94 protein-coding genes, 1 tRNA gene, 1 pseudogene and 2 riboswitches (2 of these 98 cut by a window edge) are annotated in these 115343 nt (G+C 62.5%); of the genes and pseudogenes, 37 read left to right on the top strand and 59 right to left on the bottom strand.

Translation table 11 applies throughout. From position 1 onward, the window contains the following. From ABCW43_RS15205 to ABCW43_RS15180, 6 genes are all read right to left on the bottom strand, one after another. Nucleotides 1-1131, bottom strand: the beginning of a protein-coding gene (locus ABCW43_RS15205; protein WP_345925859.1) for a TonB-dependent receptor. 1419 nt of this gene lie to the left of the window's left edge; only the first 1131 of its 2550 coding nucleotides appear in the window; the start codon lies at nt 1129-1131; its stop codon lies off the left edge, out of view. A gap of 137 nt (nt 1132-1268) precedes the next feature. Beyond that, on the bottom strand, nt 1269-2198 hold the full coding sequence (locus ABCW43_RS15200) for a FecR family protein (RefSeq protein WP_345925857.1): 930 nt from the start codon (nt 2196-2198) through the stop codon (nt 1269-1271). Beyond that, the gene (locus tag ABCW43_RS15195) at nt 2191-2721 is read right to left on the bottom strand and encodes an RNA polymerase sigma factor (protein WP_345925855.1); all 531 of its coding nucleotides are present in this window, start codon (nt 2719-2721) and stop codon (nt 2191-2193) included. The genes ABCW43_RS15200 and ABCW43_RS15195 overlap by 8 nt, the downstream gene beginning before the upstream one ends. A 230-nt stretch (nt 2722-2951) precedes the next feature. Then, a complete protein-coding gene (locus tag ABCW43_RS15190) occupies nt 2952-4034 on the bottom strand; it encodes an MBL fold metallo-hydrolase (RefSeq protein WP_345925853.1) in 1083 nt (360 codons plus the stop codon). 63 nt (nt 4035-4097) lie between these two features. Beyond that, nucleotides 4098-4535: a type II toxin-antitoxin system VapC family toxin gene (locus ABCW43_RS15185; RefSeq protein ID WP_345925851.1), complete on the bottom strand. Its 438-nt coding sequence runs from the start codon at nt 4533-4535 to the stop codon at nt 4098-4100. Continuing rightward, on the bottom strand, nt 4535-4777 hold the full coding sequence (locus ABCW43_RS15180; protein ID WP_037081435.1) for a type II toxin-antitoxin system VapB family antitoxin: 243 nt from the start codon (nt 4775-4777) through the stop codon (nt 4535-4537). The genes ABCW43_RS15185 and ABCW43_RS15180 overlap by 1 nt, the downstream gene beginning before the upstream one ends. 288 nt (nt 4778-5065) lie before the next feature. On the opposite strand from ABCW43_RS15180, the gene ffh reads away from it, so the two are divergent. The 5 genes from ffh (at nt 5066) to trmD (ending at nt 8826) form a co-directional block, all read left to right on the top strand. Continuing rightward, nucleotides 5066-6661: a signal recognition particle protein gene (gene ffh, locus ABCW43_RS15175; RefSeq protein WP_345925848.1), complete on the top strand. Its 1596-nt coding sequence runs from the start codon at nt 5066-5068 to the stop codon at nt 6659-6661. Between the two features lie 14 nt (nt 6662-6675). Continuing rightward, nucleotides 6676-6990 carry a chorismate mutase gene (locus ABCW43_RS15170; RefSeq protein WP_345925846.1) on the top strand — a complete coding sequence of 105 codons (315 nt, stop codon included), beginning with the start codon at nt 6676-6678 and terminating at the stop codon, nt 6988-6990. Between the two features lie 77 nt (nt 6991-7067). After that, nucleotides 7068-7433, top strand: a complete 366-nt coding sequence (gene rpsP / locus ABCW43_RS15165; RefSeq protein WP_345925845.1) for a 30S ribosomal protein S16 — start codon at nt 7068-7070, stop codon at nt 7431-7433. A gap of 119 nt (nt 7434-7552) precedes the next feature. Further along, nucleotides 7553-8119, top strand: coding sequence for a ribosome maturation factor RimM (gene rimM / locus ABCW43_RS15160; protein WP_345925843.1), 567 nt, complete (start codon nt 7553-7555; stop codon nt 8117-8119). 5 nt (nt 8120-8124) lie between these two features. Continuing rightward, entirely contained in the window at nt 8125-8826 is a 702-nt protein-coding gene (gene trmD / locus ABCW43_RS15155) for a tRNA (guanosine(37)-N1)-methyltransferase TrmD (protein WP_345925841.1), read from the top strand. Nucleotides 8827-8990: 164 nt separating this feature from the next. On the opposite strand, the gene ABCW43_RS15150 is transcribed toward trmD, so the two are convergent. Beyond that, nucleotides 8991-9737 carry a sulfite exporter TauE/SafE family protein gene (locus ABCW43_RS15150; RefSeq protein WP_345925839.1) on the bottom strand — a complete coding sequence of 249 codons (747 nt, stop codon included), beginning with the start codon at nt 9735-9737 and terminating at the stop codon, nt 8991-8993. A 265-nt stretch (nt 9738-10002) separates the two neighbouring features. On the opposite strand from ABCW43_RS15150, the gene rplS reads away from it, so the two are divergent. The 3 genes from rplS to ABCW43_RS15135 all read left to right on the top strand — a co-directional run bounded on the left by rplS (nt 10003) and on the right by ABCW43_RS15135 (nt 12308). Then, the gene (gene rplS, locus ABCW43_RS15145; RefSeq protein ID WP_345925837.1) at nt 10003-10548 is read left to right on the top strand and encodes a 50S ribosomal protein L19; all 546 of its coding nucleotides are present in this window, start codon (nt 10003-10005) and stop codon (nt 10546-10548) included. Nucleotides 10549-10687: 139 nt separating this feature from the next. Next, nucleotides 10688-11485, top strand: coding sequence for a transporter substrate-binding domain-containing protein (locus ABCW43_RS15140; RefSeq protein ID WP_345925835.1), 798 nt, complete (start codon nt 10688-10690; stop codon nt 11483-11485). Nucleotides 11486-11489: 4 nt separating this feature from the next. After that, nucleotides 11490-12308, top strand: coding sequence for an amino acid ABC transporter permease (locus ABCW43_RS15135; RefSeq protein WP_345925834.1), 819 nt, complete (start codon nt 11490-11492; stop codon nt 12306-12308). Nucleotides 12309-12334: 26 nt separating this feature from the next. On the opposite strand, the gene ABCW43_RS15130 is transcribed toward ABCW43_RS15135, so the two are convergent. Further along, a complete protein-coding gene (locus ABCW43_RS15130; protein ID WP_345925832.1) occupies nt 12335-13147 on the bottom strand; it encodes a phytanoyl-CoA dioxygenase family protein in 813 nt (270 codons plus the stop codon). Nucleotides 13148-13379: 232 nt separating this feature from the next. Then, entirely contained in the window at nt 13380-14294 is a 915-nt protein-coding gene (gene ppk2, locus ABCW43_RS15125) for a polyphosphate kinase 2 (RefSeq protein WP_345925830.1), read from the bottom strand. 321 nt (nt 14295-14615) lie between these two features. Between ppk2 and leuC the strand changes: the two genes are divergently transcribed. After that, nucleotides 14616-16025: a 3-isopropylmalate dehydratase large subunit gene (leuC, locus tag ABCW43_RS15120; RefSeq protein ID WP_345925828.1), complete on the top strand. Its 1410-nt coding sequence runs from the start codon at nt 14616-14618 to the stop codon at nt 16023-16025. Nucleotides 16026-16087: 62 nt separating this feature from the next. On the opposite strand, the gene ABCW43_RS15115 is transcribed toward leuC, so the two are convergent. Then, nucleotides 16088-16639, bottom strand: coding sequence for a L,D-transpeptidase family protein (locus ABCW43_RS15115; protein WP_345925826.1), 552 nt, complete (start codon nt 16637-16639; stop codon nt 16088-16090). A gap of 141 nt (nt 16640-16780) precedes the next feature. On the opposite strand from ABCW43_RS15115, the gene ABCW43_RS15110 reads away from it, so the two are divergent. Together ABCW43_RS15110 and ABCW43_RS15105 are read left to right on the top strand one after the other, a co-directional pair. Further along, a complete protein-coding gene (locus ABCW43_RS15110) occupies nt 16781-17464 on the top strand; it encodes a response regulator transcription factor (protein ID WP_007754919.1) in 684 nt (227 codons plus the stop codon). 9 nt (nt 17465-17473) lie between these two features. Then, a complete protein-coding gene (locus ABCW43_RS15105; protein ID WP_345925823.1) occupies nt 17474-17929 on the top strand; it encodes a cyclic nucleotide-binding domain-containing protein in 456 nt (151 codons plus the stop codon). 151 nt (nt 17930-18080) lie between these two features. Here ABCW43_RS15105 and ABCW43_RS15100 read toward each other — a convergent pair whose 3' ends face one another. The 6 genes from ABCW43_RS15100 to tesB form a co-directional block, all read right to left on the bottom strand. Further along, nucleotides 18081-18884: an exodeoxyribonuclease III gene (locus tag ABCW43_RS15100; protein ID WP_345925821.1), complete on the bottom strand. Its 804-nt coding sequence runs from the start codon at nt 18882-18884 to the stop codon at nt 18081-18083. 110 nt (nt 18885-18994) lie between these two features. Beyond that, nucleotides 18995-19651 (bottom strand): outer membrane lipoprotein carrier protein LolA, encoded by a 657-nt coding sequence (locus ABCW43_RS15095; protein ID WP_046640170.1) that lies wholly within the window; start codon nt 19649-19651, stop codon nt 18995-18997. A gap of 74 nt (nt 19652-19725) precedes the next feature. Further along, on the bottom strand, nt 19726-22425 hold the full coding sequence (locus tag ABCW43_RS15090; RefSeq protein ID WP_345925818.1) for an FtsK/SpoIIIE family DNA translocase: 2700 nt from the start codon (nt 22423-22425) through the stop codon (nt 19726-19728). Between the two features lie 236 nt (nt 22426-22661). After that, nucleotides 22662-24092 carry an ammonium transporter gene (locus ABCW43_RS15085; protein ID WP_345925816.1) on the bottom strand — a complete coding sequence of 477 codons (1431 nt, stop codon included), beginning with the start codon at nt 24090-24092 and terminating at the stop codon, nt 22662-22664. A gap of 29 nt (nt 24093-24121) precedes the next feature. After that, the gene (locus ABCW43_RS15080; protein ID WP_007773854.1) at nt 24122-24460 is read right to left on the bottom strand and encodes a P-II family nitrogen regulator; all 339 of its coding nucleotides are present in this window, start codon (nt 24458-24460) and stop codon (nt 24122-24124) included. Nucleotides 24461-24684: 224 nt separating this feature from the next. After that, on the bottom strand, nt 24685-25569 hold the full coding sequence (gene tesB / locus ABCW43_RS15075) for an acyl-CoA thioesterase II (protein WP_345925810.1): 885 nt from the start codon (nt 25567-25569) through the stop codon (nt 24685-24687). Nucleotides 25570-25656: 87 nt separating this feature from the next. On the opposite strand from tesB, the gene ABCW43_RS15070 reads away from it, so the two are divergent. Beyond that, nucleotides 25657-26871, top strand: coding sequence for a ubiquinone biosynthesis hydroxylase (locus ABCW43_RS15070; protein ID WP_345925808.1), 1215 nt, complete (start codon nt 25657-25659; stop codon nt 26869-26871). 88 nt (nt 26872-26959) lie between these two features. On the opposite strand, the gene ABCW43_RS15065 is transcribed toward ABCW43_RS15070, so the two are convergent. From ABCW43_RS15065 to ABCW43_RS15050, 4 genes are all read right to left on the bottom strand, one after another. Continuing rightward, a complete protein-coding gene (locus tag ABCW43_RS15065) occupies nt 26960-27148 on the bottom strand; it encodes a Trm112 family protein (protein WP_038546737.1) in 189 nt (62 codons plus the stop codon). Nucleotides 27149-27159: 11 nt separating this feature from the next. Beyond that, nucleotides 27160-27837: an LON peptidase substrate-binding domain-containing protein gene (locus tag ABCW43_RS15060; protein WP_345925805.1), complete on the bottom strand. Its 678-nt coding sequence runs from the start codon at nt 27835-27837 to the stop codon at nt 27160-27162. A 132-nt stretch (nt 27838-27969) separates the two neighbouring features. Then, the gene (gene trxA / locus ABCW43_RS15055) at nt 27970-28944 is read right to left on the bottom strand and encodes a thioredoxin (protein WP_345925803.1); all 975 of its coding nucleotides are present in this window, start codon (nt 28942-28944) and stop codon (nt 27970-27972) included. Nucleotides 28945-29002: 58 nt separating this feature from the next. After that, nucleotides 29003-29512, bottom strand: coding sequence for a prolyl-tRNA synthetase associated domain-containing protein (locus ABCW43_RS15050; RefSeq protein WP_345925801.1), 510 nt, complete (start codon nt 29510-29512; stop codon nt 29003-29005). A 317-nt stretch (nt 29513-29829) separates the two neighbouring features. Between ABCW43_RS15050 and ABCW43_RS15045 the strand changes: the two genes are divergently transcribed. From ABCW43_RS15045 to ABCW43_RS15025, 5 genes are all read left to right on the top strand, one after another. Beyond that, nucleotides 29830-30288, top strand: a complete 459-nt coding sequence (locus tag ABCW43_RS15045) for a (2Fe-2S)-binding protein (protein ID WP_345925799.1) — start codon at nt 29830-29832, stop codon at nt 30286-30288. Nucleotides 30289-30291: 3 nt separating this feature from the next. Next, nucleotides 30292-32445 carry a xanthine dehydrogenase family protein molybdopterin-binding subunit gene (locus ABCW43_RS15040; RefSeq protein ID WP_345925797.1) on the top strand — a complete coding sequence of 718 codons (2154 nt, stop codon included), beginning with the start codon at nt 30292-30294 and terminating at the stop codon, nt 32443-32445. A 13-nt stretch (nt 32446-32458) separates the two neighbouring features. Next, nucleotides 32459-33112: an Isoquinoline 1-oxidoreductase subunit gene (locus ABCW43_RS15035; protein ID WP_345925795.1), complete on the top strand. Its 654-nt coding sequence runs from the start codon at nt 32459-32461 to the stop codon at nt 33110-33112. A 193-nt stretch (nt 33113-33305) separates the two neighbouring features. Further along, nucleotides 33306-33380, top strand: a tRNA-Gly gene (locus ABCW43_RS15030). A gap of 222 nt (nt 33381-33602) precedes the next feature. Then, a complete protein-coding gene (locus ABCW43_RS15025; RefSeq protein WP_345925793.1) occupies nt 33603-35408 on the top strand; it encodes a PAS domain S-box protein in 1806 nt (601 codons plus the stop codon). Nucleotides 35409-35604: 196 nt separating this feature from the next. Here the strand turns inward: ABCW43_RS15025 and ABCW43_RS15020 are convergent, their stop codons facing one another. The 4 genes from ABCW43_RS15020 to ABCW43_RS15005 all read right to left on the bottom strand — a co-directional run bounded on the left by ABCW43_RS15020 (nt 35605) and on the right by ABCW43_RS15005 (nt 39868). Then, nucleotides 35605-36627, bottom strand: a complete 1023-nt coding sequence (locus ABCW43_RS15020; protein ID WP_345925792.1) for an aldose epimerase family protein — start codon at nt 36625-36627, stop codon at nt 35605-35607. Between the two features lie 96 nt (nt 36628-36723). Further along, on the bottom strand, nt 36724-37905 hold the full coding sequence (locus tag ABCW43_RS15015) for a vWA domain-containing protein (protein WP_345925789.1): 1182 nt from the start codon (nt 37903-37905) through the stop codon (nt 36724-36726). 11 nt (nt 37906-37916) lie between these two features. Next, nucleotides 37917-38837 carry a homoserine O-acetyltransferase MetA gene (gene metA, locus ABCW43_RS15010; protein WP_345925787.1) on the bottom strand — a complete coding sequence of 307 codons (921 nt, stop codon included), beginning with the start codon at nt 38835-38837 and terminating at the stop codon, nt 37917-37919. A gap of 60 nt (nt 38838-38897) precedes the next feature. Then, nucleotides 38898-38975, bottom strand: a riboswitch (SAM riboswitch). 53 nt (nt 38976-39028) lie between these two features. Next, nucleotides 39029-39868 carry an AAA family ATPase gene (locus tag ABCW43_RS15005; protein ID WP_345925785.1) on the bottom strand — a complete coding sequence of 280 codons (840 nt, stop codon included), beginning with the start codon at nt 39866-39868 and terminating at the stop codon, nt 39029-39031. Nucleotides 39869-39962: 94 nt separating this feature from the next. On the opposite strand from ABCW43_RS15005, the gene ABCW43_RS15000 reads away from it, so the two are divergent. The 6 genes from ABCW43_RS15000 to ABCW43_RS14975 all read left to right on the top strand — a co-directional run bounded on the left by ABCW43_RS15000 (nt 39963) and on the right by ABCW43_RS14975 (nt 46619). After that, nucleotides 39963-40622 (top strand): thiamine diphosphokinase, encoded by a 660-nt coding sequence (locus ABCW43_RS15000; protein ID WP_345926233.1) that lies wholly within the window; start codon nt 39963-39965, stop codon nt 40620-40622. A 2-nt stretch (nt 40623-40624) separates the two neighbouring features. Next, a complete protein-coding gene (locus ABCW43_RS14995) occupies nt 40625-42445 on the top strand; it encodes an ABC-F family ATP-binding cassette domain-containing protein (protein ID WP_345925783.1) in 1821 nt (606 codons plus the stop codon). Nucleotides 42446-42604: 159 nt separating this feature from the next. Continuing rightward, nucleotides 42605-43054, top strand: coding sequence for a response regulator (locus tag ABCW43_RS14990; RefSeq protein WP_345925781.1), 450 nt, complete (start codon nt 42605-42607; stop codon nt 43052-43054). An 81-nt stretch (nt 43055-43135) separates the two neighbouring features. Next, a riboswitch (TPP riboswitch) is annotated at nt 43136-43244 on the top strand. Nucleotides 43245-43284: 40 nt separating this feature from the next. Further along, complete coding sequence (gene thiB / locus ABCW43_RS14985; protein WP_345925779.1) at nt 43285-44295, top strand: thiamine ABC transporter substrate binding subunit; 1011 nt, start codon at nt 43285-43287, stop codon at nt 44293-44295. Nucleotides 44296-44299: 4 nt separating this feature from the next. Further along, the gene (gene thiP, locus ABCW43_RS14980) at nt 44300-45919 is read left to right on the top strand and encodes a thiamine/thiamine pyrophosphate ABC transporter permease ThiP (protein ID WP_345925777.1); all 1620 of its coding nucleotides are present in this window, start codon (nt 44300-44302) and stop codon (nt 45917-45919) included. Beyond that, nucleotides 45912-46619, top strand: coding sequence for a thiamine ABC transporter ATP-binding protein (locus ABCW43_RS14975; RefSeq protein ID WP_345925775.1), 708 nt, complete (start codon nt 45912-45914; stop codon nt 46617-46619). The genes thiP and ABCW43_RS14975 overlap by 8 nt, the downstream gene beginning before the upstream one ends. On the opposite strand, the gene ABCW43_RS14970 is transcribed toward ABCW43_RS14975, so the two are convergent. Together ABCW43_RS14970 and ABCW43_RS14965 are read right to left on the bottom strand one after the other, a co-directional pair. Further along, complete coding sequence (locus ABCW43_RS14970; RefSeq protein WP_445738953.1) at nt 46620-47969, bottom strand: MATE family efflux transporter; 1350 nt, start codon at nt 47967-47969, stop codon at nt 46620-46622. A 62-nt stretch (nt 47970-48031) separates the two neighbouring features. Continuing rightward, nucleotides 48032-48544 (bottom strand): winged helix-turn-helix transcriptional regulator, encoded by a 513-nt coding sequence (locus ABCW43_RS14965; protein WP_345925771.1) that lies wholly within the window; start codon nt 48542-48544, stop codon nt 48032-48034. A gap of 322 nt (nt 48545-48866) precedes the next feature. Here ABCW43_RS14965 and ABCW43_RS14960 point away from each other — a divergent pair, with 322 nt between their 5' ends. Next, nucleotides 48867-50381, top strand: a complete 1515-nt coding sequence (locus ABCW43_RS14960) for a M48 family metalloprotease (protein WP_345925769.1) — start codon at nt 48867-48869, stop codon at nt 50379-50381. A gap of 15 nt (nt 50382-50396) precedes the next feature. Here the strand turns inward: ABCW43_RS14960 and ABCW43_RS14955 are convergent, their stop codons facing one another. The 5 genes from ABCW43_RS14955 to ABCW43_RS14935 form a co-directional block, all read right to left on the bottom strand. Then, nucleotides 50397-51263 carry an RNA polymerase factor sigma-32 gene (locus tag ABCW43_RS14955; RefSeq protein WP_007771992.1) on the bottom strand — a complete coding sequence of 289 codons (867 nt, stop codon included), beginning with the start codon at nt 51261-51263 and terminating at the stop codon, nt 50397-50399. A gap of 302 nt (nt 51264-51565) precedes the next feature. After that, a complete protein-coding gene (locus tag ABCW43_RS14950) occupies nt 51566-52138 on the bottom strand; it encodes a CarD family transcriptional regulator (RefSeq protein ID WP_046631724.1) in 573 nt (190 codons plus the stop codon). A 387-nt stretch (nt 52139-52525) separates the two neighbouring features. Next, entirely contained in the window at nt 52526-52864 is a 339-nt protein-coding gene (gene fdxA, locus ABCW43_RS14945) for a ferredoxin FdxA (protein WP_046637350.1), read from the bottom strand. A gap of 203 nt (nt 52865-53067) precedes the next feature. Then, the gene (locus tag ABCW43_RS14940; RefSeq protein WP_345925763.1) at nt 53068-53481 is read right to left on the bottom strand and encodes an Hsp15 family ribosome-associated heat shock protein; all 414 of its coding nucleotides are present in this window, start codon (nt 53479-53481) and stop codon (nt 53068-53070) included. Nucleotides 53482-53486: 5 nt separating this feature from the next. Continuing rightward, nucleotides 53487-56705, bottom strand: coding sequence for a helicase-related protein (locus tag ABCW43_RS14935; RefSeq protein ID WP_345926231.1), 3219 nt, complete (start codon nt 56703-56705; stop codon nt 53487-53489). A gap of 725 nt (nt 56706-57430) precedes the next feature. Between ABCW43_RS14935 and ABCW43_RS14930 the strand changes: the two genes are divergently transcribed. Together ABCW43_RS14930 and ABCW43_RS14925 are read left to right on the top strand one after the other, a co-directional pair. Next, complete coding sequence (locus tag ABCW43_RS14930) at nt 57431-57586, top strand: DUF3309 family protein (protein ID WP_007775119.1); 156 nt, start codon at nt 57431-57433, stop codon at nt 57584-57586. Between the two features lie 41 nt (nt 57587-57627). Further along, nucleotides 57628-57885: a YMGG-like glycine zipper-containing protein gene (locus tag ABCW43_RS14925; protein WP_037081355.1), complete on the top strand. Its 258-nt coding sequence runs from the start codon at nt 57628-57630 to the stop codon at nt 57883-57885. A gap of 250 nt (nt 57886-58135) precedes the next feature. Here the strand turns inward: ABCW43_RS14925 and ABCW43_RS14920 are convergent, their stop codons facing one another. Both ABCW43_RS14920 and ABCW43_RS14915 read right to left on the bottom strand, forming a co-directional pair. Further along, nucleotides 58136-58864: a beta-ketoacyl-ACP reductase gene (locus ABCW43_RS14920; RefSeq protein ID WP_345925756.1), complete on the bottom strand. Its 729-nt coding sequence runs from the start codon at nt 58862-58864 to the stop codon at nt 58136-58138. A gap of 134 nt (nt 58865-58998) precedes the next feature. Next, entirely contained in the window at nt 58999-60180 is a 1182-nt protein-coding gene (locus ABCW43_RS14915) for an acetyl-CoA C-acetyltransferase (RefSeq protein ID WP_345925754.1), read from the bottom strand. A gap of 262 nt (nt 60181-60442) precedes the next feature. Here ABCW43_RS14915 and phaR point away from each other — a divergent pair, with 262 nt between their 5' ends. After that, nucleotides 60443-61018 (top strand): polyhydroxyalkanoate synthesis repressor PhaR, encoded by a 576-nt coding sequence (gene phaR / locus ABCW43_RS14910; RefSeq protein WP_345925752.1) that lies wholly within the window; start codon nt 60443-60445, stop codon nt 61016-61018. A gap of 14 nt (nt 61019-61032) precedes the next feature. On the opposite strand, the gene ABCW43_RS14905 is transcribed toward phaR, so the two are convergent. The 4 genes from ABCW43_RS14905 to mtgA form a co-directional block, all read right to left on the bottom strand. After that, the gene (locus ABCW43_RS14905; RefSeq protein ID WP_306873618.1) at nt 61033-61440 is read right to left on the bottom strand and encodes a hypothetical protein; all 408 of its coding nucleotides are present in this window, start codon (nt 61438-61440) and stop codon (nt 61033-61035) included. A 138-nt stretch (nt 61441-61578) separates the two neighbouring features. Further along, nucleotides 61579-61764 carry a 50S ribosomal protein L32 gene (gene rpmF, locus ABCW43_RS14900; protein WP_007759580.1) on the bottom strand — a complete coding sequence of 62 codons (186 nt, stop codon included), beginning with the start codon at nt 61762-61764 and terminating at the stop codon, nt 61579-61581. A gap of 149 nt (nt 61765-61913) precedes the next feature. Beyond that, complete coding sequence (locus ABCW43_RS14895; protein WP_345925746.1) at nt 61914-62561, bottom strand: glutathione S-transferase family protein; 648 nt, start codon at nt 62559-62561, stop codon at nt 61914-61916. A 72-nt stretch (nt 62562-62633) separates the two neighbouring features. Then, nucleotides 62634-63377 (bottom strand): monofunctional biosynthetic peptidoglycan transglycosylase, encoded by a 744-nt coding sequence (mtgA, locus tag ABCW43_RS14890; protein WP_445738949.1) that lies wholly within the window; start codon nt 63375-63377, stop codon nt 62634-62636. A 130-nt stretch (nt 63378-63507) separates the two neighbouring features. Between mtgA and ABCW43_RS14885 the strand changes: the two genes are divergently transcribed. Continuing rightward, nucleotides 63508-64422 (top strand): polyprenyl synthetase family protein, encoded by a 915-nt coding sequence (locus ABCW43_RS14885; RefSeq protein ID WP_345925744.1) that lies wholly within the window; start codon nt 63508-63510, stop codon nt 64420-64422. Between the two features lie 19 nt (nt 64423-64441). Then, nucleotides 64442-65083: a LysE family translocator gene (locus tag ABCW43_RS14880; protein WP_345925742.1), complete on the top strand. Its 642-nt coding sequence runs from the start codon at nt 64442-64444 to the stop codon at nt 65081-65083. Between the two features lie 32 nt (nt 65084-65115). On the opposite strand, the gene ABCW43_RS14875 is transcribed toward ABCW43_RS14880, so the two are convergent. From ABCW43_RS14875 to ABCW43_RS14845, 6 genes are all read right to left on the bottom strand, one after another. Beyond that, nucleotides 65116-65775 (bottom strand): YiaD family glycine zipper/OmpA-like lipoprotein, encoded by a 660-nt coding sequence (locus tag ABCW43_RS14875; RefSeq protein ID WP_310219526.1) that lies wholly within the window; start codon nt 65773-65775, stop codon nt 65116-65118. 162 nt (nt 65776-65937) lie between these two features. Continuing rightward, nucleotides 65938-67002 carry a histidinol-phosphate transaminase gene (hisC, locus tag ABCW43_RS14870; RefSeq protein ID WP_345925737.1) on the bottom strand — a complete coding sequence of 355 codons (1065 nt, stop codon included), beginning with the start codon at nt 67000-67002 and terminating at the stop codon, nt 65938-65940. Between the two features lie 4 nt (nt 67003-67006). Beyond that, nucleotides 67007-68257 (bottom strand): flavodoxin-dependent (E)-4-hydroxy-3-methylbut-2-enyl-diphosphate synthase, encoded by a 1251-nt coding sequence (gene ispG / locus ABCW43_RS14865; RefSeq protein ID WP_345925735.1) that lies wholly within the window; start codon nt 68255-68257, stop codon nt 67007-67009. Nucleotides 68258-68417: 160 nt separating this feature from the next. Then, nucleotides 68418-69608: an MFS transporter gene (locus ABCW43_RS14860; RefSeq protein ID WP_345925733.1), complete on the bottom strand. Its 1191-nt coding sequence runs from the start codon at nt 69606-69608 to the stop codon at nt 68418-68420. A 382-nt stretch (nt 69609-69990) separates the two neighbouring features. Next, complete coding sequence (gene pyc / locus ABCW43_RS14850; protein WP_345925731.1) at nt 69991-73452, bottom strand: pyruvate carboxylase; 3462 nt, start codon at nt 73450-73452, stop codon at nt 69991-69993. A gap of 120 nt (nt 73453-73572) precedes the next feature. Continuing rightward, nucleotides 73573-74313 (bottom strand): LuxR family transcriptional regulator, encoded by a 741-nt coding sequence (locus ABCW43_RS14845; protein WP_345925729.1) that lies wholly within the window; start codon nt 74311-74313, stop codon nt 73573-73575. A gap of 311 nt (nt 74314-74624) precedes the next feature. Between ABCW43_RS14845 and ABCW43_RS14840 the strand changes: the two genes are divergently transcribed. Beyond that, nucleotides 74625-76412, top strand: coding sequence for a glucan ABC transporter ATP-binding protein/ permease (locus ABCW43_RS14840; protein ID WP_345925727.1), 1788 nt, complete (start codon nt 74625-74627; stop codon nt 76410-76412). Between the two features lie 91 nt (nt 76413-76503). On the opposite strand, the gene ABCW43_RS14835 is transcribed toward ABCW43_RS14840, so the two are convergent. After that, nucleotides 76504-85008: a glycoside hydrolase family 94 protein gene (locus tag ABCW43_RS14835; RefSeq protein WP_345925725.1), complete on the bottom strand. Its 8505-nt coding sequence runs from the start codon at nt 85006-85008 to the stop codon at nt 76504-76506. A 222-nt stretch (nt 85009-85230) separates the two neighbouring features. Between ABCW43_RS14835 and ABCW43_RS14830 the strand changes: the two genes are divergently transcribed. Continuing rightward, nucleotides 85231-85464, top strand: a complete 234-nt coding sequence (locus ABCW43_RS14830; protein WP_345925724.1) for a hypothetical protein — start codon at nt 85231-85233, stop codon at nt 85462-85464. Further along, entirely contained in the window at nt 85442-86605 is a 1164-nt protein-coding gene (locus tag ABCW43_RS14825; protein ID WP_345925722.1) for a M20 aminoacylase family protein, read from the top strand. Before ABCW43_RS14830 ends, ABCW43_RS14825 begins: the two co-directional genes overlap by 23 nt. A gap of 99 nt (nt 86606-86704) precedes the next feature. On the opposite strand, the gene ABCW43_RS14820 is transcribed toward ABCW43_RS14825, so the two are convergent. The 6 genes from ABCW43_RS14820 to ABCW43_RS14795 all read right to left on the bottom strand — a co-directional run bounded on the left by ABCW43_RS14820 (nt 86705) and on the right by ABCW43_RS14795 (nt 93437). Continuing rightward, nucleotides 86705-86842: a hypothetical protein gene (locus ABCW43_RS14820; protein WP_345925720.1), complete on the bottom strand. Its 138-nt coding sequence runs from the start codon at nt 86840-86842 to the stop codon at nt 86705-86707. A 180-nt stretch (nt 86843-87022) separates the two neighbouring features. Further along, nucleotides 87023-87997 carry a threonine ammonia-lyase gene (locus ABCW43_RS14815; RefSeq protein WP_345925718.1) on the bottom strand — a complete coding sequence of 325 codons (975 nt, stop codon included), beginning with the start codon at nt 87995-87997 and terminating at the stop codon, nt 87023-87025. A gap of 87 nt (nt 87998-88084) precedes the next feature. Continuing rightward, nucleotides 88085-88915: an endonuclease/exonuclease/phosphatase family protein gene (locus ABCW43_RS14810; protein ID WP_345925716.1), complete on the bottom strand. Its 831-nt coding sequence runs from the start codon at nt 88913-88915 to the stop codon at nt 88085-88087. Nucleotides 88916-88978: 63 nt separating this feature from the next. Next, entirely contained in the window at nt 88979-90439 is a 1461-nt protein-coding gene (gene cls, locus ABCW43_RS14805; RefSeq protein ID WP_345925714.1) for a cardiolipin synthase, read from the bottom strand. 75 nt (nt 90440-90514) lie between these two features. Beyond that, on the bottom strand, nt 90515-91870 hold the full coding sequence (locus ABCW43_RS14800; RefSeq protein WP_345925712.1) for an aspartate aminotransferase family protein: 1356 nt from the start codon (nt 91868-91870) through the stop codon (nt 90515-90517). A gap of 133 nt (nt 91871-92003) precedes the next feature. Next, on the bottom strand, nt 92004-93437 hold the full coding sequence (locus ABCW43_RS14795; RefSeq protein WP_345925710.1) for a M20 family metallopeptidase: 1434 nt from the start codon (nt 93435-93437) through the stop codon (nt 92004-92006). Nucleotides 93438-93966: 529 nt separating this feature from the next. On the opposite strand from ABCW43_RS14795, the gene ABCW43_RS14790 reads away from it, so the two are divergent. The 5 genes from ABCW43_RS14790 (at nt 93967) to ABCW43_RS14770 (ending at nt 99379) form a co-directional block, all read left to right on the top strand. After that, a complete protein-coding gene (locus ABCW43_RS14790; protein WP_345925708.1) occupies nt 93967-95562 on the top strand; it encodes an ABC transporter substrate-binding protein in 1596 nt (531 codons plus the stop codon). Nucleotides 95563-95719: 157 nt separating this feature from the next. Beyond that, nucleotides 95720-96724, top strand: a complete 1005-nt coding sequence (locus ABCW43_RS14785) for an ABC transporter permease subunit (RefSeq protein ID WP_345925706.1) — start codon at nt 95720-95722, stop codon at nt 96722-96724. A gap of 26 nt (nt 96725-96750) precedes the next feature. Then, nucleotides 96751-97668, top strand: coding sequence for an ABC transporter permease subunit (locus ABCW43_RS14780; RefSeq protein WP_007758455.1), 918 nt, complete (start codon nt 96751-96753; stop codon nt 97666-97668). Nucleotides 97669-97670: 2 nt separating this feature from the next. Further along, entirely contained in the window at nt 97671-98528 is an 858-nt protein-coding gene (locus ABCW43_RS14775; RefSeq protein ID WP_080954143.1) for an ABC transporter ATP-binding protein, read from the top strand. 8 nt (nt 98529-98536) lie between these two features. Continuing rightward, nucleotides 98537-99379, top strand: coding sequence for a dipeptide ABC transporter ATP-binding protein (locus ABCW43_RS14770; RefSeq protein WP_345925701.1), 843 nt, complete (start codon nt 98537-98539; stop codon nt 99377-99379). 205 nt (nt 99380-99584) lie between these two features. Here the strand turns inward: ABCW43_RS14770 and pbpC are convergent, their stop codons facing one another. The 9 genes and pseudogenes from pbpC to ABCW43_RS14725 all read right to left on the bottom strand — a co-directional run. Then, nucleotides 99585-101666: a penicillin-binding protein 1C gene (gene pbpC / locus ABCW43_RS14765; protein ID WP_345925699.1), complete on the bottom strand. Its 2082-nt coding sequence runs from the start codon at nt 101664-101666 to the stop codon at nt 99585-99587. 16 nt (nt 101667-101682) lie between these two features. After that, complete coding sequence (locus ABCW43_RS14760; RefSeq protein ID WP_345925697.1) at nt 101683-107130, bottom strand: alpha-2-macroglobulin family protein; 5448 nt, start codon at nt 107128-107130, stop codon at nt 101683-101685. A gap of 136 nt (nt 107131-107266) precedes the next feature. After that, nucleotides 107267-108016, bottom strand: coding sequence for an SDR family NAD(P)-dependent oxidoreductase (locus ABCW43_RS14755; protein ID WP_345925695.1), 750 nt, complete (start codon nt 108014-108016; stop codon nt 107267-107269). 2 nt (nt 108017-108018) lie between these two features. Beyond that, complete coding sequence (locus ABCW43_RS14750; RefSeq protein ID WP_345926227.1) at nt 108019-108498, bottom strand: PCC domain-containing protein; 480 nt, start codon at nt 108496-108498, stop codon at nt 108019-108021. Nucleotides 108499-108894: 396 nt separating this feature from the next. Then, nucleotides 108895-110523 (bottom strand): annotated as a pseudogene (locus ABCW43_RS14745) (acyl-CoA synthetase); the annotation flags it as partial. Next, on the bottom strand, nt 110520-111689 hold the full coding sequence (locus ABCW43_RS14740) for an acetyl-CoA acetyltransferase (RefSeq protein WP_345925693.1): 1170 nt from the start codon (nt 111687-111689) through the stop codon (nt 110520-110522). The pseudogene ABCW43_RS14745 and the gene ABCW43_RS14740, both read right to left, overlap by 4 nt. Nucleotides 111690-111705: 16 nt before the next feature. After that, complete coding sequence (locus ABCW43_RS14735) at nt 111706-112581, bottom strand: IclR family transcriptional regulator (protein WP_345925691.1); 876 nt, start codon at nt 112579-112581, stop codon at nt 111706-111708. Nucleotides 112582-112616: 35 nt separating this feature from the next. Then, complete coding sequence (locus ABCW43_RS14730) at nt 112617-113636, bottom strand: TRAP transporter substrate-binding protein (RefSeq protein ID WP_046638027.1); 1020 nt, start codon at nt 113634-113636, stop codon at nt 112617-112619. A gap of 45 nt (nt 113637-113681) precedes the next feature. Next, on the bottom strand, nt 113682-115343 hold the 3' portion of the coding sequence (locus ABCW43_RS14725) for a TRAP transporter large permease subunit (protein ID WP_345926225.1). The gene runs 195 nt beyond the window's last position; the window shows 1662 of its 1857 coding nt (coding positions 196-1857); its start codon lies off the right edge, out of view — the gene reads right to left on this strand; the stop codon is at nt 113682-113684.

Genomic DNA, 115343 nt, shown 5'->3' with positions numbered 1-115343 from the left:
AAACGAGGTGGATTCGTTGGACGAGTTGAAAACCTCCTCGCCCTGCTTGGTCCGCGAGAGGAACTGGTTGCTGCCCTGCAACTCGTAATAGTTCTTGCCGTGCTTGCCGGCGAAATAGTTGCCGCGATAGCGGCGGGCACCGGCAATGACGAAATCGAAATTGTCCTGCACCGTACCGAACGCGAAGCTGCCCGAGCCATTGGTGAAATCGAAGAATTCAGCCGAATCCGTCTGCTGGTCGTAGGAATTGACCGTGAAATCCTTCGTCGTGTTGTCCTGAGCGCCGATCTTGATGCGGCCGCCATATTGCTTGCCGTCCTCAACGATATCCTTGGCTTTCAGCGTGGTGATCTCAACAACGCCGCCATTGACGCCGGCACCCACCGCGCCGCCAGTCGGTCCCTTGGAAATGCCGACGCCGCCGATCAGGTCCGGATCGATATAGGTGCGGTCATCCACGCCGCCGTAACCGCGCCAGGTGGTTGTCGTCTGCTGCGTGCCGTCGATCGCGACCCGAACGCGGTTCTGGCCCTGCAAGCCCCGGATGTTGACATTGACTGAGCCGCTGCTGTGATTGTTGGCGGAAATGACGCCCGGTACATTCTTGAATACATCACCCGCGCTGGAACCGCGAAAACGCTGAATCTGCTCGGACGATATATAGCTCGTCGAGCCCGCCGTCTCGTAAGGCGTATCCACGCCCTCGCTATCCCCGTCACGAAGCACGATCGGCTTGAGCGTCGTATCGTCCGACGCATCCGGCAGGCTCGCCGCCGAACCCGCAGCTGCAGCCTCCAGCGTCACCGTATAGCCGCCGCTTGACCGGAAGGAAACGCCGGTGCCCGACAGCAGCCGCGACAGGGCGGCAGGCGGCGTCAGCGAACCGGTCACGCCGGCCGTAGTCTTCCCGGCAGTGATTTCGCTGCGATAGACGAGACGCAGGTCGGTCTGGCGGCCGAGTGCGAGAAGTGCGTTTTCAAGCGGCCCGGCGGGAATGGAAACGGCGACCTGCTGCGATTGGACGCCTTGCGCCGGCTGCTGTGCGATGGCCGGAGCCATGCCGCCCAGCAAGGAGGCGCAACCAAGCGCGATCCTGACATGCCGCGAAGAAAGCGGCCCGCTCAAACTCATTTCAACCCCCTGCACTCAAACATCGTGACCGCTTTCTTCGCGGCCCCGATGGTTATGAGTGAAAGAGGAGCCCACCTCCTGACGTGGACTTTCAAAAAAAGATGATTTCGATACTCATATTTTCTGACGGCATGTCTTCAGCGCGAACGGACCAGGGTGACCCAGTCGGAAAGCCGGATGATGCGGATCGGCAGGCTCTCCTGCAGGGCTGTGAAAGCCTGATCGACATCATTCACGGCAAAGACACCGCTGACCCGCAGCTGCGAGGCCTGGTCGTCAAGCACCATGATGCGGCCCCGTTGGTAACGGCCGATCTGGCCGAGCACCTCGCCGAGCGGCCGGCCGGAAAAGACCAGCTTGCCGCTGCGCCAGCTCGTCAGATCGGCGACATCGCCGGAACCGGTCGTCAGGCGGCCATCGGCGCCGAGATGGGCGGTACCGCCGGTTTCGAGCACCGCGCGCTGGGAGCCGGAAGTCACCGCCACATGCCCCTCCTCGACCATCACCTCGTCGCGCTCGCCGACCCGCACCGCATAATGGGTTCCGAGCGCGATTGCCTGGGTTTCGTCGCCACTGACGACGAAAGGCCGTGCCGGGTTCGGGGTGACGTCGAAAAAAGCTTCGCCGCGCAGGACCACGATCCGGCGCTCGGTCTGGCCGTATCGCACCTTGATTGCACTATCCGTGTTGAGCGTCACCACCGACCCGTCATCGAGGTCTATGCGCTGGATGACGCCAACCGGCGTGTAGAAATCCGAACGATACCGGGCGATGAGGCCGGTCTCGTTGGCGATGATGCCAAGACAGCCCATCAGAAGCAGAGCTGCGATGCCACCGGCGACCGCCCGACGCCGTCGCGGCGCGACCGTTTTCGGCACCGCAACGAGATCGCCCCACAGAGAGCTCATCTCTTCAAAGGCGGCCGCGTGAGCCGGATTCTGCATTTTCCAGAATTCGAAGCGGCGGCGATCCGCATCGGTCGCGTCGCGGGATCCGAGACGCGCGACCCAGCCTGCCGCCGCCTCCGCAATTGCATCCTCACGCGCCTGGTCTGAAACTTTAGTCATGCGCAATCCCCCCGGCGGGAGGCAATGCCGCAAGGCGGGCCTGACGGCAAGCCATGAGTGCACGGATGATGTGTTTTTCAACCATGTTCCGAGAGATTCCGAGCTTCTCCGCAATCTCTCCGTTGGAAAGCCCTTCGAGCCGGCTGAGCACGAACACGACCCGGCATTTCGGCGGCAGGGCGGAAATCGTCTCGATCAGAAGCCCAAGCTGCTGGCGGGCGGCGACCACGCGCTCCGGGCTTGGCGCGTCGTCGGCAACCTGCGTCTGGTCCAACTCATCGCTGAAAAGCGCGCTGTCGCGCATCAGTCGGGCGGTGATGCCATGGGCGACGGACCGAGCGACCTGGAAAAGATAGGCACTTGGATTGCGCAGATCCTCCTTCGGCGATGCCGTCAGCAGCCGCAAAAAAGTCTCCTGTGTCGCATCCACCGCATCCTCCCTGTTGCGCAGACGCCGAAGAAAGAACCGCAGCAGCTTCCCCTCCTCGGTCTGCTGCAATCGCTCGATTTGGCTGATGTCCAAGTCCGTAACCCCAAGGCCGAAACCTGCCCGACCAACGGCTCGCGTTTAGCGCCGCCTAAAAAGAGGCGCAACATCAATGATTTGGAATGGATCCAAAGAGCATCACAAGAAGATGATAATAATACTCATGTTTTAATGCGAAATCAGCGGGTTGGGCAGCCGGGCATTGAGATTGAAATTTTTGCCGCTTCGGGGCCATCTGTCGCGATTTCGCAACAGATCCGGCGTGTTCAGACGGAAATCGTCGGCACTTCGAAGACTTGGCCGGGCCGCATGGGGCGGAAGCGGTCGCGGGAAATGCGGCGTGTATCGAGAGCGGCGTGAAGCGCCGCCAGGGGCTGCTCGATCCCTTCATCGGTCAGCTTGAACGTGCCCCAATGATGCCCGGCTACGAAAGCCGCATCACAAAGGAGCATGCCCTCCACCGCCTCGTCCGGGTTCTGGTGCTGCGCCTGCATGAACCAGCGCGGTTCGTAGGCGCCGAACGGCAGGTTGGCGAGCCGGAAAGCCCCGTGTTTTTCGCGCGCGGCGCGGTAGTTGATACCCTGGTGAAAACCCGTATCGCCGATATGGTAGATCTTGGCCGCACGAGTTTCGATAACGAAGGCGGCCCAGAGCGCCATGCGCCGGTCGCCCACGCCGCGCGCCGACCAGTGATGGCAGGGCTCGCAATGCAGGACCATGCCGGGCGCGATCTGCTCTTGGCCGCCCCAATCCATCACCGTGATCTTCGCATCCTTGACATGCGAGCGGATGAGCGCGTCATTGCCGAGCGGCGTGACGAAATGCGGCTTGTCACGGCCCTGCAGCACCCAGAGGGTTTCGAGATCCATGTGATCGTAATGGTTATGGGTGACGAGCACGACATCGATCGGCGGCAGGTCGCCGATGCGGATGCCGGGCGGATTGACCCGCTTCGGACCGGCGAAGCGCACCGGGCTGGCGCGATCGTCCCAGACCGGGTCGGTCAGGATGTTGAGGCCGGCGACCTGGATCAGCATCGCCGCATGCCCGACCATGGTGACGGTCAGGCGATCGCCCGCGACGCGGGTTTCCGGCACCGCCTGCGGAAACGGGCTCGGAAAGCTGTCCGGCCAGGCGATATTGTTGCCGCCGAGTTTCCAGCGCAGCAGGTCAAGCCCGCCGCGCGGTTGCTCGCCACCCGGATTGAAGAAATACGTTCCGTCGAAATGATCGGAGACCGGACCGGAATAATACTTGTTGGCAGCCATGGCTCCCCTTGCCGCGAACCCGCCCACGAGGGCGGCGATCGCACCGATGCCGGACCATTTCAGGAATTTTCGTCGATTCATGGGAAATGTCTATCAGCGCGCTCTTACACCTGGGAAGAGACGTTGCGTGGGCGAAGAACACATTTACGCGACTTCGACATCCGTTTTGGAGAAATCGTCGCCAACGAAAAGGAGCGGAGACCGGAGAGTCTTTGCTGTGGCGTAGGAAAAGCAGTCGCCGAAGTTCAGTTTGGCCGGATGCCCAACGAACCTGCCGTAAGTACGCGCGGCTTCGAGGGCGACAGCATGCAACCCGGCAGGAAGAGCTACTTCAATGGCGCCTATTTCCTTCAAAAAGCCCTCGACAGAAATTTCCGTCTTCGCAATGAGATCGGGCGGCGTTGACGCGTGCTCGCCAAGCGTAGCTATCTTCCTTTGGCGCGACAAAGCGACGACCGCCTCAAAGACGGCAAGCGAGGAATAGTAAACCTGACCTTCCGCAGCCTCTATACGATCGAGCAAAGACGCTCCCGCATCTTCTTCTTGCAGGATTGCAACGATTGCGGAAGCATCGAGAAACATCAATACTCCCACATCTCATCCATAAAGGCCTTTTCATCGAAGTTCGGGTCGCGCGGACCAAGTTCGGCAATCTGGCGTTGGTATTTTTTGACCCGCTCCGCGAGCGGAATATCTTTATCGGCCCGCTTCAGCTCGTTCTCCAGCGCCACCCGCACAGCTTCCGTCTTGGTTTTCGTGCCGAGCCGCCGCATGACTTCATCAGCGAGTTCATTCACTTTGGCGTCGCGTATATAGAGGGACATGGCTACCATCCACCGGTTTGAATATTCAATATAGAGCAATTGAATATCCCCGCAAGCGGGCGGCACAGTCGATGTGCCAGCCTTGACTTTCCCACCCGCTTGTTGTTTAAGCCCGCCATCTGCTGACAAGTTACGACTTGGAGCCGCCGACCGGGGCCGATAGACTGAGCCCGGAGGTCAACACCCGACAGCGCGTTGCGCCCTCGGGTGCTTTTTGGCTTTGTCTCTTGTTTTTGGCGGATGAGAACCCGACGTTTCGGTCATCCGAAACGCGAGAAGGAAGAAACGATGTTCGAAAGCCTCCAGGACCGTCTTGGCTCCATCTTGAGTGGACTGACCGGCCGTGGCGCATTGAGCGAAGCGGATGTGTCCGCCGCTCTGCGCGAGGTTCGCCGTGCCCTGCTCGAAGCGGACGTGGCGCTGGAAGTCGTGCGCTCCTTTACCGATAAGGTGCGCGAAAAGGCCGTTGGCGCCGAAGTCCTGAAGTCGATCAAGCCCGGCCAGATGGTCGTCAAGATCGTCCATGACGAGCTGATCGAGATGCTCGGCTCCGAAGGGGTCGGCATCGACCTGCATGCGGTCGCCCCGGTCGTGATCATGATGGTCGGCCTCCAGGGCTCCGGCAAGACGACGACGACGGGCAAGATCGCCAAGCGGCTGACCGATCGCGAGCGCAAGAAGGTGCTGATGGCATCGCTCGACACGCGCCGCCCGGCAGCACAGGAGCAGCTGCGCCAGCTGGGTGTCCAGACCGGCGTCGATACGCTGCCGATCATCGCCGGCCAGTCGCCGACCGAGATTGCCGCGCGCGCCGTGCAGGCCGCCAAGCTCGGCGGCCATGACGTCGTCATCCTCGACACCGCCGGCCGCACCCATATCGACGAGCCGCTGATGGCGGAGATGGCCGAGATCAAGCGCCGCTCCAACCCGCATGAAATCCTGCTGGTCGCCGACTCGCTGACCGGCCAGGACGCCGTCAACCTCGCCCGCAATTTCGACGAGCGCGTCGGCATTACCGGCCTCGTTTTGACCCGCATGGACGGCGACGGTCGCGGCGGTGCGGCCCTTTCGATGCGCGCCGTCACCGGCAAACCGATCAAGCTGATCGGTACCGGCGAAAAGATGACGGAGATGGAGGAATTCCATCCCCGCCGTATCGCCGACCGCATTCTCGGCATGGGCGACATCGTCTCGCTGGTCGAGAAGGCCGCGGAGAATATCGACGCCGACAAGGCGCGCGCCATGGCCGAAAAGATGGCCAAGGGCAAATTCGACCTCAACGACCTGGCCGAACAGCTGAAGCAGATGCAGTCGCTCGGCGGCATGGGCGGCATCATGGGGCTGATGCCCGGCATGAGCGGCATGAAGGACAAGCTTTCGGCCGCCGGCATGAGCGACAAGACATTCGCCCGCCATATCGCCATCATCCAGTCGATGACCAGGGCCGAGCGCGCCAATCCCGACATGCTGAAGCACAGCCGCAAGAAGCGCATCGCTGCCGGCTCCGGCACGGACGCCGCCGAAATCAACAAGCTTCTGAAAATGCACCGCCAGATGGCCGACATGATGAAAATGATGGGCGGCAAGGGCAAGGGCGGCATGATGAAGCAGATGATGGGCGGCCTTGCCTCGAAGATGGGGCTTGGTGGCATGGGCGGCGGAATGGGTGGAATGGGCGGCATGCCCGACCTTTCCAAGCTCGATCCGAAACAGCTCGAAGCGCTGCAGAAGCAGGCGGAGGCCGCAGGCTTCAAGCCGGGCTCGATGCCCGGTCTTCCAGGGGGAGGCCTTCCAGGTGGTGGCATGCCGGGTATTGGCGGGGCCAAGCTGCCCGGCCTCGGCGGCGGTTTCCCCGGTCTTCCGGGCCTGCCCAAGAAGAAGTGAGGGAGGACACGCCGATGGTTGACCCCGAGGTCAAAGCGAAACTTGCAAGCTATCGCCAGTCGATCGACAACATCGACGCGGCGCTGGTGCACATGCTGGCGGAGCGTTTCCGCTGCACCAAGGAAGTGGGCGTCCTCAAAGCCCAGTACGATTTGCCGCCGGCCGACCCGGCGCGCGAAGAATTCCAGATCGAGCGACTTCGCCGCCTGGCGAAGGAAGCGCATCTGGACCCGGATTTCGCCGAGAAGTTCCTGAACTTCGTCATCACGGAAGTCATCCGGCATCATGAAGCCATTGCCGCCGAACACGTCGGCACGAAGACGGCATGAACAAGCCCGCCTCACGGCGGGCACAACAAGAACCCGGCCCGCCGACGGCGGCCCAGAAAAACCTAGGAGTAATTGCAATGTCCCTGAAAATTCGTCTCGCCCGCGGCGGCTCCAAGAAGCGTCCGTACTACACCGTCGTCGTTGCTGACGCCCGTTCGCCCCGCGATGGCCGCTTCCTCGAAAAGCTCGGTTCCTGGAACCCGATGCTCGCCAAGGACGATGCCAAGCGCGTCGAACTGAACGCCGACCGCATCAAGCATTGGCTCGACAACGGCGCCCAGCCGACCGACCGCGTTCTGCGCTTCCTCGCCGAGGCCGGCATTGCCCAGCGCGAAGCCAAGAACAACCCTGGCAAGGGCCAGCCGGGCAAGAAGGCCCAGGAACGCATCAAGGAACGCGCCCAGAAGGCCGAAGACGCAGCAGCCGCTGCCGCCGAAGCATAAGCTTCGCGACCATTCTTTCCTGAACGACGGGCGGCGCGGCAACGCGCTGCCCGTTTTGCTGTTTGCTTTTGATCGCGCAACGCTTAAATGAGCGCACGACAACCGAGACCACGACCTTTATGACCAAGCTCGAAAATCCCGTTCTGATGGCGACCATCGGCGCCGCCCAGGGTCTCCGGGGCGAGGTGCGGGTGCGCACGTATACGGCCGATCCGACCGCGCTCGGCGATTACGGACACCTGCACAGCGAGGACGGAAGGGTGTTCGAGATCCTCGAAATCCGCGAGGCGAAGAACATCGCGATCGTCCGTTTCCGCGGCATCAACGACCGAAATGCGGCCGAGGCACTGGCCGGCCTCGAACTGTTCATCGAACGCGACAACCTGCCCGACGACGAACTCGAGGAGGACGAGTTCTATTACGCCGACCTGGAAGGCCTCGAAGCAGTCGACCAGGAAGGCAAGAGCTACGGCACGGTGAGCGCGGTCTACGATTTCGGCGCCGGCGATCTTCTGGAGCTGAAAGGCCCCGGCCGCCGTCCTGCCCTCATCCCCTTCTCCGAGGCGGCAGTGCTGGAGATCGACCTCGAAGGCGGCAAGATCGTCATCGATCCGCAGGCGGCAGGGCTTGCCGAGAACCCGGAAGACGACGGCGCCGCACCGGGTTTCCCCAAAAAGGGCAAGTAGGCGCGATGACGTTCCGTGCCACCATCCTGACCCTCTACCCGGAGATGTTTCCGGGCCATCTGGCCTTTTCGCTCGCCGGCAAGGCGCTTGAGCGCGGACAATGGTCGGTCGACACGGTGCAGATCCGCGATTTTGCCGAGGACCGGCACCGCACCGTCGACGACACGCCGGCCGGTGGCGGCGCAGGAATGGTGCTGAAGCCGGATATTCTGGCAAAGGCGATCGACAATGTCTCTGAAGGTGACGACTTGGCCGCGGGGCGCCCGCGCCTGCTGATGAGCCCGCGCGGAAAACCGCTGACCCAGGAGAGAGTGCGCGAGCTAGCGGCCGGCGACGGCGTGGTGATCGTCTGCGGCCGGTTCGAAGGCGTCGACCAGCGGGTGATCGATGCCCGCAATCTCGAAGAGGTCTCGATCGGCGACTATGTTCTGTCCGGCGGCGAGCCGGCGGCGCTGACCCTGCTCGACGCGATCGTCCGCATCCTGCCGGGCGTCATGGGCAATGCGCTGTCAGGCACCCATGAAAGCTTCGAGAACGGGCTGCTCGAACATCCGCAATATACCAGGCCGCAGGTGTTCGAAGGCCGGGAGATCCCGGCCGTTCTGACCTCGGGCAACCATGCGGCGATCGAGAAATGGCGGCTGGAAGAGGCGCGGAAGCTGACCGCCGAGCGGCGGCCGGATTTGTTTGCAGGCAACGCCGAGTAACCCCCTCATCCGAGACCCGTCGGGCCACCTTCTCCCCGCTGGGGAGAAGAAAGTTTATGCCGCGACCTCTCCGTTCCTCCTCTACCCTTGGGGAGAGGGTGGCCGAGCGAAAGCGGAGGCCGGGTGAGGGGGCGGCTGGCTCGGCCGGCCACGAAATAACAGGCTCACCCCGTCACGAAATAATAAACCGTCAGCGCCGCACCGACGGCGACCACGCACCAGCGCAGAACCGCCTGCGGCACCCGCCGCGCCATCCACACGCCCGCATAACCGCCAAGCGCGCCGGCCGGGATCATCACCAGCGCCTCCGGCCAGGCAATGACGCCGCCGCCGACGAAGACGACGATGGCGACGGCCGCGATCAGGATCGCCAGCATGTTTTTCAGCGCATTGAGATGGTGATAGCTGCCGCCGGTGGTGACGCCGAGGACGGCAAGCATCATGATGCCCATCCCCGCGCCGAAGAACCCGCCATAGATCGCCGTCAGGAATTGTCCGATGACGGAACCGGGAGAATTGGCCGACCGTTCCGCCGACGCCTTCGGCTTCAGCCAGGGACCTGCGGCAAACACCGCCGTCGCGGCCGCCAGCAGCCATGGCACGAGCGCGCGAAAGGACGGATTGTCGAGCGACAGCAGCAGGAAGGCACCGCCGAAGGCCCCGGCGACCGAAACGAGCGACAGAACGAGCGCGCTGCGCCAGCGGCTGGAAATCTCGTCCCAATAGGCGATCGTCGAAGTGACATAACCCGGAAATTGCACGATCGAGGACGTCGCATTGGCTAGGATCGGCGGAATGCCGGCGAGCGTCATCGCCCCGAAAGTCAGAAAGGTCCCGCCGCCGGCGATCGCGTTGACCGCGCCGGACAGGAAGCCCGCCGCGGCGAGCAGGGCTATCATTGTGATTGTCATTGATGTTTCCTCATCCCTGGCCCTCAGATAGCGGCTTGCGCGAAAGGCGGCAATAGCAGGCTTTTTCGTCATAAAATCGCAATCAACGGGATGACAAACCCAAGTCTTTCGTGTATTGGCCCAGCCGGAAATGGGAAATATCCCGTCGACCAGCAACAAAGAATGGCGAATTCGCTCTGCCGAAAAGGCAAATCCCCAAGGCTTCGACCAAAGGGATAGACCCTGAGCGCTCTGGCTGTTTCAGAAGAACCAAAGGTTTGAGACGATGAATATCATCCAGGAATTGGAAGCCGAACAGGCCGCCAAGATTGCAGCCAAGCGCACGCTTCCGGAATTTTCCGCCGGCGACACGCTCCGCGTCAATGTGAAGGTCACGGAAGGCACCCGTACCCGCGTGCAGGCCTATGAAGGCGTCTGCATCGCCCGTTCCGGCGGCGGCATCAACGAAAGCTTCACCGTTCGCAAGATCTCCTACGGCGAAGGCGTCGAGCGCGTATTCCCGGTCTACTCGCCGATGGTCGAAAGCGTCGAAGTCGTTCGCCGCGGTAAGGTCCGTCGCGCCAAGCTCTATTACCTGCGCGATCGTCGCGGCAAGTCGGCTCGTATCGTCGAAGACACCGGCGTTCGCGCCCGCAAGCTGAACGACGCCGAGCGTCAGGCCGTTGCCGAAGAAAAGGCACGTATCGAAGCCGAGAAGGTTGCAGCAGCCCAGGCTCTCGCCGCCGAAAAGGCAGCAGCGGAAGCCGCTGAAGCAAAGGCCGCTGCTGAAGCAGCCGAAGCCGCCAAGGCCGCTGAAGCTTCTGCCGAATAAGCCTCCAACATCGATTTCGAAAAGGCGGTCTTCGGGCCGCCTTTTTCGTTTCGGACCATCGCTGGCAACGATGCGCCTTGCCATCCGGTTTGGACATGTGAGAGTTTTCCGCCCGACCGTTTGCTTGAGGAGTTTCCCGATGCCCGCCCGTCGCACCGTCCTCGCTGGCCTTGCCGCACTTCTCCTCTTGCCCGCGGCGACGTTTGCCGCCGAACTTCCCAATCTCGACGGCCGCACCGTGGTGGTGGTGACGGAAAACGCCTATCCGCCGCTGCAATTCGTCGATCCGAAGAGCGGCAAGGCGATCGGCTGGGAATATGACGCGATGAACGAGATCGCCAGGCGGCTGAATTTCAAGCTCGAATACCAGAGTACCAGTTGGGACGCGATGATCCAGGCCGTCTCCGACGGGCAATACGACATCGGCATGACCGGCATCACCATCAAGGACGATCGCAAGCAGCAGGTCGATTTCTCCGATCCCTACATGCGCTCGCAACAACTGATGCTGGTGCGCGGCGAGGAGAAGCGCTTCACCGACGCCAAGAGCTTTGGCGCCCTGACGACCGGGCTGATCGGCGCGCAGCCGGGGACGAGCCCGTTCTACACGGCGGTCTACGCGATCCTCGACGGCAACGAACAAAACCCGCGGATCAAGCTGTTCGAGACTTTTGGCGCGACGGTGCAGGCACTGAAGGCGGGAGACGTCGATCTGGTGCTGACCGACAGCACAGCCGGCGATGGTTACGTCAAGGCATCCGGCGGTTCCTTGAAGCTGATCGGTCAGCCGCTCGGCACCGAAGATTTCGGCTTCATCTTCAAGAAGGGTTCGGATCTCGTTTCGCCGGTCAACGCCGCGATCGCCGCGCTGAAAGCCGACGGTACGCTCGATGCGCTGAACAAAAAGTGGTTCCTCGACTACAAGATGGGTGAGTAGAGGTATGGCGCCTCCGCGCCGCAAGGCATCGCAGCCGCAGGATTTCCCCTGGTGGCTGGTCGCCTTCGGGATCCTTTGCTTCGGCCTTGCGGCGGTCATCGCCCTCAACGACCTCTATTCCCAGGTCTTCAACGTCGTCGCCAAAGGCATCGGCATCACAATCGGCGTGACGCTGACCGCATTTTGCCTGGCGACGCTGCTGGGGCTCGGCATCGCGCTTGCCGGGCTTTCCGGCAATGTCGTGCTGAGGCAGGCGGCGCGTTTCTATATCGAGCTCATCCGCGGCATCCCTATCCTCGTCCTGCTCTTCTACATCGCCTTCGTCGGCGCGCCGGCCTTCGTGACGCTCTACAATTGGGCGCTGGCGCCGCTGATCGAGGGCGGCTGGGCCGAGGCGCTTCTGGTGCGCGACGTCTCCCTGCTCTGGCGGGCGATCATCGCCCTGACGATAGGTTATGCCGCCTTCATCGCCGAAATCTTTCGTGCCGGGTTCCAGGCCGTCGACATCGGCCAGATCGAAGCAGCAAAGGCACTGGGCCTTACCCGCTGGCAGCGTTTCCGGCTGATCGTCTTCCCCCAGGCGATGCGGGTGATCCTGCCGCCGCTTTCCAACGACTTCGTCTCCATGGTGAAGGATAGTTCGCTCGTTTCGGTGCTCGGCGTCGCCGACATTACCCAGATGGCCAAGGTCTATGCCGCCGGCTCCTTCCGCTTCTTCGAGACCTATTCGATCGTCACCTATATCTACCTGCTGCTGACGATCGGCCTGTCGCTCGCCCTGCGCGGCTTGGAAGGACGTTTGCGGAGAAGAACAGAGCGATGAGGCGGCGCGGAAGCCGCCTCACCGTTTCAACCTCTGCCGAGCGCCAGGCGCAGGGTGATCTCGACCGGCGAATAGTCGCCGTCCTCGCGCTCCAGCCGGTATTGCTCGGCAAGCCCGAGCGGCGGCTGCGCCATGAAGCGCGGCTCTGTGCCGCGATGTTTCTGGGCTGCGTGGACGAGCAGCGGGTGGCACAGATAGACGGTGCCCGCCTCGCCCGTCGCCAGCGCTTCCAGGCGATCGGCTCCAACCGCCTCCAGCATCATCGGCCCCATGCCGGCCTCTCCTGCCGGTTCCAGCAGCCGCGCCATCTCCATGTGCGAGCCCGGCCGGATGCGGGTCGGCGCGTCGTTCTCGCCGACATCCGAGAATAGGAAGAGCATCAGCAATGCCCGGTCCCGTGAGGTGTAGTTCGCCCGCCAGTTGGAGAAATCGTACTGCTCATCGGGATTGGAGCTCGGGCCGGGAAAGCTGAGGTCCACGTGCCAGCCGTCGTCGCCGGCACTGTCGGGATGCGGGAAGCGAATCGGAAAGCTGCCGAGCCCGCTGCGCGACAGCCAGCGCCCCTTGCCGACCAGCTGGTCGAAGGCCCTGTGCAGCACCGGCATATTGACGGCGGTTTCGAAAGGCCCGCCGCCATATCCCGGCAGGCGGATGACGGGCTGTGTCCAGGTGGTCGGGTCGTTGCGGTCGAAAGGAATGTCGCGCCACATGATATCGCGGGCCTCGGCAGCGACATCTTTAGGAAAAGCGTGGTCGATCCGCGCGAACCCGTCGCGGATGAAAGCCTCGATCTCGGCAGCGGACAGCGCCCGCGCGTCGGCAGGATAATGATCGGTCATCGGGAAATCTCTCGTTCGCTCTCCACCGGGCGGCACGCGCAGTGCTCGGGGCGGAGGTTTCGGTCATGAGCCATCGACAGCCGAAAGGCTGCTATCCGGGCTCGTTGTCTTCATTGCCCGCTCAGGCGGTTATGAATAAAACCGAAGCGATATGGAGAATGTTCATCATCATCGTGGGTCTAGGCTAACGTCTGCGCCCCGCAACGTCAACGACGGCAGGGCGCAGTATCGTTCAATAGACTTCCGGAACGTACATGTCCGCCGGCACCGGATGGCGGATGTAATCGTCGTTCCGAACGCGGCCCGGCAGGTCGATCTGCTCCTTCGGCACGGTCTCGTAAGGCACCTGGGCGAGAAGATGGGAGATCATGTTGAGCCGCGCCTTCTTCTTGTCAACGGCCTGCACCACCCACCACGGCGCTTCCGGAATGTGGGTGCGCTGGAGCATCTCTTCCTTGGCCTTGGTATATTCTTCCCAGTGGACGCGGCTTTCGAGGTCCATAGGCGACAGCTTCCATTGCTTCAGCGGATCGTGGATGCGCATCTTGAAGCGGAATTCCTGCTCCTCGTCGGTGATCGAGAACCAGTATTTGACGAGAATGATGCCGGAGCGGACCAGCATGCGCTCGAATTCCGGCACCGAACGGAAGAACTCCTCCAGCTCGTCCTTGGTGCAGAAGCCCATGACGCGCTCGACGCCGGCACGGTTGTACCAGGAGCGGTCGAACAGCACCATTTCGCCGGCCGTCGGCAGATGCGGCACGTAGCGCTGGAAATACCACTGGCTGCGCTCGCGCTCGGTCGGGGCCGGAAGTGCAACGGTGCGGCAGACGCGCGGATTGAGGCGCTGGGTGACGCGCTTGATGGCGCCGCCCTTGCCAGCCGAGTCGCGACCTTCGAACAGCACGACCATCTTCAGCTTCTTGTACTGCACCCAGTCCTGCAGGCGGACGAGCTCGTGCTGGAGGCGGAAGAGCTCCCGGAAATAAATCCGGCGGTCGATCGTTGCCTCGGCGGGCTCGGACATTCCCTCGGCGACCAACTCGTCGAGCCGGTCCTCTTCCATCTGCAGTTCCAGCTCTTCATCGAAGCTGTCGGCGATCTCCTCCTTGATGCGGCTGAGCTGGTCTTGCATCGGTTCGGACATGGTGGGCATTCCTCCGTTATGGAAACTCAGATCAACCACGTTTCCGCGAAGGCTTTATGACAGAGATGCGACGGATTTTCTGCGAAGCAATTCGATTGCCGATTTCTTCGGAAACTGCTATTGCAGCGGCCATGGGATCGAAATTCGGATGCCTCGCGAACCATATCGTCGTGCTGCAGGACCACAAGCGTCTGCCGGCACGGTTTTTCGCGCGGGTATCCGGGGCGCTTTGCGACCGACTTAGCTGATCTTTTCAGCTTGCGGCAGCCCGTGCTGCCGGACACCCATTTCCTGTTTCAGTCAGCTTTACGGACAGCAGCCATGAGCGCACCCCGCACCCTTTACGACAAGATCTGGGACGACCACGTCGTTTCCGAAGATGAAAACCACACCTGTCTTCTCTACATCGACCGTCACCTCGTTCACGAGGTGACGTCGCCGCAGGCCTTCGAAGGCCTGCGCATCGCCGGCCGCAAGGTCCGTGCTCCGGAAAAGACGCTCGCCGTCGTCGACCATAACGTGCCGACCACGGCCGACCGCCACGAAGGCATCAAGAACGAGGAAAGCCGCATCCAGGTGGAAGCGCTTGCCCAGAACGCCCATGACTTCGGCGTCGAATATTATTCGGAAAAGGACGTCCGCCAGGGCATCGTCCACATCGTCGGCCCCGAACAGGGCTTTACCCTGCCGGGCATGACCATCGTCTGTGGTGACAGCCACACCTCGACGCACGGCGCCTTCGGCGCCTTGGCGCATGGTATCGGCACGTCGGAAGTGGAGCACGTGCTCGCCACCCAGACGCTGGTGCAGAAGAAGGCGAAGAACATGCTGGTGCGCGTCGATGGCCAGCTGCCGCCGGGCGTCACCGCCAAGGACATCATCCTTGCCATCATCGGCGAGATTGGCACCGCCGGCGGCACCGGCCATGTCATCGAATTCGCCGGCGAGGCGATCCGCGCGCTCTCCATGGAAGGCCGCATGACAGTCTGCAACATGACGATCGAAGGCGGCGCCCGAGCCGGCCTGATCGCGCCGGACGAAAAGACCTTCGAATATATCAAGGACAAGCCGCGCGCCCCGAAGGGCAAGGCCTGGGACATGGCGCTCGACTACTGGAAGACGCTGCAGACGGACGAAGGCGCGCATTTCGACAAGGTGGTCGTGCTCGACGCCGCCAACCTGCCGCCGATCGTCTCCTGGGGCTCCTCGCCGGAAGACGTGATCTCGGTCGAGGGTTCCGTTCCGAACCCGGACGATATCCAGGACGAAACCAAGCGCACCTCCAAATGGCGCGCTCTGGAATATATGGGCTTGAAGCCCGGCACCAAGATCACCGATATCGCCATCGACCGCGTCTTCATCGGCTCCTGCACCAACGGCCGCATCGAGGACCTGCGCGCCGCAGCCAAGGTTGTCGAAGGCCGCACCGTCGCCTCGACCGTGTCCGCCATGGTCGTCCCGGGCTCCGGCATCGTCAAGGAACAGGCGGAAGCCGAAGGTCTCGACAAGATCTTCAAGGACGCCGGTTTCGAATGGCGCGAGCCGGGCTGCTCGATGTGCCTGGCGATGAACGACGACCGCCTGAAGCCGGGCGAGCGCTGCGCCTCGACCTCGAACCGCAATTTCGAGGGCCGCCAGGGTTACAAGGGCCGCACCCATCTCGTCTCGCCGGCCATGGCCGCCGCAGCCGCGGTCGCCGGACATTTCGTCGACATCCGCGAGTGGAAGTAAACGTCATTCAATTTCGACTTCGAGATGCCCGGCCTCAGCGCCGGGCATTTTCGTTTCGGGCCTTAGCCGAGCACCTTGACCACCGTCCCCTTGCGCATGAAACGGATCAGCCGTTTCATGTCGGGAAGGCTGACGGCGATGCAGCCGGCGGTCGGCTGGTAGCCGGGCTTGATGAGGTGGAAGAAGATCGCCGAGCCGCGGTTGCGGGCGCGCGAAGAAATATTCCAGTCGAGCACGAGGCAGATGTCGTAGAGCCCGTCGGCCCGCATCATCTCTTCGTGGCTTGGCCGGAACGGTGCCTTCACCGGGCGATTGTACGACGGGTGTTCCGGCTGATCACACCATAACAAGTGCTTTCGGATGCGCGTGATCGAAAGCGCCGTCGGAGGTAGGTTTACCCGCTCTCCGCGCATGTAGCCATGGAGCAATCGCATCGCCGCAATCGGCGTAGCGCCGTCCCCTTCCCGCTTGAAAGGCGTCGTGCCCGACCGCCCGAGTGCCGCCGGCACTGTGATGCCGCCGAAGGCGACGATCGCGCGGCGCCGGTCGCGCGGCGCGGTGCGGACGGTGACGACAGCTCCTCTTTTGTGATGTCCCTCGCGAAAACGTTGCATTTCTCTCACAAGGTTTTGCTTTGAATATGATTTCGTTTGAATTCATAGCACGTTGGGATTTAGATCGAGGAGCCCTAAATGCGCTTCGATTGGCTGGCAATGACAGTCAGGACGCAACGGCGAGACGAAAGGCAAGAACGCATGGCAGCGCGCACGATACTCCTGGTGGACGACGACGACGATCTGCGTGAAACGCTCGTCGAGCAGTTGTCGTTTTACGAAGAGTTCGCAATTCTCCAGGAAGCAAATGCGGCCAAGGCGTTGCAGACCGCCAAGAACGCCCAGATCGATCTGCTGATCATGGACGTCGGCCTGCCGGACATGGACGGCCGCGAGGCGGTGAAACTGCTACGCAAGAACGGCTTCAAGGCCCCGATCATCATGCTGACCGGCCACGACACCGATTCCGACACCATTCTCGGCCTCGAAGCCGGCGCCAACGATTACGTGACGAAGCCGTTCCGGTTCGCAGTGCTGCTCGCCCGCATCCGCGCCCAGCTTCGCCAGTACGAGCAGAGCGAGGACGCCACCTTCACCGTCGGCCCCTATCTCTTCAAGCCGAGCCAGAAGCTGCTGACCACCGAAGACGGCAAGAAGATCCGCCTGACGGAAAAGGAAGCAGCGATCATCCGCTACCTCTATCGCGCCGGCCAGAAGGTGGTGACCCGCGATGTCCTCCTGGAGGAAGTCTGGGGCTATAATTCCGGCGTCACAACGCATACGCTGGAAACCCATGTCTACCGTCTTCGCCAGAAGATCGAGCGCGATCCGTCGAGCGCCGAGATCCTGGTCACCGAAAACGGCGGCTACAAGATCGTTCCGTAAAGGCCCCTGATGTCGCTCACCGAAGATATCCGCCTGCTCTCGCAAGTCCCGCTGTTCCGGGACATGAACGACGACCAGCTGCGCCTCGTCGCCTTCGGTGCCGAGCGTCGGCAGGTGACGACCGGTCAGCAGCTGTTTCGGGAAAAGTCCCCGGCCGAATCGGCCTTCATCGTCGCAAGGGGCCGTTTCGAGCTGCTGATGGCCGACCGCAACGGCGAGATGAAGGTCGAAGCGACGGTCGGTCCCGGCACGCTACTGTCTGAACTGGCGCTCGTGACCATGGTGGAACGCAAGTTCACCGCCATTGCGATCGAGGACTCCGAAGCCCTGAAGATCAGCCGCTCGCTGTTCCACCGCCTGCTGGAGGAATACCCGCAGGTCGGCCGGGTGATCGAAAGCCGCATCCGCGACAACATCGCCAGCCTCGCCAAGGCGGCGGCGGCGATGCAGGACCGGTTCGCCTGAGGCTTCTTGCTGATTTAACCGAGCCCGGAGCCCCCTCACCCGGCCTCCGCTTTGCTCGGCCACTCTTCTCCCCAGCGGGGAGAAGGTGCCGGCAGGCGGATGAGGGGGCCACAGTCCCGCAGCATATCGCGACGGATAAGACCCACCGATCTTAAATCTTGAACACCGCCGTCACCGGCACGTGGTCCGAAGGCTGGTTCCAGCCGCGGGCTTCCTTGAGCACGTCGATGCGGTCGAGGAACGGCCCGAGATCGGGCGAGGACCAGATATGGTCGAGCCGGCGGCCCTTGTTGGCCGCTTCCCAGTCCTTGGCGCGGTAGCTCCACCAGGTGTAGATCTTTTCCGGCTCCGGCGTGTGCTGGCGCATCAGGTCGAGCCAGCCGCCCTTGGCGATGACTTCCTTCATGCCCTCGGTCTCGACGGGCGTGTGGCTGACGATCTTCAGGAGCTGTTTGTGCGACCAGACGTCATGCTCCAGCGGCGCGATGTTGAGGTCGCCGACGAGGATCGAGGAAATGCCAGGCATGGCATCCGCCTTCAGCGCCTTCATCTCCTCGATGAAATCGAGCTTGTGGCCGAATTTCGGGTTGATCGTCCGGTCCGGCTCGTCGCCGCCTGCCGGCACGTAGAAATTATGCAGGCGGATCCGCCGCGAGCCGCGCTCGAAGAGCGCCGAAATATGACGGGCATCGCCGACATCGCAGTAGTTCTGGCGATGGTCTTCGAGGAGCGGCACCTTCGAGGCGATGGCGACGCCGTGATAGCCCTTCTGGCCGTGGATGATGATGTGCTGGTAACCGAGGTCCTTCAGCGGCTGCAGCGGAAACTCCGGCTCCTGGCACTTGATTTCCTGCAGGCAGAGGATGTCCGGCTTGTGGCGGACGAGGAACTGCTGGACGATCGGCATGCGCAACCGCACGGAGTTGATATTCCAGGTCGTGATCGAAAATGTCATGATATCCCTCGGGCTCTGCCGCGAGCTTTAGGAAATTTTGGCGTCGCTGAGAAGCGAAAAGGGCCGCGCAATCAAGCGCAGCCCTTCATTGATTTCAGGCCCAGCAGAGATCAACCCTTGCGGACGTCCTCATAGGGGATGATGAAGACCTTATCGTCGAGATTGACGCCGTTCTGGACGTTGTAGATCATCACCGACGTATCCTTGTTCTGGGCGTCGGTAATCGTCCATTGGCGCAGGTCGTAGGTCTTGGAATCGAACATCATGGTGATGGTCGAATCGCCGAAGACGGTCTTGTTGCCGAGCACGATCGTGGTGAGGTCGGACTCCTGCTTGACGTCGCGGACCATCTGGTTGCCAAGGTCGATGCGGCTCGCGAGCAGCAGGCTGAGCGGCGTCTTGGAGAGCGGATAAATATCCCAGGTCTTGAGCTTCATATTGCCGATGACGACGTTGTTGCCGTCGGCGATGACGCGGATCGGCGACGGATCCTCGAAGTTGAAACGCAGCTTACCGGGGCGCTCGATGAAGAATTTTCCGCCGGTCTGCTCGCCGCGCGGGCCGAACTGCACGAATTCGCCCATCATGGTTTTGACCGAGGAAAAATGGTCGGCGATCTTCTGGGCCGCCGCACTGCTGGAGCTCTGGGCAAAGCCGAGATCCGGCGCAAACGCGGCCGCCGCCAGGCCCGCAAGCCCGAGCGAAAACTGCCGGCGGCCGAGCGCGCCAGCACTAGTGTTTGAAAGGATGGTCTTTTCGTTCTTCATTCTGGTCTCCTTTCGTTACTCCTCCGCACCAAAGGCGGCGGCTTGATGGCCGACCCCTGGCGATCACGAAAGCCTTACCGTTCGAGAATGTCGCCCTCGGTCGGCACCAGGATTTCGCGTTTGCCGGCATGGTTGGCCGGCCCGATCAACCCCTCCTGCTCCATCCGCTCGATCAGCGAAGCGGCACGGTTATAGCCGATGCCGAGCCGGCGCTGGACATAGGACGTCGACGCCTTGCCGTCCCGCAACACGATCGCCACCGCCTGATCATAGGGGTCGTCCGACTCCGCGAGATTGGACATGCCGGCCGGGCCGGAACCGTCGCCATCCTCGTCGTCATCGGCCGTGATCGCATCGAGATATTGGGGCTGGCCTTGAGTTTTCAAGTAGGCGACGATGTCTTCCACTTCCGTATCGGAAACGAAAGGCCCGTGGACGCGCTGGATGCGGCCGCCCCCGGCCATGTAGAGCATGTCGCCCATGCCGAGCAGCTGTTCGGCACCCTGTTCCCCGAGGATCGTGCGGCTGTCGATCTTCGAGGTGACCTGGAAGGAGATGCGGGTCGGGAAGTTGGCCTTGATCGTGCCGGTGATGACGTCGACGGACGGGCGCTGGGTTGCCATGATCACATGGATGCCGGCCGCACGCGCCATCTGCGCCAAGCGCTGGACGGCCCCTTCGATATCCTTGCCGGCGACCATCATCAGGTCGGCCATTTCGTCGATGATCACGACGATATAGGGGATCGGCTGGAGATCGAATTCCTCGGTCTCGTACATCGCCTCGCCGGTATGGCGGTCGAAGCCGGTCTGCACGGTGCGGGTCAGCACCTCGCCCTTTTCGAGCGCCTGCTCGACGCGGCTGTTGAACCCGTCGATATTGCGCACGCCGATCTTCGACATCTTCTTGTAGCGCTCTTCCATCTCGCGGACGGTCCACTTGAGCGCGACGACCGCCTTTTTCGGATCGGTGACGACGGGCGACAGGAGGTGCGGGATGCCGTCGTAGACGGAGAGTTCGAGCATTTTCGGATCGATCATGATCAGGCGGCACTTCTCCGGCGTATAGCGGTAGAGAAGCGACAGGATCATCGTGTTGATCGCAACCGATTTACCGGAGCCGGTGGTACCGGCCACGAGCAGGTGCGGCATCTTGGCAAGGTCCGCGACGACGGGCTCGCCGCCGATCGTCTTGCCGAGCGCCATGGCGAGCTTCGCCTTGCTGCCCTCGAAATCCTTGGAGCCGATCATTTCGCGCAGATAGACCGTCTCGCGGGTGCGGTTCGGCAGTTCGATGCCGATCGCGTTGCGGCCGGGCACGACGGCGACGCGGGCGGCGATCGCGCTCATCGAACGGGCAATGTCGTCCGCAAGGCCGATGACGCGCGACGACTTGATGCCCGGCGCCGGTTCGAGTTCGTAAAGCGTGACGACCGGACCGGGGCGGACATGGATGATCTCGCCCTTGACGCCGAAATCCTCGAGCACGCCCTCAAGAAGGCGAGCATTCTGCTCCAGCGCATCGGCGGACAGCGAGGCGTCGCGGGCGACGGCCTTCGGTTCGTTGAGGAGATGCACGGAGGGAAGCTGGAAGCCGTCGGGCGCGATGAAAGAGCCCTGGGCTTCGCGGGCGACACGGGCACTTGGCTTCGGAGGCGCCGCCGACGGGGCGACACGCTGCTGGACACGGACGCCGTTGACGGTCTGCGGCGCGCGCGAGGCGACGAACGGCGCATCATCATCCTCGTCGTCATCGGCCAGGATGCCGGCCGGACGGGGCGGCATGTCGTCCCGGTCGAACGTTGGATCGTAGTCGTCGTCATCGTCATGGCTGGAAATCGGTGGAGCTGCCACCACGCGACGCGGCGAGGTGACCCGCTCGGCAGGACCATCGAGCGAGGGCTCCATGCGACGGCCGGGGGCCACGGGGGCCGATCTCGCGCGAACCGGCTCGTTCAGCGTCCCGAACTCGTCCTCGTTGAAATCGTAGGGCTGGTCGAAGTCCATACGGCTGCGCGGCTTGATGCCGGCAAGGCGGCGCAATCTCGCCTGGGCGATATACCAGTAATGAGCGATAGCGCCGAACGCCAGGAAACCGGCGAACCCGCCCTCGTCGTCCTCTTCCTCGATCTCCTCGCGCTTGGAACGGGTTTTTGCTGCCGCAACCGGCTGGTCGTCGTCCTCCGCATCTTCCGCGAAGGCTTCGCCGACGAGGCCGGAGGCAAACAGCATCAGCCAGGCGCAGGGGATGATGAAGAGGCAGCCGAGCACCATCGCCACGGTACCCGTCGGATAGGCGCCGACGAACAGCGCCGGGAAGCGCAGGATCATGTCGCCGATGACACCGCCCGTGCCGTTCGGGATCGGCCAGGTGGGCGGCGCGGGAAAGCAGCCCAATGTCGCCGAGGCGAGCAGCGTGCCGCCACCCCAGGCCGCAAGGCGCGCGGGAATGCGGTCGTATTTGCGCCCGGCGATCAAAGCCAGGGCGAAGGCAAGCACCGGCAGCAGGGCGACGAGGCTTGCAAGCCCTAGGAACTGCATCATCAGGTCGGCGAAGGCCGCACCCGGAAAGCCGAGAATATTGGTCGGCGCATTGTCGGTCGCGTAAGAGAAGCTCGGGTCGGCGACGTTCCAGGTCGCCAGTGCCGCAACCGCCAGCGCCAATGCGAGGAAGACGCCGAAACCCACAAGCGCCACCGCCTGCCGCCACACAAAGGCGGTGAGCACCAGGCGGGTGGACCGGTTTGCCATAGCCGCTGAACTGCTTCTGCCCATCGTTTCTGCCCGCCGTCCTTGAACGCAACTACAAGCGCGAATCGGCAGCCTGGCAGCTGATTCACGCAATTCCAGCGGAGAATAGCGCGGTGGTGGTTAATGTCGCTTTAACCACGACAGGCCCGGCGAAGGCTGAAAACATGAATAAAAAAGCCCGGGTCGAAACCCGGGCCAATGCTGCTACGCCGAAGTTACGGCAATGTGCCGCGGCGGCGGTTGTCCGCCGCCACCCGTGATCAAGACGAGTGGTAGGCGGCTTCGCCGTGGGTCGCGAGGTCAAGACCTTCGCGTTCGGCTTCGACGGTGACGCGCAGGCCGACGATCAGGTCGACGACCTTGTAGAGGATCGCCGAACCGATGCCCGACCACAGGAGGGTCGTCAGGACGCCCTTGAGCTGAGCCCAGACCTGCGTCGCAGTGCCCGAATAGGACGCTGCGAAGTCGGCTGTCGAGTAGTCGACGATGCCTGCGCCGCCGAGTGCCGGGTTGACGAGGATACCGGTGCCGATGGCCCCGAGGATACCGCCGACGCAATGGACGCCGAAGACGTCGAGCGAGTCGTCGTAGTTGAACTTGTTCTTCACCACGTCGACGAAGAAGTAGCAGACCGGCGAAACGATGAGGCCGAGAACGATCGAGCCCATCGGGCCGGCAAAGCCGGCAGCCGGGGTGACGGCAACGAGACCGGCAACCGCACCCGAGGCGGCACCCAGCATGGAGGCCTTGCCACGGGAGAAGGTTTCGACCAGGCACCACGACACGGCGGCAGCAGCCGTTGCGACGAAGGTGTTGATCATGGCAAGCGATGCGTAGGAGTTGGCTTCGAGGTTGGAGCCGGCGTTAAAGCCGAACCAGCCGACCCAGAGGAGCGAAGCGCCGACCATGGTAAGGGTCATGGAATGCGGCGCCATGATGTCCTTCTTGTAGCCGGTGCGCTTGCCAAGCATGATCGCGCCGACAAGGCCCGCAATACCGGCGTTGATGTGCACGACGGTGCCGCCGGCGAAATCGATCGCTCCATAGGAGAAGATCAGGCCGGACGGATCCGCATAGGCGCTCGGGCCGCCCCAGAACCAGACCATGTGCGCCATCGGGAAATAGACGAACGTGACCCACAGGATGACGAACAGCATGACGGCCGAGAACTTGATGCGCTCGGCAAAGGCGCCGACGATCAGGGCCGGCGTGATGCAGGCAAAGGTCATCTGGAAGCAGACGAAGGTCAGTTCCGGGATGGCGACGCCCTTGGTGAAGGTTTCGGCCAGCGACGAGGTGGTAACGCCGGCCAGGAACATCTTGGAGAAGCCGCCGACGAAGCTGTTCAGCGAACCGCCGTTGGTGAAGGCGAGCGAATAGCCGTAGGTGACCCAGATGATCATCACGACAGCGGTGATCATGAAGACCTGCATCAGCACGGACAGCATGTTCTTGGCGCGGACGAGGCCGCCGTAGAAAAGTGCGAGACCCGGAATGGTCATCAGCAGCACGAGAATGGTCGAAACGAGCATCCAGGTGTTGTCACCCTTGTCCATCGTCATCGCCGGAGCTGCTGCTGCAGCTTCAGCCGCCGGTGCGGCAGCCGTCTGCGCAAAAGCGACGGCGGGCGCGAGAAGCGCCGCAGCGGCAGCCCCCAGACGTCCCAGAGTGGAAATCTTGTTAAATTGCATAGCTTAAAAACTCCCCTGTCAGCCGTGCTTTAAAGCGCTTCTGTGTTGGTTTCGCCGGTACGGATGCGCACGGCCTGCTCGATCGAATAGACGAAGATCTTGCCATCGCCGATCTGGCCGGTCTTGGCGGCCGAAGCGATCGCATCCACGGCCTTTTCGACGAGGTCGGAGGGGACTGCGATTTCGATCTTCAGTTTTGGCAGAAAACTTACGGCATACTCGGTACCGCGATAGATTTCGGTATGCCCCTTTTGGCGCCCGTAACCTTTGACTTCGGTCACGGTCAGGCCCTGGATACCGACAGCCGTGAGGGCTTCGCGCACCTCATCCAGCTTGAACGGCTTGATAATGGCCATCACGATTTTCATCTGGCTTTCCCATCCTTTGTTTGTCCTCGGCCAAGGCCGACTCTCCTCATCGACGTCAAGGTCATGACAGCGACTGACGAGATACATTCAAGGGGCGTGCCAGTTTCAATGCAGCCTATAAGTTATTGAAATGTAAAGGCTTGTGAAGTGGCCCTCAAAAAACGGGCATTTGGATGGCGCGAAGACGTCCAAAACTTGTGCAAAATTGGAAAATTGCACAACTATTAATCATTTGCCTTTTTCCGAATCAGTCCTTCCTGGGCGACCGAGGCGATCAGTGTGCCAGAACGGGTGTAAATGCTGCCGCGGGTCATTCCGCGGGCACCGGAGGCGCTCGGGCTGTCCTGTGTGTAGAGGAGCCAGTCGTCGAATGTGACCGGCCTGTGAAACCACATCGCGTGGTCGAGGCTCGCCGCCTGAAGCGTCGGATCGAAGATCGAGGTCCCGTGCGGATAGAGCGACGCATCGAGCAGCGTCATGTCGGAGAGATAGGCAAGTACGGCTGCCTGATAGTGGCGGTCGAAGGGCACCTCGCCGATGGTCCGGACCCAGATGTCCTGCCGCGGGTCGAGCTTGTCCCTGGTGAGATAGTGCACGAGCGAGGTCGGGCGCACTTCGATCGGCCGTTCCCGGCTCCAGTAACGACGCACGTTCTCCGGTGCCTTTTTAAGGAATAGTTCCTTGAACTCCTTTTCGCCCATCAGGTCTTCCGGCTGGGTGACAGAAGGCATGTCGATCTGGTGGTGGTAGCCGCCCTCTTCGACCTGGAACGAGGCGGACATGGCAAAGATCGCCTTGCCGTGCTGCACCGCCACCGCCCGGCGGGTGGTAAAGCTTGACCCGTCGCGGATGCGCTCCACCTGATAGAGGATCGGCACCGAAGGATCCCCGGGGCGCATGAAATAGGCATGCAGCGAATGCACGAAACGATCGGCCTCGACGGTGCGCTGGGCGGCCATGAGAGCCTGGGCGATCACCTGTCCGCCGAAAACCCGCTGCCAGCCGACATCCGGGCTGGTGCCGCGATAGATGTTCTCCTCGAGCTTTTCGAGGTCGAGCGTCGCGATGAGCTGTTCCATGGCGGAGGGGGATTCGGTCTGGCGCGACATTATGACGAACTCCGGCGATAGGAAGCGGCTGCCAGATGATCTATATCCACCACATGATATTCTCAAGGCTTACGGGAGTTTAGGCAAATGCTGGACATGCTGGTTGTAGGAGGCGGTTATGTGGGTCTCGCCGCCGCTGTCGCGGTCAAGCAGGCGGCGGCGCATCTGCAGGTCGACGTGATCGAGGCGGCTCCTGCCGGCACCTGGGAAAAGGACGAGCGGGCCTCCGCCATCATCGCCGCGGCGACCCGCATGCTGGACGTCTTCGGCATCTGGGACGAGATTGCCGTCGATGCCCAGCCGATCAACCGGATGATCGTTACCGACAGCCGGACGTCCGATCCGGTGCGACCGGTTTTCCTCACCTTCGATGGCGAAGTCGAGGAAGGCAGGCCGTTTGCCCACATGGTGCCGAATGTCGCCATGGTGAGAGCCCTGCGCGGTGCTGCCGAACGGCTCGGGATCACCATCCGCCACGGGCTTTCCGCCACCGGCTTCCAGTCCGGCAGCACCCGCTGCACGGTGTCGCTTTCCGACGGCTCGACGGTCGAGACCCGCCTTCTGGTCGCCTGCGACGGCGTGCGCTCCAAACTGCGCGACATGGCCGGCATCAAGACCGTCACCTGGGATTACGGCCAGTCGGGCATCGTCGCGACGGTTGCCCACGAGCGGCCGCATGAAGGTGTGGCGGAAGAACACTTCCTGCCGTCCGGCCCGTTTGCCATCCTGCCGCTCACCAACAACCGTTCCTCGCTGGTCTGGACCGAACGGACGGCAGAGGCCAACCGGCTGGTCGCCGCGGACGATCTGGTGTTCGAGGAAGAGTTGCAGCGCCGTTTCGGCCACAAGCTCGGCGAACTGACGGTGGTCGGCGACAAACGCGCGTTCCCGCTTGGCCTGACGCTCGCCCGCGCCTTCGTCGCCCCGCGCGTCGCCCTTGCCGGCGATGCGGCGCACGGTATCCACCCGATCTCCGGCCAGGGCCTCAATCTCGGCTTCAAGGATGTCGCAGCCCTCGCCGAGACGGTGGTCGAGGCCGACCGCCTCGGCCTCGATATCGGTGCGCTCAACGTGCTGGAGCGTTATCAGTCCTGGCGACGTTTCGACACGTTCCGCATGGGGGTCACGACCGACGTGCTGAACCGGCTGTTCTCCAACGACATCACCCCGATCCGCATCGCCCGCGATTTCGGGCTGGGCATCGTCGAACGGCTGCCGAAGCTGAAAAGCTTCTTCATCGACCAGGCGGCCGGCAAGAGCGGCGAAGACGGCCCAAAGCTGCTGGCGGGCCAAACAATCTAGCCACGGCCCAGAGCCCCTCATCCCGCTGCCGCGACCTTCTCCCCGCACGCGGGGCGAAGGTGCCGGCAGGCGGATGAGGAGGCAAACCTCAGTCCTCGATCTTGCGGGCCTCGGAGATCAGCATGATCGGGATGCCGTCACGGATCGGGTAAGCGAGCTGGGCCTTCTGGGAGATGAGCTCGTTGGTTTCCCGGTTGAAGGACAGCCGGCTCTTGGAGAGCGGGCAGACGAGCAGGTCGAGCAGTTTCGGATCGACCTTGCTGAGTTTCTCGTCCATGCACTTGGGCCTTACTGGAGGATGGTGTCGGAATCGCCGAAATCCCGCGCCAGCAGGATTTCCGTGATGGCGATCAGCGTTTCGGCGCGTGTGCGCAAGTCCGGCGCTTCGAGAAGCGCCTGTTTCTCGGCCGGTCCGAAGGGCGACATCATCGACAGGGAGTTGACCAGCGTGCGGTTGCCGGCGCGCTCGACGCTTTCCCAATCCGCCTCGAGCTTGTTGGCATCGAGATAAGCGCGGAAGACGCGCAGCAGTTCGGCGCGGTCGACCGTGCTCTCGTCGTCCTCGGTGGAGAGGTCGGTCATCATCGGCGCGATCTTGAAGGTGCGATAGGGATGGCCGTGCCCCACCTCTTCGATGAGCCGGAAACGGCAGATGCCGCTGATCGAGGTGATGTAGCGGCCATCGCCGGTTTCGGCAAATGATGTGACGCGACCGATGCAGCCGACCGTCGAGAGCGGAGCCCGCGGGCCCTCGGCGGTCTCGCCGGATTCCAGCAGCGACGGCTGCACGATACCGATCAGCCGGTTACCTGCGAGCGCTGCATCGAACATGGCGAGATAACGCGGTTCGAAGATGTTGAGCGGCAGCTGTCCGCCCGGCAGAAGCAGTGCACCGGTGAGAGGAAAGACGGGAACCGTCTCCGGCAAATCCTCCCGCTTTAGATATCTCGCATTTCCCACATGCATGGGTCCGATACCTCCCAGACGACCACTGGCTCAGGCCAAAGATTCGTCGCTTCGAATAATGTGGGGCGCCTACCGGAGAACGCAAGGCCAATCCTCAAGGATTGGCCTTGGCTTACAAAAACAGTGCCGGGCTCACGAAAACAGGATGGAGGACAGGCGGCGCCGGGCGGCGATCGTCGCCGGATCCTTCGGTCCCCAGACCTCGAAGAATGCCAGGAGCTGGCGGCGGGCGCCGTCGTCGTCGAAGGTGCGGTCCTTGCGCATGATCGTCAAAAGGTGCTCGGCGGCCTTGTCGCGCTCGCCCTCAACGTTGAGGATCTTGGCAAGCTTCAGGCGGGCGTCATGATCGTCCGGATTGGCGCCGAGCTGGCGTTCCAGAGCCACCGGATCGCCGAGCTTGCGGGCCTCCTCGATGTGTTCGAGCTTCTTGGCGACCGCCTGGATCGCCGGATCCTTGGCAAGCTCTTCCGGGAGGGAGGCGAGCATCTGGCTGGCGCGCGCCGTCTCGCCCATGGCGATCAGGCACTGCATCATGCCGGCGGCAGCCTTGGCATTTTCCGGATCGGCCTGAAGGACGGCGCCGTAAAGCTGTGCGGCTTCCTGGATTTCACCACCGGCAAGCAGGGTTTCCGCCTCGGCAAGAGCCGCTTCGATCTCGGCAGCATGGTCGGCGCCGGGAGGTCCGGCGAGCTTGTCGATGAACTGGCGAACCTGGCTTTCCGGCACCGCGCCCATGAAACCGTCAACCGGGCGGCCGTCGACGAAGGCGATGACCGCCGGGATCGACTGTATGCCGAGCTGGCCCGGAATCGACGGATGATCGTCGATATTCATCTTGACGAGCTTCACCCGGCCCTGGCCTTCGTTGACGACCTTTTCGAGCACCGGCGTCAACTGCTTGCAGGGGCCGCACCAGGGCGCCCAGAAATCGACGAGAACCGGCTGGCGGCGCGATTCTTCGAGGACGTCCTTGGTGAAACCGGCCGTGCTCGTATCCGATACGTAACCCCCCGCAGGAGCCGATGCGGCGGGTGCCGCGCCAAAACTCGCCGAAGCGGTCATCTGCCCACCGTAGGAACCGCCATAGGGGTTATTGCTGCCGCTCATGAATGTTCTCCCGGGAACGCTTTCGCATCTTTGCCATCTAGGCTGCAAAGATCGTATGTCAGTCTGTCACTTTCAAGACAAGCGGCGCGTGGCCGGTCGCTTCCAGAAAGCGGATGAGATCGCTGCTGGCGACGGACGTCGTGGCGTCGTTCGACAGTGGGTGGCCGTTGATGATGTCGTGCTTCATCAGGTCTTCGTCGAGCACGAAGGTAACATTGCGCCCGGTATCGTTGAAGGCACCAAATACCGTCACCGAGCCGGGAACGACGCCGAGATAATCCAGCAGCATTTCCGCTCGTCCGAAAGAGACGCGGCTCGAAGCGCCGATCACCTTGTGCACGGTCTTCAGATCAACGGTCGCGTTCTCCTCGACCGTCAGGACGAAATACTGATCCTTCTTGTCCTTCACGAACAGGTTCTTGGTGTGGCCACCGGGGATCTCGTCGCGCAGGCTTTCGGATTCCGCCACGGTGAAAACCGGCGGATGCGTCCTCGTCGAATGCGGAATATTCAGGCTGTCGAGGAAACGGAAAAGATCCTCGGCGGTTTTCGGCTGTGTCTCGGTCATGCGGATGGAATTGGCTCTGTTGGCGGGCGGTCGGACTATAACCATAACCACAATGTTCCGCTTGGCCAAGCGAGGCGCACACGATCTCGTGAAGCGCTTGAACTGGTATGATGGTCGACCATTTATCAGATGTGGAGAACTGGCATCCGGCTATTCGGTCGGCGGTCCGTAGCCAATTGATAAATAATAACTACTCCAGTTAACTCAAGTTTATTCCGCGCGATGTTCCGCGCCCTTGATACCGGCCCCGGCCGATAACAGCCGCTCAATCTGCAGTGCCGGCGCAGCGCCCGGCTTCTCAACTGAAAGGTCCCCCTATGGTCACCTTCACGCTCAACGGACAGGAAAGAACGTTCGACGGCGATCCCGACACCCCGCTTCTCTGGGTCATTCGCGACTTCGAAAAACTCACCGGCACCAAATACGGCTGCGGCGTCGCCCAGTGCGGCGCCTGCACGGTTCATCTCGACGGCATGCCGCGACGTTCCTGCGTGACCCCGATCGCCACGATCGAAGGCTCGGAGGTCGTCACTATCGAGGGCGTTTCCGGCACGGAAGCCGATGCGGTCAAGACCGCCTGGACCGGCCTCGACGTACCGCAATGCGGTTACTGTCAGTCCGGGCAGATCATGTCGGCAGTCGCCCTGCTGCAGATGGTACCGAAGCCGACAGATGCCGATATCGACGGCGCGATGGCCGGCAATATCTGTCGATGCGCCACCTACCATCGCATCCGTGCGGCGATCCACAATGCCGCCAGCTCGATGGAGGGTTGAGCCATGACAATCCAGGATATCAACACCACCCGCCGCGGCTTCCTCGCCGGCTCCGGCCTTGTCATCGGCGTCGCGATTGCGCCCAGAATGCTCCCCGCAGCGCCGACCGGCGTGCATGCCGGCGGCGATGCGGCGCTCGCCCCGATGAACGCCTTCGTCAAGATCGGCACTGACGACACGGTGACCGTGCTCGCCAAGCACATCGAATTCGGCCAGGGACCGTTCACCGGCCTTGCCACGCTGGTGGCGGAAGAACTCGATGCCGACTGGAGCCAGATGCGCGCCGTCCATTCGCCAACCGACAACAAGGTCTATGCCAACCTGATGTTCGGCCTGCAGGGAACCGGCGGTTCGAGCTCAATCGCCAATTCTTACGAGCAGATGCGCAAGGCCGGCGCCACCGCGCGCGCCATGCTGGTCGCAGCTGCCGCCGAAGACTGGAAGGTGCCGGCCTCCGAGATCACCGTCCAGAAAGGCCGCATCAAACACGCCGCTTCCGGCAAGGAGAGCGGTTTTGGCGCATTCGCCGAAAAGGCCGCCCGCCAGACGCCGCCTGCCGAGCCGAAACTCAAGGATCCCAAGGATTTCGTGCTGATCGGCACGGAACTGCCGAAGCTCGACACACACGGCAAGATAAACGGCACGGCGATCTTCACGCTCGACATCACGCCGGACAACCTGCTGATCGCGGTCGTCGCCCATCCGGAACATTTCGGTGCCACGGTGAAGAGCTTCGACGACGCTGAAGCCCGCAAGGTGCAGGGCGTGGTCGACGTGAAGCAGGTGCCGTCGGGCATCGCCGTTTACGCGGACAACACCTTTGCGGCGCTCAAGGGCCGCGATGCGCTGAGTATCGAATGGGACCTCTCCAAGGCCGAGACCCGCTCCTCGGAAGAGCTTTCCGCCGACTACCGGAAGCTCTTCGGCGAAAAGGGGCTGGAGGCGACCAACAACGGCAATGTCGACGACGCCTTCAAGGCGCCCGGCCTGCAGACGGTGGAAGCCGAGATCGTCTTCCCCTTCCTGGCGCATGCGCCGATGGAGCCGCTCGACGCCGTCTTCATCAAGGCAGATGACGGATCGGTCGATATCTACAACGGCGCGCAGTTCCCGGGCATGGACCAGTCGGTCGCCGCCAAGATCCTCGGGCTCGACGAAGCGAAGGTACGGGTGAACACCCAGCTCGCTGGCGGCAGCTTCGGCCGCAAGGCGCAGTTCGGCTCGCCCTACATACAGGAAGCGGCAGCCGTCTACGCCGCGACCGACCGGACCCGTCCCCTCAAACATATGTGGACCCGCGAGGACGACATTCGCGGCGGTTACTATCGCCCGATGTATGCCCACAAGATGCGCGGCGCCATCAATGCGCAGGGGCAGATCACCGCATGGGAACAGGTGATCGTCGGCCAGTCGATCATGGGCAAGGCGGACCTCGACGAGACCTCCGTCGAAGGCGCCTCGAACCTGCCCTACACGATCCCGAACCTGAAGGTCAGCGCCCATAACGTCCAGCTCTCAATCCCGCCGCTCTGGTGGCGGTCCGTCGGCCATACCCATACCGGCTTTGCTGTCGAGACCTTCGTCGACGAGCTGTTCCAGAAGATCGGCAAGGATCCGGTCGAGGGACGCCTTGCGCTGCTTGACAAAAAGCCGCGGCACGCGGGCGTGCTGAAGAAGGCCGCGGAAATGGCGAACTGGGGCGGGCCGGTACCGGAAGGCCGCGCCCGCGGCGTTGCGGTGGTCGAAAGCTTCGGCACCTTCGTCGGCCAGATCGTCGAGGTCTCGGTCGGGCCGGAAGGCGCTCCGCGCGTCCATAAGGTCTGGTGTGCGGTCGATTGCGGCGTCGCCGTCAATCCGAACGTCATCGAAGCGCAGATGGAAGGCGGCATCGGCTACGGCCTTGGCGCGGTCCTCTTCGACGCGGTGACGTTGGCCAAGGGCGGCAAGATCGTGCAGTCGAACTTCCACGACTACCGGTCGATCCGCATCAACGAGATGCCGGACGTGGCGGTGGAGATCATCAAGTCGAGCGAAAAGCCGAGCGGCGTCGGCGAACCCGGCGTGCCGCCTGTCGGCCCGGCGGTTGCCAATGCCTGGCGGCGCCTGACCGGAGCGCCGGTCCGGCAGCTGCCCATCGTCAACATCGTTTCGGCCTGAGGATCAGAACCCGATGAATTGGAAAATCGCTATCACCGGCGTTGCCGCCCTCTGTCTATTCGTAGGCGCCGGCACGCTGCTGTCGCCGGCCTCCGTCGCCCAGGATGCCCAGGCAAACACCAAGACACTGAAGCCCGCCGCCTCCTTCCAGTCGATCGCCAACGAGCGGGAACGCTCCGTCGCGCTCTTCCAGGAGGCCGGCAAGGTCATCCAGCACCCGCGCTGCGTCAACTGTCACCCGGCGACGGACCGGCCGCTGCAGGGCGCCAACATGCGCCCGCACCAGCCGCCGGTCGTCCGCGGCGACGGCGGCATGGGTCTGCCCGGCATGCAGTGCACCACCTGCCACAGCGCGGAAAACACGCCCGTTGTCGGCCAGGCCGATACGGTCAAGAGCATTCCCGGCAATCCCGCCTGGCATCTCGCGCCGGTCGAAATGGCCTGGGTCGGCAAATCGCTCGGCCAGATCTGCCAGCAGATCAAGGACCCGGCCCGCAACGGCGGCAAGAGCATGGATGAGATCGTCGAGCACATGGCGCATGACGAACTGGTCGGCTGGGGCTGGAACCCGGGTGCCGGACGTGAACCGGTGCCGGGCACGCAGGCCGAATTCGGCGAACTGATCAGCGCCTGGGTGAAGTCCGGAGCCGCCTGCCCCGCTTCCTGACAACGAAGCAGCCGCCGGTTCCGGTCGGAACCGGCGGTTTACAAGGCGTTTGGCGGGCTCCCAATTTTTCTTCGCGCCAATCGTCATTTCCCTGTTGCATTTGAAAAAGGACTGGGCCATATAGCGCCCGTCGCCGGCAACGAGCCACGACGCCCCGGTCAAGCTTTACTACCACGGACCGGTGGATTGATGAGCGGGTGTAGCTCAGTGGTAGAGCACAACCTTGCCAAGGTTGGGGTCGAGGGTTCGAATCCCTTCGCCCGCTCCAAATCTCCCTTGTCCGTTCTGGGCTCTTCAAGATTTTACGAACATGACCGGGCCAGGACGCACGCGGCGTCGATGCTGATGTGAGGCGTGCCTCCGTTCCACTGCCTTTCCCCATGAATTTAACGACTTCCGCATATTCACCAAATGAGCGAGATGCCATATTGGTTACAACCTGTCAGGCGACATTGCGCTGTGATTCGGGTTGAACTGGAGATAAGCCGTCATGGAATCTCGCCCACACCACCAGAAGCTGAGTCAGAAAACCGCTGTTGAAACCATGCAAAGGCTCGAGGGCATCGTCGCCTCGGCGATGGACGGGATCATCACCATTGATGACGAGCAACGGGTGATCCTGTTCAATCCGGCCGCCGAGCGCATGTTCGGCCTATCGGCCAACGAGGCGCTTGGCCAGCACATCTCCCGTTTCATGCCGGAACGCTATCGTCCCACCCACGCGGCGCATATTCATCGTTTCACCAAAACCGGCGTGACCACCCGTCAGATGGGATCGCTCGGTGCAATCAGCGGCTTACGCGCCGACGGCAAGGAGTTTCCGATCGAGGCGTCGATCTCGCAGGTCGAAATCGGCGGCGAACGCCTGGCCACCGTCATCCTGCGCGACATCACCGAGCGCAAGGCCGCCGAGGATGCTCTGCTGGAAAGCCGCATGCGCATGGAGGGGATCGTCGAATCGGCGATGGACGCGCTGATCACCGTCGACGAAGGTCAGCGGATCGTGCTGTTCAACCCGGCCGCCGAGCGCATGTTCGGCGTCGCGGGCCAAGATGCGATCGGCTCGCCGATCGAGCGGTTCATTCCCGAGCGGTTCCGGCATGGGCACGCCGAGCATATCCGCCTCTTCAAGGAGACCGGCGTTACCAACCGCCGGATGGGCGCCTTGGGGGCGATCAGCGGCCTGCGGGCCAATGGCGAGGAATTCCCTGTAGAGGCGTCGATCTCGCAGGTACAGATCGGCGATGGAAAGCTCGCAACTGTCATTCTGCGCGACATTACCGAACGCAAGGCCAACGAGGATTCCCGCCAGTTGCTGGCCCGCGAGGTCGACCACCGGGCCAAGAACGCCCTGGCGGTGGTGCAAGCCCTGGTCTCCCTGACCCGTGCCGAAACCAAGGAGGCTTTCATCGTCGCAGTTCGGGGTCGCGTTTCGGCGCTGAGCCGCGCCCATTCGCTGCTCGCCCAGAACCGGTGGCAGGGCGGAGACCTCACCGCGGTCCTCACCGAGGAAACCCGGGCCTATCAGAGCGTCAATCAGCTCATGATCGGCGGCCCCGCCGTCACCCTCACGCCCAATACCGTGCAGCCGGTCAGCCTCCTCATCCATGAGCTTGCCACCAACGCGGTCAAATACGGGGCATTGTCGGTCGCAGAAGGAAGGGTCGATGTCTCCTGGCGTATCCTGCCGTCCCTGGAACTGGAACTCCGCTGGACCGAAGCCGGCGGGCCGGCGGTGCAGAAGCCGGAATCCAAAGGTTTCGGCTCAACCCTGGTGGCCGAGGTCGTCACCCGTCAATTGGCGGGCAAACTCGACATCAGCTGGCCTGCAACCGGCATGTGCCTTGTCGCGGTGCTACCCCGATCCGTCTACCGTCCCGATATCTTGGGCGGCTCGGTCTCCGGCCAAGAGGTCGCAGCCAGGTCGTCGGAGGCCGGCTCGGCGGGACGGATTCTTGTCGTCGAGGATGAGACCCTTATCGCCATGGAGCTCTGCAGCGAACTTGAATCGCGCGGCTGGGAAGTTGTCGGACCGGCGGCGACCACCGATGAAGCCATGCGCTTGGTCGACGGCTCGCAACTTCCCGACTTCGCCGTCCTCGATGTCAATCTCGGGGGAAAGCCCGTCTACCCATTTGCGGAATGGCTCCAGACCCATGGTGTGCCCTTCCTGTTCTGCACTGGATATGAGCAGCTCGATGATCACCACAGTTTCAGAAACCGGACGATCATCCGGAAACCTGTAAACATGACGTTGCTGGACGGTGAACTGCGCCGCATGATCCAGCCGACATAGCCTTAAAACGGCAAAAGCCGCCGGCTTCCGGCCGGCGGCGTCGTCAATTCGAAAAAGCCCGATCAGGCTGCCCGCGAGCGATAGCCACCGGAAGCGTAGCTCCGAGAGTGCGCGCCCGCCTCGCCGACTGGCGCTGGTGTTCGAGAGTTATTTGGCCAGGCCCTTGACGAGCCCGGCCCCAGAAGGCCCGGCGCGATTATTGCTTCGAGAAGACATAATCCGTTTCCTGCAGCAACACCTCGCCCGGGCGCAGCACGGCATTCGGAAAACCGGCATGGTTGATGGCATCCGGCCAGACCTGTGTTTCCAGGCAGAACCCGGCGAACGGACCATAGTGGCGGCCATCGAGGCCCGGCGCTGGGATCTGCGGCAGCTTGAAGGCGGCATAAAGCTGCACGCCCGGTTCGGTGGTACGAACCTCCATCGACACGCCGGAATGGATGCTGCGCGCCAGAGCCACGGAACGCTTGGCTGTCCGCTCCGGCGACAGGCAGAAATTGTGATCGAACAGGACCTGGACGTCGCCGTCGAACCGCTTCATCGGCCCCATCTCGCGCAAATCGAAAGGTGTGCCCGCAACCGCCATCAATTCGCCCGTCGGCACCTGCTTGTCGTCGAAGACGAGTACATGGTCTGCGGCGATCATGATGTCATGGTCGAGCGCATCCTCGCGGCCGTCGAGATTGAAATAGGTATGCTGACAGATATTGGCGAGCGTCGGCTGATCCGTGGTGGATTGGTAGACGACGGAGAGAACGCCGTCACTTTTGAGTTGGTAAGTCGCCGTGACCGTGCAGTTTCCCGGATAGCCGGCACGACCGTCGGGATCGGTGATCCGCAGTACCACCCTGTCGGCAGCATGTTCGACGATCGTCCAGTTGCTGCGGCCGATGCCGTCCGAGCCGCCATGGAGATGGGTGACGCCCCGCTCGTTCAGTTCCAGCTGATATTGCTTCCCATCCAGCACGAAGCGGCCGCCACCGATACGATTGGACGAACGGCCGGGCGTCGCGCCGAAATAGGGGGAGTGGTTCAGGTAGTCCTCAAACCGTTCCAAGCCGAGCACGAGCGGGGGCTCGTGGCCTTCGAGCCTGAGGTCCTGGATGACAGCGCCCCAGGTGATGACACTCGCCGTCAGCCCGCCCCCGGAGATCTGGACGCGATAGACGGTTTCACCCTTTTCCGTGGTGCCGAAAACTTCGAAATTCTGATCCGCCATGGGACTGTTCCTCCGCCAATATGCTTTGCGGCAAACTGCGCGATTTGACGGCAGGCCGCAACGCCGGAGACCGATAAAGTTCCGGGAAAAGCAAAGTCAGCGAGTGAGCATCCGAGTTGCCTGTTCCAGCCCGCCGAGCGTCAGCGGAAACATCCGTTCGGTCATCAGCCGCCGCATCACCCCGATCGAGGTCGTATGGCTCCAATGATCGTCCGGCACCGGATTGAGCCAGACGCAGCGATGGAAGTGATCGGTGACGCGCCTGATCCAGGCCTCGCCCGGTTCCTGGTTCCAGTGCTCCACCGAACCGCCCGTATGGGTGATCTCATAGGGGCTCATCGAGGCATCGCCGACGAAGATCACCTTATAGTCGGCGCCGTAGCTGCGGATCAGGTCGAGCGTCGGCATCCTGTCCGAGCGGCGGCGGTTCTCCTTCCACACGCCTTCATAGAGGCAATTGTGGAAGTAGAAATGTTCCATATGCCTGAACTCGGCCCGCGCCGCCGAAAACAATTCTTCGACGACACGGATATGATCGTCCATCGAGCCGCCGACATCGAAGAGCATCAGGAGCTTGACCGCATTGCGCCGTTCCGGCCGGGTCTGCACGTCGAGATAACCGTGTTCGGCAGTGGATCGGATCGTGCCGGTAAGATCGAACTCCTCGGCCGCCCCTTCCCGCACCCAGCGGCGCAGACGCTTCAGCGCCAGCTTGATGTTGCGGGTACCGAGCTCGACCTTATCGTCGAAATCGGCGAATTCGCGTCTATCCCAGACCTTCACCGCCCGGCGATGGCGGGACTGGTCCTGGCCGATCCGCACCCCTTCCGGATTGTAACCATAAGCCCCGAAGGGCGACGTGCCGCCGGTTCCGATCCATTTCGAGCCGCCCTGATGCCGACCCTTCTGTTCCTCCAGCCGCTTTCGCAGCGTCTCCATCAGTTTTTCGAAACCACCGAGCGACTCGACGAGTTTTTTCTCCTCGTCGGTCAGATGCTTCTCGACGAGCTTGCGCAGCCATTCCTCCGGGATGTTGGCGATATCCAGGCCCGGCTCGCCGGAGACCATCTCCAGTCCGCGGAAATAGGAGGAAAAGACCCGGTCGAACCTGTCGATATGCCGCTCGTCCTTCACCAGCGCGGTGCGGGCGAGGAAATAGAAGGCTTCGACATCGAAATCCGCGATCCCCTCTTCCATGCCTCCAAGAAGGTCCAGGAATTCCCGCAGCGTCACCGGGATTTTGGCTTCTTTCAGGTGAAGGAAGAAAGGGATGAACATCGCGTCGAAACCTATTCGGTGCCGATCTTCTCCAGATCATAAGGGGTCGTCTGGTAGATCTCGTTGATCCAGTTGCCGAACAGAAGATGGGCATGGCTGCGCCACCGGTTCAAGGGCGTCAGCGTATCGTCGTTATGCGGGAAGTAGTTGTGCGGCATCTTGATCGGTACGCCGGCATTAACGTCGCGGAAATATTCGTCCGCCAGCGAGGTGGAGTCGTATTCCACATGGTTGAACATGTAGAGCCGCTTGCCGGCCTTCTCGTGCACCAGGCAGATGCCCATTTCCTCGGATTCCATCAGGATTTCGAGGTTTGGGTTCTTCTCGATGTCGGCGCGGCGGACTTCCGTCCAGCGCGACACCGGCACCTGAAAATCGTCCGAAAAGCCGTTGAGATAGATCGAGGACGGCACGAGATTGCGGTGGCGATAGACGCCGAACGCCTTTTCCTTGAGCTCGTATTTCGGCACGCCATGGAAATGATAGATGGCCGCCATCGCGCCCCAGCAGACATTCATGGTCGAATGCACGTTGGTCGCGGTCCAGTCGAGGATTTGCCTCATCTCGTCCCAATAGGTGACGTCCTCGAAGGCAAGCGTCTCGATCGGGGCGCCGGTGATGATGAAGCCGTCGAACTTGCGGTGCTTCACCTCTTCCCAGGTCTCGTAGAAGGAAAGGAGATGGTCTTCCGACGTGTTCTTCGCCCTGTGGCCGCCGATGCGGATCAGCGAGAACTCGACCTGCAGCGGTGAGGCGCCGACCAGGCGGGCCATCTGCAGCTCGGTCTTGATCTTGTTTGGCATGAGGTTCAAGAGCCCGATCTGCAACGGACGAATGTCCTGCCGCACCGCCATGGTTTCGGTCATCACCCGCACGCCTTCGGAAACGAGCGTGCTGAATGCGGGCAGCGTATCGGGAATCTTGATCGGCATGTCTCAAACCCAACAAAAATAAAAACCGGCAACGATAAAAATCGCAACCGGTCCGTGGGAAGACATCTTCTCGCGGCCCTTTAGCGACTTTTTTAACGTGGCTGCAAGCCGGCCGGCCAAATCACCACGAATTCTGAAAAGCTCAAATACGCCTTGCCATGCCCGGCGTCAATGGGAGCATAATTTACCGCTTACCGCTCCCGCCGCGCCATGAAGGCCATCCGCTCGAACAGATGCACGTCCTGCTCGTTCTTGAGGAGAGCGCCATGCAGCTTCGGCAGCGCGTTCTTGACGTCACCGCGCAGGTCCGAAGGGTCGACGTCGTCGGAGACCAGAAGCCGGATCCAGTCGAGCGCTTCGGAGGTCGAGGGCTTCTTCTTCAGTCCCGGCATCTCGCGGATTTCGTAGAATTGGGTGAGCGCATTGCGCACCAGCGTCTGCTTGATGCCGGGATAATGAACCTCGACGATGCGGGCGAGCGTATCGACATCCGGGAAGCGGATATAGTGGAAGAAACAGCGGCGCAGGAAGGCGTCCGGCAGTTCCTTCTCGTTATTGGAGGTGATGATGACGATCGGCCAGACCTTGGCGCGCACCATTTCGCCGGTCTCGTAGACATGGAATTCCATGCGGTCGAGTTCCTGCAGCAGGTCGTTCGGGAATTCGATATCGGCCTTGTCGATCTCGTCGATCAGCAGGACGAGCTTCCTGTCGGAGGCAAAGGCCTGCCACAGCTTGCCGCGACGGATGTAGTTCGCGACATCGTGGACGCGCTCGTCGCCGAGCTGGCTGTCGCGCAGCCGCGAGACGGCGTCGTATTCGTAAAGCCCCTGCTGCGCCTTCGTGGTGGACTTGATGTTCCACTCGATCAGGTCGAGGCCGAGGGCGGCGGCCACCTGCCGCGCCAGTTCGGTCTTGCCGGTGCCGGGCTCGCCTTTCACCAGCAACGGACGTTCGAGCCGGATCGCAGCGTTGACCGCCACCATCAGATCCTTGTCGGCAATATAGTCCGCTGTACCCTGAAACTGCATCTCGTGATCCTGATCGGTGAACGCGCCGCAAACTAAAAGCTCACCCGTGGCGGTGCAACAGCTTTCCCTTTGTGCCGGCTTTGCGCTATGGGCAATGCGCATGAGCCATTCGACCTTCACCATTCTGCTCGGCGGCAATCTGACCGTCACCGACCGCCTGCGGGACGCGGTTGCCGGCAGCCGCTTCATCGCGGCCGACAGCGGCATGCGGCATGCGTTGGCGCTGGGCGTCACGCCGGAACTCTGGGTCGGCGATTTCGATTCCTCTGATGCCGCGCTGATCGCGCAGTTCCCGGGCGTCGAACGGCAGGCCTTTCCGCCGGCCAAGAACGAGACGGACGGCGAGATCGCCACGGCTGAGGCAATCCGGCGCGGAGCCACGCGACTGATCTTCGCCGGCGCCATGGGCGGCGAGCGCAGCGACCATGCGCTCCAGCACTTTTTTCATGCCATGAGCCTGGCGGAAGGCGGCCTTGACGTCATGCTCGCCGCCGGCGACGAGGAGGCAACCCCTCTCCTCCCCGGCAATGGCAAGACGCTCGACCTGCCCAGGGGTTCGCTCTTTTCCGTCGTCGGTTTTTCAGCCCTCGAAGGGCTCGATATCATCGGCGCACGATATCCGCTCGACAACTTCTCGCTTCCCTTCGGCTCCTCGCGCACCGTCTCCAACGTTGCGGAAGGCCCTGTGGAATTCCATCTAAAGAGCGGCAGGGCCATGATCCTTGCCCGCCCCTACGACTTTACAGGAGCCTGACTTTGGCGCCCCCAATTCTGAAACTTGACGATATTTTCCTGAGCTTCGGCGGCGCGCCGCTGCTTGCCGGCGCCGGCATGCAGGTGGAGCCGGGCGACCGGATCTGCCTCGTCGGCCGCAACGGTTCCGGCAAATCGACGCTGATGAAGATCGCGGCCGGCATGGTCGAGCCCCAGTCGGGCGAGGTGTTCCGCCATCCCTCCTCGACCATCCGCTATCTCGAACAGGCGCCGGATTTCGCCGATTATTCGACAGTGCAGGCCTATGCCGAAGCGGGCCTCGGCCCGGGCGATGATCCCTATCGCGTCACCTATCTGCTCGAACATCTGGGCCTCACCGGCCAGGAACACCCGAACACGCTCTCCGGCGGCGAATCCCGACGCGCAGCGCTTGCCCGCGTCATGGCGCCCGAACCCGACATCCTGATGCTCGACGAGCCGACCAACCATCTGGACTTGCCGACCATCGAATGGCTGGAAGACGAGCTGCGCAAGACGAGAAGCGCGCTCGTGGTAATCTCGCATGACCGGCGTTTTCTCGAAAAGGTCTCGAACGCCACCGTCTGGCTCGATCGCGGTACGTCGCGGCGCCTCAACCGCGGTTTCGGCGAATTCGAAGCCTGGCGCGATGAGGTCCTGGAAGCCGAAGAGCTGGAGCAGCACAAGCTCGGCAAGGCGATCGAGCGCGAGGAACACTGGCTGCGTTACGGCGTCACCGCACGCCGCAAGCGCAACATGCGCCGCCTCGGCGAGTTGCAGACGATGCGCGGCAATTACCGCGGCCACAAGGGGCCGCAGGGTACGGTCCAGGCGACCGTCAGTGAAGGCCGCGAATCCGGCAAGCTGGTCATCGAGGCCGAAAACATCACCAAGAGCTACGACCGGCCGATCGTCGCGCCTTTCTCGATCCGCGTGCATCGCGGCGACTGCATCGGTCTCGTCGGACCGAACGGCGCCGGCAAGACGACGCTTCTGAAAATGCTGACCGGCCAGCTGGCGCCCGACACCGGCACCGTCAAGCTCGGCACAAACCTGGAGATCGCCACGCTCGACCAGAAGCGCGAGGACCTGGACCCCGAGGACACGCTGTCCCATTATCTGACGGACGGACGCGGCGAAACGCTGCTGGTCAACGGCGAACAGCGGCATGTCGCAGGCTACATGAAGGATTTCCTGTTCCAGCCGGAGCAGATCAGGACACCGATCAAGAACCTGTCCGGCGGCGAGCGCGCCCGGCTGATGCTCGCCCGCATCATGGCAAGACCCTCGAACCTCCTGATATTGGACGAACCGACCAACGACCTCGACATCGAGACGCTGGACCTGCTGCAGGAAATCGTCGCCGGTTACACCGGCACCGTCATCCTCGTCAGCCACGACCGAGACTTCCTCGACCGCACCGTGACCTCGACCATCGCCCCCGCCAATCCCGATGCACCGGATGGCCGCTGGATCGAATATGCGGGCGGCTACACCGATATGCTGGCACAGCGCAAAGGTGCGCAGGAAGAAAGGCGTCGCGCGGAAAAGGCGGACAAGGCAAAAACCGATGCCGCGGCTCCCACCGCTGAAGCCCCCCGCAGCAAGGGCAAGCTCTCCTTCAAGCAGAAATTCGCGCTCGAAAACCTGCCGAAGGAAATGGCGAAAGCCCAGGCCGAGATCGCCGTCCGCGAGAAGAAAATGGCCGATCCCAACCTCTTCACCAAGGATCCCGCCGCCTTCAACAAGCTGGCCGCGGAGATGGAAAAGCTGCGTCAGAGCATCAGCAAAATGGAGGAAGAATGGCTGGAGCTCGAAATGCTGCGTGAGGAAATCGAAGGCTGATTTTCGATTTGTTAAGCTTAACAGGTAGTTAGCTGAAAAAAGTTTTGTCGCGGACCGGAACATATGATGTCCCGAGACGTTCTGGGTGCGAACAGTGGTCGAAATGTCCCGGGGACGGATCGGCCTGCCGGGAACCGATCAACCGAATGGGGACATCCAATGCTGACAAATGTTACGCGTCGTCGGCTGGCCACTGAGGCGATGAATCAGCGAGTTATGATCGTCGAAGACGAGTTTCTGATCGCGCTCGATGTGGCCGAGACGATCGAATCCATGGGCCTGAAAGTCGCCGGTTTTGCCAATGCCCGCAAACATGCGCTGGCTCTGGCTGCCCATGCCGATATTGCTCTGGTGGATGTCAATCTCTCCGACGGCCGGACCGGTCCGGAAATTGGCCGCGAGCTTGCCGAACAATATGGCATCACCGTAGTTTTCATGACGGGCAATCCGGAAGATGTGGAAGACGGCGTCAAAGGCTCGCTCGGCGTTCTCACCAAACCGGTCATGCCCGATGTGGTCGAGAAGGCGATCGGCTACGCCGTCGCCAACCGGCTCGGCGGCATGGCGGTCGTTCCGCGTGAACTGAAAGTGTTTTCTCAGAACCGCTGAGAAATCTTGATCCTGCGGGATCCGCCCGTAGCCGGCAAGAGGCCGCCTCTTGCCAGCCATTCCCACCACCGCTAAATCTGATCCGCTCTAACGGGGTGCCGCGCGTTTTCACGCGGCTGAGAGGCCTTCGGGCCAACCCGCGGAACCTGATCCGGTTAACACCGGCGGAGGGATTAGACGGCTCTTCATCAGCGCCTGGTCCCCTTTGTCACCAAAACGAGGAGACGCTCATGCGCGGGACCATTCTTTCGATATTCGCGGCCGCGGCCGTCTTTTCCCTGTCCGCGCCCGCCGAAGCGCAGGAAAAGACGCTGACCGTCTACACCTACGAGAGTTTCATTTCCGACTGGGGACCAGGACCCAAGGTCAAGGAGGCGTTCGAGAAGACCTGCGCCTGCAAGCTCAATTTCGTCGGCGTCGCCGACGGCGTGGCGCTTCTCACCCGCCTGAAACTCGAAGGCCCGGGTACCGATGCCGATATCGCGCTCGGCCTCGATACCAACCTGATCTCCGAGGCGAAAGCGACCGGCCTCTTCGAGCCGCATGGGCTCGACGCCTCGGCGGCCAAGGTCCCTGGCAATTACAGCGACGACACGTTCATCCCCTACGACTACGGCCATTTCGCCATCGTCTACGATGCGCAGGCGATGAAGAACCCGCCCAAAAGCCTCAAGGAATTGGTCGAGGGCGATCCGGCGCAGAAGATCGCCATCGAGGACCCGCGCACCTCGACACCGGGCCTCGGCCTGCTGCTCTGGGTGAAATCGGTCTATGGCGACAAGGCTCCGGAGGCCTGGATAAAGCTTCGCAGGCGAGTGCTGACCGTCACTCCCGGCTGGTCGGAAGCCTACGGCCTGTTCACCAAGGGCGAAGTGCCGATGGTGTTCTCATACACGACCTCGCCGGCCTATCACATGATCGAGGAGAAGACAGACCGCTACCAGGCCGCCTCCTTCTCCGAAGGTCACTATATCCAGATCGAAGTCGCCGGCATGCTGAAGGGGGCGAAGGACAAGGATCTGGCGAAACAGTTCCTGAAATTCATGGTGTCTCCGGCCTTCCAGGACGTCATCCCGACCACCAACTGGATGATGCCAGCTGCCAAGACGTCCGAGCCGCTTCCCGACGCCTTCGGCAAGCTGGTTCAGCCAGCAAAGACGTTCCTGATGGGCTCGGACGAGGTCGCCAGGAACCGGCAGGCCTGGATCGACGAATGGCTGACCGCCATGAGCATGAACTGATCCGATGCTGACGCGCGCTGAACGGAGAAGGGGGATAGGCTGGGGGCTGCTGAGCCTTACCGGAATCGCCTTCTTCGTCGGCATGGCGGTCGCCGCACTTCTGTCCTTCGATGCCGGCAGCACCCAAAGCCGGCTGTTCACCGCTTATACCTGGCGAATTCTGCGCTTCACCCTGTTGCAGGCGGCTCTCTCGACACTCCTGTCGGTGGTTTTCGCACTCCCCGTCGCCCTCGCGCTCGCGCGCCGCCCAGGTTTTCCGGGCCGCATCTGGATCATACGGCTGATGGCATTGCCGATGGGCCTGCCGGTGCTGATCGGCGCGCTGGGCCTGATCGGCATCTGGGGCCGGCAAGGAGTAATGAACAGCCTGCTGTTGAAACTGGGCCTTGAGCAACCGGTGAGCATTTACGGGCTATCCGGCATCTTGATTGCACATGTGTTCTTCAACCTGCCGCTCGCCGCAAGGCTGTTGCTGGCGGCACTGGAACGGTTGCCGGCGGAATATTGGCTGCTTTCGTCAGGCCTGGGGATGAAACCCTTTTCCGTCTTCCGTTTCATCGAGTGGCCGGCGGCGCGCCGGGTCATCCCCGGAATAACGGGCTTGATCTTCATGCTCTGCGCCACGAGTTTCACGCTCGTCCTGGTGCTTGGCGGCGGGCCGGCCGCAACGACGCTTGAAGTAGCGATCTACCAGTCGCTGCGTTTCGATTTCGATCCGCCGCGCGCCATAGCGCTGTCGCTGCTGCAGATCGGCATTACGGCGCTCATACTGATCGCGATCTCGTTTCTTCCAGCCCCTGACGACGCTGGCGTGACCGCCGGCCGGGCGACCCGCCGGTTCGATGGCCGAACGTTGCCGGCAAGGCTTTGGGATACGCTCGCTATCCTGCTCGCCACGACATTCCTGATCCTGCCGCTCGCATCCATCGTTGGCGCAGGCGTCCAGGCCAATCTCTGGGGCCTCGTCAACAGCGCCGCCTTCCTGCGCGCTGCCTGGACCAGTTTCACCATTGCGCTTTCCGCCGGCCTGTTGGCCGTTCTGATCTCGCTGGCGATGATTGCCGGGCGTGAGGCAATAGCCGACATGAAGCGGCCCGGCGGAACGGCCAGGGCGTTTTCCGTGTCCTTGGGTGGAATGTCCTCGCTGGTGCTGCTCGTGCCGCCGGTCGTGCTCGGGACCGGCTGGTTCCTGATGCTGCGCCCGTTCGGCGATGTCGCGCGCTTCGCCCCGGCGCTGGTGGCGATCATCAACATGCTGATGGCGCTTCCCTTCGTGATGCGCGTTTTGTCACCCGCCGTCGAACTGCATCGCAGGCGGACCGGCAGGCTTGCCGCAAGCCTCGGCCTCTCGGGCTTTTCACGCTTGCGCAGGATTGATCTGCCGGTTCTGGCAAAGCCGCTGCTGACGGCGCTGTCCTTCGCCATGGCGCTCTCGCTCGGCGATCTCGGCGCGGTGGCGCTATTCGGCTCCAGCGAGCTCACCACCCTGCCCTGGCTTGTCTATAGCCGGCTATCCAGCTATCGCACCAATGATGCCGACGGGCTGGCGCTCATCCTCGGCATCATCTGTCTGGGGCTGACGATGATCGGCACTGCCGGTCAACGGGAAGAAAAGCATGGCTGATGGGATCGTGCTCGAAGAGGTCGAGCTCAGGCTTGGTATGAAGGAATTTCGCTTCGATTGCGTGGTTCCGGCCGGCGCCGTGACCGCGATCACCGGCCCTTCCGGCTCCGGCAAGTCAACCCTCCTCAACCTCGTTGCCGGCTTCGAGGCGCCCGACCGTGGCCGTATCCTGATCGCGGGCGGGGACGTGACGAAAAAACATCCCTCCGAGCGTCCCGTATCGCTGGTCTTTCAGGACAACAATCTCTTCGCCCATCTGGACCTCGCCACCAATGTCGGACTGGGCATCAGTCCTTCGCTGAAACTGTCCGGCAGTGACCGGGCCACTATATCGCAGGCGCTGGAGCGCGTCGGGCTGGGCGGCTTTGAGAAACGGATGCCGGGGACGCTCTCCGGTGGCGAAAGACAGCGCGCCGCCTTTGCCCGGGCTCTGGTTCGCAGAAAACCGGTCCTGCTGATGGACGAGCCGTTTGCGGCGCTCGACCCCGGCCTCCGGCTTTCGATGGCCAACCTGCTCATCGACCTGCATCGCGAGACAGGCAATACCGTGCTGGTCGTCACCCATGATCCGGATGAAGTAGGCCGGTTGGCGGACCAGGCGATCTTCATCGACCACGGCCGTATCCTGCTGCAGGCGCCGGCCGAGGAATTCCTTAGCCAGCGCGATATACCGGCACTTGCCGAATTTCTCTCCGGCTGATCAGGCCGCCCTTGCGCGGAACCAGGCGCCGGAGCGGATCGCGAGGAACAGGATCCCGCCATAAGCGACCAGTCCGGCCGCCAGCGCGAAGAACAATCCGTTCAGCGATCCGGTGAATTCCAGCGCCAGCCAGCCGCCGAGGCCGGCAATGGCGAGCCTCAGGAAACCGCAGGCAAGCGGCCAGAGCAGCTGGCCCGCCCCTTGAGAGGCGAAATAGAGCGCCAGCCCGCCGCCGAAGAAACCGTAGACCGGCCCGACGATCTGCAGATAGGCGACGCCCGCGTCGATCGCTCCATGCTCCTCGCTGAACAGCGAAATCCACGCGACCGGGAAGATCGCCGCGATCAGGCCGATCGTCTCGGTGATGACGAAGGCAATCGCGGCGCCGGTGAAGGCGATGCGCATTGCGCGATCTTTCTGGCCGGCGCCCATATTGGTGCCGACCAGCGCCACCATTGGCGCACCGATGCCGAAGATCACCGGGATCAGCAGATATTCGAGCCGTGCACCTGTGCCGAAACCGGCAACCGCCGAGACCCCCGCCTTGGTCGCCACCAGCGCCGTGGCGATGCCGATGGTCACGTTGGTGAGAACCGAATTGATCGCCGCAGCCGCTCCGAGACGGACGATATCCCGAAACATCGCCCAACGGAGCGGACCGACGCCGAAGCGCACGAGATTGCGGCCGGAGACGATATACCAGGCGAGAACCGCAGTGCCGCCGAAACTGTAGAGCACCAGGGCCAGCCCGCCGCCGGCAATGCCGAGCCCCTGGAACGGGCCGAAGCCGAAGATCAGCAACGGCGATACCGGCACGAGCAGTGCAGCCCCCACGCAGGTGACCAATGCCGGAAACAGCATGTTGCCCGTTCCGCGTACGACGCTTGCCAGGCCATTCATCAGCCAGACGAAGATCATGCCGCCGAAGACGACATTCGAATAGGTGAGCGCGGCTTCGAGTTCCGGCCCCTCGCCGCCAAGCGCGCGATAGATCGGCCGGCCGAAAGCGATCATGATTGCCGAGAACAACAGCCCAAGCGCCACATTGACCACGACTGCGTGCCAGGCAAGCAGTGCCGCGTCCTCACGCCGGCCGCTGCCGAGCGCACGGGCGACGGCCGAGGAGATCGCCCCGCCGAAACCGCCAGCCGACATCATCTGCATCAGCATCACGGCCGGAAAGACCAGGGCCATTCCTGCCAGTGCCGCGGTGCCCATATGCGAAACCCACCAGGTTTCGATCAGCCCCGTCGAGGCCTGGGCGAGCATGATCAGGATATTTGGCCAGGCGAGCCGGATCAGCATCGGCAGGATCGGATCCTGCAGCAGCTGCCGGGTTCGGGGGCTGATCGGCGCCGCGTCCACGTCTTCGAAGATAGATGCCGCTTCGACGGCTTCGGTGGTAACGGCGCTCATCGATCGGCCTCCCTATGCTGCGGGAACTGGTTCATGGACGGGTAACGGCGGCGGATGCGTTCGTTCGCGGCAGGCCCCGCCGCATTGGTGAAAACCGGGTCGCTGAGCGGCTTGCCGCTGCGGCGGTCGATCATCACCGGCTCGGCCTGCTCGCCGGTCTCCTTGTTGACGATCACCACACTTTCGCCTTCTGGCGCCAGATGCTGGTTGCCCCAGGTGAGCAGCGCCTGCACCACGGCCCTGAAGTCGCGGCCGCGCTGCGTAAGGTGATATTCGTCGCGCGGAGGACGTTCGCAATAGCGCCGCTTTTCCATCAGCCCGGATTCGACCAGCGACTTCAGCCGGTTGGTCAGGATGTTTGGAGCGATCTCGAGATTGCGCTGGAATTCGTCGAAGCGGGTGGCACCCGCCAGCGCATCGCGCAGGATCAGGATACTCCAGGCCTCGCCGACATGTTTGAGACTGCGCAGCACCGGACATCCGGTGTCGGTGGGACCTGCTCGTTTCATGGGATCGCTCCAGGTGACGGCAGCCTTGTGGCATAAGTAACTAGCAAATTGCAAGTCACTATTCGCGTGATCACGTTTCGCAACGGAGACGGCCGGACCGTCAGAAAGCTCGCCACAATTTGGACGTGCCACGATGGCATCGCGGAAAGGCAGCGGGGATTTTCATTGCAAACGCACCAGCAAGACATATTTCAATAAGAGCATCTGTGCATTCGACGCGAAAATCGCTAAGCGACATAGAGAAGGAGCCGGCTTGGATCGAGAGGACCTCTGCCAAGCTGGATGGCGGACCTTGGGAATGATGGTGCGGAAGACGAGGACGATGAGGCGCGACACAGCGATCCCGGCTGTCTGGACGATTGTCCGTGCCCTGCCCGGTCGGCGGGCCTTGGGCGCCCTGCTGTTCAGCGGTGCGATCCTTTCCGGCTGCCAGTCGCTCTTCGACCAGGCCTATACCCCGAATGTCTCTCCCTCCGACTCGCCGCAAATCGTCGACGAGGTGCAGAAGAACGATCCGCGGGCGCAGATGGGCGCGCGCGAGCATCCGCGCATCGTTGCGAGCTACGGCGGCGAATATCGCGACGCGAAGACCGAGCGGCTGGTCGCCCGCATTGCCGGCGCGCTGACCGCCGTTTCGGAAAACCCCAACCAGTCCTTCCGCATCACCATTCTGAATTCGCCGGCGATCAACGCCTTCGCGCTGCCCGGCGGTTATCTTTACGTGACGCGCGGCCTTCTGGCGCTTGCCAATGACGCATCGGAAGTCGCGGCCGTGCTCTCCCACGAGATGGGCCACGTCACAGCCAACCACGGCATCGAACGCCAGCGCCGCGAAGAGGCGGAGGTGATCGCGAGCCGCGTCGTCGCGGAAGTCCTCTCCAGCGATCTCGCCGGCAAGCAGGCGCTCGCCCGCGGCAAGCTTCGCCTCGCCGCATTCTCGCGCCAGCAGGAACTGCAGGCCGACGTGATCGGCGTGCGGATGCTCGGCGAAGCGGGTTACGACCCCTATGCCGCGGCGCGCTTCCTGGATTCGATGGCTGCCTATGCCCGCTATTCGGCGGTCGATCCGGACAACGATCAAAGCCTCGACTTTCTGTCGAGCCATCCGAACTCCGCCCAGCGCGTCGATCTTGCCCGCCGTCATGCCCGCAATTTCGGCCAGGAGGGCACCGTCGGCGACAAGGGCCGCGATTATTACATCGCCGGCATCGATGGCCTGCTCTACGGTGACAGCCCGCAGGAGGGTTATGTTCGCGGGCAGACTTTTCTGCATGGCGGCCTCGGCATCCGTTTCGACGTGCCGCCGGACTTCCGGATCGACAACAAGGTGGAAGCGGTGCTGGCGACCGGCCCGGGCGAAACGGCGATCCGCTTCGACGGCGTTGCCGCAGGCGATAACGACAATCTGCCGAACTATCTGACGAGCGGCTGGGTCGCGGGTCTGCAGCCGGAGACGGTGCGGGAGATCCAGGTGAACGGCATGCCTGCGGCAACTGCCCGGGCTTCCGCCGAACGCTGGGATTTCGATGTGACCGTCATCCGGGTCGACAATCAGATTTTCCGCTTCTTGACGGCGGTGCCGAAGGGCAGTCCGGCGCTCGATACGACTGCCGAGATTCTGCGTTCGACCTTCCGCCGGATGACGCCTCAGGAAATTGCGGCGCTGAAGCCGCTGCGAGTCCGCATCGTCACGGCGACCAAGGACGACACCATCGCATCGCTTTCGGCGCGCATGATGGGAACGGATCGCAAGCTCGATCTTTTCAAGCTGATCAACGCGCTGCCGGCCGGGGGGACGATCTCCCCGGGCCAGAAATTCAAGATCATTTCCGAATGAGATCGGGGGGCCGCCTCAGCAGGCGGCCGCAGCCATCTGCGGATTGGCCGACACCAGCGCCGACTTGAGCTTTTCGATAGCCCGGCTTTCGATCTGCCGCACGCGTTCCTTTGAAATGCCGAGTTCGGCCCCCAAGGCTTCGAGCGTCGCGCCATCGTCCGTCAGGCGGCGAGCGCGAATAATCTTCTTTTCCCGGTCGTTGAGCTTGGTGAGCGCGCCCTGCAGCCATTTCAGCCGCCGTTCGCCGTCGATCATCCCGGAAACCTGCTCATCCGGCAGCGGTTCGGCACTCGCCAGCATGTCGAGCCGTTCGCCGCTATCCGCATCGCCGGCGATCGATGGCGCCTGCAGCGAGGAATCATTGCCGGAAAGGCGGGCATCCATGGTCTGGACATCGGCGACGCTGACGCCGAGCGCCACTGCGATCTCTTCGTGAATTGCCCGGGCGGTGAGATTGGAATCGCCGCGGGCGAGCTTGGCGCGCAGCCGGCGAAGATTGAAGAACAGCGCCTTCTGCGCGGAACTGGTGCCGCCCCGCACGATCGACCAGTTTCGAAGAATATAATCCTGCATCGAGGCGCGGATCCACCAGCTGGCATAAGTGGAAAAACGCACGTCGCGGGCGGGTTCAAACCTTGCCGCCGCTTCGAGCAGCCCTACATAGCCCTCTTGTACGAGGTCGCTCATCGGCAATCCGAAGCCACGGAACTTCGAGGCCATGGCGATCACGAGACGCATATGCGCAAGGGCAATCTGGTTGCGGGCATCCTGGTCCTGATCGTCCTTCCAGCGGACCGCCAGATCGCGCTCCTCCTCCCGGGCGAGATATGGAGCGGACATTGCTATCTTGATCATGGTGCGATCTGCGGACATGGCTGTCATCGTGTTCTCCGTGAACGGTCTGATCCGACAAAAACAGCGGGCACAAACTAGAGACACCGTGCGACAAGCCCGAACGATGATTGCCTGTTTTCCTGCCGCCTTTGCTCCCCTCGTCTTGAGTTCAGCGGGGGATTCACAATCGGTTCGAAAGACCGATCTTCTGCCCCGCACTTAGCTGTCCCGAACGCAAACCGACGCACATCAGTTCGCCGTTCCGGCGGATTAACGCGGAGACAGGCAAAAAGTTCCAATAAAAAACCCGGCACGAAGGCCGGGTTTTTGGTAGGACTATGGATGGATGATCAGGCCGCTTCTTCCTGCGCCTCATCTTCCTCGATGTTCTTGCCGCGCTTGGGACCCTTGGCGAGATTGACCTCGACAAGGCGGACGGCTTCGGTTTCGGACATCTTGTTGACGGCAGCGATTTCACGAGCCATGCGGTCGAGGGCGGCTTCGTAAAGCTGACGCTCGGAATAGGATTGTTCCGGCTGGTTGTCGGCGCGATAGAGGTCACGAACCACTTCCGCGATCGAGATCAGATCGCCGGAATTGATCTTTGCATCGTATTCCTGGGCGCGGCGCGACCACATGGTGCGCTTCACGCGGGCCTTGCCTTGAACAACCTTGAGAGCGCGTTCCACAAAATCCGTTTCGGACAGCTTGCGCATGCCGATGCTGACGGCCTTTGCGACCGGCACCTTGAGGCGCATTTTGTCCTTTTCGAAATCGATTACGAAAAGCTCGAGCTTCATGCCGGCAACTTCCTGCTCTTCAATCGCAGAGATAGTGCCTACACCATGAGCGGGATATACGATCGATTCACCAGTCTTGAAGCCCTGGCGTGCGGGAGAAGTCTTTTTCTGCTGAGTCGTCATTCGTTTCACAAACTCCCTGTTACTCACCCATTGCCGGGTCGGGGGAACCGGGTCTGTCAGGCCCGGATGAGACGGGGGAAACCGTCGGGTCACTCCATACTGGTCCGACCAACGCGAGCGAAAAAACACCCATCGGGGTACTGCGACCGACAACATTCAAGCGTTGCAATGTCACGGAAACCGCGCTTTGGGTGGTCTGTTGCTTTCGTGATGTTTTTTGGGCACACACGTGCCGTCTTGTGGAACAGTTCTTGTTGTCTACCACAAAAAAGTGCGGAAATCAATAATTTGCTTTTGCAGGTGCACAGAGCGCTACAGCCGCGCTCTGCCCAACAAAAAGGCAAAGTGATTCGAAACAGCTTCCGAGCCATTCCGTCGCGGCAAATCTCAATCGCCCTTGCCGGGTTCGGCGGAGAAATACTGCTCGTACTTGTTAGTGACGCCGTCCATCTCCTTGGCCTCGGGCAGCGCATCGCGCTTGACCGTGATATTGGGCCAGATCTGAGCGAATTCAGTGTTTATCTTGAGCCATTTGTCGAGACCCGGTTCCGTGTCCGGCTTGATCGCCTCGGCGGGACATTCCGGTTCGCAGACGCCGCAATCGATGCATTCGTCGGGATGGATGACGAGGAAGTTTTCGCCTTCATAAAAACAGTCGACCGGGCAGACCTCGACGCAGTCGGTATATTTGCAGCGGATACAATTGTCGGTCACGACATACGTCATGCGGCACTCCAAGACTATCGCGGATCAGCGGCACGTCGACGGATGGGAAGCGCCGGCACACCGGAAAGCCGGGAGAGGCGAAAACCCAACTGCAAAAATGACAGGAGGTAGGCGATCCGGCTTTTCGACAGTCAGGTAAAGCCTTTGGCTTTGCTTAGCAAGGATATCCGTGCTGAAAACCTAGGCGCAGCGGGTCGTTTTTTCTAATCTAGGTCCGCATCGATACCCGGAAACAGCCGATCGGTCTCGCGGCGCTCCTTCTTGGTCGGTCGGCCGCTTCCCTGCGCGCGTTGCGCCTGTTCGAACAAGGTCAGCCTCTTGGTTTCTTCAGGAGGAGGACTGAGATCTTCGTAGAGCATCCGGGCCTCTTCGAAAGGCCCTCGCCTTTCCCCGCCGGCCTTGACCACCAGCACGAGACCGCGACGCTCCAACGTGAGATCGATACGGTCACCCGGCTTCACCTGGGAACTGGGTTGGGACACCAGGTCCCCATTCACCCGCACGTGGTTCGAGCGGATGAGATCCTGGGCGATCGACCGCGACTTCGCCATGCGGGCAAAAAACAGCCACTTGTCGATGCGCTGGCGCGAACCGGATTGTGGCTGTTTTTCCGTCATGGGCCTTACTTCTTCATCTGCTCCTTGAGAGCTGCAAGCTTTGCAAAGGGCGAGTCCGGATCGATGGGCTTTTCCTTGCGGGGGGGCTTGGCCTCGAAGCGCGCAGGTTGCGACCCTTTGCCGCGGTCGTTGCGGTCGGGACGCGGACCACCTTCGTGGCGCTCCCCGCGGTTGGGGCGATCGCCCCCGCGATTGTTGGTATTATTGTTATCTGGCCGGCGGTTGTTGTCGCGGTTCGGCTTGCCGCCGTCCTTGCGTTCACCACCGCTGCGCTCGCCACCACGTTCGCCGGCCGGGCGCGCATCGCGCCGCTCGCCACCGTCGCGACGCTCATCACGACGGCCCTGGGCCGGCTGGCCGGCCTCGCCACCGGCATTGTTGCGCTGGCCGCCATGGCCACGACGATCGCCATGCTGAGGGCGTCCGCCGCGCTGGTTGTTTTCACGGCCGCCGCCCGGACGCCACAACAGGACCGGCTTCGGCTCTCCAGCATCGGCAGCCTTTGCCTCGTCGGTGACATCTCCAGCCGCAGCCTGCTCAGCGGGAGCCTCTTCCGAAGCAACCGATTCTGCAGTCGCCGTCTCAGCCGGCGCAGCATCGACCACGGCCTCGGCGGGAGCCGCTTCCGTCGCATTCTCGGCCGAAACGGTTTCCGTTGCAGTCTCGACCGGAGCGTCACTCGCATCGGCGTCATCTGCTTCGGAGACTTCCGGTGCCTCTCCTGCCGAAGCTGGAGCAGCCGCAGCGTTCACGGAACTTGCATCGTGGCCTGCGAGGAACGCCTGTGCCTCTTCCGCCTTCACGGCGTCGGCACGGTACCCGAGGCCCTTGAGGATTTCTTCCATATCGTCCGGCGTAGCGCCGAGAATGGAGAGCATCGCGGTCGTAGCCGTGAAGCGGCGACCGTCATACGCCCCTTCCGGACGCGGCGTCGAGCCCGGCTTCCATTGCAGAAGCGGACGGATGAGATCGGCAAGGCGCTCCAGGATGTCGATACGCACGGCGCGCTTGCCGAGGAAACGGAAACCCGCGAGTTTGTAGAACATCCGCTCGAATGTCGGATCGGCGACGACCGACGTGCGCCCCGCGGCCAGAGCCGGAATGAGATCGCCGTAACCAGGCTTGTCGAGGCCGTCGTTCCCCAGCGCCCAGAGGAGCGTGATGAGTTCGGCCGGAGCCGGCTTCAGAAGCAGGGGCATGAAGACGTGGTAGGCGCCGAAACGGATGCCGTAGCGGCGCATCGAAGCGCGCGCGTCCTGATCGAGCGACTTCACGTCGTCGGCCACGTCGCGCCTGAACAGCACACCGAGGCTTTCGACGAGCTGGAAGGCGAGCCCCTTGGCGAGGCCCTGAAGGTCTTCGGCACGCGACAGATCGTCGAGCGGCTTCAAAACCGTCGCGATGTGATGATTGACGAAGCGCTCGAGGCGGGCGAGCACATGTTCACGGGCATGGCCGGTCAGTTGCTCGTCGGCAAGCAGGATGACGCGCGGACGCATAACATGGTCGCTTGCCGCAAGACGGGCGATAGGCTCGCCGAGCCAGCGCACGAAACCATCGGATCCGACCGCCAGGTCGCTATTGCCCGATGCATAAAGCCTTGCCGCCCGCGCCTCGAATTCGAGCGCCAGCGCTTTCTGAGCGGCACCCTGCACCGCCTTGGCGTCGGGCCCCTCTGTTCCCGAAACGGGCGTGAACCGGAAACCGGCCAATTGCCCGACGTGATGTCCCTCTACAAAGACATCGCCATTCACACTGATTTCAGCTTCCAGCATCGCATTCTCTCTCAGGCGCTTCATGAGCACAGATGTCCTGCGATCAACAAAGCGTTTCGTCAACCTTTCATGTAGCGCGTCCGATAACCTATCCTCTATTTCCCGTGTCTTTTCTTGCCAGTGTGTCGGATCGGCAAGCCAACCAGGGCGATTAGAGACGTAGGTCCAGGTCCGGATCTGCGCTATGCGGGCCGATAATGTGTCGATTTCACCATCGGTGCGGTCGGCGCGGCGAACCTGCTCCGCCATGAATTCTTCATTCACCGTCCCGAAGCGTACAAGATCGGAAAAAAGAGTCGAAATAAGGTCGGCGTGCTGTGCCGGCGCAATTCGACGATAGTCCGGCAGGGCACAGGCCTCCCAGAGCTTCTCGACCCGCTGGGGCGTTGTGGCGATATCCTTGATTTCGGGATAACGCGAAAGATAATCAAAGGCTTGGCTGTCTGTCGCAGGAAGCGCCCGCGTCAACCCTTGCAGGGTCGGGGAGGCATCCAGGCTTTCCCGCAGAGCCTTGAGCGACGAAAAGTCGAGGTTCTTCGAACGCCATTGCAGCACTTTTACCGGATCGAAGTGGTGGCTTTCGATTCGCTCGACCAGTTCGTCCTCGAAAGGCGCGACCTGCCCGGTCACGCCGAACGTCCCGTCCCTCACATGCCGCCCGGCGCGGCCGGCGATCTGAGCGAGTTCCGCCGGATTGAGGCTGCGGAACTGATAGCCGTCGAACTTCCGGTCCTGAGCGAACGCCACGTGATCGACGTCGAGATTGAGGCCCATGCCGATCGCATCCGTCGCCACGAGATATTCGACGTCGCCGGACTGGTAGAGGCCGACCTGCGCATTGCGGGTACGCGGGCTGAGCGCGCCGAGCACCACCGCCGCGCCGCCGCGCTGGCGGCGAATGAGCTCGGCGATCGCATAGACCTCGTCGGCCGAAAACGCCACGATCGCGGAACGCTGCGGCAGGCGGGTGATCTTCTTCTCACCGGAATAGAAGAGCTGCGAGAGCCTCGGCCGCTCGACGACGGTTATTCCCGGCAGCAGCCTTTCGAGGATGGGCCGCATGGTCGCCGCCCCCAGAAGCAGCGTTTCATCGCGGCCGCGCAGATGCAGGATGCGGTCGGTAAAGATATGGCCGCGTTCGAGATCTCCCGCGAGCTGCACCTCGTCGATCGCGACGAACGAGGCTTTCGTCTCGCGTGGCATCGCTTCGACCGTGCAGACGGAAAAGCGGGCGTTCGGCGGAGTGATCTTTTCCTCGCCGGTGACAAGCGCCACCTGGGAGACACCGACCTTCTCGACAAGGCGCGTATAGACCTCGCGCGCCAGCAGCCGGAGCGGCAGGCCGATCACACCGGTGCCATGCGCCACCATTCGCTCGATGGCATAGTGGGTCTTGCCGGTATTGGTAGGTCCGAGGACGGCGGTGACGCCGCGCCCGCTGAGCATCATGGGCTGGAAATTCAATGCCTGGTTCCGCGCATCACATAAGCCTCAAGTCTCGCGCCTTCGCCCAAAACTCAAGGCAACGCAACACATGGCGATCTCGGCCGGCAAACGCAAGCCTGAAGAATGGTTTTGCGGCCGCAGAATGATCGCCGAAGGCAGCAAATCAAGGCTCGGCGATTCGAATTTCAAACGCCCAAGGAACAGACGCGAACGAATCGGAGACGAATCGCAGACTCCAGAAGATTCAGCTTTTGTTCACCGCTATATGTTGATGCGGTCCCGGGTCCGCCCACGACATCCTGAATCTGCATCAAGATTGGGTGCATACCACCGAAGGATTCATCCCGAAGCTGCGCTTTCATGAAGAATCGAAAGAGTCAATCCATTGATATGGTTAATGTTTCATCAACCGATCGAGGCTGCTCCAGCCTCGTTCGAGCACGGAATTAAGATTCGGGCCAAACGCGGAACGAATCGCCGACGAATCACAGACATCCATGTCTTCGCCATTTGTTCTCACAAGATATGGTAGGTGCCACCAGGAGAGACCCGCAAGAAAATCGCTGCGGTAAAGACCTCGGAAGCGAATCGTTCAGGTGCCATTAACATTGGCTAACGCACTTTCACCACCCGTGAGAGCACACGCGTGCAAGCCGATGGAACAAAAATCGCGGTGCTACGTTTCCTCGCCAAATCCATACTGGATTGTCTAGCGGAGTAGAAAAACCATGCTCGGAACCGTGTTGCTCGTCATCCTCATTCTGCTACTCATTGGCGCGTTGCCGAATTGGGGCTATAGCCGGGGTTGGGGCTATGGTCCGTCGGGCGGATTGGGCCTTGTAGTGCTTATCATCATTATCCTGCTGCTGATGGGCAGGATTTAAAAGCGGCGTAGCCGTGTGTACCAAAGGGAAGGGAAACTGACATGATGAAGAAGATTCTGATTGCGGGCTGCATGATCGGCACGCTCGCCTCCTGTACTGCAACTGAACGCGGCACAGCAATCGGCGCCGGAACGGGTGCGGTGATCGGTGGTGCCGTGACGAATAGCTGGGGTGGTGCGGCAGTTGGCGCGGTTGCAGGCGGCCTTGTCGGCGCTGCGATCGGCCAGTCCTCGGAACGCCGCGGCTACTGCATCTATCGCGACCGCTACGGCCGCCGTTACGAGGCGCGTTGCCGCTAATCGCGAGCAATAATCCAGTCCCTCAGGACCGGTGCCCGAGCAATCGGCGCCGGTTTTGTTTTGCCTCACAGACCGTTGGCATTAACCCGTGGCCAAAGCCGGAACGAATCGCCGACGAATCGGCGACATCACCCGTTTCGCGGTTTGTTCACCGCAATATGTCGTGCAAAAACAGTTTGTTAACCATATAGACCGGCCGTTTCGGCGCACCACCATGCGCCGAAACCCGCTCGAAGGTTAATGCCGGAGATCAGCTCGCGAAGAACTGGCCGCCATTCGCCGTCAGCGTCGAACCGGTGATGAAGCCGGCATCGTCGGAAGCGAGGAATACGACGCAACGGGCAATCTCTTCCGGTTCGCCGAGGCGCCCGACCGGGATCAGCGGAATGATCCGCTCGTTCAGCACCTTTTCCGGCACCGCCCGCACCATTTCGGTGGCGATGTAACCGGGGCAGATGGCGTTGACGGTGATGTTCTTTGCAGCACCTTCCTGGGCCAACGCCTTGGTAAAGCCGAGATCGCCGGCCTTGGCCGCCGAATAGTTCACCTGCCCCATCTGGCCCTTCTGGCCGTTGATGGAGGAGATATTGATGACACGGCCGAAACTGCGGTCGCGCATGCCCGTCCAGACCGGATGCGTCATGTTGAAGAGACCGGTCAGGTTGGTGCCGATCACCTCGTTCCACTGTTCAGGCGTCATCTTGTGGAACATGCCGTCACGGGTGATGCCCGCATTGTTGACGAGCACCTCGATCGGGCCGATCTCGGCCTCCACTTTTGCTATGCCGTCGACGCAGGCCTGGTAACTGGAGACATCCCATTTGAAGACGGGAATCCCGGTCTCGTCGTGGAAAGCTTTCGCCTTTTCCTCATTGCCCGCGAAATTTGCGGCAACACGATAACCGGCCGCCTTCAACGCGACGGAGATGGCTGCTCCGATCCCCCGCGTTCCTCCCGAAACCAATGCAACCCTGCTCATGCGATCTTCCCCTCTTCGATTTGATCCAGTCCTTCTGTGTGACCGGATACTTACCTATTTTGACATGCTTGATGGGGAGATAGTCCCGCCGCGCAGTTTTGCAACCTGCGGGATACCCACATCCGTCTAAAATATCACATGGCTTCGAGACACATGGCGACGCCCATCCCGCCGCCGATGCACAGCGTGGCAAGGCCCTTCTTGGCGCCGCGGCGCTTCATCTCGAAAAGAAGCGTGTTGAGGATGCGGGCACCCGACGCGCCGATCGGATGGCCGATCGCGATCGCTCCGCCGTTGACGTTGACGAGCGACGGATCGAAGCCGAGATCCTTGGTGACGGCGCAGGATTGCGCGGCAAAGGCTTCGTTGGCCTCGATGAGATCGAGATCGCCGACCTTCCAGCCTGCCTTTTCGAGCGCCTTGCGCGAAGCCGGGATCGGGCCCGTTCCCATGATCTGCGGATCGACGCCGGCCGTCGCCCAGGAGACGATACGCGCCATCGGCGTGATGCCGCGGCGGGCGGCTTCCGCCTCCGTCATCAGCACCGCAGCGGCCGCACCGTCATTGAGGCCGGATGCGTTCCCGGCGGTGACGGTGCCTTCCTTGTCGAAGGCGGGACGCAACTTCGCCATCGAGTCGAGTGTCGCGCCGGCGCGGATATATTCGTCGTTCTCGACGGTTACATCACCCTTCCGGGTCTGGATGAGGTAGGGGATGATCTCGTCCTTGAACCGGCCGGCATTCTGTGCAGCTTCCGCCTTGTTCTGCGAGGAGACGGCAAACTGGTCCTGCTCCTCGCGGGAAAGCTGCCACTGGCGGGCGATGTTTTCCGCCGTGATGCCCATGTGGTAGCCGTAGAACGCGTCGGTCAGGCCGTCCTTGATCATCGTGTCGATCATCTTGAAATCGCCCATCTTCACGCCGCCGCGCAGATGCGCGCAGTGCGGCGCCATGGACATCGATTCCTGGCCGCCGGCAACGATGATCTTGGCGTCGCCAAGCGCGATCTGTTGCATGCCGAGCGCGACGGCGCGCAGGCCCGATCCGCAGAGCTGGTTGACGCCCCAGGCGGTGGCTTCCTTCGGCACACCGGCCTTCATCGCCGCCTGGCGGGCCGGGTTCTGGCCCTCGCCGGCCGGCAGGACCTGGCCGAGGATCACCTCGTCCACCTCAGCCGCCTCGACGCCGGCGCGCGCCAGCGCACCCTTGATCGCCGCCGCACCCAGCTCGTGCGCCGGGACATTGGCAAAGGCGCCGTTGAAGGAGCCGACCGCGGTACGGCCCGCGGCTGCGATCACGATGGATGGATTGGTCATGGGGCGTTTCCTCTTATTAGATATTTATCCGTGAGACTGGCAAAGCTTTAGCCGAGAGTCAAACCCCGATCGGACACCGGGAGGCAGCCACCGGCTCTCATCAAAATGCCCGTTAGATTTCACGGGTTTGCTGCGCAACAAAGCAGTCGCCGCGCCGCACAAATCGTTTGTAAGTCCTCGTCATTTAGGCTTACATTCCTGTTGGGAGAAGCAATGCCAATCGATAATGACCAAACCATATTGACGGGAGCAGGAGGCAATCATGGCAAAGACCGAAGGCGAAATCATAATCAAGAAATATGCCAACAGGCGCCTCTACAACACGGGCACCAGCACCTATGTGACGCTGGAAGACCTGGCGAAGATGGTGAAGAAGGGCGAGGAATTCACGGTCCAGGACGCCAAGAGCGGCGATGACATTACCCATTCGGTTCTGACCCAGATCATCTTCGAGCAGGAATCCAAGACCGGCAACACGCTGCTGCCGATTTCCTTCCTGCGGCAGCTGATTTCCTACTACGGCGACCAGATGCAGATGGTGGTGCCGACCTTCCTCGAACACTCGATGAAGGCCTTCACCGACCAGCAGGTCCAGATGCGCGAGCAGATGACGCGCGCCTTCGGCGATACGCCGCTCAGCAAGAACCTGCAGATGCCGATCCAGATGATGGAAGAACATGTGCGCCGCAACACGGACATGTTCCGCCAGGCCATGCAGATGTTTTCGCCGTTTACGGGCCAGCCCCAGGCGCCTGCCGCCAAGAAGACCGACGCCAAGGACATCGACGAGCTGAAGGAACAGCTCCGCAACCTGCAGAGCCGCCTCGACAATCTCTGAGACCTGAAGGGCGCCTAGAGCCCGATCGATACGTCGCGGCCGGCCGAGCGGATTGCCACCGCGAAGCCGCCGATGACGTCGACGAAAGTGATCGTCATCAGGATGAAGAAGATCTGCGTCGCGGCATCCCGCACCAGCAGGAACTCCACCAGATAGGCGATGAAGACCAGCATCGACAGCATGTGGTTGATCAGCGAACCGCGGCCGTTGCGGCTGGCTTTGAGGATTTCCACGAACAGGAAGACCAGCGAGACGACGATGATCACGTCGCCGAGCGTCATGGTCCAGACGGCACCCGATAGCATCTGAAGCGAGCTGATGACGTTGCCGAGCGACGCGACCCCGCCCCCGCCCAGGATGCCGAGCATGCCCAGGTTATAGAGAATGAACGGGATGATCATCAGCGGCAACGCGGCAAGCATGGTCTCGGCCTCCAGTCGATATGGCCGGACTGTACGTGCTTGCCTTGCTTTCGCAAGTGTTGGCGCAGCAAAACAAGTTCTTCGCGCAACAAAAAAGGCCGGCAGAGCCGGCCTTTGATGCAATAGAACGAAAAACGCTTATGCATTTTCCTTCGGCGTCAGAACCTGACGGCCGCGATACATGCCGGTCTTCAGATCGACATGGTGCGGGCGACGCAGTTCGCCGGAGTTCTTGTCTTCGATATAGGTCGGAGCCTTGAGTGCGTCTGCGGAGCGGCGCATACCGCGCTTCGACGGGCTCGTTTTTCTCTTCGGTACAGCCATTTTGATTACTCCACTTGCGTGCAAAACATAATCCCCGGCCGGAACTGAGGCCGATTGGACATGTCTCGATCTCGGAAATTTGGGCGGCTTATACATGCCCCACCGGGCTTTGACCAGTCCCTGCCCGGATTTTTTGAGAAATATGCGACTTAAACCTCATCCTCCGGGACGATCCAGGTTTCGGCAAGTGCGGCCTCCTGCCACTTGAGCCAGGCCGGATGGGATTTCATCGCCGTCATATAGGCGAGCGTCTCCGCATCCGTCGCCAGGTCATAGACGTCGAAACGGCTGACGACAGGCGCAAACATCGCGTCCGCTCCGGAAAAATCGCCGAACAGGAACGGTCCGCCGGATTTCGCCCGGAGCTCGCGCCAGATGGTCTCAATGCGCGCCACGTCGTCCATCACGCCGTCCGCAAGCGCGATCCTGCCCTTCGGCCGGCGCATGTTCATCGGGCAGGCGTTGCGCAGCGCCCGGAAGCCGGAAATCATCTCCATCGAGATGGAGCGGGCGACGGCTCGGTCTGCAGCGGCTTTCGGCCAGATGCCTTTGTCAGGGAAAAGTTCGGCGGCGTATTCGATGATCGCAAGCGATTCCCAGACGCGTATATCGCCCTGGTGCAGCACCGGCACCTTGCCGGTCGGCGAGATCGGCTCGAATTTCGGATTGCCGGCCGGGAAGTCGAAGGGGATCAGCACTTCCTCGAAGTCAATGCCCGCCGCCGTCAGCGCGATCCATGGGCGGAAGGACCAGGAGGAATAATTCTTGTTACCGATATAAAGAGTAAGCTTTTCCATGGTCACGTCCCCCATTGGTTTATTCAGCCTATAATGGCCGTGGCCGGAGACGACCAATGAAATCGATAGACCTCAGTCATAAATGCATTTGATGTAATCGCCGGAACCGCGGGCCCGACTCTCGACGACGCCGGCCAACCGCTGCACGCCGCGGCTCGGTTTGCTGGCGACGCGGGTAATGGGATTGGGGAGAGCGACCGCGAGAAGTGCGGCCTGCCGGGCGCTCAGTTTCGAAGCCGGCACCTTGAAATGATATTGCGCCGCCGCTTCCGCCCCATAGATGCCTGGCCCCCATTCGGCGATGTTGAGATAGATCTCCATCATCCGCCGCTTCGACAAGACGAGGTCTGCACCCAGCGCCAAGGGCAGTTCCAGCCCCTTGCGGATGAAGGAGCGGCCGTTCCAGAGGAACAGGTTCTTGGCGGTCTGCATCGGAATGGTGCTGGCGCCGCGCGTCGCCTCTCCGTCGAGCGCATCCTCGACCACGCCGCGCATCTGGTTCCAGTCGACGCCGCCGTGGAAACAGAACTGGCCGTCCTCGGACATCATCACCGAACGGACGAGATTGGGCGAGATCGCGTCGAGACTCACCCAGCGCCGGTCGTATCCACGAAACAGCGCGAGCTCCGACAGCATCAGCGTCGAGACGGGACGGGTGAACGGCAGCGCGTAGACGAAGATCAGAAGATAGGGCAACACCACCAGCGCGATCGCGACCAGCACGATCCGGCGGATCAGATTGCCCGAAACCGGGCGCCGTCTCCAGCCGGCCCTCACGGGCTCCTCCTGCACCTGCTGTTCGGGTGTGAAGTCCAATATCCCACGCGTCCCTCGTTTTAAGTTTCATAACCGCTCAACGTGGCCAAGGCGAGTCCGGCGCCGAAAACTTCGCGTGTCCCGGTGAATCGCCGTTGCCAGCCAACCATCGGCATGCCAAACAGCGGCCATGACGGACGCGAAAACGGCATTCGAAACACGGCTGCGGCAGAGCGCCGCGGAGACGGGAGCACTGCTTTCGTCTCTCCTGTCCGATACCCCTCTTCCCGACGAGATGACCCGCCCGGCGCATCTGATGGCCGCCATGCGGCATGGATCGCTGAACGGCGGAAAACGGCTACGGCCCTTCCTCGTCCGCGAGAGTGCGGCCCTGCTTGGCGGTCCGGCCGATGCCGCCCTTCGTGTCGGCGTCGCGCTCGAATGCCTGCATTGTTATTCGCTGATCCATGACGACCTGCCGGCCATGGACGATGACGACCTGCGCCGCGGCCAGCCGACCGTTCACAAGGCCTTCGACGAGGCGACCGCGATCCTCGCCGGCGACAGCCTGCTGACCTACGCCTTCGATATCGTCGCAGCACCTGAAACCGCGCTGGCCGACCGGCTGAAGACGGAACTCGTCCTGTCGCTTGCCCGCGCTGCGGGACCGGGCGGCATGGCCGGCGGCCAGGCACTCGATCTCGCAGCGGAAAAATCGCCCCCCGACGAGGCGGGCATCACCACATTGCAGGCGATGAAGACCGGTGCGTTGCTGCGGTTTGCCTGCGAGGCAGGCCCGATCATCGCCGGCTCGCAACCGCAGCATCGCGAACGGCTGCGGCTCTTCGGCCAGAAAATCGGCCTTGCCTTCCAGCTCGCCGACGATCTGCTCGACCTAACCTCGGATGCCGCCACCATGGGCAAGGCAACCGGCAAGGACGCCGGACGCGGCAAGGGCACGCTCGTCGCGCTGCACGGCATAACCTGGGCGGAAAACCGGCTGGACGTTTTGACCGCCGAGGCCGTCGAACTGCTTGCGCCCTACGGCGAAAAGGCGTCCATTCTCCAGGAGACCGCGCGCTTCATCGCCAACCGGGAAAACTAAAAAGGAATAGGAGACGAGAATGCCGGACGTCCTGAGCTATCTGCCGTACATGTGGCCGGCCTATATCGCCTATGTCATCAATGTCGCGAGCCCGGGTCCGGCCAATTTCGCCATCATCGGCACCTCGATCTCGCAAGGCCGCCGCGCCGGCCTGATCACGGCGCTCGGCATCGCCAGCGGCTCGTTCACCTGGGCCTGCGCCGCCGCACTCGGTCTTGCAGCACTGCTGCGCAACTATGCGATCGCGCTGGAAGTCATGAAGGTACTCGGCGGGATCTACCTGATCTACCTCGCCTGGAAGGCCTATAAGTCCGCGCGCCTGCCGGATTCCAAGGTTGCACTCGGCAATGCCAGGACGAACTATACCGCCCGCCAGCTCTGGCTGCGCGGTTACGCGGTCCACGTCACCAATCCGAAGGCGATCTTCGCATGGCTGGCGATCATCTCGCTCGGCCTGCCGGACAATGCGCCAACCTCGGCGATCCTCCTGATCATCGCCGTCTGCATGAGCTCGAGCCTGCTGATCTTCACCACCTATGCGCTGGTGTTTTCGACATCCCACGCACTGCGCGGCTACAAGGCCGCGCGGCGCTGGGTCGAAGGTACGATGGCTGTGTTCTACAGCGTCGCCGGCCTGAAGCTGCTGACGAGCCGCATCTGAGCGGCCCGCCTTCCTTATCCGCCTTCTTCTGATCAGCCCTGGGTGATAGGCGCGATCGCCACTTCGACACGGCGGTTCTGCGCACGGCCGTCCGAGGTCGCATTGGTGGCAACCGGCTGCGACGGGCCGAAGCCCATGGTCGACATGCGGCGCTGATCCACACCACGGCCGCCGAGATAATTCGCGACGGAGGCGGCGCGGCGTTCGGAGAGGGCCTGGTTATGCTGCAGGCTGCCAGTCGAGTCCGTATGACCGTTCACGTCGATCAGGGTGCGGTTGAACTTGTTCAGCACGATCGCGACGGAATCCAGCGTCCGATAGAAGGGCGGGATCACCTGGTCCTGGTCGGTGGCAAAAGTGATGTTGGACGGCATGTTAAGAATGATCCGGTCGCCGACACGGGTCACCGAAACACCGGTGCCCTGCAGCTGCGCGCGCAGTTCCGCTTCCTGGTTGTCCATATAGGCGCCGATCCCGCCACCGGCGAGCGCGCCGATACCGGCACCGATCAGCGCATTGCGGCCCGCATGGCGTCCGCCGGTCAAGCCGCCGGCAAGTGCCCCGAGGCCCGCGCCGATGGCGGCGCCGCCGGCGGTGTTGGAAACCTTCTGCTCGCCCGTATAGGGGTCGGTCGTGGTGCAGGCGGAAAGATAGGTCGCGCAAAGTGCGACGATTGCGATTTTCTTGAGCATGTAAATGGATATCCCCGTCGTCAGTGGTGATACCTCATTTACCACGAATTGCGGCAATAGCGAGGAGGGCGGAAGGTCTTCGTCATCGACAGGCAGCAGGTCGGACCGGTGCCGGTCCAGACACCGGGCGAAGAGATCCGATACGGCGATAAAACGGGCGGATCAGACGGCCGCCGGCAGGCCTTTCAGAACGTCGAGCAGCCGGTCGCATTCGGCATCTGTGCCGATCGAGATGCGCAGATAGTCGGCTATGCGCGGCTTGTTCCAGTGCCGCACCAGCACGCCCTCGGCCCGCAAAGCCGAATAGACTTCGGCGCCCGCCAGGGCCGGATGCCGGGCGAAGACGAAGTTCGCCTGTGACGGCAGCACATCGAAACCCATAGCCTGCAGTTCTTCGCTGACGCGGTCGCGGGTCGCGATGATCTTCTGCCGGCAGGCCTCGAACCAGGCAACATCCTCGATCGCGGCCGTCGCCGCGACCTGCGCCAGCCGGTCGAGCGGATAGGAATTGAAACTGTCCTTCACCCGTTGCAGGGCATCGATCAGGTGCCGCTGGCCGAGCGCGAAACCGACACGCATGCCAGCAAGCGAACGGGACTTCGACAGCGTCTGGATGACGAGAAGGTTCGGATAGCGCGCGATGAGGCTCGCGGCAGTCTCGCCGCCGAAATCGATATAGGCCTCGTCCACCACGACAGGCGCGTCCGGATGCGCGGCAACCAGCGCCTCGATCTCCGTAAGGGCCAGGCCGATGCCGGTCGGCGCATTCGGATTCGGGATGATGATCGCGCCGCTGGGGCGGTCGTAGTCGGAAAACCTGATCCGGAAGCCTTCGTCGAGCGGGATCTCGACGACGTCGATATCGTAGAGCCGGCTATAGGTCGGATAGAAACTGTAGGTAATATCCGGATAAAGCAGCGGCTTGTCGTGCTTCAACAGCGCCTGGAACGTGTGCGCGAGCACCTCGTCCGAACCGTTGCCCACGAAAACCTGGTCCGCTTCCAACCCGAAACGCGCGGCGATGGCTTCACGCAACGCCGTTGCCGACGGATCCGGGTAAAGCCGTAGCGCATCGTCCGCCGCCGCCTGGATTGCGGCAACCGCCTTCGCAGAGGGCCCGTAAGGGTTCTCGTTGGTGTTGAGCTTGACCAGGTTCTGAATACGCGGCTGCTCGCCCGCGACGTAGGGCGAAAGCCGGCTGACGATCGGCGACCAGTATTGGCTCATGAGATTATTCGGCAGCCGTGCGTTGGCCGAAGCGCTGCTCGATGTAGTCGACGACCAGCTTCTCGAAATCGGCGGCGATATTCACACCACGCAGCGTCATCGCTTTCTTGCCGTCAATAAATACCGGTGCGGCCGGCGTTTCGCCGGTGCCTGGCAGCGAGATGCCGATATCGGCATGTTTGCTCTCGCCGGGACCGTTGACGATGCAGCCCATCACCGCGACGTTGAGCGCTTCGACGCCCGGATATTTCTCGCGCCAGACCGGCATGTTCTTGCGAAGGTCGTTCTGGATGTTCTGGGCAAGTTCCTGAAACACAGTCGAGGTCGTCCGACCGCAGCCGGGACAAGCCGCGACGACGGGCACGAACTGGCGAAAACCCATGACCTGCAGCAGTTCCTGCGCCACCTGCACTTCGCGGGTGCGGTCGCCGTTCGGCTCGGGCGTCAGCGAAACGCGGATCGTGTCACCGATCCCGTGCTGCAGCACGTAACCCATGGCCGCCGACGAGGCGACGATGCCCTTGGAACCCATGCCGGCTTCGGTGAGGCCGAGATGCAGGGCATGGTTGGAACGCTCGGCAAGCATCGAATAGACGGCGATCAGGTCCTGCACCTGGCTGACCTTGGCCGACAGGATGATGCGGTTGCGCGGCAGGCCGATCTGCTCGGCAAGCTCGGCGGAAATCAGCGCCGACTGGACGATCGCCTCATGCATGACCTGGCGGGCCGACAGCGGCGAACCGTCTGCGGCGTTGCGATCCATCAGCGTGGTCAGCAGGTCCTGGTCGAGCGAACCCCAGTTGACGCCAATACGCACTGGTTTGTCGTAACGGATCGCCATCTCGATGATGTCGCCGAACTGCTTGTCCTTCTTGTCCTTGAAGCCGACATTGCCGGGATTGATCCGGTATTTCGCCAGCGCCTCGGCGCAGGCCGGATGATCGGCGAGCAGCTTATGGCCGATATAGTGAAAATCGCCGACCAGCGGCACATCCATGCCAAGCCGCAGCAGGCGCTCGCGGATTTTTGGTACCGCGGCGGCACTCTCGTCACGATCGACGGTGATGCGGACTATCTCCGAACCGGCCTTGTAGAGGGCGGCGACCTGGGCGACCGTTCCGTCGATATCGGCGGTATCGGTATTGGTCATCGACTGCACGACGACTGGCGCGCCCCCTCCGACGATGACGCCGCCGACATCGACGGCGACTGTGGCGCGGCGCGGTTTCGGGTCGTAGTCGATGGGTACGGTCATCGGAAGTCTCGTCGCCTTGGGAATGAAGCGCCTTTCAGGTGGCGTATGGCTTGCAGCTTGTCAACCGCCGCGACACTCACTTTATCGCACCGGTCCTTCCCGTTCCAGCCCGGCCCCGTTCCAGTCCGGCGCCGTTCCAACCCGGCAAGCCGACGCAGCCTCAGTGATGCGCTGTGTCCGCATGCCTGGCCAAAGGCGAAAGCACCAGCACCACGACAATCAGCGCCGAGAGGCCGGCGAAGATGATCGCAAGCCCGGTATGTTCGGCGATAAAGCCGATAGCGGATGGGGCAACGAGGATGCCGGAATACCCCATGGTGGTGACGACTGACAACCCGACGCCGGCCGCCATGCCCGGCAGGTTGCCGGCGGCCGAGAAGGCGATCGGCACGATGTTGGAAATACCGATACCCGTCAGCGCAAAACCGGCGATCGCCATCGGCGCGTTTTGGGCAAAGCCGATCAGCAGCAGGCCGAAGATCGAGATGACGGCGCAGACACGCAGCGTCTTCACCGCGCCAAAACGATCGCGGATCAGGTCGCCGGCAAACCGCATCGTCGCCATGGTCAGCGAAAAGGCCGCGAAGGCGAACCCGGACAGGGTGACGGAGGCCGCAAGCTCGTTGCGCAGGTAAAGCGCGCCCCAATCGAGGATCGCACCTTCCGGGATCATGCAGAACAGCGCCATGATGCCGATCAGCCAGGGCAGCGGCGAACGCGGCAGCCGGCTTCCGCTGTGTTTGGCCTCGTCCGGATGTGGCGCATCGTGCAGCACGGTCCGCCAGGCCGCGACGATCATCAGCGCCGCCAGAACGGTGACGAGGATGGCATGCACGGAAACGCCGATATGTTCGATCAGAAAGCCGCCCGTCGACGAGCCAAGCAATCCGCCGAGGCTCCAGAAAGCATGGCAGGATGACATGATCGCCCGGCGCATCTTCTTCTCGACCGAAACCGCATTGGCATTCATCGCGACGTCCATCGCCCCGATCAAACCGCCGAACAGGAAGATGGCGACCGCACCGGACCAGATGCTGCCGACCCAGGTGAGAAGGAGCAATGTCGGCGTCAAAAGCACCGACGTGTATTTGGAGACCTGACTCGATCCGAAGCGGGCGATCTGGCTGCCGGCAAGCGGCATCATCACGAGCGATCCGAGCCCGAAGGTCAGGATCATCAACCCGAGCGAACTCTCGCTCAAGCTCAATCGGCTTGCGAATTCGGGAATTTTTGGTGCCCAGGCGCCGACCATGAAGCCGTTCATCAGGAAGAGCAGCGACACACCAACTCTTTCGCGGGTGATGAAAGTTCGTGAGCCTGAGGCAGTGTTTACGGGCGCGCGACTATCCATGGGTAAGCTCCTTTTCGATCGCCGCGACCATATTTAAATCGATTGAAATTGCAACGCCGCGAAAGGGCCCTCCCTCTCACAAATTGTATCGAGGGGAAACCCGCAACGGCGAGAAATGTTCGCGAAGATGATAGCTTGCCGAAACTCCGGCTTCCGGGGGCCTGCGCGGCGGTGTAGCGCAGTACCCTTATTTCGAGGGCATGCGCCGGTCTCGGTGCTCGCTCCGTTCGAATATACCGCGCTCGGTTTCCTGATCTGGAGCGATCCACCGGCCGCGAACGTCACGGCCGGCGCAATCCTGATCGGCGGCGCCGGCCTGATGATCATCTTCGGCGAAAGGCTCGGCCGGAAAGTCCGGGCAGCCAGGGAAAGGCGGCCGAATTCAGCCGCCGTAGACGATCAGCAGATCCTTGGCGTCGATCTGGTCGCCGGCCTTGACCAGCACTTCCGCGATCGTGCCATCCTTTTCGGCATGCAGTGCGGTTTCCATCTTCATTGCCTCAATGGAGAGCAGCACGTCGCCGGCCTTGACCGCCTGGCCCGTTGTCGCAAAGACGCGGCTGATGACACCCGGCATCGGCGCGCCGAGATGGGTCGCATTGCCTAGTTCGGCTTTGCGGCGCACCGCGCTGCCGGAAGCCCCATGCGCCCGGTCCGGCACCTTGATGCGGCGCGGCTGGCCGTTCAGCTCGAAGAACACGGTGACCATGCCCTGGGCATCCGTGCCGCTCATCGCCTGATTGACGACGACCAGCGTCTTGCCCTTCTCGATATCAGCAAACAGTTCCTCGCCGTCGCCGAGCCCGTAGAAATAGGCATGCGTCGGCAGCACCGAGACCGGGCCATAAGTGTCGGAGGCCAGCGCAAAGTCCGTGAACACTTTCGGATACATGAGGTAGGACGCAAATTCGAAATCATCGATCTTGCGCTCCAGCTTGTCCTCGATGACTTTTCTTTCCGCTGCGAGATCCGCCGGGGCCAGAAGCGAGCCGGGCACCGCCGTATAGGGCGCCTCACCCTTCAGCGCCTTTTTCTGCAGCGCCTGCGGCCAGCCGCCGGGGGGCTGACCGAGATCGCCCTTCAGCATCGACACAACCGAATCCGGGAAGGCGATGTCCTTGGCGGGGTTCTCGACATCGGCGACGGTGAGGTCTTGTGAGACCATCATCAGCGCCATGTCACCGACCACCTTGGAGGACGGCGTCACCTTGACGATGTCGCCGAACATCTGGTTCACATCCGCATAGGTCTGCGCGACCTTGTGCCACTTGGTGTCGAGGCCGAGCGACCGGGCCTGTTCCTTGAGGTTGGTGAACTGACCGCCCGGCATCTCATGCAGATAGACTTCCGACGCCGGCCCCTTGAGGTCACTCTCGAAGGCGGCATATTGGTTGCGCACCGCTTCCCAATAGAACGAGATGCGACGAATCCATTCCGGATCGAGGCCCGGATCGCGCTCGCCGCCGGCCAGCGCCTCGACGATCGAGCCGAGGCAGGGCTGCGACGTATTGCCGGAAACCGCATCCATCGCCGCATCGACCGCATCGACGCCCGCATCAACCGCCGCAAGCACGGTCGCGGCCGAGATGCCCGACGTATCATGGGTGTGGAAATGGATCGGCAGCGAGGTCGCCTCGCGCAGCGCCTTGAACAGCACCTTTGCCGCGGCCGGCTTCAGGAGACCGGCCATGTCCTTCAGCGCGATGATATGGGCGCCCGCCTTCTCCAGCTCTTCGGCCAGCGAGACGTAATATTTGAGGTCGTATTTCGGGCGCGCGGAGTTCAGGAGATCGCCGGTATAGCAGATCGCCGCCTCGCAGAGCTTGTTCTCCTCCTGGATCGCATCCATCGAGACACGCATGTTCTCGACCCAGTTAAGGCAGTCGAAGACACGGAACAGGTCGATGCCGCCCCTTGCGGCCTGGGCAACGAAATATTTCACCACGTTGTCGGGATAGTTCTTGTAGCCGACGCCGTTGGCACCACGCAGAAGCATCTGCAAGAGCAGGTTCGGCGCGCCCTCGCGGATCATCGCCAGGCGTTCCCACGGGTCTTCGGTGAGGAAGCGCATGGAAACGTCGAAAGTCGCCCCGCCCCAGCATTCCAGCGAGAACAGGTTCGGCAACGCTCGCGCATAGACGCCGGCGACGCGCGCGATGTCATAGGTGCGCATGCGGGTGGCCAGCAGCGACTGATGGCCATCGCGCATCGTCGTGTCGGTGATCAGCACGCGCTTTTCGTTGCGCATCCATTCGCCGAATTTTTTCGGACCGAGCGTGTCGAGGAGCTGTTTGGTACCGTCCGGGACCGGGCCGTTGATATAGGGCAGGACAGGCTTTGCGGCGTGCTCGGAAGGTAGGGGCCGGCCCTTGGTTTCCGGATGGCCGTTGACGGTGACGTCGGCAAGATAGGTGAGCAGCTTGGTGGCGCGGTCCTGGCGCTTGACCTGCTCGAACAGTTCCGGAGTCGTGTCGATGAACCGCGTTGTATAGGAATTGTCGCGGAATTTCGGATGGCCGATGATCGCTTCGAGGAAGGTCAGGTTGGTGGCCACGCCGCGGATGCGGAATTCGCGCAGCGCCCGGTCCATGCGGCTGATGGCTTCCTGTGGCGTCGAGCCGGCGGCCGTCACCTTGACCAGCAGCGGATCGTAATAGCGGGTGATGACCGCCCCCGAATAGGCGGTACCGCCGTCGAGACGGATGCCGAAACCGGCCGCCGAACGATAGGCGGTGATACGGCCGTAGTCCGGAATGAAATTGTGTTCCGGGTCTTCGGTCGTGATACGGCATTGCAGCGCGTGGCCGTGGAGGCGGATGTCGGCTTGAGCCGGGACGCCGGATTCAGGCGTGCCGATCGCAAAACCTTCGAGGATATGGATCTGCGCCTTGACGATGTCGATGCCGGTGACCACTTCCGTCACGGTGTGCTCGACCTGGATGCGCGGGTTCACCTCGATGAAGTAGAACTTACCGGTATCGGCATCCATCAGGTACTCGACCGTGCCGGCACCGACATAATTGGTCGCTGCGGCGATCTTCAGCGAATAGGCAGCCAACTCCTGCCGCTGTGCTTCCGACAGATAGGGTGCCGGAGCACGCTCCACGACCTTCTGGTTACGGCGCTGGATCGAACAATCGCGCTCGAAGAGATGCACGACGTTGCCATGCGTATCCCCGAGGATCTGGCTTTCGACGTGGCGGGCGCGCTCGACGAGCTTTTCGAGATAGACCTCGTCCTTGCCGAAAGCGGCCATCGCCTCGCGCTTGGCTTCAACGACTTCCTTGGCAAGGTCCTTCGGATCGCGGATCGCGCGCATGCCGCGCCCGCCGCCGCCCCAGGAGGCCTTCAGCATCACCGGGTAGCCAATCTCTTCGGCCATCTTGGCGACTTCGGCCATATCGTCCGGCAGCGGCTCGGTCGCCGGCACCACCGGCACGCCGACCGAAATCGCCAGGTTGCGGGCAGCAACCTTGTTGCCGAGCTGGCGCATCGTATCCGGCCGCGGACCGATGAAGATGATGCCCGCATCGTTGCAGGCCTCGACGAATTCCGGGCTTTCGGACAGCAGGCCGTAGCCCGGATGGATGGCATCGGCGCCGGAAAGCTTGGCGACGCGGATCACCTCCGGAATCGAAAGGTAGCTTTCGATCGGTCCCATATCCTTGGAAAGATGTGGGCCTCGGCCGACCTGATAGCTCTCGTCGGCCTTGAACCGATGCAGCGAAAGCTTGTCCTCTTCCGCCCAGATCGCAACAGTCTTGATGCCGAGCTCATTGGCCGCACGGAAGACCCGGATCGCTATTTCAGAACGGTTGGCCACTAGGATCTTGGAAATGGGCAAGACGGATCTCCTCAGGCGCCATCGAGAGTAATGCTGCACCGCAAAGAAATCAGTATTGCCTTAATCAGGCAAGCGCAATTTGTCGGGGGAGACGGGACGTGTCGCAACGAAACCAAATGCTCAGGCGATGAGACCTAAACGAAATGCCGAAGCGACCACGTGCTGGCGGTTCTTGGCGCGCAGCTTCTCCTGAAGCCCGTTGATGTACCAGTCGACGGTATGGCTGGAGATGTCGAGCGACTTTGCGACCTCGTTGGAGGTCAGGCCGTCGGCGAGCAGTACGATGACCTCCATCTCGCGGCGGGTAAGCTGGGTGTCCACCTTTGCGGCGGCCTCAAGTTCTTCCGCCTGGCCGCGCAGGTCCAGAAACCGCCAGAATACCTTCTTGGCAGCAGCCTCGAAAAGCGCCATTTCAGCGGGCGAGAGATCCACCGGGCGCCCCCCGAGCGTCATGTTGCCGAGCAGGCCGTTGCGGCCATGGACCGGAAACAGGTAACCGTCCTGAAGGCCGTGACGTGTCCCCTCCTGCATCATCCGCTGCATGCGCTGCCGATGCGGATCGTTCCGGAGCCTGAGGACCGCATCCCGCCAGCGGAAGGGCCTTTGCGCGATGCCGAGCATTCGAACGGTCGGATCGACCAGGGCATATTTGCGGGCCTCGTAGATTTCCTGCCAGCCTTCCGGCCAGCGGCCGGCCAGGACAAGACCGGCCGGATTTTGAAGGGAGCGCGGCCGCACGACCAGTCCATAATAGTCGAATCCGTAGGCCTTCAGCAGAGATTCGAGCTGGGCCGTCAGCTCCGCCTCGGTCTTGATTTCCCCCACGAGTACCAAGAGTTGCACGACCAGCTGAATGTTCAAGGCTTGCTCCCCGCCGCGTTCTTTCCGGGCGATTCTTGTCTTTATGTTAAATTTCAGTAACTTCCCTTATTCACAATCGATTAGCATAGTTATCATTCATTGAAGGTATACCGCGAAATCTAGCCCTTGACGGCTTTCTGCAATAAGCCGTGGGTTGGTTCAAGACACTGATTGCGGGAAGCCTTGCCCTCCATGAAACATTTCTGGCAGAAGAGTATTATCTCCGGCTTCCGTCGCGGAATTGCCGTTTCCGATCACTAGATTACCGGCGCCGCCCCGATGGCGGCTCCATATGAAAGAGGTTGCGCCAGTTGACGCTGTTCCAGGTTTACGCACGAGCGCTCCAATATCTGGCGAAGAACAAATGGCGCGTCGGCGCCGTCGTCATCGCCAATATCGTGCTTGCCGTCATCACCATTGCCGAACCGATCCTTTTCGGCCGGATCATCGATGCCATTTCGTCCGGCGGTAATGTCACACCAGTCCTGATGTTATGGGCCGGTTTCGGCGTCTTCAATACCGTTGCCTATGTGCTTGTCGCCCGTGAGGCGGACAGGCTCGCCCATGGCCGCCGCGCATCGCTGCTGACCGAGGCTTTCGGGCGCATCATCTCCATGCCGCTCGCCTGGCACCACACCCGTGGCACCTCCCACGCGCTGCACACCCTGCTGCGTGCCGCAGAGAGCCTGTTCGGCCTGTGGCTCGAATTCATGCGTACCCATCTCGCCACCGCTGTGGCGCTCGTCCTGCTGGTCCCCACGGCGATCTCGATGGATTGGCGGCTGAGCCTCGTCCTTCTGGTGCTGAGCATCCTCTACTGGATCATCGGCGTGACGGTGATGAACCGCACCAAGGAGGGGCAGGCGTCGGTCGAAAACCATTACCACACGGTCTTCTCGCATGTGAGCGACGCGATCAGCAACGTATCGGTGCTGCACAGCTACAATCGCATCGAGGCCGAGACCCTGGCGCTCAAGGACTACACCAAGGACCTGCTTGCCGCCCAGTATCCGGTGCTCGACTGGTGGGCTCTGGCGGGTGCGCTCAACCGCACGGCCTCGACGGTGTCCATGGGTGTCATCCTGGTCATCGGCACGCTTCTGGTCCAGCGCGGCGAAATCCGGGTCGGCGATGTCGTGGCCTTCATCGGCTTCGCCAACCTGCTGATCGGCCGTCTCGATCTGCTGCGCCAGTTCGCGACGCAGATCTTCGAAGCGCGTGCCAAGCTCGAGGATTTCTTCATCCTCGAGGATTCCGTCGAAGAGCGCGCCGAGCCGGCCGATGCTGCCGACCTCGGCGAGGTTCGCGGCGAGGTGGAATTCCGCGATGTCTCCTTTGGCTTTGCCAGCACCAGCCAGGGCGTCCACAACGTTTCCTTCACGGCGAAAGCCGGAGAGACCGTTGCCATCGTCGGCCCGACGGGCGCCGGCAAGACCACCCTCATCAACCTCCTGCAGCGCGTCTACGACCCGCAGGAGGGCAAGATCCTGATCGACGGAGTCGATATCGGCAAGGTGACCCGCAAATCGCTGCGCCATTCCATCGCCACCGTCTTCCAGGATGCGGGCCTCCTGAACCGGTCGATCAGCGAGAACATCCGCCTCGGCCGCGAGGGCGCCAGCGAGGAGGAGATCGCCCGGGCGGCAGAAGCCGCCGCTGCCGCCGAGTTCATCGAAACGCGGCTGAACGGCTACGAGACCCCGGTCGGCGAGCGCGGCAACCGTCTGTCCGGCGGCGAACGCCAGCGTATCGCCATTGCCCGCGCCATCCTCAAGAACGCCCCGATCCTTGTACTCGACGAGGCGACCAGTGCGCTGGACGTCGAGACCGAGGCTCGCGTCAAGACAGCCATAGACCGCCTTCGCGAGAACCGCACCACCTTCATCATCGCCCACCGGCTTTCGACCGTTCGCGATGCGAACAAGGTGATCTTCCTCGAGAACGGACGCGTCGCCGAAATGGGCAGTTATGAGGAACTCAGCGCCAGCGGCGGACGCTTCGCCTCGTTGCTGAAGGCAAGCGGCATCCTGACCGACGACGAGGACGCGGAGGATCCTGGCGGTTCGCTGGCCCAGCCCGCCGGATCGCTACCCGCCTGATCGCTAAGGGAACTTCAATGAAAAACCCGCCGCCATTCACATGGCGGCGGGTTTCTTTTGACAGCTTCCAGCTTCCTGGCCGGCCGAAGGCTCAGCTATTGGCCGGTTCCGGCAGACGCTTTGCATCCGCCCCGCCGAGCAGGAAGCCTTCCGTTTCATTGACCGCCTGACCATCGATCGTCACCTTGTTGCCCTCGACGACGATCTTGTGCGCCGTGTCCTCGATGGTCAGTTCCGCGGTGAAGCCATTCCAGTCGGTCGGCAGCACCGGATTGACGAACAGCCGGTCGCCCTGGCGACGGATACCGAGGATGCCTTCGGTCGCCGCGCGGTAGAGCCAGCCCGCCGAACCCGTATACCAGCTCCAGCCGCCGCGACCGGTATGGGAACCATGACCGTAGACATCGGCCGCCACCACATAGGGTTCGACGCGATAGGTCTCGGCCGCGTCACGATCGAGCGCATGGTTGATCGGGTTCAGCATCTGGAAGCACTTCCAGGCGTCGTCGCCCCGCTTCAGCGCCGCCAGCGCCAGCACGACCCAGATCGCCGCATGGGTATACTGGCCGCCGTTTTCACGCACACCTGGCGGATAGGCCTTGATATAGCCCGGATCCTTACGGGTATCCTGGAACGGCGGCGTGAAGAGACGAATGATGCCGGCTTGGCTGTCGACCAGCTTTTCGAGCACCGCATCCATCGACTGGGCGGCACGTTCCGGATCGCCGACGCCCGAGAGCACGCTCCAGGACTGGGCGAGCGAGTCGATGCGGCATTCGTCGCTGGTGCTCGAGCCGAGCGGTGAGCCGTCGTCGAAATAGCCACGGCGATAGTAGGTGCCGTCCCAACCGGCCTTTTCGAGCGCCTGCTTGAGCGTCTCGATATGATCCGTCCAGCGCTGGATGCGCTTCTTGTCCTTGCGGGCTTCCGCATAGGGCAGGAAGTTGCGCAGTGCTGCGGCCAGGAACCAGCCGAGCCAGACGCTCATGCCGCGACCACCGATGCCGACGCGGTTCATGCCGTCATTCCAGTCGCCACCGAGGATGAGCGGCAGCCCCTTGTCGCCGGTGCGCGTGATCGCCAGGTCCAGCGCCCTTGCCGCATGCTCGTAGACAGTTGCGGTCTCGGTCGAGACCGTCGGCTGGATGAAGGAGTCGTGCTTGTTCTTTTCGAGCACCGGACCGTCGATAAACGCCAGTTCCTCGTCGAGCAGCGATGCGTCGCCGGTTACCGAGACATACTGGTGGATACCGTAGGCCAGCCAGACGACGTCGTCGGAGATCATCGTCCGGACGCCGGCGCCGGAGCCCGGCAGCCACCAATGCAGAACGTCGCCTTCCTTGAACTGCCGCGAAGCCGCGTTGACGATCTGGCGGCGGGCGAGCGACGGCTCGTGCACCAGGAACGCGAGCGTATCCTGCAGCTGATCACGGAAGCCGAAGGCGCCTGATGCCTGGTAGAAGGCGGTGCGGGCCATGATGCGGCAGCCGAGCGCCTGGTAGGGCAGCCAGTGGTTGACCATGTTGTCGAGCGACTTGTCCGGCGTCGAGATCTTCAGGCGGCCGGTAAACCCGGTCCAGAAGTCGCGGTTCGCCTCAAGGATCGGAACGAACTCCTCGCCGCGCAGCTGAGCGACCAGCGCCTGAGCCTCTTCCTTCGTATCGGCATCGCCGAGATAGAAGGTCACCGTCTTCTCTTCGCCCGGCGCGAGCTCGACGTCGTAGGCGAGTGCCGCGCAGGGATCGCCGTCGAGATCGAGGGCGTTGTTGAGCGCGGAAGCGGACATCACCGCCCCCGGCATCTGCACCGAACCGAAACGGCCGATGAATTCGCGGCGGCTCGCCGTGAAGCCGACCGGCGTCTCCTTCATGCCCATGAAGGCAAAGCGGCGGTAGTCGATGCTGTAGGAATTGGTGGCGAAAAGCGTCCCCGTTTCCTCGTCGCGGCTGGAGAGAATGAACGGGATGGACCGGGCCGGATTGGCGCCGAGCAGCCACTCCACATAACCGTAGACGCGCAGCCTGCGGGTTTCCGAACCGCCGTTGTGGAGAAGGATGGATGAGAGCTTTACCGCCCGCGTCCGGTCGACCGTCTGGGTCAGCCTGATCTTCAGGCCTTCTTCTTCGCTCGAAAAGACCGAGTAACCAAGGCCGTGCCGGGCCTCGAACTTGACCTCCGGCTTGCGCGACAGGACCGCGAACGGCGTCATGACGGCGCCGTTATCCCGGTCGGCGATGTAGAATGCCTCGCCGGGACGGTTGATGACCATGTCGTTGGTCCAGGTCGTCAGCTGGTAGTCGCGGGAATTCTTGGCCCAGGTGAAGCCTGACCCTTCCGCCGAAATGTGGAAGCCGAACTTGTCGTTGGAGATGATGTTGATCCACGGCTGCGGCGTCGACTGGCCGCCGTGCAGGCGCACCACATATTCGCTGCCGTCCTTGGTGAAACCGCCGAAACCGTTCCAGAAGTCGAGATCCGCCGGTGCCTCGATCGGAGCCGGAGGCTGGAAGATCTCGCCGTTCAGAAGCGGACGGCGGTCGACCTCGATCTGCTGGTCCTTCGGCGGTGCGAAAATCGTCGCCGTGCGGTTGAGCTGGTCGCTGATCTTGCCGTTGCGGGCGTGCAGAACCACGCGGGATGCGGCGATCATGCCTTCCGAACCCTCGTCGTCCATGATGTCGCGGCGCAACGAGAAGACATGCTGGCGCTGGCCCTCCTGCTGGCTGAGGCGGCGGGCGCTCTCGGAAAGATGTTCCAGTGCCTGCTGCATTTCCTGCGCGTAGGAGGCCGCCCGCTCGTTGAAGATCACGAGGTCGGTGACCACGCCGCGTGAGCGCAGATATTCCTGGGCGCTCATCGCCTCCTTGGCGACCGGCATGTCGTTGTCGTCGTTGATACGCAGCGTGAAGATCGGGAAATCCCCGGAAACCGACGAGGGCCAGAGCGACGACTGCGGCTGCATGCCCGCATGGATGGTCGCCTGGTCGGCGCGCAGCTGCATGTCCGGATAGATGAGATAGCGCGCCAGGTGCTGGAACGCCGCCGCATCCTGCGACGAGACGCCGAGATGGCGCATCTGTACCTGCGTGCGCGTCCAAGCCTGCGTGAGCTCGGTCTGGAATGCGTCCGGATGGCGATAACGTTCGATCGCCTGGTCGAGTTCTTCGCGACGGGGCGCTGCGATCGTCCAGAAGATCACGCTCACCTTCTTGCCGGCCGGCACGCGCACGACGCGGCGCAGCGACAGGATCGGATCGAGCGTGAAGCCGTCGGTGCCCGACAGCGTTGCGCCGGGATCGAAGGCGGCAGCTTCCGAAAGCGTGCGGCCGCGGCCGAGGAACTTGCGGCGGTCGGTCTCGAACTCGGTGGGGCGAGCAGAACCGGCATTGTCGGCCGCCAGATGGGCAATCACCATGTCCGGCTCGTTCGGCGCGCGCTTGTTGCGCCACGCGCGGATGACGTCGCCGCGGCGGCCGATTTCCGTGCGGACGAACATCCGCTGGAAGACCGGGTGGGCGTTGTCGTCGTCCTCGGTGGTCAGCACGGGTTCCATATAGGAGGTGACTTCGATGAAGCGATCCTCGGTACCCATGTTGAGCAGTGTCAGGCGGCGGCCTTCGGCATCGTGTTCGCTCGCGACTATGCATTCGACCGTGCTCGTGAGGTCGCCGATCGTCTTGTGGAATTCCGCCCGTTCGTCGGAGAAGATCGCCCTGGTCTTTTCGCCTTCGATACGACGCGGCTCCGCGGTGGCAGACCACCATTCGCCGGTCGTGGTGTCGCGCAGGAACAGGAACTGACCCCAGCGATCTTCGGTCGGATCGGGTTTCCAGCGGGCGACAGACAGCCCGTTCCAGCGGGAATATCCGGAGCCAGTCGCGGTGAGCATGACCGAGTAGTGACCGTTGGAGAGCAGCACCAGTTCGCGGTCCTTGGTGGCCGGGTTGGTGATGGTGCGGATTTCCGAGCGCAGCAGCTCCCCCTGGCCCTTGCCGGGGGTTTCTTCGTGCTTGGCGCTCATCACCGGAATGTCGCGCGGCGCCTTTTCCTGCAGCAGCAGTTCAGCTGCCTCGATGGTCGGGTCGGAATGGAAGAGCTCGCGCAGCAGACCGTTCATCACGACGTTGGCGATCGCGGCGATCGACATGCCGTGGTGGTGGGCATAATAGTTGAACACCACCGCGTAGCGCTTGCCTTCCGGCACGCGGGTCGGCGTGAAATCCACCGCATCGTAGAAGCCGAACACCCCAAGCGCTCCGAGCGAGCGCAGTTCGGTCAGGTTTTCCGAGGCAGCGATCGGATCGTACTGGCTGGCCAGGATCGACGCATAGGGAGCGATGACGGCGTTCTGCCCGAGACCGCGCTTGAGGCCGAGCGTCGGCACCCCGAAGTTCGAGTATTGATAATACATCTGATGGTCGAGAGCGTTGAACGCCGCTTCCGAAATGCCCCATGGCGTGCCGAGGCGGCGGCCATGATTCATCTGTTCCTTGACGATCAGATTGTTGGTCTGGTTGAGAATGCCCCCCTGGCGCTCCTGCATGACGAGCGGCGGCATGAGGTATTCGAACATCGAGCCGGACCAGGAGACCAGGGCGCCTCGCGCACCGATCGGCACGACCTGGCGGCCGAGCTTGTACCAGTGTTCGGTCGGCAGGTCGCCCTTGGCAATCCCGAACAGGCTGGTCAGGCGCGCTTCGGATGCGAGCAGGTCATAGCAGGCTTCATCGATCTCGTTGGTTTCGACGCGATAACCGATCGACAGAAGGCGGCGTTCCTTGCGGAACAGGAAGCTGAAATCCATCGCGAAAGCAAGGCGGCGGGTTCGGTCGCGCAACACGCCGAGCCGCTCCCGCAGCGATTCGATATTGGCATTGTCGAAGACGCTGTCGGCGATATGGGCCTCGCAGGCGGTGACGAGCGAAGCGGACCAGCGGATAACTTCATCGCTCTGTGCCGAACGGACTTCCTGGTCGAGGTTGAGCGCAAGCTTCTGGATGTCGCGGGCAAGCACGGCGAGGTTGATGATCCGGATCGATGCGAATTCATGCTCGCGCTTGACCGCGGCGAGCGCGTTGCCGAAACCGACGATACGCTCTTCGAGACGGCGACGCAGCGGGCGCACGGTCTTGCGGTCGTCCGGCAGGGCCTTCAACGTCTCGGCCAGAATACCGGAAACGTCGCCGAGGCCGTCGAGATTGCCCTGGAGATGCGCGGAAGGGGCTTCTGCCCAGATCCGCAAAGCCGACGAGATGGCGATCAGATGGCCGGCGAAATTGCCGCTGTCGACCGACGAGACGTAGCGGGGCATCAGCGGCTGCAGGGTATCGGTATGATACCAATTGTACATGTGGCCGCGGAACTTGTCGGCTCTTTCAACCGCCGAGATCGTCTGCTCGATGCGCTCGATCGTATCGGTGAAACTGATCCAGCCGAAATGCCGCGCCGAGATCGTCGACAGCAGGTAGACGCCGATATTGGTGGGCGACGTGCGCTTGGCGATGACCGGGTTCGGCTTCTCCTGGAAATTGTCCGGCGGCAGGTAGTTCTGCTCCGCGGTCACGAAGGTCTCGAAATACCGCCAGGTGCGGCGGGCGATCTTGCGCAGTTCGACCGACACGGGTTCCGGCACGAACAGCCGGTCTTCGGTCTCGGCCGACTGGCTGACATACCAGGCGACGAGCGGCGAGAATATCCACAGCACGGCGAACGGAATACCGACCAGGAACGCATTGTCGCCCGGCATGGCCGCCAGGATGATGCTGAGCACGGCGATCGCCGGCGCATGCCACATCGTCTTGTAGTAATCCTGCGGGCTGCCCTGGGCGCTCGACTGGATCGACGCAGCCGTGCGCCATTCCAGCATCAGCTTCCGGCTGAAGAACAGGCGGTAGAGCGACCGGGAGATCGCGTCCGTCATGATGCAGGCGGAATCCGCGATGAAGACGACGCGCAGCGCGACCTGTGCGTTGGCGGAACGCATGTCCGACCAGACGGAATAAAAATGCGCGCCCGGGACGATATCGGTAGAGCCCGGCAGAAGGCCGGTGACAAGGCTGAGGGTCGGAGCGACGAACAGCGAGAAGATCAGCAGGATCTGCCAGATCAGCGCGCCGAGCGGATCCATGAAGTACCAGCCGAGCACGGAAGCGAAGAACCAGGCGATCGGGGTCAGCGACCGGCGCAGGTTGTCGATCATCTTCCAGCGGCCGAGCGCAGTCACGCCCCGCTTCGGATCGAGGATGTAAGGCAGGAGCTGCCAGTCGCCGCGGGCCCAGCGATGCTGGCGCGAGACTTCGACCTCGTAGCGGACAGGAAAGTCCTCGACCAGCTCCACGTCGGTGACGAGGGCGCAGCGTGCGAACGAACCTTCGAGAAGATCGTGGGAGAGCACCGAATTCTCATCGATCCGGCCCTTCAGCGAAGCCTCGAAGGCATCGACGTGATAGAGGCCCTTGCCGGTGAAGCTGCCTTCGCCGGTCAGGTCCTGGTAGACGTCGGAAACGGTGAAGACATAAGGGTCGAGGCCGCGGCCGACGGAGAAGACACGCTGGAAGACCGAGGCTTCCTTGCCGGTCGTCAAAGACGGCGTCACGCGCGGCTGCATCAGGCCGTAGCCATGGATGACGCGATTGGTTTTCGGATCGAGCACCGGCTGGTTGATCGGGTGGTGCATCTTGCCGACGAGCTTGGTCACCGCGTCGCGCATCAGGCGCGTATCGGCATCGAGCGTCATGACGTACTGGACGTTGGCCGGCACGGTGTTGGCGCCCGTAAGATAGCTGGTATCGCGATCGCCACGCAGCAGCATGTTGAGTTCATGCAGCTTGCCGCGCTTGCGCTCCCAGCCCATCCATGCGCCTTCGTTCGGATTGAACAGCCGGCGGCGATGCAGCAGATAGAAGCGCGCCTTGCCGTCTTCCCCATACTTGGCGTTGAGCGCCGCGATCTCGCGCTTCGCATAGTCGAGGATTTCCAGGTCGGTATCGGTCTCCTCGAACTTGCTGTCGCGCCAGTCGCTGAGCAGCGAGAAATAGATCTCGCCATGCGGATTGGCGAGATAATGGACTTCGAGGTTGCGGACGAGTTCGTCCACCGTATCGCGGTCGGTGATCAGGCAGGGGACGGCGACCAGCGTTCTTGCCGCTTCCGGAATGCCTTCCTTGAACTCGTAGCCGACCAGCCGGGCCGGTCTCACCACATAGGTCACCAGCGTGTTGAACAGACCGGTCGCGCCCTCGGAAGCCGGCAGCGCGAACATCAGCAGGAAGCAGAAGACGACCGGCAGCGGAATATCCGCCTGCACCAGGAACCAGCCGGCAATCGCCATGGCAAGAACGGTGATCAGGATGACCGGGCCGGCAATCGCAAACCAGTTGAGGCGGCGAACAAGGCGGACAAATTTCTGGACGAACAGCAGACTGTAACCGACTGCCGCTTCCAGCTCCCGCCGCCGGCGGCCGACGACGAAGGCGCCGACATTGGTCTCGCGCGGGTCGGCGTTTTCTTCGCCCGACGCCTTTTCGGCGAGCTGGATGGCAGCCTCCGCAACCTCGGCCTCGCTCTTGCGGGAGCGGCGGGCAATCTGTTCGATACGGTTGCGATAGGCGTTGCGCGAGCCGAAATCGAGCGCCTGGTAGTCGGTGCGCTGGCGGAAGATCTTGTCGATCTGCGAGACGTCTTCGAACCAGACGCTCCATTCCGTATCGTCGATCTCGCGCAGGCTCTTGATGATATTGCCCATCGTCACGTTGCCGGACGAAAGGCGGTTCTGCTCGGCGAGCATCACCTCTTCGACGTCTGTACCGGCCTGTTCGAGACGCTGCTCCAGCCAGGCGACGGCAAAACCCGAGGTCTGGGAGGCGTTGCGAAGGCGGTAGAGGAACTGGGCCGTGAACGTATTGTCGTTGGTCAGGGCTTCGATGCCCTTCAGGACATCGGCGCTCGCCTCCTCGTTATTGAGGCGGATGATCTCGTCGGCCGTCTCGTTGGCGCGGCGGCGCATGTTGCGGGAGCGATCGACGCGGGTCGCGATGCGGCGCAGGTTCTCGATCAGCACGAAACGGATGAACGACGGCAGTGCCCAGAGTTCGCCGATCTCCAGCGGTTCCTTGACCTGGAACCCATCGACCATCGCGGCCAGAGCTTCGCGGGAAACGCTGCTGTGCGTGTGGGCGACATAGAGCCAGGCGAGCACCAGGGTGCGCGGCATTTCCTGGCCGCCGACCTTCATCGTGGGCAACTGGCGAAAGAACTTCTTCGGGAAGTCGCGGCGGACTTCCTGGATCGCCTCTTCGACGATGTAATAGTTGTCGAGCAGCCATTCGGCGGCGGGCGTGATCGACGCACCGGCATCGACGTCGGTGGCAGTCGCCCGGTAGACCCGCAGGATCTCCTTCTCGTTCTCCTGATGCCGCTTGAAGAATTCGAACTCCAGGACGCCCGGCAGGCTGGGCGTGCCCTCCTTGCCAAGTTTCTCGCCGCATTCCCTCAATGCATCGATGTTGAAATAGGTCGAGCGGATCGAGTCGTTGTGATCGATCTGCTTGGCTTCGGTTTCGCGCGAGGAAGCTGACGGCGTAGTGTGAAATGACATGGATACGGGCTTCTGGTGAAAACTCTAAGGGTTTGTCGGCCTCGCCTTACTCGGCCTGCATCGGAAGCGCCAGTCATCATTTGGATTATGGTGACCGGCCGGATGCAAACCCGCGAGGATGGGAAATAGAGAGCAGTCCGGATATTGCAAACGACTGACGGGAATCTATTGCTCACTTCCTGCGGATTGACACATGTTCCGGCTCTAGCGAGGATAGCCTGAATGGAACCTGAACGGAGGCAGCCCATTGATAATGCGGCAAATTTCGCCCTTGCACGACAGGCCCACCTGAACGTCTTGCGGCAGCTGGACAGAGGGAAATTTAAACGCCGAGGGTTACCTTCCAAAAGCGGCGCTGCTATTTATCTCAGACACAAGGGCGATCTCGTCGTGCCCCGCAACCAATCCAATCGAACTTTCGGTGTTTTGAGCAATGACGATCCAGTTTTCCAATGACATGGCCGACGTGGTGGCCACCCGCCGTTACCTTCATCAATATCCGGAACTCGGCCTCGCGGAATTCAACACGTCCGACTTCGTCGCCCGGCAGCTTGCCGACCTCGGATATGCGGTCACCCGCGGTCTCGGCCGGACGGGTGTGGTCGCCACCCTGAAGAACGGCACCAGCGGCCGGTCGATCGGCATCCGGGCCGATATGGACGCGCTGCCGATCGAGGAGGAAACCGGTGCGGAATATGCGAGCAAGAACAAGGGGCTGATGCATGCCTGCGGCCATGACGGCCACACCGCCATGCTGCTCGGCGCCGCCAGGATCCTTGCCGAGAGGAAGAATTTCGACGGCACCATCCACCTGATCTTCCAGCCGGCGGAAGAGAATTTCGGCGGCGCCAGGCTGATGATCGAGGATGGCCTCTTCGAGCGTTTTCCGTGCAATGCCGTCTTCGGCCTGCACAACGACCCCAGCCTGCCCTTCGGCCAGATCGGCGTGAAGGAAGGCCCGATGATGGCCGCCGTCGACGAATGCCGCATCACGGTCAATGGCCGCGGCGGCCATGGCGCGGAGCCCCAGGACACATCGGACCCGATCGTCTGCGGCGCGAGCATCATCATGGCGCTGCAGACGATCGCCTCGCGCAACATTCATCCGCTCGACCAGATGGTGATCACCGTCGGCGCTTTCCACGCCGGCATGGCGAGCAACGTCATTCCCGAGCGGGCGGAAATGCTGCTCACCATCCGCTCCTTCGATCCGGACGTCCGCAACGAGCTGGAAAGGCGCATCCGGTTGGTCGCCGAAGGCCAGGCCGCCAGCTACGGCATGAGCGTCACGCTCGATTACAAGCGCGGTTACGAGGCGACCATCAACCACAAGGCGGAAACGGATTTCGTCCGTGATCTCGCCCGGCATGTCCTCGGCGAGGACAAGGTCGTCGACCTGCCCCGCCCGTCCATGGGCGCCGAGGACTTCGCCTATATGCTGGCGGAGCGGCCGGGCACCTATTTCCTGCTCGGCACCCGGCGCACCGACAACGATCCGCCACTGCACCACCCGCGCTTCGACTTCAACGACGACGCGCTGCCGATCGGAACGAGCTTCTGGGTGGAGCTTGCCGAAGCCTATCTGCCGCCGAAATAGGCCCTTAAACGAAAACACCTCCCGGGCGGCGAAGCGCGGGAGGTGTTTTCGGCCTTGGGAGGACCAAGCCCGAATTTCAAAAGGCGAAGCCCGAAGGCCTCAGGGGAAAAGGCCGAGTGTCACGGCGCCGACAAAGATGAAGGCTGCCGTCACCAGGGCGGTATTGACCGCCCACTGCCATTTGCCCGCGGCGCCGCGGACTGGGAAAGACCGTGTCTGATGCTCGATATGACGCATGGATGTCTCCCGGGTTCTGGTTCCGCCCTTTTTCGAGCGTTCTCACTATGCTAGCTTATCTCTACCAACCCGATAGAGATAATGTTCCAAACACCCACCGGTTCCGTAGAAAATCCTTTTTTCTTAACGGCCCATCCGCGTGTTTAACGGTTTATTATACCCAAACCCATTGCGAGCCCTTCAGGCGCCAAAACGATCCAGCGCCAGACGGAAAATGTCGGGGTCGATATTGCCGCCCGAGCAGACGGCAATCACCGTATCGCCCAGCGTCTCGCCATGGAAAAGGGCGGCCGCCAATGCCACCGCCCCACCCGGTTCCACGACGATCTTCAGCCGGCTGAAGGCGAGTGCCACCGCATGCAACGCTTCGTCGTCGCTCACCACAAGGCCAGCGCCGCAGAGCTTCGACATGATCGGGAAGGTGATGTTTCCCGGCTGCGGCGTGACGATTGCATCGCAGAGCGAACCGCCCTGGGTCGCATTGCGCTCGATCTTTCCCGACGCCAGCGAGCGCGTCACGTCGTCGAACCCCTTCGGTTCGCAAGGGTGCACGACAAAACCGGGCGCCTTGGCGTTCAATGCCAGCGCGACGCCGGAAATGAAGCCGCCCCCGCCCGTCGGCACCAGCACGTCGGCCTTTTCGATCCCTTCCTCCTTGGCCTGCTCGGCGATTTCGAGCCCGGTCGTGCCCTGGCCGGCGATCACCAGCGGCTCGTCGAACGGCTTGATCAGCGTCAGGCCGCGCTCCTGCGACAGCCGCGCGCCGATGGCATCGCGGTCCTCGTTGAGGCGGTCGTAAAGCACAACGTCTGCGCCATAAGCGCGGGTATTCTCGATCTTGATCCGCGGTGCGTCGGTCGGCATGATGATCACGCTCGGGATACCGTGCATCTTCGCCGCCAGCGCCACGCCCTGGGCATGGTTGCCCGAGGAGAAAGCGATCACACCCTTGGCGCGAATATCCGGCGCCAGCGCCGAGATTGCCGACCACGCGCCGCGAAACTTGAACGAACCGGTGTGTTGCAGGCATTCCGGCTTCACGAAGATCCGCCGCCCGGCGATTTCGTCGAGGAAGGGCGAGGACAGAAGCGGGGTGCGGCGCGCGTGACCATCGAGACGGGCACGGGCGGCTTCGATCATGGCGATATCGGTCATGCGGGGGATCCATTCGGAAACAGAAGGGCGGGTGGAGACGCAAACCTATCGACGCTTTCCGCTTCGGTAAAGGCCGGAAAAGCAGGCTTACCCGACTTCCGCACCTTGAGAAAACGGCAAGGAACCGAGCTTCACCACGGCCTTGATGGGCAGATGGTCGGAAGCGAGCCGCGCAAGCGGACTGTCATGGGTTTCCACCGCATCGATCAGCCCGGGCTGGTTCGCCATGATGCGGTCGAGTGCCAGAACAGGCAGGCGCGACGGGAAACTCGGCACCGCGGCCGGCAGGCCGAAAACGGTCGCGAGCGTGTTCAGGGAAGAGCGATCACCGAGCCGCCATTCGTTGAGATCGCCCATCAGCACGGTCGGCTGCTCGTCACGCGATCGCAGAATGTCGAGAATCATGCGGGCCTGCTGCTGCCGCGAACGGTTGAGCAGGCCGAGATGGGCGGCGATGATCCGGAATGCGCTGCCGTCCTTGAGCTCCAGTTCGGTGATCAGGGCACCACGCGGCTCGAGCCCCGGCAGCTTGACCTGATGAACGTCGCGCACCAGGCCTTCGCGAAAGAGGATCACATTGCCATGCCAGCCATGCGCCTTGGCGACACCGGAAACGGGCACCGGGAAAAGCCCGGTCTCCCGCTCCATCCAGGCGAGGTCCAGCAGGCCACGCCGCTCGCCGAACCGGGAATCCGCTTCCTGCAGTGCGATCACATCGGCGCCGATCTCGCGGATCACATGGCTGGTGCGGCCGGGATCGAACTTGCCGTCGATGCCGACGCATTTGTGCACGTTGTAGGAGGCGATCAGCATGCCGTGCCCGCGGTCACGGCCATCATCCGTTCCGGCACCGCGGTTCCTTCGAGCCCGGATCGAAGCCAGAATGCTTTTCGGAAGACTTGGGCGTTTTTCCCGCATGGTTCTTTTTGACTATTCGCCGGTGGACAAAATTATAGGACAGCTTACGCGCCTATCCAGAAACTAGAGATAGGGCGAGCCCAGCCAAAGCACGCGTTCGATGAGGCGCACAAGGAAAGATCTTGCCATCAATTCCTCAAGCTTCACTTCGGTTGCAGAAGAAATGGCCAAGTCTATCCTCCGTTCCAGGGCTTCCGCGAAAGAGCAATCCAGAACTTCGAGATCGACCTCGAAATTGAGCCGGAGCGAGCGCGGATCGAGGTTAGAGGAGCCGACATAGGCCCAGCACCCGTCGATCACCAGAAGCTTGGAATGGTTGAACGGGCCGGATGCCCGCCAGATCCGACAGTAGTTCTTCAGCATCTGGTCGAACTGCGCCGTCATCGCCCGGTCGACCAGAACCAGATTGTTGGCGGTCGGCACGACGACATCGACCTCCACCCCGCGCCGGGCGGCGGTGACGAGCGCGGTGATCAGTTCACGGTCCGGCAGGAAATAGGGCGATACGATGCGGATAGAGGAGCGCGCCACGGAAAACGCACCCATCAGCATCTTGTGGTTCGTCTCGACGCTCCGGTCGGGTCCGGAAGAAACGGCGCGCATGACGACCGGCGAACCGGGCTCCGTCTCCGGCGCCTGCAGCGCCCAGGCCCCGCCCTCCAGCGCCTCGTCGGCGGCGTATCGCCAATCGGCGGCGGCAATCGCAAACAGGTCGGCGACAACCGGCCCCGTTACTCTGAAATGCGTGTCGAACGCACATCTGTCGCCGCTGATTTCGCTCGAAAAGCCCTCGCGGATGTTCATGCCGCCGGTAAACGCCACACGGCCGTCGATGACCAGGATCTTGCGGTGGGTGCGCAGGTTGGCATAGGGCAGCCGCAGACCCATGATGACATTGCCGTTGAAGACATCGGCCGTGACTCCGCCGTCCCTGAGCGTACCGAGCACACTCGGCACCGAATACCGGGCTCCCACCGCATCGATCAGCACCCGCACTTCGACGCCGCGCTTGACGGCGGCGATCAGCGCATCTGCGAACCGGTTGCCGATCCGGTCCCGGTCGAAAATATAGGTTTCGAGAATGAGGCTGCGTTGCGCTTCGCCGATCGCCTGCAGCATCGCCCGATAGGCCTCGTCACCGGTATCGAGCGCGACGATCGTATTGCCGGTCGTCAGCCGGTGGCGCGTCACCCGGTCGCCGAGCGTCTTCATCGCCCGGAAGCGGTGTCCGAATTCCTCGATGACCAGATCGTTGGTCGCATCGTAGGAAACGACATGCGCACGGATTTCCCCTTGCAACAGCGCGCGGCGATCACTGATCACCGCGCGGCGGATGCGGTTTATCCCGGCAACCAGGTAAAGCAGCGCGCCGACGATCGGGGACAGGACGATGACACCGACCCAACCGATCGCGGAGCGGACTTCCTCCTTGGTCATCGCCGCGTGGATCGCAGCCGCAGCCCCCATCAGGACCGACAATACGAAGAGGATATGCGGCCAATAGGGTTCGATGAGATCCAGCATGGCGAGCAATATAGGCGCGCTCGGCCCAAGCGCAATCGGAGCCGCACCAATAGGTTAGCACGGCTCCCGGAGGTATCAGGCAGCCAGCTGCTTCTCGAAGACCTCAAGCGACGCTTCGAATGTGTCGAAGATCGTATCGATCTGCTGTTCATTGATGATCATCGGCGGGCAGAGCGCCAGCGAGTCGCCGATTGCCCGCGAGATCAGGCCCTTTTCCAGCATGATCGCCAGCAGCTTGGGGCCGAGCTGGCCGGCCGCGAAACCGTCGCGCGGCTTGAGTTCCAGCGCACCGATCAGGCCGACGCCGCGCGCTTCGATCGCCAGCGGATGGCCTTCCAGCGCCTTCAGCCGGCTCTGGAACTTCGGCGCCAGCGCCCGGACATTGCCGACGAGGTCGCGTTCTTCGATGATCGCCAGGTTTTCCAGCGCGACCGCCGCGGCGACCGGATGGCCGGCGGCGGTCACGCCGTGGCCGAACGTGCCGATCTTCGCCGATTCATCGGCAAGCGGGCCATAGACGCTGTCGTTGATGAGCAGCGCCGAGATCGGCTGGTAGGACGACGAAAGCTGCTTCGACAGCGTCATGATATCCGGCTGCAGCGAGTAGGTCGTGGTGCCGAACATCTCGCCGGTGCGCCCGAAGCCGCAGATCACCTCGTCGGCGATCAGCAGGACATCGTATTTCCTGAGCACCTTCTGGATCGCATCCCAGTAACCGGCCGGCGGCACGATAACGCCGCCCGCCCCCATGACTGGCTCGCCGATGAAGGCGGCAACCGTTTCCGGGCCTTCCTTGAGGATCAGGTCTTCGAGGTCCTTGGCGCAGCGCTCGACAAAGGCTGACTCCGTCTCGTTCTCCTGCTTGAAGGCGCGGTAATGCGGGCAGGTCGTGTGGAAGACACCGGCCAGCGGAAGGTCGAAGGAGCGGTGATTGTTCGGCAGGCCGGTCAGGCTGGCGCTGGCGATCGTCACGCCATGATAACCCTTGATGCGGGAAATGATCTTCTTCTTTTCCGGCTTGCCGAGCGCGTTCGAACGATACCAGACCATCTTCATGGCGGTGTCGTTGGCTTCGGACCCGGAATTGGTGAAATAGGCCTTCGACATCGGCACCGGCGCCATCTGGATCAGCTTTTCGGCAAGATCGACCGAAGGGCTGTGAGTGCGCAGCGTAAAGGTGTGGTAATAGGGGAGCTTCGCCATCTGCCTGGCGGCCGCTTCGACAAGCCGGCTTTCGCCGAAACCGACGCCGACGCTCCAGAGCCCGGCCATGCCCTCGATATATTTGTTGCCGTTCACGTCGTAGACATAGATGCCCTCGCCGCGGTCGATCACCAGTGATCCGTCGCGCTCCAGCGCACGGGCATTGGTGTAGGAGTGAAGCTGGTAAGCCTTGTCCCGGGCTTCGATGGAATTGGGCTGAATAGTCACGACGGACCTCCTGTGAGACACGCAACGGTCTATGAATCTCATAGGCGGAAACGGCGATATTGGACAGCCCAAATCGCCGTTTTCAGAGAGGCCGACTGTTCAAAATAGTTGACGCCTCGATCAGTTTATTTGGTCATTTCAGCGTCATTGCCGCGACCGGAGGTTCGGCGCCGGCCGGGATCGGGCTTTTGTAGTCCTGTCCCTTGCGCCGCTTCTTCAGATCGGCCCAGGCAGCCTCGCGGAGCTGATCGCTTGTTATCGCGGCCAGTCCGGTCGCTGCCATCGCCTTGGCAACGGAAACCATGCCCTTATGGGCAAGCGGGCTCTTGCCCTGCGCCACTACCTGCCACGTATGAAGCTGGGTGCCGATGGCGAGCGTCGCGCCATAGGCCTGCACGGTCGGCACCACCCAGCTGACATCGCCGACATCCGTCGAGCCGCCCATCTGGCGGTTTTCGGTGTGGGCCGGCAGGATGAAGTCGGCAAGCGGGATATCCCGCTGCTCCAGGCGCTCCTGGCTCCAGCTCGCCGCAATGTCTTCCGGGGTCAGCGTGGCGCGGATCTTTTCGGCAAAATCGATGTCCGCTGCATCGAAAGGCGGCGGCCCCATGCTGTCCCAGACGTCCTGCATGACGTCCATCAGCGGTGTGTTGACGACGAGGTTGGAAACACCTGCCAGGATCGTGCTCTCGACCTTGGTCTCGGTCATCAGCGCCGCACCCTCGGCAACCTTCTTGACCCGCTCGATCAGCGCAAAAAGCCCCGGCAGGTCCGCCGAGCGGACGACGTAACGCACCTTGGCATGCGCCTGCACGACGTTCGGCGAGATGCCGCCGCTGTCCAGGACCGCATAGTGGATGCGGCTCTCGGACGGCATGTGCTCGCGCATATAATTGACACCGACGCTCATCAGCTCGACGGCATCGAGCGCGCTGCGGCCGAGTTCCGGCACGGCGGAGGCATGCGCCGCGCGGCCCGTGAACGTGAAGTCGATCCGGCAGTTGGCAAGCGAGGTCTCCCGCTGCACGCCCGCGAAATTGCTCGGGTGCCAGCTGATCGCGATGTCGACGTCCTCGAAGGCGCCGGCCCGCACCATGAACGCCTTGGCGGCGCCGCCTTCTTCCGCCGGGCAGCCGTAGTAACGCACGCGGCCGGGGGTGCCGGTCTTTTCGAGCCAATCTTTCACGGCGGTGGCGGCAAGCAGCGATGCGGAGCCGAGAAGATTATGGCCGCAGCCATGGCCGTTCGCGCCGGGGACCGTCGGATCATGCCGGGTGACTCCGGCCTTCTGGCTGAGGCCTGCCAGCGCATCGTATTCACCGAGAAAGGCAATCACCGGGCCGCCCTCGCCCGCCTCGCCGATCAGCGCGGTCGGGATGCCGGCCACGTTTCCGGTGATCCTGAACCCCTGCGTCTCCAGCATCTCGCGATGCGCGGCAGCCGAAAGCGTCTCCATGTAGCAGGTTTCCGGCGTCTCCCAGACGCGGTCCGCGAGTTCGGTGAAGACCTCTTTCTTGCGGTCGATGAGATCCCAAACGAGGGGGAGATTGGAATTACCTGTCGTCATGAAACCACTGCCTCGATACATCTATGCTGGTCGGAAGGCCCGAACCGTAGCCAATTCTCAGCCGATGGCAATGCGGCATTGCAGCGGAAATCGACGCTGCGGAGGGATTGGGAGGAGGGAATGCGGATGTGATTGGTACGCGAATCTTAGCATCTCGACAACCGGATCATAATCGTTATGCTCCCGCGCCACGGCCCGCAGTCAAATCTATGAAACGCGCCGAAACTAATAAAAATGCACCGGGATTTTGCCAATTTTGTGGAAAATTTTCTAAGGAATGAAGCGGGCGTGAAATTCGATACGGCGGGAGGCCGTTGATCGGAATCAAGAAACAGGGACATGCGCGGCGAAAGGCCGAAGCGGACCCGCCAGGAGAAACGCATTTTGAAGGCCGGCCGCAGCGAAATATCGCCGGCTAGGAGGTGAACACGGGAATACCAGTCGTTGGGCGCTATATACGCACCATTCCAGCTGAAGACATCAACCGGGCACGGCACCTAAGCCGGCCACAGGTCATTGGGAGATCCACATGAAATACAAACTCACCCTTGCCGCAGCGCTGCTGTCGGCAACCTTCTTCGCAAGCGCCGCCAGCGCCAAGACCTTCGTATATTGCTCGGAAGGTTCTCCGGAAGGCTTCGATCCCGGCATCTATACCGCCGGCACGACCTTCGACGCTTCGGCACATCCGATCTACAACCGCCTGCTCGAGTTCAAGCCGGGCACGACCCAGCCGGAAGCAGCGCTTGCCCAGAGCTGGGAAATCTCGGCCGACGGCACGGTCTACACCTTCAAGCTGCGTCCGAACGTCAAGTTCCAGACGACCGACTTCTTCAAGCCGACCCGCAACCTGAACGCCGACGACGTCGTCTTCTCGCTCGGCCGCCAGATCGACGAGAAGAATGCCTGGAACAAGTATATTTCCGGCGCGACCTGGGAATATGCCGACGGCATGGGCTTTCCGAAGCTGATCAAGTCGATCGAGAAGGTCGACGACCTGACCGTCAAGGTCACGCTCAACCGTCCGGAAGCACCGTTCCTCGCCAACGTCGCCATGCCGTTCGCGTCGATCCTGTCGAAGGAATATGCCGACAGCCTCGAGAAGGCCGGCAAGAAGGAACAGCTGAACCAGATGCCGGTCGGCACCGGCCCGTTCACCTTCGTCGGTTACCAGCAGGACGCCGTCATCCGCTACAAGAAGAACGCCGATTTCTGGGGTCCGGCTCCGAAGATCGACGACCTCGTCTTCGCAATCACCACCGACGCCGCTGTTCGTTACCAGAAGCTGAAAGCCGGCGAATGCCACCTGATGCCCTATCCGAACGCCGCCGACGTGAAGGCCATGAAGGCTGATCCGAACCTCCAGGTTCTGGAGCAGGAAGGCTTGAACGTCGCCTACCTCGCCTACAACACCACCAAGGCTCCGTTCGACAAGGTCGAAGTCCGCAAGGCGCTGAACAAGGCGATCAACAAGAAGGCGATCGTCGATTCCGTCTTCCAGGGCATGGCGACACCTGCCGTCAACCCGATCCCGCCGACCATGTGGTCCTACAGCAAGGCCACCCAGGACGACACCTACGACCTCGACGCGGCCAAGAAGATGCTCGCCGACGCAGGCGTCAAGGACCTTTCCATGAAGGTCTGGGCGATGCCGGTTTCGCGTCCCTACATGCTGAACGCCCGCCGCGCGGCTGAAATCATCCAGGACGATTTCGCCAAGATCGGCGTCAAGGTCGAGATCGTTTCTTTCGAATGGGCCGAATACCTGCAGCGTTCGAAGGACAAGAACCGCGACGGCGCTGCCATCCTGGGCTGGACCGGCGACAACGGCGATCCGGACAACTTCCTTGATACGCTGCTCGGCTGCGATGCCGTCGGCGGCAACAACCGCGCCCAGTGGTGCAACAAGGAATTCGACGAACTGGTGAAGAAGGCCAAGGTCGTCTCCGACCAGGCCGAGCGCACCAAGCTCTACGAACAGGCTCAGGCAGTCTTCAAGAAGGACGCTCCCTGGGCAACCATCGACCACTCCCTCTCGGTCGTTCCGATGCGCAAGGGTGTGACCGGCTTTACCCAGAGCCCGCTCGGCGACTTCACCTTCGAAGCAGTCGATATCGCTCAGTAATTACCGCTTCACGACGATTTTGCCGCGGGACGCGTTGCGTTTCCCGCGGCATTTTCTTATGAGACGCCAAAATTTGGCGCAGACGCCACAATTGCCGCCTTCATGGCTTGACAAATCCGTGAACCGGCCACGAACCAAAAACCACTAAAGGTTTCGAATGTTTGGCTTCCTTTTACGGCGTATCGCCGTGTTGATCCCGACTTTCATCGGGGTCTCGATCATTGCGTTTTCATTTATCCGACTTCTGCCGGGTGATCCGGTTGCGCTTCTTTCCGGTGAACGTGTCATGTCGCCGGAGCGGCATGCCCAGATCAGTGCCCAGCTCGGCATGGACCGGCCGCTGATAGTCCAGTATTTCGATTATCTCGGCGGCGTGCTGACCGGCGATTTCGGATCGTCCATCGTGTCCAAGAAACCGATCCTCGACCAGTTCTGGGCGCTGTTTCCGGCGACCGTGGAGCTTTCCTTCTGTGCCATCGTCATTGCCGTCGCTCTCGGCATTCCGGCCGGTGTGATCGCCGCGATCAAGCGTGGTTCGATCTTCGACCAGGGGCTGATGGGCATCGCGCTTGTCGGTTATTCGATGCCGATCTTCTGGTGGGGCCTGCTGCTGATCATCCTCTTCTCCGGCACTCTGCAATGGTTCCCGGTTTCCGGCCGCATCTCGCTGATGTTCTTCTTTCCGCCGGTCACGGGTTTCATGCTGATCGATTCGCTGCTCTCGGGACAGCAGGGCGCCTTCGCCTCGGCGATCAGCCACCTTGCCCTGCCGTCGATCGTGCTTGCGACCATTCCGCTCGCCGTCATCGCCCGCCAGACGCGTTCCGCCATGCTGGAAGTGCTCTCGGAAGATTACGTCCGCACCGCCCGCGCCAAGGGCCTTTCGCCCTTCCGCGTCGTCGGCATCCATGCGCTGCGCAACGCCATGATCCCGGTCATCACCACGATCGGCCTGCAGATCGGCGTCATGCTCGCCGGCGCCATCCTGACCGAGACGATCTTCTCCTGGCCGGGCATCGGCAAGTGGATGGTCGACAGCGTCTTCCGCCGCGACTACGCGGTCATCCAGGGCGGCCTGCTCCTGATCGCGGCCATCATCATGTTCGTCAATCTCATTGTTGATCTGCTCTACGGGCTGATCAATCCCAGAATCCGACATTGATCCGGCACCAAGAAGGAGAAAATCCCATGGCCGATACCACTGTTACCAAGACCGCCGAGCCGGTTTCCAGCGCCGCGATGCGCCGCCAGATGCTCCGCGAGTTCTGGTTCTACTTTTCCGAAAACCGCGGCGCCGTTCTGGGCCTCATCATTTTCGTCGCCCTCGTCATCGTGGCGATCTTCGCGTCGCTCATCGCCCCGCATTCGCCGTTCGAGCAGTATCGTGATTTCGCTCTGCTTCCGCCGGCCTGGGCCGAGGGCGGCAACCCGTCCTATCTGCTCGGCACCGATCCTGTCGGCCGCGATATCCTGTCCCGCCTGATCTATGGCGCACAGTATTCGCTGTTCATCGGCGTCTTCGTGACGACGCTGTCGCTCACCGGCGGCATCATCGTCGGCCTGATCGCCGGTTATTACCGCGGCTGGATCGATACCGTCATCATGCGCCTGATGGACATCATCCTCGCCTTCCCGTCGCTGCTGCTCGCCCTCGTGCTCGTCGCAATCCTGGGCCCAAGCCTCACCAACGGCATGATCGCCATCGCGCTCACCCTGCAGCCGCATTTCGTGCGCCTCACCCGCGCCGCCGTGATGGCCGAGAAGAGCCGCGACTACGTGACCGCGGCCCGGCTTGCCGGGGCCGGTCCCATCCGCCTGATGTTCCGCACCATCCTACCGAACTGCACCGCACCGCTGATCGTCCAGGCGACGCTTTCCTTCTCGAACGCCATCCTCGATGCGGCCGCCCTCGGCTTCCTCGGCATGGGCGCCCAGCCGCCGGCACCGGAATGGGGCACGATGCTTGCCGAAGCGCGTGAATTCATCCTGCGCGCCTGGTGGGTCGTCACCTTCCCCGGCGTCGCCATTCTCGTCACCGTTCTCGCCATCAACCTGATGGGCGACGGCCTGCGCGATGCGCTCGACCCGAAACTGAAGAGGTCCTGATCATGGCGCTTCTGCAAATCGACAACCTCACCGTCGAATTCGAAACCGCCACCGGCTGGTTCCGTGCCGTCGACGGCGTCTCCATCTCGGTCGAAAAGGCCGAGGTCCTGGCAATCGTCGGCGAATCCGGCTCCGGCAAGTCCGTCGCCATGCTCGCCGTCATGGGCCTTCTCCCCTGGACGGCCAAGATCACCGCCGACCGCATGCTCTTCGAGGGCCGCGACATCCAGAACATCAGCCCGGCCGAGCGCCGCAAGCTGATCGGCAAGGATATCGCGATGATCTTCCAGGAGCCGGTCGCCAGCCTCAACCCGTGTTTCACGGTCGGCTTCCAGATCGAGGAAGTGCTGCGCATCCATCTCGGCCTCGACGCAAAAGCCCGCCGCGCCCGCGCCATCGAGCTGTTCAGCCAGGTCGGCCTGCCCAACCCGGAAGAGCGGCTCAACCACTTCCCGCACCAGATGTCCGGCGGCCAGTGCCAGCGCGTGATGATCGCCATTGCGATCGCCTGCAATCCGAAGCTGCTGATCGCCGACGAGCCGACCACCGCGCTCGACGTCACGATCCAGAAGCAGATCCTCGACCTGATCATGGCGCTGCAGGCGAAGAACGGCATGGGCCTGATCATGATCACCCATGACATGGGCGTCGTCGCCGAGACCGCCGACCGCGTCGTGGTGCAGTACAAGGGCCGCAAGATGGAGGAAGCCGACGTGCTCTCCCTCTTCGAAAACCCGAAGAGCAACTACACCAAGGCGCTGCTGGCGGCGCTGCCGGAAAACGCCACCGGCGACCGACTCACCACCGTTTCCGCCTTCTTCGACGGCAATCCGGAACCCGCACCTGGGGTAAGCGCATGAGCGAGACCATGACCGATAACACCATGCTCGAAGTGCGCAACATCAAGCGCGATTACGAACTGCCGGGCGGCCTCTTCAAGCCGAAGAAGATCATCCATGCGGTGAAGGGCGTCTCCTTCAAGCTGGAACGCGGCAAGACACTGGCAATCGTCGGCGAGAGCGGCTGCGGCAAGTCCACCCTTGCCCGCATGCTGACCTTCATCGACGAACCGACCGGCGGCGACCTCCTGATCGACAACAAGAAGGTCGATACCCGCCCGGGCCACCTGACCCAGGACATGCGCCAGAAGGTGCAGATCGTCTTCCAGAACCCCTATGGTTCGCTCAATCCCCGCCAGAAGATCGGCGACGTGCTCGGCGAACCGCTCGCGATCAACACCGATATGTCGGCGGCCGAACGTCGCGACCGCGCCAGCGAAATGCTGAAGAAGGTCGGTCTCGGCCCGGAACATTATAACCGCTACCCGCACATGTTCTCCGGCGGCCAGCGCCAGCGCATCGCCATCGCCCGCGCGCTGATGATGAACCCGAAGCTGCTGGTCCTCGACGAGCCGGTTTCGGCGCTCGATCTCTCCGTCCAGGCCCAGGTGCTGAACCTGCTCGCCGACCTGCAGGACGAGTTCAATCTCACCTACGTCTTCATCAGCCACGACCTCTCCGTCGTGCGCTACATCGCCGACGAGGTGATGGTGATGTATTTCGGCGAGGCGGTGGAATACGGCACCCGCGACGAGGTGTTTTCCAACCCGAAGCACGACTATACGCGCACGTTGTTCAAGGCGACGCCGAAGGCCGATATCGAGTCCATCCGCGCCCGCGTGGCGAGGAAGAAGGCGGCAGCGGCGGCCTAGTGCGTCCTTCAGGCGACCGTATATGCTTTCTGAAAAGCCGATTTTCGGGAATGTTGAACGGGGCGGTCGTCAGGCGATTTGAGAGTCGTGCCATGAGGCACCCCCTGCCGGACAGAGGGGGGTATCGCGGGGTGTGCCTTCCGACACTGTCTTTCGGTGTTCGCCCGTGGACAACTAGTACTCCATCGGCTTTACCGGACGGTCTTTACTCCACGAAAACCCTCACACTCGCCGCCCGCCCCGCAGCGTCGATCACCGTCAGTGTCGAATACCCAGCCCCATCAGGCGTCCATTCATTGGTGCGGCGGCGGGACAGATCGCTGAGCGGCTTGCCGTTGGCGAGCCAGCGGAACGGCGCCCGGCCGCCCTGCAGCTTCAGGACCAGCGGCGAAATATCGCCCGATTGCGCGCCGAGATCGACGCGCGCGCCTTCCGGCGGATAGACGATCTGCGGTGCCGGCTCGCGCGTCGAAGCGGAAACGAGCCCGCTTGCCGTCATCGAAAAACGCCGCTGGCTGATCGGCAGCTCACCTTGCGCGATGCGGACGGCACCCGAAGGCGCTGACGGCAGCGGCGTGATCGGTACGCCGGATCTCGAAAACGCCTCGAACAGGATCGGCGCCGCGGTCTGATAACCGGCAATGCCCGGCACCGCACCATTGTCCGGCCGCCCGACCCAAACGCCCAGCACATATCGCCCGTCGAAGCCGACCGACCAGGCGTCGCGATAACCGTAGCTCGTGCCGGTCTTGTAGGCGATGCCGAGCCTTCGGCTGCCCTGCGGCGGCAGCACGTCGGAGAGAATGTCGGCGACGTTCCACACCGCCTGCGGTTCGAGCAACGGCTCGCCGTCAATCAAACCCGGCTGGTCCTCGATGCCGTTGCCGATCCGCACCGGATTGCCGCGATTGGCGAGCGCCGCATAGGCCTGCACCAGATCCTTGAGCGTGATGCCGACGCCGCCGAGGCCGATCGCCAGGCCCGGCGCCTCGTTGGCCGGCAGGACAGGCCGCACGTCGGCGCGGCGAAAACGGATCATCAGCCGCGAGGGGCCGACCGCATCCAGCAGCCGCACCGCGGGCACGTTGAGCGACAGTTGAAGGGCCTGCCGGACGCTGACATCGCCCTGATAGGTCATGTCGAAATTCTTCGGCCGGTAACCGAAGAAATCCGCCGGCCGGTCCTCGATGATCGTCTCCTGGGACACCAGTCCCTGCTCGAAGGCGAGCCCGTAGATGAACGGCTTCAGCGTCGAGCCCGGCGAACGGTTGACCCGCGTCATGTCCACCCAGCCGGACCGGCTCGCATCGAAATAATCGGCCGATCCTACTTCGCCGACGATCGCGCCGGTGGTGATATCCGCCATCACCATGGCGACGGAGACCTTCGGGCTGAGCTTCACCGAAGCTTCCCTCGCAACCTGCTCCAGTCTCTGCTGGACACTTCGTCTCAAGGTCGTTTTGTGCTGCTCGACCTTCGGTTGCTTGCGGATCGCCGCTTCGGCGAGATGCGCCGCATAGGCCGGCAACTGCAGGCGCCGGGTGGGAATACCATCGCCCGCCGCCCGTTCCGCCTCGCCGTCGCCGGTAACCGCGGCCACGGCCGAGCGCATCAGCACGCGCTCCCGCGCCGCTTTCGCTATCCTGAAATGCCGGTCCGGCCGCCGACCTTCCGGCGATTGCGGCAGGGCGACCAGAAGTGCCGCTTCCGCCACCGTCAGCCGCCGCGGCTCCTTGCCGAAATAGGCAAGGCTCGCAGCGCGCACGCCTTCCAGATTGCCGCCATAAGGCGCATGGGTGAGGTAGAGTTCGAGAATTTCCGTCTTGGACAGCCGTCGTTCCATCTGGACCGCGCGAACGACCTGGCGGAGTTTTGCCGCGACAGACCGGCTCTCGCGCGGCTCGATCAGCCGCGCCACCTGCATCGACAGCGTCGAAGCGCCAGACACGACATGGCCGTTGGTGACGAGTTGCAGCATCGCTCGGCCGAGCGCCCACGGATCGACCCCGCCGTGCTCGTAGAAACGCTGGTCCTCATAGGCGACCAGCATTTCGAGGAATCGCGGATCGACATTCTCGATCGTCGTGCGAAGCCGCCAGCGGCCTTCGGGCGTCGCAAAGGCGCGCAGCAGCTCGCCATCCGCATCCAGCACTTCGGCGGAAGCCACCCGCGCCCTTTCGAGCGGCGGCGGATAGGCCCTGTCGGCCGCATCGAGGCCGACGATCAGCCCCGCCGCAGTGACGAGGCCGACAGCCAGACCGATCGAAAGTTTCCACCTGAGCTTCATCGGAACGAGCTGCCGCTTACTGGGCGGCAAGCACCTCCATCTTGCCCATTGCGGTACGGGCCGAGAACTGCGGACGATACATGTCCTCGACCTGGGCTGCCGGATGATCGTAGACGCCGGGGGTCACGGCGCGGACCACATAGGCGAGCGTGATCTCGCGGTTGTCGCCGGCGCTCCGGTCGAAGGCCGCGACGAAACGGTCGTTGCGGAATTCGGTATGGGCTGCCTGCACTTCCTCGATCCAGTCGAAGTTCGCAAGGCTCGCACTGTTGACGATGCTCGGGTTGTCGATCTCGAACCCGGCCGGCAGAAGGTCGGTGACGACGATGCGCGACGGCCAGCTGTTGCTCTCGGTGATCGTGATCACCGCAACATAACGCTGGTTCTGCTCTGCTTCGCTGACATTCGTCTCCTCGCCATCCATCGAATAGTAGGTGCGGGTGATCTGGAAACCGTCGCCACCGGCAGGCAGCGGCTGGGCCGGTGCCGCGACCGTGGTGATCGAAGCCGACAGCGGATCGGCGCTGTTGTTCTTGACGGTCAGCGGATGGCCGATCAGCGCATCGCCGGTCATCTGCGACATCAGCGTGCCGCGATGGTCGGCACCGTTGACCTGCAGGCGCAGGCCGTCATCGCCGTTCTGCAGCGCCCGGGCGGCGAGCAGCATCCAGGTCTGTTCCTGGGTGCTGGTATATTTCTTCTGGCCCCATTCCTTGGCAACGATGGTGGCGAGCGCCGGAACGATCGGCGGCACCGGCCGGCTTTCGGCGGCGAGCGCCAGGACCGCGGCGCCGTCACGCAGCGACGAGCCGTAATCCGAGCGGGACAGGCTCACCCGATGGATTTGCGCGTCTTGCGACATCTGCAGCGAGGCCGCAAAGATATTCTTTGACCGCTGGGCATCGCCGTAAAGCGCCAGCGCCGCGGCGATATGGGCCTTGGCGAGCGGTGTCGGGAAATCGTTCAGCATCGTGTCGGCATAATAGCGCAGGTCGCTGATCGCGGCCTTGCGGTTGCGGGCGAGCACATAGAGCGCATAGGCGATCTCGTTGCCCTGGTCCTTGACGTTGTTGGTGAAACCGAGCGAGTTCTGCAGGCTGTCGAGAGCCTGGACGAGCGCCTGTTCGGGCACGTCGTAACCCTGTTCGCGGGCGCGGCTGAGGAAGTCGCTCACATAGGAATCGAGCCACAGATCGCCGCCGCCCGGACCCCAAAGGCCGAAACTGCCGGCCGAGGACTGATAGGACAGCACGCGATAGATCGCATCCTGGACCCGCTTCTTGACCTCCGTATCGTCGGCAAGGCCGTTCTGCACCGCCATCTGGCTGAGATAGAGGAGCGGCAGGGCGCGGCTGGTCGTCTGCTCCGCGCAGCCATAGGGATACCGGCTGAGACTCATCAGCAGCGCGGGGATATCGAAGGCGGTCGAGCGGCTGACATTCACGCTGACCGAGGCACCCGGCAGTATGCTGTCGGCGAGCAGGTTGGCATCGACCGTCACGCTGGCGCCCGGTTTCAGCTGGACAAGCCGCTGCTGGGTGATCGGCATGGCGGCCGGCCGCACCGGAATATCGAGCACCTGGTCCAGCGACATGCCCGACGCATTCGAAAGACGGACCAAGATCGACCCGTCGCCCGGCTCGACACCGCGCAGAGCGAGCGTGACATCCGACTTGCCGCCAGCTGCGAGCGTGATCTTTCCGGTCCCCTTCTGATCTACGGCGACCGGTCTGTTGGTGGTGATGGCAAGCTGGTAGTCGCCGGCCGGCGCATCGGTGTTGGCGATGTCGAGCCTGAGATTGGTCTGGTCGCCGGGGGCGAGGAAGCGCGGCAGGCTGGCGGTAATCACCACCGGATCGCGGATCACCACATCCTTGACGCCATGCCCGACGCCGGTCTTCGACCAGGCAACCGCCATGACGCGCGCCGTGCCGTTGAACTGCGGAATGTCGAAGGAGACATTCGCCTTGCCCTGCGCATCGAGCTTCACCGGACCCGAGAAGAAGGCGATCAGCTTTTCCTTGGGCGGGCTCGACTGCAGCGCCGTGCTGCCGCCGTCACCGCCGGTGCGCAGCCGCCCGGTGGCTCCGAGCGAACCGTCGATCAGGCGGCCATAGAGGTCGCGGATTTCGAGGCCGAGGCGGCGCTGGCCGAAATACCAGTCGTCCGGCGCCGGAGGCTGGTAACGGGTCAGATTGAGGATGCCGACATCCACCGCAGCGACGGTGACATAGGCGTCCTCATTGGCGCCGGCACCGGCCACCTGCAGCGAAATGTTCAGAGGCTGGCGCGGCAGCGTTTTTTCCGGAGCCGTGATCTGCACCTGCAGATCGCGGTTTTCGGGATCGACCTTCAGCCAGGTGACGCCGATGGCGCGCATCGGCATGCGGCTTTCCTGCGCCTGACCCGGACGATAGAGCGTCGCGGTGACATAGGAACCGGCGCCCCAGGCCGCGGTGACGGGGATCTCCACCTCGCCGCCATTGGCGCCGATGCTGGCGGTCTTGACCGCAATCAGGCTCTCGGAACCGGAGGTGATCATCAGCTCGCCGGCATATCGCGACGAGACCTTGAGCTTGGCCGTCTCGCCGACCTTGTAGCTTTGCTTGTCCAGCGCGATTTCCAGCGCGTCCGGAGTCTCCGTCGAGGTCGCGGTCACAAACCAGCCGGCATCGAATTCGACGCTGGACGTGGGGCCACCGATATCGGCCGTTTCGACCTCGAGCCGGTAGCGGCCCCACTTGACCGGAACGGAAACCTTGCCGCCATCGGCCGTGACATTCACCGTGCCATTGGCAGCCTGGCTGGTGCGGGTCACCGGCTCATACCGCCAGGACGAACCGTCACGGTACCATTGATAGTCACGGTCGATCTTGATCAGCTTCCAGGGCAGGTTCTGGATAGCCTGCTTCTTGCCGGCCGCGTCCACCATGATCACGGTGAAATTGCCGACCGAATTCTCGCCGAGATCGCCGGAGAATTCCGGCTTGATGCCGATCCGCGCACCTTCCGCCTTGACCGGCAGGGTGATCGAACGCTCAATGGCGCGGCCGCCCGCCTCCTGCATGCGCACGATGATATCGGCATTCACCAGCTGCGTCGTCGAAGGCGCTTCGGCGACGGTCGCGTCGAAGGTCGCCTTGCCGTCGCCGTCGAGTGGTTCGAGTTCTTCCAGCGGAATCCGCACCGCTTCGCTCGCCTCTTCATCGACGAGACCGAACTGGTAACCCGGGAAGGCCGGATTTTCGTGGGTCGTCTTCAGCGCGATCTCGCCTTCGAGATTGAGGCCTGCGGCAGGCGCTCCGTAGAGATAACGGCCGTCGATATTGACCGGCACCGGCTCCCCGACGGTGATTTCCTTGGCGTCGCTGGTCATGTCGAATTCGATGCGATCCGGCACGAAGTCATCGACGAGGAAGGTCTTTTCGCCGATCGCCGTACCCTTGGGATCGGTGAAGATCTGCATCGTCCAGGTGCCGCGCATCGAGGTGGCCAGCAGCGGCAGGTCGAGCGCGTAACCGCCGAGCGAACCGTTGTTGACCATGCGCCTGTCCTCGACGCCATCGGGGCGCAGGAAAACGAAGGTGAGCGGCAGGTTCTCGATCGCCGTCGCATCGATATTGCGGGCGAGCGCCGAGGCATGAACGGTCTCGCCAGGGCGATAGATGCCACGTTCGGTCCAGGGCAGGATGTCGATCGCGCCGGGCGCCGGACGACCGGTGACGCCGCGGTCGGAAAGGTCGAAGCCGGCACGGGCCATGTCGAGGAAGACATAATCCTGGCTGTTGTTCTGGGCGGCCAGCACGGCCGGCACCATGGCCGCCGTGCCGCGCATCAGGCCGGCGGTAAACACCGCGCGGCCATCCGCATCGGTCTTCGCCGTACCGAGGATTTCGTTGTTCTTGGCGAGAAGCTGGAGGTCGACCCCGGCCATCGGCTTGGCGCTGCCGAGCGAACGGGCAAAGACGTTGAGGCCGTCCGTGCCGGCATAGGTGGCGAGACCGATATCGGACACCACGAACCATTGCGTCGCCTTGGTATCGTATTCCTGGCTCGTCGCATTGGCGGCAGCCGCCGTCAGCATGTAGACGCCGGGCTTGCGGGTCGGCAGCGCTTCGTCGACCGGGAAGCTGGTCACGACGTCCTTGTTGAGATCCTGGGCGATATCGATCGTGCCCTGCCAGACCAGTTCCCCGCTCTGCTCCTCGATCTGGGTGGCGTTATAGCCGTCCATCTGGGTCAGGAACTGCGAATTGGCGAGCAAGGGTGCAATGCTGCGGTCGCCGACGCGATAGAGCTTCAGATTGGCCTTTTCGGTATTGACCGAGACGATCGGAATGCCGCGGCGCGCGGTCGACGGGAGAACAAAGCTGTCGCCGGTGAACCGCACGGTCGCCGAACGGTCCTTGACGTAGATGTCGATATCGACCTGGGCAACAAGCGGCTCGTCCACGGAAGACGGCAGGCCGCGGCGCAGCGACAACTTGTAGCGCTGGCCATGGGCGAGGCCTTCGACGCAGATCTGGTTGTCCTTGGCTTCCATCGCCTTCGGCGCCTGGCCGTTGAGCACGACGAAAGGTGCGTAGTCGACGCCGATCTTCACCAGCGGTTCGGAGAACTGCACGCAGACGCGCGGATTGGCGCTGTCGGCATCGACCGTGTTGCCGGTCATGCGGAAACCCTGGCGTTCGCGCAGGTCGTTATAGGCGGCCTGCACGGTGCGGGCGTTTACGAGCGCGAGGCTCGCCTTGTAGGCGTTGAGCGCCGCGCGATAATTCTGCTGCTTGGCCAGTGCTGCGGCGAGAACCGCCAGCGCATCGGCGCGGGTCTGGGTGGTGCGCGAAAGCTGGTAGCCATTGACCGCGGCAAGAGTGCCTTCGCCATCGGCGCTGCTGTTGTTCTTGGCGGTGCCGGCGGCGCGGGCAAGCTCGATCCAGAGGGCACCGTCTTCGGGGATGATCGAAAGCGCGCCTTTGAAATTGTAGATCGCCATATCGACATTACCGGCCAGCAACTGGCCCTGGGCGATCGTCTTGAGGTTTTCGACCCCGTAACCCTGCTGGTTGTCGCCGAGTGTCAGGCCATCCTTCTGATCACGCGCCTGCTGGAGAACCTCTTCCGAGAGGAAGGAGAGTTTCGGTGGGGCGCCGATATCGGGCTCCACGGCGGTTACGACGATCTTGCCGGCCGTGGCGCCCTGGAACGGGTTGAGCTGGCTGTAATCCGACTTGAGGAAGCACCATTTGGCCTTCTCGTTATAGGTGAAAGCCTTGCAGGCATTGTCGCCGATGCAGGCTGCCTCGCACTGGGGCTGGCTGACATTCTTCACGGTTCTGAGATCGAAACCGAGATAATCGCTGTTCGGAGTGCTTTCGATCCGCCGGTCGGCCGCGGTCAGCGGCGAGACGGAGGCGAATGCGGAAACGATGAGAGCGAGAAAGCCGAAAAACGCGCGCCTAGACATAGAAAGTCCCCCCGTGGCTGCCGTCGGAAGTTGCAGTTTTCTAATCTATCCCGTGACTTGTCAACGAACCTCAGCGAGTCGCGCCGCCTATTTTTATGAAGAGATTGTCACAAGACGAATGGCGTGCCGGAACGGATCAGGCCATCAGCCCGGCAGCGGTAAATCCGCCATCGACGGCGAGAATCTGGCCGGTCACATAGGAAGACTGGCGCTCGTCGACGAGGAAGGCGATGGCCGTGGCGATCTCCTCCGGCCGGCCGTAGCGGCGCATCGGCACGGTGCGGTTCCACTCCTCGCGCGTCACGGCCGTATGGTTTTCCTTGACCATCGGCGTCTCGATCGGTCCCGGCGCAATCGCGTTGACGCGGATCAGGTCGTCGGCGAGTTCGACGGCCATGATCTTGGTGAGCGTCACCAGCGCACCCTTCGACGCACCATATGCGGAGCGGCCGAGATTGCCCTTGATGCCGGAAACCGAGGCGATGTGGACGATCGAACCGCCGCCGTTTTCTCGCATGATCGGCGCCAGCGCCTGGGACAGCGCAAACGCGCCGACGACGTTCACCTCGTACATCCGCCGAAGCTGATCGGTCGTGGTCTCGGCAAAACGCACGTTCGAACCGATGCCGGCGCTGTTGACCAATGCCTGCAGCGGGCTCTGGAGGGCCTGGCAGCGATCGGCAAGTTTGGCGATCGCCTTTTCGTCGGTGATATCGAGGAGAACCGTAGTGAGGAGACCGGCGCGATTGCCGAGCCGTTCCATCAGCCGTTCGAGCGCCGCGGCATCGCGGTCGGCGGCCAGCACATGCCAGCCGGCCTCGATCAGAAGCTCCGTCGTCGAAAGGCCGATACCCGATCCCGCACCCGTGACGACGACGCTTCGCATGTTCAGCTCTTCCGGTTTTCGATGATGACCAGTTCGAAAGTGACGCCGACCGGGTTGTCGCCGCGCGCCAGCCGGCCGTGATAGATCACGCCGTCCGTATCGACGACCGCGGCATCGATCGAGGCCTGGAGCCCGTCCGGCGTCTTTTCGAGCACGCCCTTCTCGATGGCGATCTCGGTCGCGAGGCAAACGATCCGGCGCCCGTCCTCGAAGACAGGCTCGTTGATGCTGCCTATGCCGTAGATGCGGGCACTCTCGATGCCGTGTGCCCGGCAGACGTCTTCGATCGCCAGCCCGACATCCTCGTTCGGGCGCACCCGCAGCAGGATGCCGTTCCCCTCGCCGCTCTCGCCCTTGGCGGAAAACAGCGTGAAATTCGTTTCGGGATCGGGGATGGACGAGAAGGTCGCGGTGGCGCTGCCATACCCTTTGACCGCGATCGGCCGGCTGACGATGCTGTCGAAGGGCAGCACATGCCCCATGCGCAGCGCCCCTTCACCCGTGTCCCAGATGCCGTGGCAATGCAGGAAGGGCGCGCCGTCCCTTTCGCCGACCATGGCCGTCGCAGCCTCGAACTTGCCGCCCGCTTGCGGCGCGAAAGTCGCGCTGTACCAGGCGGCATGGTCCTTGTCCGGCGAGAAGGCCGGCAGGACATAACGGAACGGATCGCAGCCGCCGCCCTCGATATTGAGGAAACCGCCCTTGCAGCCCGCCTCCGCGAAAATGCGCGCCATCCCGGCCATGAAGACCTCACCCGGCCGTAGCACACCCTCGACTGGCTTCAACGCAGTCCGTAACGCCTCTCGCCTGATCGGCACGACAGGGCCTGGATGCTTGAGTTGGCGCAGCACCGGCTGATCATTAGCCGGCTTATCATCAAGCTCGCCGCGCGCCTGCAGCTCTTCGCGGATCATCTTCTTGGTGATCTTGCCATAGGCGGATTTCGGCAGCGCGTCCCAGAAGATGAAGCGCTTCGGCATCTTGTAGCGGGACATCTTGCCGTCGATGAAGGCGAACAGGTCCCTCTCGGTCACCGCCGAACCCGGCTTGGCGACGCAGACGGCCACGCCGACTTCGCCCCAGAGCGGATCCGGCACGCCGAGCACCGCGACTTCGCTGATTGCCGGATGGGTAAGAAGTTTCTCCTCGATCTCGCGCGGATAGACGTTCGAGCCACCGGAAATATACATGTCGGAGGCGCGGCCGGTGATGTAGAGAAAACCCTCGGCATCCATGTGGCCGAGGTCGCCGGTGCGGAACCAGCCGTTGCGGAACGCCTTCTCGTTGGCCTCCGGATTGTCGTAATAGCCCGCGAAGACCGCCGGGCCGATGCAGCAGATCTCTCCGGTCTCGTAAGGACCGACCTCCTCGCCTGCCTCGTTCTGGATAGACACCTGCATGCCGGTCCGCTCCATGCCGCAGGTGCCGATCCTGGCGGCTTCGCCGTCCTCGACCGAATGCAAGGCTGGCGGCAGGACGGTGATCGCCCCGGTCACTTCGCCGAGCCCGAAATACTGCACGATCACCGGACCGAGGCTTTTCAGTGCCCGCTTCTGGTCCTCGCGATACATCGGCGCGCCGGCGTAGATGACGTATCGCAGCGAGGAATGGTCGTATGTGTCGGCCGCCGGGTGCTCGACCAGCAGCTTCAAAATGGTCGGCACGGTGAACATCGTCGACACGCGCCATTTCTCGATCAGCGCCCATGCGGCGTCGATATCGAACTTTTCGGTCGGCAGCAGGATGGTCTTCACCCCATGCGCGACCTGGGTCAGCTGATGCACGCCCGCGCCATGCGACAGAGGGGCAACGACCAGCGCCGCATCGGCGGAGGTCACGCCGGGCATCAGGTCGCAGAGATGGTTGTTGATCACGAAGGCCATCTGGCCGTGGGTCAGCACGGCCGCCTTCGGCCGGCCGGTCGTACCCGACGTGAAGAAGAACCAGCATGGATCGTCGCGCTCGACCCGCGCCTCGGCCGGCTTCTTAGCCCGGAACTCCTCGACGATCGCGTCATAGGATGGACCGAAATCCGCTGCACCGATCGCAATGACGAAACCGATTCCCGGATTGTTCTCCCGCACCACGTGCGCATGATCCGGAAACGATGCATTGCAGATCAGGCCGGTCGCGCCGCTCGCCTTGGCGAGATAGGCGACCTCTTCCGGCGTCTGCCGGAAATTGGTCGGCACCCAGACGGCGCCGATCCGGAAACAGGCGAACATGCTCTCGAACATCTGGTTGCAGTTCTGCGACTGAACCAGGATGCGGTCGCCCTTGGTCACCCCGAACTGCTGCTGCAACGCCGCAGCCATTGCATCGATGCGGATCTCGAACTCTTCCCAGGTCCAGGTCTTCTCGGCCCAGACCAGCGCGATGCCCTGCGGTTCGCGACGCATCGCCTGCGTCACGAAACGGGCAAGGTTCATCACCCGCGTCGAACGGGGGCTCAGCCCTCCCTTCGGCTCAGTCCGATCGCCGACGCCAACCGAGGTCGTCGCATTCATTTCGTCCGCTCCAGGATCGACACGTAGTTGGCGACGGCAGCACCGCCCATGTTGAAGACGCCGGCCATCGTCGCCTTCGGCAACTGCATCTCGCCTGCCTCGCCGCAGAGCTGCATCGCCGCCATCACATGCATGGAAACGCCGGTCGCGCCAATCGGATGGCCCTTGGATTTCAGCCCGCCCGACGGATTGACCGGCAGACGGCCATCCTTGCGGGTGATGCCCTCACGGATGACGCGATACCCCTGGCCGGGTTCGGCAAGCCCCATCGCCTCGTATTCGATGAGTTCGGCAATGGTGAAGCAGTCGTGGGTTTCGACGAAACTCAGGTCGTCGAGCGAAACGCCCGCTTCCGCCAGCGATTTCTGCCAGGCCATGCGCGCGCCCTCGAAGGCGATCGGGTCGCGACGCGACATGGCAAGGATATCGTTGACATGGTTATGCGCCTTGAAGGCGACGGCGCGCTTCATGCCGGCCGCGACTTCGGGCGAGGCGATCACGATCGCCGCCGCACCATCGGACACCAGCGAGCAGTCGGTGCGCCTCAGCGGCGCCGCCACATAGGGGTTCTTGTCCGACACCGTGTTGCAGAAATCGAAGCCGAAATCCTTCTGCATATGGGCATAGGGGTTCTTCATGCCGTTCGCGTGGTTCTTCGCCGCGATCATCGCGAGCTCTTCCGAGCGGTCGCCATAACGCTGGAAATAATGGCTGGCGATGCGGCCGAAGAGACCGGCAAAACCGCCTTCGACATCCGCCTCCTCCTCGCGATAGGAGGCCGACAGCAGGATGTCGCCGGTCTCCCTGGTGGGCAGCGCGGTCATCTTCTCGGCACCGACGACCAGCGCGATCTTGCCGCGGCCGGAGGCGATGAAATCGAGCGCCGAATATAGCGCCGCCGAGCCAGTGGCGCAGGCATTCTCCATCCGCACGGCCGGCACATGGTCGAACCCGTCTGCCGCCATCGCCACCAGCGCGCCCTGAAAATCCTGCTTGGAAAAGCCGTTGTTGAACACGCCGACGAAAATGCCGTCGACATCCCTGGCCGTGATGCCGGCATGTTCTAGGGCCGGATTGATCACCTCGGCCATCAATTCCCGCGTCGAGCCCGCTTCGGACTTGCCGAATTTCGAATGCGCCCAACCGACGATCTCTGCTCCTGCCATGACCTTCTCCTTTGTTTCAAACGCGTTCCGGTGTTCTCGACCGGGCCGCCTGCGGCGCCTTTCGAAGCGCCGGTTTCTCCGAACTGAAAAGCACCTTCAGCTTGCCCTGCACCCGCTCGACCTCATGAGCCAGCAGCCCGACAAGCTCCTTCTGGCGCACCTCGCCCATGCGGCTGTCGATCGCGGCGATCGACAAGGCCCCCGCAAGCCGTCCGTCGGGCAGCAGGATCGCCATGCCGATCCCCCAGGAATTGGCGATTACCCGCCCTGGATTGAGCGCGTAACCGAGTTCGCGTGAGCGGGCGACATCCTCGCGGATGATATCCGTCGAATAGCCCGGATATTGAGCGGCAATGACGCCTTCAATGCGGCCGAGGACCGCCTCCACTTCCGCGTCGGGCAATGCCGCCAGCATGGCGAGCGATCCGGCGCCGACGCCAAGCGGGTTCTGGTCCCCGGTCAAGAGCGCGTGGGTGCGCACCGGATGCGTGCCCTCCTCGCGATGCAGGCAGACGGCATAGTCGTCCCGCCGCATGGAGACGAAACTCGTGTCGGCGGACTTGGCAGAAAGCCGTTTCAGGCTCTCGCCCGCCATTTCCAGGAGACCGTGCCGGCGCGAGGCCAGCATGCCCAGCACGTAGAGCTCCCCGCCGAGATAATACCGACGGGTAAGCTCGTCCTGCTCGACGAGGCGGGACCGCATCAGCGCCATCAGCAGCCGCCGGGCTGTGGGTTTGTTGAGGCCACTATCGGCAACCACATCGGCAAGCGCCACGCCCTTTTCCGCGCCGCGGCCGACGATGGAGAGAAGCTGCAGCGCCCGCTCCACCGCCTGCGAGCCGGAAACGGCACCTTCCCGAAGACCTGAGGGGATCTCGATCACCTGTTGCATATGCCGTTTCCCATCAGATGCATGCCCGTCGCCAATCAGCTCAATGACTTGCCGATAGCCTTTTCGAGGATGGCCCAGGCCTCGTCGCCGTATTTCGACTTCCAATCCTTGTAGAAATTGGCGGCGCGCAGCTTCTCCTGGAAAAGGGCGCCGTCGGGCTTGTTGAACTTCATGCCCTTGCCTTCCAGTTCGGCCTGGACGGTGGCGTTGAGGCCCATCACGTCCTTGCGCTGCAGCTCGGCGGCGGCATTGAAGTGCTTCGAAACGATCCCCTGCAGATCCGCCGGGAGAGCCTGCCACGAGCGGCGGTTGAGCAGGATCCAGAACCCGTCCCACATGTGGTTGGTCATCGAGACGTATTTCTGCACCTCGAACAGCTTGGCCGTGGTCAGGATGGCGAGCGGGTTTTCTTGCCCGTCGACGATGCCGGTCTGCAGCGCCGTATAGGTCTCGGCAAAATTGATGCTGGCGGGCGCCGAACCGAAGGCGGTGAACATCGAGGTCCAGAGCGGGCTCACCGGCACGCGGATCTTGAAGCCTTCGAGATCCTTGGGGGTGGTGATCGGTCCCTTGGACGAGGTGATCTGCCGGAAACCGTTGTCCCAGATCTTGTCGAGCGTCAGCAGCCCCTTCTTCTCGATCTCGCCGCGAACATATTTGCCGAGTTCGCCGTCCATCGCCGGCCACACCTTGTCATAACTCGGGAAGGCGAAGCCGACGCCGTTCAGCGAGGCATTCGGCACCAGCGTCGACAGGATGATCGGCGACAGGCTGAACATTTCGACGCCGCCCGAACGCACCTGGTTCAGCATGTCGGTGTCGGCGCCGAGCTGGCTCGACGGGAAGATGTTGATGGCCATGCGCCCGCCGCTCTCCTCCTGGATCTTGGCAACCGCCTCCTTGGCGCGGACGTTCATCGGATGCGTCAGCGCCTGGTTGTTGGCGAACTTGTAGGTGAACTCGGCGGCGTTGGCCGGCCGCGTGCGGATTGAAAAGGTCGTGGCGATGCCGGTCGTGGCCGCGCCCAAAAGAAGCGTTCTGCGGTTAACGTTCATGAAATCCTCCTCCGATTTCGTTCCAAGTTTTTTGCCTCACAGCCCTTAGAGAAAGGCAGTCGAGAAATAGGGCACGGCTGCGATCACCAGAAGGCCGATCATCAGTGCGCCGATATAGGGCCAGATGGCCTTCATCGCCTCATCGGGCGAGACATTGCCGATCTTGCAGGCGATGTAGAAACCGATGCCGATCGGCGGCGTCATCAGGCCGATATTCATCGCCGTCACCACCACCATCGAATAGTGGATGTCGTTGATGCCGAGCGAGCGCGCGACCGGAAACATGATCGGCGCCATCAGCACGATCGCCGGCAGGCCTTCCAGCACGCAGCCGAGCACCATGAAGATCAGGATGGTGACGCCCATGAAGCTCAGCCAGCCGCCCGGCAGCCCCTGCACTGCCTCGACGAGCTGCGCCGCAAACCCGGTCTGGGTGAGCGCCCAGGCCATGGCGGAGGCGGCACCCAGGATCATCAGGATCGCGCCGGACAGCGCTGCGGTTTCCACCAGCATGGAATAGAGCTTCTTCAGGCTGATGCCGCCATAAAGCGTTGCTCCGATGATCATCGCGTAGAGCACGGCGATCGTCGAAACTTCGGTCGCGGTGGCGATCCCCTCTCCGACGGCGGTGCGGATCAGGAAGGGCAATAGCAGTGCGGGAGCGGCGACCAGAAACGCCTTCTTGATCACCGACAGCGGCGCCCGGCGCACCCCGGCCATGGATTCGTGCCGCGCCTTCCAGCGCGCCAAAATCGCAAGCACCAGCAGCAGGACCATGGCGATGGCGAAACCGGAGGTGAACAGCCCAGCGATCGAAACGCCGGCGGCGGATCCGAGCACGATCAGCACGATCGACGGCGGCACGGTTTCCGCCATCGCCGCGCCGGTTGCCAGAAGCGCGATCATCTCCGGCGGCTTGTGGCCGCGGCGTTTCATTTCCGGGAAAAGTGCGGGCGCGACAGTCGCCATGTCCGAGACCTTGGAACCCGAAATCCCTGAGACCAGAAACATCGAGCCGAGCAGGACATAGGACATGCCGGCGCGGACATGGCCGAGCAGCGAGGCCAACACCTCGACAATCGCCCTGCCCATGCCGGTCGCGTCGAGCACGCAGCCAAGCAGCACGAAGATCGGCACCGACAGCAGAATGATGCTCGACATGCCCTCGTCCATCCGGCCGATCATCACGAACACGGGCACCGAGGTGGTAAAAGTCAGGAATGCCAGCGTCCCGAGGCCGAAGCAGAAAGCGATCGGCACGCCAAGCACGAGGAACAGCGCCACGAAACCGACGAGGAAGATCGGGATGTTCCAGTTGCCGATCTGCTTCAGGCCTGGCCCGACGAGCCAGAGAAGCGCCGTCACGGCGGCGATGACCACCACGGACATCGCGACCTGCCTGAAGGTCGACCGCTTCAGCGCATTGGCGACCGCGAGGATCAGCATCAGCCCGACACCGACCGGCAGGGCCGCGGCACGAAAGCTCATCGGAATATTGAGCGCTGCCGAGGTGATATAGGATTCCTCGATCGCATATTCATAAGCCGGCCGCAGCATCACGCCGAGGAAGAGCGCCATCAGCAGCAGAGCCAGCGTATTCGCCAAGCCGTGCAGCTTTTCCGGCAGCATGCCGACGAAGAGGGTCAGCCGCAGGTGCTCGCTGCGATCGACGGCCATGGCCGAACCGAGCATGGCAAGCCAGAGGAA

This window comes from Neorhizobium tunisiense (assembly GCF_039631515.1).
In the GTDB taxonomy this organism is placed as follows: Bacteria; Pseudomonadota; Alphaproteobacteria; order Rhizobiales; family Rhizobiaceae; genus Neorhizobium.
The sequence above is the reverse complement of the archived record's forward strand: the minus strand, read 5'-3'. Positions and strand labels throughout refer to the sequence as shown.

What these genes read in the sequence shown, in the direction of transcription:
- ABCW43_RS15200 (WP_345925857.1), bottom strand. Translation starts at nt 2,198, where the DNA reads ATGACTAAAGTTTCAGACCAGGCGCGTGAGGATGCAATTGCGGAGGCG.
- ABCW43_RS15190 (WP_345925853.1), bottom strand. Translation starts at nt 4,034, where the DNA reads ATGAATCGACGAAAATTCCTGAAATGGTCCGGCATCGGTGCGATCGCC.
- ABCW43_RS15185 (WP_345925851.1), bottom strand. Translation starts at nt 4,535, where the DNA reads ATGTTTCTCGATGCTTCCGCAATCGTTGCAATCCTGCAAGAAGAAGAT.
- ABCW43_RS15180 (WP_037081435.1), bottom strand. Translation starts at nt 4,777, where the DNA reads ATGTCCCTCTATATACGCGACGCCAAAGTGAATGAACTCGCTGATGAA.
- ffh (WP_345925848.1), top strand. Translation starts at nt 5,066, where the DNA reads ATGTTCGAAAGCCTCCAGGACCGTCTTGGCTCCATCTTGAGTGGACTG.
- ABCW43_RS15170 (WP_345925846.1), top strand. Translation starts at nt 6,676, where the DNA reads ATGGTTGACCCCGAGGTCAAAGCGAAACTTGCAAGCTATCGCCAGTCG.
- rpsP (WP_345925845.1), top strand. Translation starts at nt 7,068, where the DNA reads ATGTCCCTGAAAATTCGTCTCGCCCGCGGCGGCTCCAAGAAGCGTCCG.
- rimM (WP_345925843.1), top strand. Translation starts at nt 7,553, where the DNA reads ATGACCAAGCTCGAAAATCCCGTTCTGATGGCGACCATCGGCGCCGCC.
- trmD (WP_345925841.1), top strand. Translation starts at nt 8,125, where the DNA reads ATGACGTTCCGTGCCACCATCCTGACCCTCTACCCGGAGATGTTTCCG.
- ABCW43_RS15150 (WP_345925839.1), bottom strand. Translation starts at nt 9,737, where the DNA reads ATGACAATCACAATGATAGCCCTGCTCGCCGCGGCGGGCTTCCTGTCC.
- rplS (WP_345925837.1), top strand. Translation starts at nt 10,003, where the DNA reads ATGAATATCATCCAGGAATTGGAAGCCGAACAGGCCGCCAAGATTGCA.
- ABCW43_RS15140 (WP_345925835.1), top strand. Translation starts at nt 10,688, where the DNA reads ATGCCCGCCCGTCGCACCGTCCTCGCTGGCCTTGCCGCACTTCTCCTC.
- ABCW43_RS15135 (WP_345925834.1), top strand. Translation starts at nt 11,490, where the DNA reads ATGGCGCCTCCGCGCCGCAAGGCATCGCAGCCGCAGGATTTCCCCTGG.
- ABCW43_RS15130 (WP_345925832.1), bottom strand. Translation starts at nt 13,147, where the DNA reads ATGACCGATCATTATCCTGCCGACGCGCGGGCGCTGTCCGCTGCCGAG.
- ppk2 (WP_345925830.1), bottom strand. Translation starts at nt 14,294, where the DNA reads ATGTCCGAACCGATGCAAGACCAGCTCAGCCGCATCAAGGAGGAGATC.
- leuC (WP_345925828.1), top strand. Translation starts at nt 14,616, where the DNA reads ATGAGCGCACCCCGCACCCTTTACGACAAGATCTGGGACGACCACGTC.
- ABCW43_RS15115 (WP_345925826.1), bottom strand. Translation starts at nt 16,639, where the DNA reads ATGCAACGTTTTCGCGAGGGACATCACAAAAGAGGAGCTGTCGTCACC.
- ABCW43_RS15110 (WP_007754919.1), top strand. Translation starts at nt 16,781, where the DNA reads ATGGCAGCGCGCACGATACTCCTGGTGGACGACGACGACGATCTGCGT.
- ABCW43_RS15105 (WP_345925823.1), top strand. Translation starts at nt 17,474, where the DNA reads ATGTCGCTCACCGAAGATATCCGCCTGCTCTCGCAAGTCCCGCTGTTC.
- ABCW43_RS15100 (WP_345925821.1), bottom strand. Translation starts at nt 18,884, where the DNA reads ATGACATTTTCGATCACGACCTGGAATATCAACTCCGTGCGGTTGCGC.
- ABCW43_RS15095 (WP_046640170.1), bottom strand. Translation starts at nt 19,651, where the DNA reads ATGAAGAACGAAAAGACCATCCTTTCAAACACTAGTGCTGGCGCGCTC.
- ABCW43_RS15090 (WP_345925818.1), bottom strand. Translation starts at nt 22,425, where the DNA reads ATGGGCAGAAGCAGTTCAGCGGCTATGGCAAACCGGTCCACCCGCCTG.
- ABCW43_RS15085 (WP_345925816.1), bottom strand. Translation starts at nt 24,092, where the DNA reads ATGCAATTTAACAAGATTTCCACTCTGGGACGTCTGGGGGCTGCCGCT.
- ABCW43_RS15080 (WP_007773854.1), bottom strand. Translation starts at nt 24,460, where the DNA reads ATGAAAATCGTGATGGCCATTATCAAGCCGTTCAAGCTGGATGAGGTG.
- tesB (WP_345925810.1), bottom strand. Translation starts at nt 25,569, where the DNA reads ATGTCGCGCCAGACCGAATCCCCCTCCGCCATGGAACAGCTCATCGCG.
- ABCW43_RS15070 (WP_345925808.1), top strand. Translation starts at nt 25,657, where the DNA reads ATGCTGGACATGCTGGTTGTAGGAGGCGGTTATGTGGGTCTCGCCGCC.
- ABCW43_RS15065 (WP_038546737.1), bottom strand. Translation starts at nt 27,148, where the DNA reads ATGGACGAGAAACTCAGCAAGGTCGATCCGAAACTGCTCGACCTGCTC.
- ABCW43_RS15060 (WP_345925805.1), bottom strand. Translation starts at nt 27,837, where the DNA reads ATGCATGTGGGAAATGCGAGATATCTAAAGCGGGAGGATTTGCCGGAG.
- trxA (WP_345925803.1), bottom strand. Translation starts at nt 28,944, where the DNA reads ATGAGCGGCAGCAATAACCCCTATGGCGGTTCCTACGGTGGGCAGATG.
- ABCW43_RS15050 (WP_345925801.1), bottom strand. Translation starts at nt 29,512, where the DNA reads ATGACCGAGACACAGCCGAAAACCGCCGAGGATCTTTTCCGTTTCCTC.
- ABCW43_RS15045 (WP_345925799.1), top strand. Translation starts at nt 29,830, where the DNA reads ATGGTCACCTTCACGCTCAACGGACAGGAAAGAACGTTCGACGGCGAT.
- ABCW43_RS15040 (WP_345925797.1), top strand. Translation starts at nt 30,292, where the DNA reads ATGACAATCCAGGATATCAACACCACCCGCCGCGGCTTCCTCGCCGGC.
- ABCW43_RS15035 (WP_345925795.1), top strand. Translation starts at nt 32,459, where the DNA reads ATGAATTGGAAAATCGCTATCACCGGCGTTGCCGCCCTCTGTCTATTC.
- ABCW43_RS15025 (WP_345925793.1), top strand. Translation starts at nt 33,603, where the DNA reads ATGGAATCTCGCCCACACCACCAGAAGCTGAGTCAGAAAACCGCTGTT.
- ABCW43_RS15020 (WP_345925792.1), bottom strand. Translation starts at nt 36,627, where the DNA reads ATGGCGGATCAGAATTTCGAAGTTTTCGGCACCACGGAAAAGGGTGAA.
- ABCW43_RS15015 (WP_345925789.1), bottom strand. Translation starts at nt 37,905, where the DNA reads ATGTTCATCCCTTTCTTCCTTCACCTGAAAGAAGCCAAAATCCCGGTG.
- metA (WP_345925787.1), bottom strand. Translation starts at nt 38,837, where the DNA reads ATGCCGATCAAGATTCCCGATACGCTGCCCGCATTCAGCACGCTCGTT.
- ABCW43_RS15005 (WP_345925785.1), bottom strand. Translation starts at nt 39,868, where the DNA reads ATGCAGTTTCAGGGTACAGCGGACTATATTGCCGACAAGGATCTGATG.
- ABCW43_RS15000 (WP_345926233.1), top strand. Translation starts at nt 39,963, where the DNA reads ATGCGCATGAGCCATTCGACCTTCACCATTCTGCTCGGCGGCAATCTG.
- ABCW43_RS14990 (WP_345925781.1), top strand. Translation starts at nt 42,605, where the DNA reads ATGCTGACAAATGTTACGCGTCGTCGGCTGGCCACTGAGGCGATGAAT.
- thiB (WP_345925779.1), top strand. Translation starts at nt 43,285, where the DNA reads ATGCGCGGGACCATTCTTTCGATATTCGCGGCCGCGGCCGTCTTTTCC.
- thiP (WP_345925777.1), top strand. Translation starts at nt 44,300, where the DNA reads ATGCTGACGCGCGCTGAACGGAGAAGGGGGATAGGCTGGGGGCTGCTG.
- ABCW43_RS14975 (WP_345925775.1), top strand. Translation starts at nt 45,912, where the DNA reads ATGGCTGATGGGATCGTGCTCGAAGAGGTCGAGCTCAGGCTTGGTATG.
- ABCW43_RS14965 (WP_345925771.1), bottom strand. Translation starts at nt 48,544, where the DNA reads ATGAAACGAGCAGGTCCCACCGACACCGGATGTCCGGTGCTGCGCAGT.
- ABCW43_RS14960 (WP_345925769.1), top strand. Translation starts at nt 48,867, where the DNA reads ATGAGGCGCGACACAGCGATCCCGGCTGTCTGGACGATTGTCCGTGCC.
- ABCW43_RS14955 (WP_007771992.1), bottom strand. Translation starts at nt 51,263, where the DNA reads ATGACAGCCATGTCCGCAGATCGCACCATGATCAAGATAGCAATGTCC.
- ABCW43_RS14950 (WP_046631724.1), bottom strand. Translation starts at nt 52,138, where the DNA reads ATGACGACTCAGCAGAAAAAGACTTCTCCCGCACGCCAGGGCTTCAAG.
- fdxA (WP_046637350.1), bottom strand. Translation starts at nt 52,864, where the DNA reads ATGACGTATGTCGTGACCGACAATTGTATCCGCTGCAAATATACCGAC.
- ABCW43_RS14940 (WP_345925763.1), bottom strand. Translation starts at nt 53,481, where the DNA reads ATGACGGAAAAACAGCCACAATCCGGTTCGCGCCAGCGCATCGACAAG.
- ABCW43_RS14935 (WP_345926231.1), bottom strand. Translation starts at nt 56,705, where the DNA reads ATGATGCTCAGCGGGCGCGGCGTCACCGCCGTCCTCGGACCTACCAAT.
- ABCW43_RS14930 (WP_007775119.1), top strand. Translation starts at nt 57,431, where the DNA reads ATGCTCGGAACCGTGTTGCTCGTCATCCTCATTCTGCTACTCATTGGC.
- ABCW43_RS14925 (WP_037081355.1), top strand. Translation starts at nt 57,628, where the DNA reads ATGATGAAGAAGATTCTGATTGCGGGCTGCATGATCGGCACGCTCGCC.
- ABCW43_RS14920 (WP_345925756.1), bottom strand. Translation starts at nt 58,864, where the DNA reads ATGAGCAGGGTTGCATTGGTTTCGGGAGGAACGCGGGGGATCGGAGCA.
- ABCW43_RS14915 (WP_345925754.1), bottom strand. Translation starts at nt 60,180, where the DNA reads ATGACCAATCCATCCATCGTGATCGCAGCCGCGGGCCGTACCGCGGTC.
- phaR (WP_345925752.1), top strand. Translation starts at nt 60,443, where the DNA reads ATGGCAAAGACCGAAGGCGAAATCATAATCAAGAAATATGCCAACAGG.
- ABCW43_RS14905 (WP_306873618.1), bottom strand. Translation starts at nt 61,440, where the DNA reads ATGCTTGCCGCGTTGCCGCTGATGATCATCCCGTTCATTCTCTATAAC.
- rpmF (WP_007759580.1), bottom strand. Translation starts at nt 61,764, where the DNA reads ATGGCTGTACCGAAGAGAAAAACGAGCCCGTCGAAGCGCGGTATGCGC.
- ABCW43_RS14895 (WP_345925746.1), bottom strand. Translation starts at nt 62,561, where the DNA reads ATGGAAAAGCTTACTCTTTATATCGGTAACAAGAATTATTCCTCCTGG.
- ABCW43_RS14885 (WP_345925744.1), top strand. Translation starts at nt 63,508, where the DNA reads ATGACGGACGCGAAAACGGCATTCGAAACACGGCTGCGGCAGAGCGCC.
- ABCW43_RS14880 (WP_345925742.1), top strand. Translation starts at nt 64,442, where the DNA reads ATGCCGGACGTCCTGAGCTATCTGCCGTACATGTGGCCGGCCTATATC.
- ABCW43_RS14875 (WP_310219526.1), bottom strand. Translation starts at nt 65,775, where the DNA reads ATGCTCAAGAAAATCGCAATCGTCGCACTTTGCGCGACCTATCTTTCC.
- hisC (WP_345925737.1), bottom strand. Translation starts at nt 67,002, where the DNA reads ATGAGCCAATACTGGTCGCCGATCGTCAGCCGGCTTTCGCCCTACGTC.
- ispG (WP_345925735.1), bottom strand. Translation starts at nt 68,257, where the DNA reads ATGACCGTACCCATCGACTACGACCCGAAACCGCGCCGCGCCACAGTC.
- ABCW43_RS14860 (WP_345925733.1), bottom strand. Translation starts at nt 69,608, where the DNA reads ATGGATAGTCGCGCGCCCGTAAACACTGCCTCAGGCTCACGAACTTTC.
- ABCW43_RS14835 (WP_345925725.1), bottom strand. Translation starts at nt 85,008, where the DNA reads ATGTCATTTCACACTACGCCGTCAGCTTCCTCGCGCGAAACCGAAGCC.
- ABCW43_RS14830 (WP_345925724.1), top strand. Translation starts at nt 85,231, where the DNA reads ATGGAACCTGAACGGAGGCAGCCCATTGATAATGCGGCAAATTTCGCC.
- ABCW43_RS14825 (WP_345925722.1), top strand. Translation starts at nt 85,442, where the DNA reads ATGACGATCCAGTTTTCCAATGACATGGCCGACGTGGTGGCCACCCGC.
- ABCW43_RS14820 (WP_345925720.1), bottom strand. Translation starts at nt 86,842, where the DNA reads ATGCGTCATATCGAGCATCAGACACGGTCTTTCCCAGTCCGCGGCGCC.
- ABCW43_RS14815 (WP_345925718.1), bottom strand. Translation starts at nt 87,997, where the DNA reads ATGACCGATATCGCCATGATCGAAGCCGCCCGTGCCCGTCTCGATGGT.
- ABCW43_RS14810 (WP_345925716.1), bottom strand. Translation starts at nt 88,915, where the DNA reads ATGCGGGAAAAACGCCCAAGTCTTCCGAAAAGCATTCTGGCTTCGATC.
- cls (WP_345925714.1), bottom strand. Translation starts at nt 90,439, where the DNA reads ATGCTGGATCTCATCGAACCCTATTGGCCGCATATCCTCTTCGTATTG.
- ABCW43_RS14795 (WP_345925710.1), bottom strand. Translation starts at nt 93,437, where the DNA reads ATGACGACAGGTAATTCCAATCTCCCCCTCGTTTGGGATCTCATCGAC.
- ABCW43_RS14790 (WP_345925708.1), top strand. Translation starts at nt 93,967, where the DNA reads ATGAAATACAAACTCACCCTTGCCGCAGCGCTGCTGTCGGCAACCTTC.
- ABCW43_RS14785 (WP_345925706.1), top strand. Translation starts at nt 95,720, where the DNA reads ATGTTTGGCTTCCTTTTACGGCGTATCGCCGTGTTGATCCCGACTTTC.
- ABCW43_RS14780 (WP_007758455.1), top strand. Translation starts at nt 96,751, where the DNA reads ATGGCCGATACCACTGTTACCAAGACCGCCGAGCCGGTTTCCAGCGCC.
- ABCW43_RS14775 (WP_080954143.1), top strand. Translation starts at nt 97,671, where the DNA reads ATGGCGCTTCTGCAAATCGACAACCTCACCGTCGAATTCGAAACCGCC.
- ABCW43_RS14770 (WP_345925701.1), top strand. Translation starts at nt 98,537, where the DNA reads ATGACCGATAACACCATGCTCGAAGTGCGCAACATCAAGCGCGATTAC.
- pbpC (WP_345925699.1), bottom strand. Translation starts at nt 101,666, where the DNA reads ATGAAGCTCAGGTGGAAACTTTCGATCGGTCTGGCTGTCGGCCTCGTC.
- ABCW43_RS14760 (WP_345925697.1), bottom strand. Translation starts at nt 107,130, where the DNA reads ATGTCTAGGCGCGCGTTTTTCGGCTTTCTCGCTCTCATCGTTTCCGCA.
- ABCW43_RS14755 (WP_345925695.1), bottom strand. Translation starts at nt 108,016, where the DNA reads ATGCGAAGCGTCGTCGTCACGGGTGCGGGATCGGGTATCGGCCTTTCG.
- ABCW43_RS14750 (WP_345926227.1), bottom strand. Translation starts at nt 108,498, where the DNA reads ATGGGGCATGTGCTGCCCTTCGACAGCATCGTCAGCCGGCCGATCGCG.
- ABCW43_RS14740 (WP_345925693.1), bottom strand. Translation starts at nt 111,689, where the DNA reads ATGGCAGGAGCAGAGATCGTCGGTTGGGCGCATTCGAAATTCGGCAAG.
- ABCW43_RS14735 (WP_345925691.1), bottom strand. Translation starts at nt 112,581, where the DNA reads ATGCAACAGGTGATCGAGATCCCCTCAGGTCTTCGGGAAGGTGCCGTT.
- ABCW43_RS14730 (WP_046638027.1), bottom strand. Translation starts at nt 113,636, where the DNA reads ATGAACGTTAACCGCAGAACGCTTCTTTTGGGCGCGGCCACGACCGGC.